Below are 85363 nucleotides of genomic sequence, written 5' to 3'. Positions count from 1 at the left end.
ATTAGATCTAGAAGGCAAAGGTAAGGCATTTTATACTGCCCCACTATTTTTGCATAGAACTGCCTACTTATTAGCAGTCCATATGTCTTCACTTTTGAGTTGGAGACCTTGGCCTTGGTTTATGCATGAACCTTTTTATGAACAATCACAAAATATTTTGACATCGTCTGGTAGTATTCGTTTTCAAAATATTCCAATATTAAAAGAGCATATTGTTATTCCACCACACACAAAAGTAGTTACATATAAGCATAAATATAGCTATTTAGAAACAGGAAAGGAGGTTTGCTTTCATGAACCGACTAATCTTGAAAACCAATCAACACTTGGACAGACTATCTATGACTTTTTGAAATTCCGCGAAGGTCAGCCAACGACAGAGATGATAAATCTTTCTGAGTCTTCAGCGTTGTTAGATAATTTGCAAAATGGCCTATTCGACGAAGCCCAAGAAGGCCGAATTCAAAACATAATCAGCAGGTGGATTGAGTTTGGAGATAGGCTGAGAGCAGATTTCAATATCTATCAATTTATGTTATTGAAACTAAAAAACGAATAAAACAAATGCTGATAATGTGCTAGTGCATACAGAGTTGACAAAAGCTTTTCGGTCGACACCGCAACGTACCTGCGAAAGAACGCTAATCTAGAACAGCCTCGTCTAATAGTTTCGGCCTCTCTCTGTGAGTTTGGTTGTGTACGTTAATGGTTGGCTTCGCTTGGGTGCGCCTCGTTGGACAGGAGTGTGGTTGAGTGCTGGGTGCAGCACCCAACCACACAAGGGTGAAAAAGCCAGTAGCCGCGTCGCGTTTCCGGGTCAATCTTGTGCTACTCCATCAGCCCTCGCGGGCGTTGGGTGATTATATATTCTCCGCAATGATAGCAAGTACCTGATCGAGGGAGAGTTTGGTTAGTTTGCTCAATTGCTCTGGTGAGAAACCTTCCTGGTGCCCGGTCAAGATGATGTCTATCTGTGTCTGTTCCCGGCCTTCTTCCCGGCCTGCCTCGCGTCCTGTTTCGATGCCCTCCATGTTGGCCGTGTCGATGACGTTGTTAAGATCTCAGTAGTATTTCCGGCTTTGCACGTAGGCTTCCTGTTCTTCGCGGCTATAACGCGCTACCTCAGCCACCTGAAACAGCCTGTCAAAAACGCGCTCCTGCAACCGGGCGGGGCGGGCTTGTGGCATGGGTAGTTGCTTGAATACAAATAGCCATTTGTCGAGCAGCGTTTCCAATTCTTCCTCTCTCTTGTTGAAGTTGGGCATCGACAGGTAGATGAACGTCAGCTTTTCATAAAATACCCGGCAATCCTGGTCTTTGAGTTGCACTGTGTGGATGACCGATTGTCATTCTTTTCGTCATCAAACAGGAAGTCAAGAATGCCTACCGTATATATCGGTGCTAATTTGTAGTTCCAGGTTGAACCAACGATACCTTGCTCCTGAATGGGGAATGAGGCATAGTATACGCTCCGGTCACGAAAGAAATTCTGGCGAACGTCGCACCGTTTGCTTTCTGTAGTTCAACAATGAACCGTTCGCCGCTGGGGCTGACGCAATAAAGGTCAAAAATTGCTTTCCGGTCAATGGGCGTGTTGCTAAGCTGCTCCGTTTTGGTGAACGACAAATCGGCCACCTGATGCTTCTGGGGCAATAATTGATTCAAAAAACTCACAAGCAACTCCTTATTCGGTTCTTCGCTAAACAGCTTTTTGAACCCGAAATCGGTAAACGGATTGATGTACTTTTCGGTAGTCACAGTGCAAGGAATTGGGCGTTAAACGATGTGTGAATATACACCGTTTTAGTGCCTCACCCCCCCGTTGAGAAGCCCTCGAAGACGGTCATGCCGCCGTCGATGAAGATGCTGGCGCCGGTGATGTAGTCTGAGTCGTCGGAGGCAAGGAAGACGGCGAGGTTACCGATGTCATCGGGTTGGCCGATGCGGTTGTAGGGCACCAGCGTCATCAGCGAATTATAGGCTTCGGGGGTGCTCCAGGCGGCGGTGTTGATGGGTGTTTGGATGGCACCAGGGCAGATGCTGTTCACGCGGATCTTGCGGTCGCCGTACTCCTGCGCCAGCGACTGCATCAGCATTTTAATGGCCCCCTTGGTGGAGGCGTAGTTGGCATGGCCCGCCCAGGGAATCAGCTCATGCACCGAACTCATGCAGATAATTTTGCCCGTGGCTTTCGACACCTCCGGGCGGGGACCACGGCGCAAAAACTCGCGGATGGCCTCGCGGGCGCATAAAAACTGCCCCGTCAGGTTCACGTCGATCACCAGTTGCCATTGCGCCAGGGTCATTTCGTGGAATTTGGCGTCGCGTTGCAGCCCGGCGTTGTTCACCAGAATGTCGAGCGTGCCGAAGTGGTCAATGGCCTGTTTGAACATGGCCTGCACCTGATCTTCTTTCGACACGTCGGCCATAAGAGCCAGTGCATCAACGCCGTAGCCTTTGATCTCGGCAACAACGGCTTCGGCATCTTCGGGTTTGGACACGTAGTTGACAATGACGTTGGCACCCGCCTGTCCGAGTGATTTGGCTACTCCGGCACCAATGCCTGAGTTAGCGCCTGTGACGAGGGCGGTTTGCCCCGTAAGTTTTTTATCTGCCATGAGGAAAATGCCGTTGTGCGGTCTGCTACGCTATCTACTCCCAAAGGGCTTGTTTGGTTAACGCAGGTCCTCGATTTAATCGCTTCTTAAACTTTTGGGCGGGGCGGGTGTTCAACCCCAAACAACCAACGTTAGCCATGATTGAACGCCCTGAATCGGAACAGTCGCCCAGCGACAAAGACCCTAAGCCCGGCACTTTTTTGAAAGAAGTAGACGAAGACACTGACGTGGATGCCGACGAGATAAACGACAAATCGAACGGGATGGAGGAGACGGACTACCTCGGTAAAAGCAACCTCCGCAACCGCGATATCGAGTCGGAAGAAGACAAACCTTAAGCAGAGAGGCAGACCCTACCAACGTAGGATTAGTGCCGCCTGCTGGCTGTCAAATCATCTCGATTCTGTGCTGAGAAAATCTCATTTATCGTTGAGGTATGTACACTCGTAAACGAATTGCATTCCGGCATTTCTGGCCGTTCGCCTGGCGGACGGTCCTTTTTTTTGGGCTGTATGCCACGGCCATCGTGACGCTCTACGTAACTACGCACTGGCCCTACCTCACGGTGCCTTTTGTTCCCATTGCGACTATCGGCACCGCCGTAGCATTCTACGTCGGTTTTAAGAACAACTCGGCCTATGACCGCCTCTGGGAAGGTCGCCGGGTGTGGGGTAGCCTGACCAACGCCAGCCGGTCGTGGGGCATGATGGTGCAGGACTACATCACGAATCTGAGCGCCACCAACTCAGTAACTACTGCTTACTTACCGGCTCATCATCGATTGTTGGTCTACCGACATCTGGCGTACCTGAATGTACTGCGGCTACAGCTACGGAGCCGTCCGGTCTGGCAGGAACACCACGGCACCGAACTGCAGCTTATTGATCATATAAGTGCCTTCCAACAGGAAAAAATAGAGGATGAGCTACTGCTTTTTCTGCCAAAAGAAGAAGCCGCAACCTATCAGGGCAAAGCCAACGTGGCCACGCAGCTTATCCGTCGTCAGTCGGCGCATCTGCGCGAGTTGCGAGCGCAGGGGCTGCTTTCCGATATTTACCACAACGAGCTGGAACGGATGCTGGTGGAGTTTTACAACCAGCAGGGAGCCGCCGAACGCATCAAGTCGTTTCCGTTTCCGAGGCAGTACGCGTTCTTCAGCTATGTGTTTGTGTGGCTGTTTATTCTGCTGCTGCCCTTCGGGCTAATCACCGAGATGGCCAAAATAGGCGGCTGGCACGTCTGGCTTACCATCCCGTTTTACGTAATCATCGCCTGGGTATTCAACACGATGGAAGTAGTAGGCGACACGAGCGAGAATCCCTTTGAAAACGCCATCAACGACGTACCCATGTCGGCCATATGCCGCAATATCGAAATCGACCTGCGCGAAATGCTGGGCGAGACCAACCTGCCCCCCAAACTACAGGCCGTTGACAATATCCTGATGTAAACGCCAGTTATTTACCAACAAAAAAGGCCTCTGCTAATCAGCAGAGGCCTTTTTTGTTGGTAAATTCTGAATTATTACGGCCGTGTTTTAGGCTCGTCCTTGTTACTGCTGCTGGCGGCACCGGCTTTGTTGGCGGGGGCCAGGGAGTTGATCCACGCGGCAATCTTCAGGGCGTCGGCTTTGGGAACCTGGGGCATGGGGGGCATCTCGGTAGCGTAGTCGGGCCAGTTGGCGGGCTTGGGGTTATAGATCAACTCCACGAGCTGGTCGTTGGTGTAGCCCCGCTTGGCCACTTCCTTGTAGGCCGGACCCACCTGCCGTTTGTCGGCGTTGTGGCAGGCCAGACAGGTGTTTTTCGCCAGAATACCGCGCACCTCTTCGTAGGTTGGCGCTTTCGCTACACTCACCGCCTGCCCCAACTGAAGGGCGTTTTTGGTCTTCGCATTAGCCTTTGCCAGTTCCTGCTTCGTCATTGGCTTGCCGGTTTTAGCATTCACCGTACCTGGTTTAACGGTGGCTGCCGGGGCGGCGTCGGTTTTGGCAGCAACGTTGGCCGAGTTTTTCGTGCTTACCTCGTTCATCGCCAGCTTCTGCCCGTCGGGAATATTGTGGAGCGTGTAATAGGCAATGGGATGCACCAGCGAATACGACCCGTCCTGCGACCGCACACCGTCGATGGTGAGCTGGTGGATGTAGTGCTGCCGGAGATTGTCTACGATTATGCGCGCTTTCAGACCGTCGTCCGATAGTTTCACGCCTTTGATCGCGTGGCGTTCCTTGTTGATCGTGGGCGAGCCATAGACGGGGTGGTATTTATAGATAAAGCTATCGACCGAGTACGACGCCAGGTCTTCTGCCGACGCTTTGGAAACGGGCTTCGTAAACTCCACTTCAAAACCGTCGGGCATGGCCTTCACCATGCGCATCTCGAAGGGCGTGTTGCCGTTGTAGACCAGCCGTTGCAGGCCCTCGTTGGCGTCGCCGGCTGATCCCCAGCCCCGGTTGGTTTCGCCCACAAACAGCGACCCATCCGGTGCGAACGCCAAGCGCATCACCCCCGACCGGAAGCCCGACCGGAACATGATAGACGCCCCCTGGTATTCGCCCTTCACTTTTTCGAGCATAATCCGTGAGATAATGCTCATGCCCTGATCACCAACCAGCAGCTGCCCGGCAAACGGCCCAAACGTTCCCTGCGGGATGTTCACGATCTCGGAATTGGAAATGCCCAGAATGCCGTGGGGTAGGTAAACAGCGGGCATCTGAATTTCCGGGAAGGTCTCCTTCACCTTGTAGAGCAGGTCCGGCGTTTCGTTAATCACGTTTTCGGGCTTGATCATCCGGCCGTTGGCGTCGCGCTTTTGCCGAATGTCGATCTTGGCGTAGAACTGATCGGCGGTCAGTTTCAGGGGTGAGTTGGGCATACCCGTCCATTTCAAACCTGCCGGGTGGCCCGTGAAGGCACCTTTGGGTACGTGCACAAGCCCGCCCGAACCCTGCCAGTCGCCCTGGTTGTCGGCGTAGAACAGTTCGCCGTCGATCATGCCGAGGCCCGCCGGCGAGCGCATACCGGTGGCCCAGGGCTGCATTTGGCCGTTTTCCGAAATCTTCATTGTCCAGCCGCGCCAGGGTACGCGACTTTCGCCCCGCCACCATTCTTCGTCGCCAAACGCCACGTTGCCCGTCACGAACATAGTACCGTCGGGGGCCAGTTTGGGACCGAAGCTATACTCGTGGTAGTGCCCCGACAGCGGCCAGGCGTAGACCGTTTCAAACAGGTCGGCTTTGCCGTCGTTGTTGGTGTCGGTCATCTTGGTCAGCTCACCGCGCTGAGCGCAATAGAGCGAACCGTCTTTGTAGACCAGGCCCAGTACTTCGTGCAGCCCCGACGCGAACTTGCGGAAATAGGGCCGCTTGCTTGTGGGGTTTTGCACGATGAAAATATCACCGCGGCGGGTCGAAATGCCCAGGTCGCCGTTGGGTAGCATCGTGAGGCCGCCTACTTCCAGCAGTGTGCCTTCGGGTGCCGACACCTTGGTAATTTTGAAGAAGTCTTCCTCTTTGGGCGACTCCTGGGCCTGTGCCAGCGTGACCACCGAAAGGGCAGCGAGGAGGAGGGAATTGTGGATGAATTTCATAGTCTGTAGGGTGGTTCAAGGTTTAACGTCTAAGGTCTACCGTTGCTTCGCCTATGTCTGACGAAGCGTTGCTCCGTTTTTACGCCGGAACAAACGGAGCAACGCTTCGTCAGACATAGGCGAAGCAACGGTAGACTTTAGACGTTAAACCTTGAACCCCTTTTAAAAAAGGATCGAATACGTGAGTTTGCCTGCAACGGGTACAATCAATTCCTGCCGGCCACTGGCCCCGTTACGGACCAGGGGTTTACTCCCCGCCGCATCGTCGAGCTGGATGTAGTAAGCCTTGCCGTCAACGAGATACATGTTGTTGGGCATAGCCTCAATGGTTTGTCCGTCGACGAGGCGGGCATACAAGCCGGTGCCGGGCTGGGCCACGGTCAGTTCGCGACGAAGGCCGTGGCCTTCGGGCAGCACGCGGATCTGGTCTTCCACGGCGGTGTTGCCCACCATATAGCGGAAAGTAGGCCGGCCGCTCTCATCCAGGGCGTAGCCCTTTGGCCGGAACCCGCTGTTGGTGGTGTCGGCAGGCCATGCCGCCTGCGCCGAAGCCAGCCGGGCCAGCATCAACTGCGGTTTCTGAACCAGGTACTGTACCGCGCCCATGGGCCGCGACGAGCCATCGCCCCGGTTTTCCCACATTGGCGTGGCGTTGAGGAACATACCCCGCCACACCTGCACGATCGAGCCATTGTCGGCATCATAGGTATAGTGCACCTGCTCCGGGCTACCCACCGAGATGCCGTGGGTGACGCGGTAGTTGCGACCCCGGTCGTTTTTGGCCGTGGGCAAATCCATGAAGCTGCGCAGGAGGGTGTTCGTTTCAGCCGTTACCAGAATCGGGTCGGCTACTTCTTCATCGTCGGTGGCGGGGGTAAGCATAAACTGCCGAATGCCCGGACCCGACACCATCAGTTGCAGGTTGGCTTTGTTCCATTCCACATACTTGCTGTAGGTGGCCTCAAACGGCAGGTCGCCTGCGGGTAGCGTAACCTTACTCCGATGGTTGTTGTCCGACCATTTGCTCAGCGGCTGGTTGTTGATCTTCAACTGCCCGGAACCGCCCGCCGTGTTCAGCGCGAAGGTGTACTCGCCGGGTTGTTCGATGTGCATTTTGCCGGTATACTGCACCACAAAATCATTGGGCAGCCGGTTCACGCCCGCGGTCAGTATAGGCGTTGTGCCTTTCGATTCGGGGGCCATGCCGCCAAACGAGGGCTCATTTTTGTACTGACCTTTGTACACCGAATAGCTCAGATCGGTCAGGCGAGGTTTGGTGCCGTCGAAGAGTGTGTACTGAATATTGCGAAAGGCCACCGCGCCGTGGTCGCCCTGGAACATCAGCGGCCCGCGGGCTTTTTCGTCCATAAACTGCGCTGAGCGGGTAGGGCCGGTTACGTCTACGTCTTCGTGCAACACAACCCCGTTCAACTCAACGCGCAGGAAGCGGGCGTTCTCCGTTTTTTTGCCCGACGCGTCGAAGCGAGGGGCCTGGAATGAAATCTTCAAATGTTGCCACAGGCCGGGTGCCTTGCCCGCATTCTGCCGGGCGGGGTGGCCTTCGTAACCCTTCTTGCCGTCGGGCTTGCTGTCGTCCCAGCGTTCATAAATAGACCCCACGTCCGACGCTTTAGGCGTGGTAACGCCCCAGCTGTCAAAGAGTTGCACTTCATACCGCCCCTGCAGGTAGACGCCTGAGTTAGCTCCCTTAGCCATCATGAAATCCAGTTCCAGATCGGCATCGCCGTGTTCGAGGGTGGTGAGCAGATTGTACTGCGCCCCATACTGCCCGTTGGGCTGGCAAACCAGTATGCCGGTGCCGGGCTTGGTAGTAAAGGCGTTGTTTTTGGTCAACGTGGCGTTGACGTCAGAAACGGTTTTCCAGTTGGCGGAAATGGGCTGACGAAAGGCGCTGAGATCGTTGAGTGGTAGGGCGGTTAGCCCCTGACTAAAGGCGAACTGACTGCTTAGCCAGCCTCCGGTTAGAAGTAAAACGTGTCGAATTGATTGACGCATGAACGTGGTTGGTAAATGCTATTAATTAGCTCAAAAATAGCCCATTTTCGGGTATAAAGGCCTGGATTTGGCACTTTGCCCTATCGAACGGGCATTATTGGATGCCGGATGCCGGACGTTGGTTATTGCATCGGTTCGCCGCTGTGGTCGTCCGGCAGCTAATAGCCAACGTCTGGCATCCAACGTCCGCTACTGACCATTTTGCGTTTATCTTTGGCCCCTATACGTTTACTCGTCCTCATGAAAAAAATAACCTTACCCCTCGCATTCGTTGCCCTATCCGCTGGCCTGGCCCTGGCTCAGGTTCAACCCAGCAAACAAACCCCCGAATCGACCGAAATTTGGGAACCGGTGCCGCCTGTGGTAACGCCCGGCGTTTACTCAGCCAACACTGCCGGTACCACGCCCCCTTCTGATGCCATTGTGCTCTTCGACGGTAAAAACGCCGACAACTGGGTAGCCAACAAAGGCTACAACCCCACCAACAGTACCGACCCGTTGCAGTGGCTGGTGAAAGACGGGGTGCTTTATTCGGGCAAAACATCGTCAGCAATGACTAAGCAGCAGTTTGGCGACATGCAGTTGCACATCGAGTTCCAGACGCCGCCGAAGGTAGAAGGCAACGGGCAGGGTCGCGGCAACAGCGGTATCTTCCTCCAGGGCCGCTATGAGGTGCAGGTGCTCGACAACTACCAGAACCCGACCTACGTAAACGGCATGGTTGGCTCGATCTACAAACAGGCGATCCCACTGGCAAACCCCAGCCGCAAACCCGGCGAATGGCAGAGCTACGACATCATCTACCTGGCCCCGAAATTCAATAAAGCTGGTTTGATGATTGAGCCCGGTTACGTCACGGTGCTGCTCAACGGCGTGCTGGTACAAAACCGCGCCGCTATCCGGGGCACCACCGAATACATCGGATACCCCAAAGTGCAAGCCCACGGCAAAGGCCCGCTGATTCTGCAGGACCACGGCAACCCCGTTGGCTTCCGTAACATTTGGGTAAGGGAGATTTAAACAGAATGTACAATGCATAATGGACAATGGTTGACTAGATATTAGGCTTGCGCCAGCCATTGTACATTGTTCATTATGCATTGTACATTCAAAAAGATATGAAACGCACTCTCTATATCGTGCGGCACGCCAAGGCCGAAGACCGGTCTGCTTTTATGAGCGACCACGACCGCGATTTAGTGCCGGAAGGCATCATGGCCTCCGCACGAATGGGCCGGTACCTGCATGAGCAGGGTATTCACGCAGGGGTGCTGGTGAGTAGTACGGCCAACCGCGCCCGCGACACCGCCAAAGTTATTGCCGAACAGATGGGCATTGATCCACAGGCGATTGTGCTCGACGAAAAGCTGTATGAAGGCGGACCAAAAGCGTATCTCGCTGCCGTCAATAGCTTGCCCGGCGATTGCGAATCGGCGATGATTTTTGGGCATAACCCCGACGTATCCTACTTCGCCGAGTACCTGACGCACCAGGACGTAGGGTCGATGAGCAAGGGCAGCGTTGCGGCCATTACGTTCGACAACCTGAACTGGAATGAGGTGTCGGGTCGAACGGGTTTTCTGGCGTTTTATGTTACGCCTAAAGAACTCCTGAAACAATGAACCGCAACAAGCGCATTTTCATCGGTGTCTTTATAACCTTCACCCTCATCGTGATCCTGCTTACCATCGACATGGCGCGGCACACCACAGCCCCCTGGAACCGCAAGAAGCAGGCCGTCCGCGCCCTCCCCGGCGACCGCGTGGATGCCAAAGTCATGCAACTAGACACAACGGGGCTGGATTCACTGAAATGATTTACGATGTACGACTTACGAATTACGATTTAGGGCTGACGCCTGACTATGCTTGTTTTAGCCTGCTCGCGTCAGCCCTAAATCGTAATTCGTAAGTCGTACATCGTAAATCACCGCAACGCTTCCACCAACGCCTGCACATCCTCCGGTGAATTGTACACGTGGGGCGACACGCGAATGGCTCGTCCCCTGGCCGATACCGACACGTTGCGGGCCAGCAGGGCTCTGGTAATGGCCATCGGGTCGGCGTGATCGGGCACCCAAACGCCGAGCAGATGATGTCCCCGTCCTGATTCAGGCTCGATCCGGTACCCCAGCGATACTAGTTCGGGCAGGGCGTCGGCCATCAGGTTTTTGCAATAGGCCTGAATGCGGTCGGGCTGATAATGAAGCAGTTGTTTTAACGAAGCCTCCAGCATGGGCATCTGGGTGAAGTTGCTGTGTTCGCCCATATTGTAGCGGTAAGCGCCCGGACGGTAAGCCGGCTGGTACTCGGCCAGGCGGTGAAACTGGTTGCTGTCGAGGCGATTCATCCAGGCTTCTTCCAGCGGAATGCCCCCGTCGAAGGCCGGGCCAAAACAGGCAACACCCAGTGAATACGGTCCCATCAGCCACTTATAACCCGCACAAACCAGCGCGTCGGGTCGGATGCGCTGCCAGTTGAACGGCATGGCACCTATGCTCTGGGTACCATCAACGGCCAGCCACGCCCCAACTGCCCGGCACCGTTCGCCAATGGCCTCCAGATCGAATTTGGTGCCATACATCCAGTGAATCATGGGCACGACCACCAGGGCCGTTTCGGGCGTGATCCGGGCCAGGATAGCCTCATTCCAGGCATCGGCAGCGGGCAGTTGGGCGGGCATCTCGACCGTAACAATCGTTAGCTCCTGTTCCTGCTTTACCCCGTCCCAGGCCAGCACGTCGCTCGGAAATTCGCCGGTAGCCAGTACAATTGTCTGGCCCTTTCGAAACCCCGGCTTATAGGGCAGGTTTTGCGCTACCACCGCCATGCCGTAGGAGATTGAGGGAATAATGGCAATACGCTCCGGGTCGGGTTGATTAATGAGTTGCGCAAACAATTGCCGGACCGTTACGCCACCGCTGAAAAAGTCGTCGGGCGTAAGCCCCATTGGGTTAAGCTGCCGCTGTATGGCGTCGATACCGGCCTGGGCAACGGCTTTGCTGAGGGGTGCCCGCGTGGCGCAGTTCAGGTAGTGCGCATCGGCAGGGTAGGGGTACTGGTCTCGTTGACAAACCAGCGCTTTATTTTCCATAGTCATGCCCCTAAACTACGGAATCGGCCTGTTTTTAGTAAGCCGGTAGGTGAATTGAGCAGTGGAAGGGTTGGTGGCTACGGGCTGATGTTGTGTTGTGGCTACGGGCTGGTGGTGTCTGATGCTGGTGGGGGCTACGCGTTAAGGGTTGCTGTCGCTTGGCCCTTCGACAAGCTCAGGGTGACAGGGAAGTTGAATCAAATCCACTAAACTGCATTAGATGGGCTGTCACCCTGAGCTTGTCGAAGGGCCAAGCGTCAGCAACCCTTAACGCGTAGCCACAACACACCACCAGCACCAGACACCACCTTACTGCCTCTACTTCCCTCTCGGATGGAAATCGGTCAGCGTTTGGGTCAGGTAGGCCCGGTCGAGGTGGGTGTATATTTCGGTAGTGGTAATGGATTCGTGGCCCAGCATCTGCTGCACAGCCCGGAGGTCGGCCCCGCCTTCGATGAGGTGGGTGGCAAACGAATGCCGGAACGTATGGGGGCTGATGGTTTTGCGAATACCGGCTGTCTGCGCTAGGGTTTTGATCGTGGTGAAGACCGTGATGCGCGAAAGCTGGGTGCCACGCCGGTTCAGAAACAGGGTGTCTTCGTCGCCTTTCTGAATGTCATACTGGCTGCGGGTGTGGGTGATGTAGAGCGTCGTGTAATGAATGGCATCGCCCCCCACAGGCACCAGACGGGCTTTGTTACCCTTCCCCAGCACCCGCACAAAGCCCGAATCGAAATAACAGTCGGTCAGTTTCAGGTCCAGCAACTCCGACACCCGCAGCCCCGAACTATACAGTAATTCCAGGATAGCCCGGTCGCGCGGTCCGGCTGGCGACGAGAGGTCGATGGCGGCCAGCATCTGCTCAATTTCGGGGAAACTGAGCGTGTCGGGCAGTTTACGGCCCAGTTTGGGGCCTTCCACGTGCTGGGCGGGGTCGTGCTGAATCAGGTTTTCGAGCAGCAGGTACTTGAAAAAAGCTTTCAGCCCCGACAGCATCCGCGCCTGACTGTGCGCTACCAGTCCCAACTCGCCGAGGTGCTGCAAAAAGCCCGAAATATGCCCTTCATGCACCTGCAACGGCCCCACGTCGGGGTGCGCCTGTTCCAGGTATTGCGACAGGCTGTTTACATCATGCAGATACGCTTCGATGGAATGTTCCGACAATGACCGTTCCAGCCGGAGGTAGTTCTTAAACGCGATACTATACCTTTGCCACACGCTATTGATTTACGATTTACGAGGTACGATTTACGACTTGGCCCATCAGCGCACCACTGCGCCTCTCGGTGTGCCTAGCCGCAGCACGCAGACAGTGTATGAAACAGATACTCATTATTAACGGGCCGAACCTGAACCTGCTGGGCAAGCGCGAACCGGACATCTACGGCAACCGATCCTTTGTCGACTACCTGAAAACGGTTGAGGCGCTGTTTCCCGACGTGCAACTTCGCTATTTTCAGTCGAACCACGAAGGCGAGTTGATCGATAAAATCCATGAACTTGGTTTCGACGCGGATGGCATCGTGATCAACGCGGGGGCCTATACCCACACGTCTATTGCCATTGCCGACGCGCTCGCCGCCGTAACGGCTCCGGCGGTGGAAGTCCACATCAGCAACGTCCACGCCCGCGAAACCTTCCGCCACCACAGCTACCTCTCCGCCAAGTGCAAAGGCGTCGTTGTGGGGCTGGGATTAATGGGTTACGAACTGGCCATCAGAAGCTTATCAGAGGAACGATGAATGGTAGATGATGAATGATGAATTTGCTTCCGCAAGCATAATACTCTGACGGAAGCCTATTCATCATTCATCATTCATCATTTATCATTCATCACCCCCTTATGACAACCTTCTACCCTGGTCCGTCGAAAGTATATCCGCAGGTGGCTGACTGGGCGGCGGAAGCCTGCCGGTCGGGTATAGTGAGCATGAACCACCGTAGTCCGGAGTTTATGACCGTGACCGAGTCGGCCATTCGTGGATTGCATGAAAAATTAGTCCTGCCTGCTGATTATCATATTGCGCTGGTGTCGTCGGCAACGGAGTGCTGGGAAATTGTGGCGCAGTCGCTGACTGAACAGCATAGCTTTCACCCGTATCGGGGGGCATTTGGTCAGAAATGGATGGACTATGCCCAGCGAATAAAGCCTGTTTCTGATGCCCAACGGCCTGATGTTGTGTGCGTTGTGCAAAACGAAACCTCCAACGGTACGCAGGTAAGCATGGCGGCTTTGGCTCAGTACAGGCAGGATTACCCCGACGCCATCATTGCCGTAGACGCGGTGTCGTCGATGGCGGGCATCACCTTCAACTGGCCCCTGGCCGACGTTTGGTTTGCCTCCGTGCAAAAGTGTTTTGGCCTGCCTGCCGGGCTGGCGGTGTTGATTTATTCACCCCGCGCCCTAGCCCGCGCTGAGGCTATCGGCGATCGAAATCATTATAACAGCCTGCTCTTTTTGCACGAAAACTTCAGCAAGTTTCAAACGCCTTATACACCCAATGGCCTCGGCATCTACCTCCTTGATCAGGTACTGAAACAGGTGCCGCCCATCGCCGAAGTCGATGCCGTAACCAAACGTCGCGCCGCCAACTGGTACGCGTTTTTCGAACAGGATATGGCCGGTTCGCCCTTCTCACTGCTGATTGCCGATGCCGAACAACGTTCTGATACGGTCATTGCCGTGACGGGTTCGGAGGCTGATATCAAAGCCGTCAAAACCGCTGCCAAACAGGCTGGTCTACTGCTCGGCAACGGCTATGGCGATTGGAAAAATACCACCTTCCGCATCGCTAACTTCCCCGCTATTTCAGAAGAAGAAATGGATTTACTGAAACGATTTTTGATGGGGTATGTAAGGTAGCTTCGCGCTGAGTTGGCTTCGGGCTGAGGGTTGCTGTCGCTTGGCCCTTCGACAGGCTCAGGGTGACAACGATGTTGATTCAAGTGGAGATGATTGCTTATTGGCCTGTCACCCTGAGCTTGTCGAAGGGCCAAGCGACAGCAACCCTTAACGCGTAGCCACTACTACGCGAAGCCACACTACTACACAAAATCATTACCTACTAACTAATTATGTTCGTTTTCAAAGAAATAATCTCCGTCACGCTGATCTTATTTTCGGTGATTGATATACTTGGTTCATTGCCGGTGTTGATAGATTTACGAAAAAAAGTAGGCAAGATCGAAGCAGAACGCGCCACGTTTGCGTCGGGATTACTGATGATTATTTTTCTTTTCCTGGGCGAACGGATTCTGAAATTATTTGGCGTCGACGTGGCTTCTTTCGCGGTGGCAGGGGCATTAATTATTTTTTTGATTGGTCTTGAAATGATTTTGGGCCGTACGATTTTCAAATCGGAACTCGAAGCTGACGGGGCTGCGCACATTGTTCCCATTGCGTTTCCGCTTATTGCCGGGGCTGGCACACTTACCACGTTGATCTCGTTACGTGCTGAATACCAAACGGTTAATATTCTGATTGGTATTGTCTTGAACCTCATTCTGATCTACGCTGTCCTGAAATCGTCGGAGTGGCTCGAAGACCGAATTGGCCCCGGTGGACTGAATGTTCTGCGCAAAATATTTGGTATTATCCTGCTGGCTATTGCCATTAAACTCATTAAGACAAATCTCTTACCTGCTAATTTTTAACAGGATTTTTTAGTTATGACTTCACCAGATTCACTCAATGCGGTAGCTGAATTTCACCGCACGTTTCACGCCCCCATACTCGACAAACCACAAATTCCATCGGCAACCCGCTGCGGTTTGCGCGTGGCGCTGTTAACCGAAGAGCTGGAAGAACTTCGCGTAGCCATTGCCGATAATAACCTGGTCGAAATTGCCGACGCACTCTGCGATTTGCAATATGTTTTATCAGGTGCCGTGCTCGAATTTGGCCTCGGTGATTCGTTCAAAACGCTCTTCGACGAAGTGCAGCGGTCGAACATGAGCAAAGCGTGCCTAACCATCGAAGAAGCTGAAGCGACCGTAGCCCTGTACACCGAAAAAGGCGTGCCTTGTCACTATGTCGAATCGGAAGGTAAGTACCTCGTCTTCCGCGACGCCGACCACAAGACCCTCAAAAGCGTCAATTATTCCCCCGCTGATTTGGCAGGTATTTTAACGTTTAAAGTTTAACGTTGGCTGACCGGTCCGCCGCTCGCCGAATCGGTTAGCCAACGTTAAACCTTAGACTTTGGACGTTAGACTCACTTCACCCCACCTGTTCCCACATCGCGTCAACACTGGTGACGGGCAGGCGGCAGGCGCGGTTGTAACAGACGTAAAGCGCGGTCCGGCCATCGATGGGCGTTCGTAAGTTTAGCAGGGGTAAACCGCTTTTGCCTTCGGTGCCCGCCAGCACTTTGTTCGGGAAAAAACGAGCGTCGATCTCCCGACGGAATGCCTGCACATCAGGTCCGACAAGGGCAATTTCGGCGGTGGGGCGCACGCGGATGGCGTAGAGCGCGGCCCAGTTGGTTAGGTAATTGGCCTCACCTTCCAGCAACGATTGCATTTGCCCCAGCAGCTGGTCAACACGCTTAGCATACTGCGGGCGGTCGAGTAACAGGCTGAGGGTGTACAGGTTATGCGCCATCATCGAGTTCGACGCGGGGATCACATTGTCGAACACCTCTTTTTTACGGGCAATTAGTTCTTCGCCCGATTTGTCGGTGAAAAAGAACAGCGGGTCGTGGGGGGCGTCGCTGTTTTCGGTTTTCACATCGTCGAACTGGTTGAACACATACTGCGCCAGCCGGTCGGCTTCGGTGAGCCAGTCCTCGTTGAACGTGGCCTGGTAGAGCGCCAGATAGCCGTCGATCACGGCGGCGTAATCTTCCAGAAAACCGAGTTGCTTGGCCCGACCCGGCATACTGTTTGGAGCCATTTTGTAGCTATGCCACAGGCGCCCGCCGTTCCGCGAATCGGTTAGTTTTTGCCGGATAAAAAAAGCCAGCCGCAGGGCCGTTTGCAAAAAATCGGGTTCGTTGAAAACGCGATAGGCTGTTACCAATCCTTTCAGAGCCAGTCCATTCCATGAGCAAAGCATCTTATCGTCCAGGCCCGGACGGATGCGCTTGTCGCGCTCAGCCATGAGTTTCTGATGGGTGTAGGCCAGTTTGGTTTCCAGCTTTTCGGCCGTCCACCCCATCTGATCGGCAAAGGCGGGGTTGGTCTCGGTGCGGTGCAAGATATTCGTCCGGCCCTCTTCCCAGTTGCCCTCATCCGTGATTGTGTAGAGCTTTTCAAACCACTCGAAATCATCGCCCAGCATGGTTTGCAACTCCTCAGCTGACCAGGTATAGAATTTGCCCTCAACGCCCTCACTGTCAGCGTCTAAAGCCGAATAAAAGCCACCTTCGGGGCTGAGCAGTTCGCGCTCCATAAACCGGATCGTGCCGTAGACGGTGTCGCGGTAAAGGGCGTTGCCCGTCAGGGTGTATGCTTCGCTGTAGAGGGTCAGCAACTGCGCATTATCGTAGAGCATCTTCTCGAAATGCGGCGCAAACCAGTGCCGATCTGTGGAATACCGCGCAAAACCACCCCCGATTTGGTCATAAATTCCCCCCAGCGCCATGCGGTTGAGCGTGAGCGTCAGTTGATTATAGGCCGATGCGTCGCCGGTGAGGTCGGCGTAGCGGAGCAGGAAGCCGTAGAGCGCGGGCATCGGAAATTTGGGTGCCCGCCCCGTGCCGCCGTCTTCGGTATCGAAGCGCGTGGCCAGTTTGCGATACATCGTCTCGACGGTCTCCAGCGCAAAAATGGGGTCGCCTTCCGTCAGGTTAAACCGCGCCAGTTCCGACGTGTTCAGGTGCTCGGCAAACCCCTCCGCCGACTGCCGGAGTTGCTCGCGGTTGGTGTCGAAGGCCTCGCGCACGCCCCCCAGCAGGTTGTACCAGTTTTGGGCAGGGGCGTAGGTGAGGCCGTAGAATGGTTTGGCGTCGGGCATCAAAAACACGTTGAGGGGCCAGCCCCCCTGTACGCCCATTGCCTGCACGGCTTCCATGTAGATGGCATCGACGTCGGGGCGTTCTTCGCGGTCGACCTTAATGCACACAAACAACTCGTTCATGCGCCGGGCAATGGTCTCATTTTCAAACGATTCACGCTCCATTACGTGGCACCAGTGGCAGGCCGAATAGCCAATACTGACCAAAATGGGCTTGTCTTCGTCGCAGGCTTTTTGCAGGGCTTCGTCACCCCAGGCATACCAGTCGACGGGGTTATGGGCGTGTTGCAGCAGGTACGGGCTGGTTTCGTTGGCGAGTCTGTTCATGGGGGAAGGGGAGAACGCGGATTGGGTAAGATTTTTTCTGGACAGGATTAGCAGGATTTCAGGATTCACAGGATTTCTTTTTGCTGTGCCAAACAAATCAGAGTAGAAAAATCCTGTGAATCCTGAAATCCTGCTAATCCTGTCCAGAAAAAATCTTACCCAATCCGCGTTCCCCTTTATTTCTCTACGACAATCTGTTTCGTTATACCCCCGTTGCGGATCAGGTACAGCCCGGCGGGGAGGGTGCTTATATCAAGGCGAAGCGGCCCCGAAATGTTCGGAATCTGACGTAAAACCCGTCCCTGCAAGTCGATCAACTGGACCGCGTCGGGTTGCGGCGCTATGATGGTAAGCTCGTGCCGGGCGGGGTTTGGGTAGACGTTCAGGTCGGGGAGGGCCAAGTTTTCGGTGGCCAGCAGGCTCAAATCGTACTGACAAATGGCTATTTCGCGGCCCGTGAGGGTGATGCTACCCTGCCAGCCTTTGTACGAAATCGGAATTGTAGTGGTCTGACCATCAGTTGCATACGGATTGTGGGCGGCTACGAGCAACTGATTTTGGTTGAAAATGCCCCGCCAAACCGGCTTGCGGCCATCCATCAAATCGCGGGCATTTGTTTCGATCACCAGTTCGTAGTTGCCCGTAAACTGCTGTTTGAATTGCGAGAGCCGGTAAAGTCCGTGAATAAAGTATTCATAAGCGGCATGAACGTCCTGCCGGGTGGTCGACAGACTGAGTTGATCCCAAAACCAGAGACCTTTTGCCCCCGAAAAAAACGGAAAAATCGCCGTGGCCTCCGCCATGTTGGCCGGTATGAAATTGGGGTTGTTGCCGCAGCATTCGTGGAAACGCATCCAGACAAACGGCAGCACCGGCTTGTTGCTCCAGGCCCGGTTGGCTTCGACCTGAAACAGCGAATAGGCCAGGAAATCGGGAGCCAGCGGGTTAGGATAGTCGTAGTAATAATAGCTCGACGGGCTTAGAAAATCGAGTTGGTCGTAGAACGCCCCCCCCAGGCGCAGACCGGTGCTGTCGGTGGTCAAAAAACTCAGCCGGGTGGGGTTGGTGGTCCAGTCGGTCCAGGAGTTGGCGACCACGTTGGCGTAGGCGTTTCGGATAGGCACGTCGCTGTAGGTACTCAGTTTGGTGCGGGAGAGGTCGGCTTTTTCGCGCAGAAACCGCAGTCCGGTAGCGTAGAGGGCAGTCATGTCGCGTTTGTATTGCCGCAGAAAATCAGTGTCGGCCAGGTTTCGGTAGGGGGCGGGCGTAGCGGTGTTTTGCTTGAGCCGTAGGATGGCCGCATCCGTTTCCAGCACCCGTTCAATATCCACCATCAGCACTTCGGCGGGTAGCACAAACTGCCCTGCGGCGTTGACCTGCCCCCCCGACTGATCGCGTAGCCAGGCTGTCCACTTCGACCGGTAAACGCCTAAGTCATTGCCCCAGGGGCTTTCGAGCGTCTCCCACGGCTGGTTCAGGCCATACGCAAATCCGGAGTATTCCAGTGCCCGTTGTCGGGGCTGGGCGTTCTCTTCGGGTCGTGGCCGAACCAGGTGCGTGAACCCGTGGGTAAGCGGCCCATTCGCATCGCCCGCCAGCCGTGGCCCGCCGTAGATCAGCGTAAACGAGTCAGGCAGTGAAAACGACGAAAACTTACTCCACTCTACCCGGTTGGGCACGCTCACGGGCGTAAATGGTAATTGCTCGGCGCATTTCGTTTGTGCCAGCGCGCCGATGGGAAGCAGGAGAAAAGGGAGTAGGGCAGAGTTCAAAGGCTATAATCTAATGCTCAAAGTTACTGCATTGGCATAACCCAGACGCGGACCCGCCAATGCAATAGCGTTGAGCAGTAGACTCTATGTGGGTAGCAAAATCTGCTACGTGGTTCAGTTCCTATGTGTCTATCTCAATCATGGCCTTTATCACCCCATTGGCCGGGTCGAGCCAGCCGGAAAATTGATCCACAACCTGATCAAACCGAACGCGGTGGGTGATAAACGGCTTCGGGTCGATGAGGCCGGTTTTGAGGGCATGAATCACAGTGTGAAAGTCAGCGCAGGTGGCATTGCGGCTGCTCATGAGTGTGGCTTCGCGCTTATGAAATTCGGGGTGATCGACTTTAATAACCCCCTTTTGCAGGCCCACCAGCACATACCGCCCGCCGTGCGCCAGGAATGAAAACGCGCCGTTGATCGCCCCTAAACTCCCCGTCGCGTCGATGACCACCGTGGGCATGTTGCCGTCCGTAAGCTGCCGAATTTGCGCCAAAACGTCGGCGTCGCGGGCGTTCACGGTGTGGTCGATGCCCAGCGACTGTTGGCAAAAGGCCAGCCGGTTGGTATTGATATCCAGCGCAATAACCTGACCACCGGCCAATTTGGCAAAGGCCATCACGCCCAGCCCGATTGGCCCGGCACCCACCACTAGCACAAACTCACCAGGTTGTACCTGCGCTCGCCGAACGCCATGCGCCCCAATCGCCAGCGGCTCCACCAGTGCCAGTTCGTCGTAGCTCAGTCCGTCGCCCCGCACCAGCGCATTGGTAGGCACCGACAAGTACTCGACCATGCCCCCGTCGATGTGCACGCCTACCGTCTGCAACTGCACACAGGCATTGGGCTTCCCCGCCCCACAGGCTACACAGTGTCCACAGGCATAATAAGGAATGATGGTGACTGCTTCGCCCACGGCAAAACCCGATGCAGCATCAACCTCGACCACCTCGCCGGCCAGTTCATGCCCCAGAATGCGCGGGTAACTGAAATAAGGTTGTGTACCCTCAAAAGCATGCAGATCGGTGCCGCAAACGCCCACCCGCCGAATCTGAAGAATGGCCCGTCCGGGTTGCAAAGTCGGTTTTTCGGCAGTTTGGTAGCTAAGCTGACCGGGCGTGGTGCAGACGATGATTTGCATTTAAAAAAAGTAATTTTTGTTGAATTACCACAAAAAAAGCCCCACCAACAAGGTCAGCGGGGCTAGGAAAACCGTGAGACAGGAAAGGCCTAAACGTTTCGGTGAACACTATGGAGGAGCGCTGCATAATTGTCTGGCTTATAAAGCCTAATCCCCGCTACTCGTTCAAAATGCTTAGGATTAAGCGTGAAAACAGGCACGTCAAAAACAAGTGCTGTAGCAACTGTGTAACAATCTCCCACACCTGTATCGGGCCAACGTTGTGCAATACGGATTGCCTGCTCACTGACGCTGTCGCTGTTTAAGATTAGATATGAGTCAAGGACTTTTCTGAATTGATCATAGTCAGTCCGGCTGATGGGGTCTTGGCGAAGACCGCGTTATAATAGCAGCCAATGCTGAAGCTCAATGTAAATAGCCGTGCTGATGACAGGCTGATAAACTGTAGTAATGGTTAGATAAGCCTCCAGGAAAGGTTGCTTCCTGCTGATAACCCGGCTCAATAAACCCGAATTACAAAGAATTGGCGGCAACAGATTTGCCGTCATTTAGCTATTGGAGTTGGTTCTAATGCTTTGTATTTATCGCCCATTTCACGCGCTAAAATTAGGGTCGGGTCTTCATCAGGCAGTTTGCCCGCCAAAATAATGCCCTGAATGGGTTCGCCTTTTGCGTTGAGAAGCGTTACAACCAACGGCTTTCTGTGCGCCTTCTTTGTCGTGGCCATATCAATTGTCTTGGTGGCTTAAATATACAAAAAAAGCCCCGCCAATAGGGTTAGCGGGGTTAGGAAAACCGTTCGTTAGTACCGTCGAACATTATCGAGCAATAGTGGATAGTTTTCAGTTTTATACAGTGTTACGCCTGTTACCCGCTCAAAATGCTTTGGGTTCAACGTGAAAATTGGCACATCAAATACCAGGGCTGTAGCAATCGTGTAACAATCTCCTACACCCGTGTCGGGCCATCGTCGGGCGATTTGCATAGCCTCGTAGCTTACACCATCATTGTTTAATACAATTGCCTTGTCTAAACGGTGTCTGTGGCGATCATATTCTGACCTAGAAATAGGCTCTTTTAGTCCCCGCTGAAGCACCAGCCAATGTTGCAGTTCTATGAAAACGGCAGTGCTTATAACAGGGCTATGTTGTTGCATAGCCTCATCGTAAGCTTCTGAAAACATAGGTTGACCCAGAAAATAGCGGCTCAGCAATCCTGTATCGAGTAATAAGGCAGATTTATGATCGGCCATCGTAGGGTACTGCTGAGGGAACTAACCGGCTGTGCTTGCTTAGCTCGCCTGCTATTTCGCGAAAAGGATCTTTGACAGGTAGTTCGCCACCGGGAATAATGCCCTGAATGGGTTCGCCTTTTGCGTTGAGAAGCGTTACAACCAAAGGCTTCTTGTGCGCCTTCTTTGTCGTGGCCATATCAATTGTATTGGTGGCTTAAATATACAAAAAAAAGCCCCGCCAACAGGGTTAGCGGGGCTGGGGCAGAGAGAGAGGGATTCGAACCCCCGGACCTGTTACAGTCAGCGGTTTTCAAGACCGCCGCAATCGACCACTCTGCCATCTCTCTGGGTGATTGATGATGCAAAAGTAGGCCGATTTCTGACAATTGTCAAGCCTATTCGGGAAAAAATGGCCCGAAACGGGCTGAAAACCGTATTTTTGCGCTCGAAAACAGACCCGCTGCCTGCGTAAACAATTGATTACGAATGGGTCAGCGGGGTTATCTTCCGGCTTCGTATACTCCCCAATTCTGTACTCTTGGAACTCCTCGATCCCCTGCCCACCGTAGAAACCGCCCGCAAACTGGGTGTGCTGCCCGACGAATTCGACCGTATCGTGACCATCCTGGGCCGTCAGCCCAACTTCACCGAACTGAGCATCTTTTCGGTGATGTGGTCGGAACACTGTTCCTACAAGAACTCCATCATCTGGCTTAAAACCCTCCCCCGCGACTCAGACCGGATGCTGGCCAAAGCGGGTGAAGAAAACGCCGGACTGGTCGACATTGGCGATGGGCTGGCCTGCTCGTTCAAGATCGAATCGCACAACCACCCCTCGGCACTGGAACCCTATCAGGGCGCAGCAACGGGTGTGGGCGGCATCAACCGCGATATTTTCACGATGGGTGCCCGGCCCATTGCGCAGCTTAACTCGCTCCGGTTCGGCGATCTCAGCCTGCCCAAGACCCGTCGGCTACTGCGCGGCGTGACCAAGGGCATCGGCGATTACGGCAATGCCTTCGGTATTCCGACGGTGGGCGGCGAAATCTATTTCGACGAGTGCTACAACACTAACCCGTTGGTGAACGCCTTCTCGGCGGGCATCGTAGAGATTGGCAAAGTAGCCAAGGCAACGTCGTATGGCGTGGGTAATCCGGTGTTTATTGTTGGGTCGGCCACAGGCAAAGACGGTATTCACGGGGCCACGTTTGCCTCGGAAGATATTTCGGCGGCCTCGACCGACAAACTCCCGGCGGTGCAGGTGGGCGATCCGTTCATGGAAAAACTTCTGCTCGAAGCCACGCTGGAAATCATCGCCACGGGCTATGTGATCGGTATTCAGGACATGGGCGCGGCAGGCATTATCTGCTCGACGTCGGAAATGAGCGCGAAGGGCGAACACGGTATGGTCATCGACCTCGACAAAGTACCCACCCGTCAACCCAACATGGCTCCATTCGAAATCCTGCTGTCGGAGTCGCAGGAGCGGATGCTGGTGGTGATCGAGAAGGGCAAAGAGGGCATCATTCAGGGCATTTTCGACAAGTGGGATCTGCACTGCGCCCAGATTGGCGAGGTGACGGCCGCCCCCGCCGACGGCATGGGTCGGCTGCACTTCTACCGCTACGGTCAGCTTGTGGCCGATGTACCCGCGCATGACCTGGTGCTGGGTGGCGGCGCTCCCCAATACCGCCGTGACTACAAGGAACCGGCTTACATCAAGGAGTTCGCCAAATTCCGCATCAACACCGTGCCCGACGTAACGCCCGCTGACCTCGGCGACGTGGCGCGGCATTTGCTTAGCCACCCCAATATCTGTTCGCGGCGGTGGGTCTATGAGCAGTACGACTCGATGGTGGGCACGGCCAACCGCAGCACCAACGCCCCGTCTGATGCCGCCGTGGTGCGCGTGAAGGGCGCCGGCATCCCGAAGACAGACAAATCCATCGTGATCACCGTCGACTGCAACAGCCGCTATGTGAACGCGAATCCGTTTACGGGGGCGCAGATTGCCGTGGCCGAAGCCGCCCGCAACATTGTCTGTACCGGCGGCGAACCGCTGGCCGTAACCAACAACCTGAACTTCGGTAACCCCTACGTGCCCGAAGTGTACTGGCATTTTGTGGAGGCCGTTAAAGGCATGGGTGAAGCCTGTGCGCGCTTTGCCACCCCCGTCACGGGTGGTAACGTGAGCTTCTACAACCAATCGTCGGACGATGGACCGGTATTCCCCACGCCGACCATCGGTATGCTCGGTTTGATGGAAAACCCTGACAACCGAATGACGCTGAACTTCCAGAACGAAGGGGACACCATTTATCTGATCGGCTCACCGCAGAACGACGTTGCCTCGTCAGAATACCTGTATTCGTACCGGAAGGTGAAGGCGTCGCCCGCCCCGGCGTTTGATATGGAGCAGGAACTAGCTGTGCAAACCATTGTAAAGCAGTTGATTACGAAGAAGCTTATCCGGTCAGCCCATGACATCTCCGACGGTGGCCTGTTTGTGGCTGTGGCTGAATCAGCAATGGCAGGCGGTAGGGGTTTTGCCATCAACACCGATGGGGAATACCGCAGGGATGCTTACCTCTTCGGCGAAAGCCAGAGCCGCGTAATCGTGTCTGTTTCGGCAGAGCAACAGGCTGGTTTCGAGCAGTTCATGCAGAAAGCCCATGTGTCGTACAGCCAGATTGGTAGTGTTACTGCCAGCGATTATGTTGTAGATGGGCAGGTCGTAATCGCGTCGGATACGGCTACGTCGTTGTATAATAATGCATTGGGTGAGATTATGGCTTAACAGCCTACACAAATGCAGCGTTATTTCATTGAACTGAGCTATAAGGGAACCGATTTTCACGGGTGGCAGATACAGCCCAACGGCATCAGTGTGCAGCAGGTGCTCGACGAAACCCTAACCCAGCGCCTTAGCCGACCGATTTACGTGACGGGCAGTGGCCGGACCGACGCGGGCGTTCATGCGTCGCAGCAGTTTGCCCATTTTGATACGGAGGGCGAGTTGCCGGAGATAGACATGCTGGTTTATTCGCTCAACAACATGCTGCCTGATGGCATTGCCATTCACCATATTTTTCCCGTTGAAGCCACCACCCACGCCCGTTTTTCGGCCACAGCGCGGTATTATCAGTACCACATCAGGCGGCAGAAAAGCCCGTTTCTAGCTGGCCTGAGCTATATTTTTCGGCCTGAACTCGATGTTGCGCTGATGAATGCTGCCGCCGCGAAACTGTTGGAACACAGTAATTTCCGCAGTTTTAGTAAGGTGCGTACCAACGTGAATCATTACCATTGCCGAATCATGCGGGCCGAATGGGAACAACGCGCCGATGAACTCGTTTTCCATATTAAAGCCGACCGGTTTCTCTACGGCATGGTACGTTGTCTGGTGGGTACCCTGCTCGACGTGGGGCAGGGCCGAATGACCGTCGACCAGTTTGTGGACGTCATTCGTGCCGAAGACCGGACCGCCGCCAGCCGGGCCGTACCGGCCAGTGGCCTTTTTTTAACTGAAGTAAGTTACCCTGACGGATTGCTTGAGGGTAGTTCAACGTCCACTGTCTGATGGTCAAGGCCAGACGGTTAAGGCTGCTTCCTTGTGGTTGCTTTAGACTTTAAACAGTACACTCATTTTGCTCACAGGTATTATAGTTCTTGCGGCGGGCTCGTCGAAACGGTTTGGTGGCATTAGCAAGCAATTGCTGAGTATCAATGGCACGTCGCTCGTACGTCATGCGGCGGAGGTGGCCCTGGCAGCTAACCTGGGCGGGCCGGTGGTGGTGGTGCTTGGTGACCGCCGCGACCTGGTAGCCCCCGAACTCGACGGGCTGGCCGTGACGCTGATCGACAACCCAACTCATACAGATGGCATTGCCTCGTCGGTGAAGATTGGACTGGCGGGGTTGTTTCTAATGGAACCGCGCATTGACAAGTTTATTATCATGCCCTGCGACCAGCCCTATGTTTCGGCAGCGTTACTTCAGCAACTGGTGGTTACGCAAACAGAAACCGACAAGGGGATGGTAGCCACCCGCTACGCCGATCAGGTGCATATGCCCGCCTTATTTGCCCGTCGCTATGCCGAACCACTGGCTGCACTCACCGGCGACAAAGCACCTAAATGGGTGCTTATCAGGCATAAGGACGATCTCGCCGAAGTCGGTTTTGAACTGGCCGCCATTGATCTGGACTTATGGCCGCAGGTTGAGGCGCTGGAAAAGAAATAATCCTACATAAACAAGCGTGAAGCGTGCTTTGCATACGGTATACACCCTTGCAAAGCACGCTTCACGCTTGTTTATGTAGGATGATGATTACATCAATTTCTTCACGAGCGTCTCGACCGTGATACCTTCGGCTTCGGCTTTGAAGTTGCGCACCATGCGGTGACGGAGAATGGGCAGGGCCACGGCGCGAACGTCTTCAATATCCGGCGAGTATTTGCCGTTGAGGAGAGCATTGCATTTGGCGGCCAGAATCAGCGCCTGCGAGGCCCGCGGGCCAGCGCCCCACTCAATATACTGATTCGTCTCGTTAGCGGCCATCGTGGTGTTGGGGCGCGTTTTATGCACCAGTCGCACGGCGTAATCGATTACGTTATCGGCCACGGGAACACGCCGTACCAGGTGCTGAAACTCCAGAATCTGCTCGCCGGAAATAACCTGCTTTACCTGATACTTCTCGTCGGAGGTGGTGCTTTTCACGATAGCCAGTTCCGACTCAAACGAGGGGTAGTCGAGCCAGATATTGAACATGAATCGGTCTAGTTGGGCTTCGGGCAGGGGGTAGGTACCTTCCTGTTCAATGGGGTTCTGCGTAGCCAGTACAAAAAACGGGCGACCCAGGCTGTAGTTTTCGCCGGCAATGGTCACCTTATATTCCTGCATGGCTTCTAGGAGTGCCGACTGTGTTTTGGGCGGCGTCCGGTTGATCTCATCGGCCAGGATGATATTGGCGAAAATGGGGCCTTTGATAAACTTAAAATTCCGCGACTGATCCAGCGTTTCCGATCCCAGAATGTCGGAAGGCATCAGGTCAGGCGTGAACTGAATACGGTTAAAATCAAGGTCCAGCGCGCCCGCAATGGTTTGAATCAACAGCGTTTTGGCCAGGCCAGGTACGCCCACGAGCAGGCAGTGTCCCTGACAGAAAATGGCCGTCAGCAGCAGCCGGACCGTTTCGTCCTGACCAATGATGACCTTGCCAATTTCGGCCCGTAATTTTTCGTACGACTCTTTCAGGGCTTCCGCCGCAGCTACATCCGATGAGTAAGGCACTAGGAAAAGGGTTTAGAGTTTGAAGTTTAATGTTCAACGTTTAAAGTCCAAACGCCGCTACGAGGTTAAGCTGTGCGTTAATGTTGTTGGGGTACCTGATACCGTTGGCAACATTGAACGTTGGACTTTAAACGTTGAACTCAGTTTGACGCTTGCGCCCCGCCCGCCTGGGTAGTGCCAAAAATTTTGCAGCCGCTGTATTCAGGCTCGACGGTAATATACACGTCGCTGACCGATTTGCGGAACCACTCATCGATGGCCCGGTTCTTTTTGTTTTGCAGGACAATGTTCTGCAGCTTTTCAAAGTCGAGCTTATAGTCGGCCGTGTGGGGGTCCACTTTGGTGCGGTAGTACAAAATCCGTACTCCGGTTTTGCCATCGTCGGAACGATACGGTAACACTGGCGTCATTTTCCCGACCGTCATCGTGTCCAGCGTTGAGAAGAGGGCATAATCCATTGTCCCATCCATGGCCAGTCGGCTGCTGCCCGACTGCGGGTCGCGGAGCAGGCCACCGGCATCGGCAGTGGCTTTATCTTCAGAATACAGTTTGGCCGCTTTTTCAAACTTCAGGCTGTCAATCACAATCAGGTTGCGCAGGCTGTCCAGGAAATGCGTAGCGTCGGTTACGTCGAGGCGGGCATATTCGGGGCGGAGCAGGATATGGCGGGCATGGTATTCGGCACCGCGCGTTTCGATCAACTGAATCAGGTGGAAACCAAAATCAGACTCTACAATGTCTGACATTTCGCCGGGTTTTAGCTTCAGGGCGGCTCCTTCAAAAGGTGCCACCATCATGCCGCGCTTAGCGTAGCCCAGGTCACCCCCGTTTGGTGCCGAACCAACATCTTCGGAATTGGCTTTGGCCACAGCCGCAAAATCAGCGCCCTTTGCAATGCTGTCGCGGAGGGTGATGAGCCGCTGCCGCAATGTTTCTTTCTGCGCCCTGGTCACTTTGGCGAAACGTACGATCTGCGCAATTTCAACCTCAGCAGGCATGTAGGGCAGGCTGTCGCGCGGGATGCTGTTATAAAACTTGAGCACGTCGCGGGGCGTCACCTTCGTTTTTTCGGTGATCTTGCGCTGCATCTCACGCGTCACAAGCTGGTCCTTCACCTGCGAACGTACCTCACTTTTCAGCATCTCCAGGCTCTTGCCAAACTGCTCGACAATGTTTTTCTCCGAGCCATACTGCTGCACCATGTAGGACATCCGGCTGTCGAGCTGGCCGTCGATGTCTTTTTCGGGCACTACAATCGAGTCAATTTCTGCTTTGGCGAGCATCATCTTGCTGATCACCAGGCTTTCCAGCAACTGGCAGTCTTTCGGGGCCTTCTGACCACTACCCGCATACTGCTGCATCGATTCGTCGAGGTCCGATTTCAGCACATAGTAGTTATCCACTTTGGCGATGATCTTGTTGAGCAGCACACCCTCTGCCGACGTATCGACCTGGGCGGGTTTTCTCACAAACACGGCCGAGCCGGGCTTTGCAGGGCCAGACAGGCCGTGCGCCAGCGCGAGGGTGGTGCCAAGCAGGCCGAGCGATATGGTTTGTACTAGATTCATGGTCTGTCTTATATCTTGTTGTTGACCGGCGGGCTTTATTTCACCAGCCGTTTTAATTCATTCTCATTCACCTGAACGGGATACTTCTCCCGCAGGGTGGCTAACAACTGCTTTTCTAACTGGGCCTGATAATCATTAATCACGGCTCCCCGTGCTTCAGTAAACGTCTTGGGCCGGGCGGGTTCGATGCGGCTGATCTGCACCTGCGCCACGCGGTTGCCCACGGTTTTTGTTTGGGTACCCACCTGCCACGACACAGCGTCGACATACGGGTTCTGCCCTTTGGCAAACAGTCCTTCCGTCAGCGTAAGGGCATCGGTGGCTGTGCCGCTGATAACCCGCGCCAGGTCCATCTTGTCTGTTGACGCATAGGTGAACGTAACGCGCCGGGCCAACTGTGCTGCCCCTGCCGAAGCGGGAGCCGACGCCGGACGGAAGGCACGCAGGTCTTTTTCGGTGATTCTCGATAAAGATATACCGTTGGTGGTCAGGTATTTAACCACGTTTCGGATACGATTGGCCGAGACACTATCCGCCTCGGTTGCCTCCCGCGAACCAGTTACCTCCAGTACGTAAGCCGGGTTTTTCACCATCGCCACCAGCACGTCGAACAGCTGATCGCGGGCGGCTGTACTCAGGATGGCCTGGTTTTTTTCATAGCGCAACTCCGGGGCCGACCGGCGCAGGGCGTAGGGCGTGTTACCTGCCAGGCGGGTTTGAAGCTGATCAAGCAGGGCTTTGTTCTGTGCCACGGCCACTGTAGCAGCCACGCGTTCGGGGTAGTTATAGTTGGCCCGGTGGGCTTCATAATACGCTTTCTGCCCCACCGAATCGGTCATTGACCGTTCCCAAACCTGCTCTTCCATCACCTGCGACAGCAACACCCCATCGCGGACTTCGGCCAGCAAATTTCTGAACTCAGGGTATTTCCGCTCCAGGTTAGCTTCTTCCGTCGCCAGCAACTGGTCGCCTACAAAGCGGGTGTATAGTTTTTCCAGTACGGCACTCGGAGCCACGGCGGGGGCACCCTCGCGGTGGGGTGCCTGCTTTTGCCGGGCATAGGTCAGGAACGCGCTGATGGGTACTGTTTTCCCGTCAATGGTAAACAGCGGCTGGCTGGCGGCTCCTGTGATAGCCGGTTTCCATTTACCCTGTAACAGCGACGAATCGGCAGTGGCGAAAACGGCCTGTTTCACGGCGGCGTATTCGGTGATGGGGTAGTCGCGGCTGAGGCGATGCAGCGTAGCTTGCCGGAGCACCTCGGCACGGGTATCGGTTACTACCTTTTGCCGAAGCGCGGGGGCTAGTTCGGCAAACGATTCCATGGGCTTGCGCTCGATCAGTTTCAGAATATGCCAGCCGTAGTTGGTTTGAATAGGTGCGCTAAGGCTACCGGGAGACGGCAGGGCAAAAGCAGCGGCCTCCAGCGCAGGTACCACCTGTCCCGTGGCAAAAGGCGGCAGTTTTCCGCCCGCGTTCTTGCTCTGCACATCGTCGGAATAGGCACGGCAAACGGCATCGAACGATTCGCCTGCTTTCAGCTTCGCGTACGCTTCGTCAATTTTGGCCTTAGCCTCAATGGGGGCGTTGGGGGTAGATGAGGGCGACACCCGCACCAGGATATGCGCCACCTGCACTTTTCCACGCGACGCCCGCCGTTCATTCACCCGCACCAGATGATACCCAAACTTCGACCGAACGGGCGTGGATATGGTGCCCACGGGCGTGGTGTAGGCCGCCGTTTCGACGGGGTACACCATCTGGAAGGCAGTGAACCAGCCCAGATTACCGCCGTTCTGGCGGGCCGTGGGATCGGCCGAAAACTGGTCGGCCAAGGTGTTGAATGCTTCCCCTTTCAGAAGACGATTGCGTAAATCGACAGCTAGTTGGTAAGCCTTCAGGGTATCGGCGGGAAGGGCTTCTTCGGCCACACCAATGAGAATATGCGACGCGTTGACCTCCTGCTGCATCCGCTGGTAAGCTTCGGTGGCAAGTTGCTCTACCTGCGACTTGTCGGTCAGGTAGGGCTGGGCCAACTGCTTGCGGTAGGTGGCCATTTCTTCCCGAAACGCCTCGGTCGTATCACGCCCGGCCTGCTCAGCCGCCAGTACTTTCAGTTTCAGGTTGGTATACAACTCCAGGTACCCGCGCAGGTCTGTACGCTGGGTGGTGTCGGACGAGAGTTGATTTTTGGTAAACGAATCGAAAAATTCGTCGCTGGTAATGGTCCGGTTCTGGCCCAGCGTGAGCACCACCGGTTTGGCAACGGGTGGCGGCGGGGCCGTGACAGCAACGGGTGCCGAGGTCTTGCAACCCGAAAACAAGGTTACGCAGAGGGCAACGGCAGCCAGCTTCGGGCCAAAAAAGACTGCTTTTTGAGGAGAAATCAAGGAGGTATGAGTGGGTATTTGCGGGCGCATATCGCTACAAAACAAACAGTCCGACAGGCGTTTAAATTCCGGTGGGTGAACCATCAAAGGTAGTCATTATTGGCCAGAAGGCCCCATTTTAAGGGTTTTTAACGCCACATCGTAGGTCAGTTCATAGTCGAACGAATCGCGTAGATGCTGCCCCGTAAAGCGGGCCGGAACGTGCATGAAGGACTTTCTGGATTTGCGCCAGTCGGCTTCACTGATGGTTACGCTGCTTTGTCCCAGTACGTCGTCATCGTCAAGCTGATTGGCGAATTGCAGGCCCAGCCCCGCCGCTGCCAGCCCTGCCGATACGTATTTGAGGGGCGTAAGCACTTCCGTTGCCGTGAGCAGGATGCCCGCTGGCACCGCCACCATGTTGTTTATTTTTTGAATCTGACCGATCAACGTGCTTGCTGCTTTATAGTCGTCTACTTCCACCAGCACCACCGAGGCCACAATTTTGCCTCCGCGTGGCATGGGCAACTGCACCGGAATGGGCTGTCCCAAATTGGCTGACTGTCCTTTTTTTATGGATTCTACGCCCCAGCCACCGTTAGTGACCCCAATGGCCTTATTATGGTTGTCATAGCTCACCAAAGAATAGGCCAGCATGACTTCGTCGCGGCGGCTGATGGTTTCTTCGAGGTTATTGGCCCGGAGGCTGCGGGGCGTCAGTTCGGCGGTCAACGATTTTGGCGCAGCGCAGGCAGTGAGGAGTAGGAGGGGGAAGACCAGGGTGGAGTAAATGGATAAGCGCATAGGAGTTAAGTAGCAACAGCCGTGACAGGGCCGTTGAATGAGTAACGGTTTACGACCCAAAAATCGTTGAATCGCGTTTAAGATTCGATCTTTGCCGGCCTATGCGACTACTCACCTACAACGTCAATGGTATTCGGGCGGCCATCAAAAACGGCCTGATCGACTGGCTCCGCGAGCAACCCGTCGACGTGCTTTGTCTCCAGGAAGTGAAGGCTACCCACGACGTGGTCGACCTGGCACCGTTTGAAGCCCTGGGCTATAGCTACCACTGGCATGCCGCCGAGAAGAAAGGGTATTCGGGCGTGGCCACGTTCTCCAAAATTCCCGCCGATCATGCCGTATTGGGTTGTGGGTTAGCTCATTACGATTGCGAAGGCCGGATTTTGCGCACCGATTTCGGCGACGTCACTGTGCTGAACTGTTACTTCCCGTCGGGCACTACGGGTGAATTGCGGCAGGGGGTGAAGATGGGGTTCCTGGCCGACTTTTACGATTACGTGCAGAACCTGCGGCAGGAGCGACCCAACCTGATCGTGGTGGGCGACTATAACATTGCCCATACCGAGCTAGACATCCATGACCCGGTACGCAACAAATACACCACCGGATTTTTGCCCGAAGAGCGGGCCTGGATGGATCGTTGGTTTGCCGCTGGCTTTATTGATGCCTTCCGCGCTACCCACCCCGATGCGGTAGAGTACAGTTGGTGGAGCTACCGCGCCGGGGCACGTGCCAACAACAAAGGCTGGCGGATTGATTACATCTCGTTGTCAGAATCCCTGCGCTCCCGCCTGCTGGCGGCTGGCCACCACCCCGAAGCGGTCCATTCTGACCACGGGGCGGTGTGGGTTGAACTTCGGTCGTAAAGGACCTAAACAAAAAAAGGAGACACCATCGCTGGCGTCTCCTTCCTATTAATTAGCTAATGATCAGAACCTTAGTTCTTCATTTCTTTAGCTTCTTTCTTCATTTGTTTGGCTTCTTTCTTTTCCATTTTGGCTTCTTTCTTAGCCGCTGGATCGTCCATCTTGCCAGCCTCGTGCTTCATATGGCGGGCATCTTTCTTCATCTGCTTAGCTTCTTTCTTAGCCATTTTAGCAACGTCATCCTGAGCAAATGAAGCAGATGTACCAATAAAGAGAAGGGCAGCGAACAGCATTAACTTTTTCATGATTGTAGAATTTGTTTTAGTTCTACCACTACCAACGATTAGAGGTGGACAATGGCGCTGAAAATTGCGTGAGTGGCCAACTTTTTAACCACATTTTCACACAATCAGCTACACCATCTCGGTCTTGAACTCCGACGTTTTATGAAACGTAATGTCCGGGTTGTTGTCCTGGTTCATGCGCAACATCCAGTCTGATTCGGCCAGGAAAACCGGATTCTGGTCTTTGTCGTAGCCAATCTGGTTACCCTTCAGGCGAATAAACTCATTCAGCTTGGCCTTGTCGTCGGACGTGATCCAGCAGGCGCGGCTGGTATTCATGGGCACCCACCGGCACTTGGCTCCGTATTCGTGTTCGAGGCGGTACTGGATTACCTCAAATTGCAGTTCGCCCACCGTACCCACAATTTTCCGGTTGCCGAGCGCCAGGGTAAACAACTGAGCCACGCCCTCGTCGGTTAGCTGCTGAATACCTTTCTCCAACTGCTTGGATTTCATAGGGTCAAGGTTAATCAACTCCTTAAACAGTTCTGGCGAAAAACTCGGAATGCCCTGGTACTGGAAGTCTTCGCCCTCGGTCAGCGTGTCGCCAATTTTAAACGTACCGGTGTCATAAAGGCCAATTACATCGCCGGGAAAGCCTTCTTCGACCACGGCTTTGGCGTCGGCCATGAAGCTGAAGGGGCTGGAGAAGCGCACGTCTTTATCGAGGCGGGTGTGGTGATAGAACTTACCCCGCTCAAACAAGCCCGAACATACGCGCAGAAACGCAATGCGGTCGCGGTGACGGGGGTCGAGGTTGGCGTGGATTTTGAAAACAAAGCCACTGAACTTGTTTTCCTCTGGCTCCACAATGCGTTTGTCGGTAGGGCGGGCAATGGGTTCGGGTGATACCTGGCAGAAACCGTCGAGCAGTTCCTTCACGCCAAAGTTGTTTACCGCCGACCCAAAGAACACCGGCGCAATTTGCCCGGCACGGTAGGCTTCTACGTCAAACGGATCATACACCCCCTCAATCAGTTCTACATCTTCACGGAGTTGCGCCGCGTCCCGCGCGCCGACTTTCTCGTCGAGCACGGGCGTGTCGATGTCAATGGGCAGCACGTCGTCTTCCACCTTCGTTTTGTTGACGCGGAAGAAATATAACTTTTTCTCGTAGAGGCTATACACGCCTTTGAAGTCGGACCCCATGTTGACGGGCCACGTCAGGGGCCGAACGCGGATGTTCAGCTTCTCTTCCAGCTCATCCAGGAGGTCGAACGGATTGCGGCCCTCGCGGTCCATTTTATTCACAAAAATGATGACCGGCGTATCGCGCATGCGGCACACTTCCATGAGCCGTTCGGTCTGTTCTTCCACGCCCTTTACGCAGTCGATCACCAGGATAACGGAGTCAACGGCGGTGAGGGTACGGTACGTGTCTTCGGCAAAATCTTTGTGGCCGGGCGTGTCGAGGATGTTTATCTTCTTGCCGTCGTAGTCAAAGGTCATCACCGACGTGGCCACAGAAATGCCCCGTTGCTTTTCTATTTCCATAAAATCGGAGGTGGCCGACTTCTTGATTTTATTGGATTTTACGGCCCCGGCGGTTTGAATGGCCCCGCCGAAGAGCAGCAGTTTTTCGGTCAGTGTGGTTTTGCCGGCGTCGGGGTGGCTGATAATGGCAAACGTACGCCGACGGGCTATTTCCTGCTCTCTGTTCATTTGGTACTTTTCTAAGAATCAGACTGCAAAGGTACGAAAAAAGAGGGAGGGAGGGAGCAAAGGGACGAGGGGCGCTGTAGGAGTGATGCCATCGCTTTGAGCGATGGCATCAATTATGAACTTACCAGCCAAGTGCTTCAGGGGCCTGAGCAAATAATGTAGCTAGTTCAGGTATCTTGTTATGCTGCCGTTTCATTTCCTGCCAGACAGTCTGGTGATGTGCTCGTTGAATGACCTGTTGAATTTTTACAAGTTGATGTTGTGGACCATTAGCGTTTTTCAACGAAACATAATTTTCTAGTGCTGTTCTGAATGACGTGTAAGCTGCCTCCCGCGCCTGATATAAGGCTGGTCTATTGAGCCTGAGTGTGTTGCGCGTGTATTCAGCACGTTCATAAGCGGACGTACCTGGCTGGACAAAAATGGAGAACTCAAACCGCCCCTGAATATCCAGAAATAGATAGTCGAGTGGGTTATCAATGCGAGGGTTTAATAGTACAGGAACACCGGCAGGTGGCGGAGCCAATTGCTCGCCATCCGACTTGCGGGGGTGGCCTGGCACATGAATAACCGCCGACGTAATCGCATCAAAAACAGCGTATTGAGTGCGCTTTGGTCGATTACAGGACGTGCATGCATATAAAAAATTGTCCCAATCGAAACACAAGTTGGGATACAAGCTTTTGGGCGCATGGTGTTCTACTGAATCGCCCTCGCTGTCTTCGCAATAATGACAGCGAATAGCTCCGCAACACATATCTACGAGCCGCGCTCTTACCTCGCTGAAAGCTGCATTTGTTCGCGTGTTGTATTTGTTAAATTTAGCCTCTACCGACCTAACCTGAGCTGTATAATCGCCCACCGCAGTTAGCTCCTGCTGGTATTGCTTGAGTAAGTCGATTGTGCCGGGTTGTAGCGTTGGTACCGTAAGTCGAATCATCCGGCAGTGGGCAGTTTAGCTTTCAACTTGTCTAATTCGGCCTCTTCTTCGGCTGTGATTAGACCCTGAAACGAGCGCATGTTCAAGTAGGCTAATCGCTCCCCCATTTTCACGCCCTCCTGCGACTGACTGACGTCTTCGCCAAAGGCTTCAGTACCATAAGCCTCCAGCACGTTACCATAAATAAGCCGGTCACGCTGTGTTCCTGTGATCTCGCCAGATTGTTCATCACTGCCCGGTGCGGCCAACCGCCAGATGGAGCCTCGCTTTTCTGCACCCCGACAGATTAGCGGGCTGTGGGTAGTGACGATAAATTGAATATTCGGAAAATGCTCTACAAACCATTGTCCGATCCGCGTTTGCCAGGTAGGATGCAAATGCGCGTCGGCTTCGTCAATTAATACGACACCTTCAATGTCAATTATCATTTTGCCTTTTTCAATATTTGCGAACACTTTCTCTGCACCAAAAAGACGAACCATTTCACGGAACATTTCAAACGTTAGGCTAAGTATTGATCTGTAACCATCACTTAACTGAGTAGCTGGAACTGTGTTTCCATTGGCATCACAAAAGAAAATACCGGTTGAATCAATTTTCTCTATTATTACTCCCGGTTGAAGCAAATTAGATTCGTTGACAAACTGCTGAATACCTGCTAATTCTCTCCCGTCAGACTTATTGTCTATTTTTTGAATATATAGTTCACGAATGAAGGTAAGAGCCTCTGTTAAAGCAACATCTTCTCCAAAGGCACTTAGGTGCGCACCGGCTTTAGGATATGATTTATACACATTTTCCCACCCCGTGCTTCCCCCTGCAAATCGACGAAAAGGACCAAAAGCCGCTGTATAATATCGTAATAGGCGCTCATCCCCTTTTTCAAATAAAGCAGTTGGAGTATCTCTATACGACTGCTCCTCAAATAGTTGAGCTACTCCATGCTCGTCGTTGTAAAAAGTCCAAAGACCATATTTTGCAATACCTATTTTTAAAGTTGGTAGATTGTCATTTAATGTTACTTCGACTTCAGATGAGCCAGATTCGTTTCCTGCAAAGTTTGTCCAATCAACTCTTAACGCTCCTACTTCATCACCTACTAGGCGAATTGATACGGCCCTTATAAAGGACGATTTTCCCGCACCATTATCACCGATTAATACGTGCCAACCAGCATGTTGGCTGAACGTCATTTCGAAATGTTTAATGGCACCGATATTCGTAATTTCTATTTTATCGATGTACATCTGAATGGATAGTGTTGTCTTGTCTGGGTGGTCAGTGGCTCATGATGCAGAACCTTTGTCCGTAGCCAAAGTTAGTAGGAAAGGCGGGTTTGGCGGTCAACATATACTGGCTCAATCTGCCAACGTACTAACTCATAACGTTATGAAAAAGCTGACCTACATGGCCGCTATGATGGCCTTAGCGCTGGGCATTACCCTGTCTGGCTGTGAATCGAAGACAAAAAACAAGGCCGATGACGTGGCCGAGGCGAAACAGGAAGTAGCCGAAGCCGAACGCGATGGCGACACCAAAGAAGAGGTGATGGACAAACAGGCGGATCTTGACTCGGCCCGGAAAGACTTTAAAAAGGCCTGGGACAAAGACCGCGACGACATGCGAAAGGAGATAAACCGGGAGCTTGAAGACATCGACGAGAAAACAGCCTCGTTTGAGCGTGACATGAAAACCGCCGCTGGCGAAGCCAAAACGAAGCTCACTACGGGTGTTGCCACCTTAAAGAAAGAACGGGCTACCCTCACGGGTCTGCTGAAAGAACTTGACCAGGTAACCGCGGCCAGTTGGGACAAAACCAAGAAGGCCATCGAAACCGTGAAAGACGGTGTGGATGACCGGGTAGATGCTCTGGATAAGAAATAAATCCGGCGGGCGGCACCAACGGCTAGTGCCAGCATAAGCAGCTAGCATACATCCCAATTTTGACCATATCCCCGACCTTCCACAGTCGGGGATATTTATGTTGAGTAATCTGTAGAAAAAACGCTACAGCCCTGATCGGCAGGCCATTCCACCAACATTGCGTAATAGAATTATTAGGATGATAAATTGTTGAAAATGAATAGGTTGATCGAATTAAAAAGTAGCTTACTCGTTTAGTTTCCGGAGTTGGCATAATTATTCTAGCGTAGTGTTTGAACAGGGTAAAAGCAACAACCACACCTATGAACTGGACTCCTACTCATTTTCCGGCGGCCATGCGCTCACTTAGTCCCAGCACAAGAGCCAAGGCCATCGAAATTGCCAATACACTGCTGTTGGGTGGTGAGAGCGACCGCCAGCAGGTAATTGAACAAAGCATTGCTGAAGCCCGTGTTTGGGCACGTACTACTCAGCGTGAGCCAGTTGCACGGCCTGCTTTTGTTTTTCCCCAACACTAATTCACTCACGCCCAAACACACTAACCCAATGATCTGGAACAAAGCTGTATACGACACCCTGACAAGCTGCGCTGCCCTTTGCGACGAAACGGCCACTGAGTCCTCGCGGTCTGTTGATATCGAAAACTGGTATCGGTTTATTTTCCTGAACCTCGACTGTGCAGACCTCTGTCGGCAAGTGGCTATGCTGTACGTGCGCGGCTCAGAAAATACCCGCTTATTGGCTGAGGCCTGCATTGAAGTGTGTGAAAAATGTGCCAGCGAAGCCAGAGAGTTCAATCACGAGAAAGCCCAGCAGGTGTATGCCATGTGTCAGCAGACTATCATGAGTTGCATCACCATTCTGAATATGGCTCCCCATATGGATATTGACAAGGCGCCCAAGAACACGCCAACGTCGCTGTTCTACGGCATTGATCTCCGCGACGCGCTGTATAACTAGATACACCGTCGCCCATAGACAAAAAACCGCGTCCAGCTTCGGCCGACGCGGTTTTTTGTTTGTATATACTGTCACTTTTTAACTATGCTGGTATAGGCGCGCGTGGAGTCGCGCAGGATCAGGCTTTTGTTACGCGCAGGCAATCCCGCCAGCATGTCGGTGTAGGGGCCGGGTTGCTGAAAGGCCAGATAAAGCTTTCTGGCCTGTTCCTGAATGCGGGCCTCAGCCTGTTTAGATAAGTCCCAGCCCAGCGGAATTACGCCCACTCGTCGATTTAAGTTGATGCTGTTTAGTTGCTCGCTGATCAGTTTTCTGTTGGTCGAATCTTTGGGACAGCCGTAGAAGCGAAAACCACGGGCATACTCTTTCACGGCATAACGGCGATAATCGCTGCTGTTATCCCACGAGCCAAAAAAAGCCAGCAGCGGTGCTTTCACTTCATATAGCCCGGTCAGGCTTTTCACCTGTTGATTTGGGGCTGTTTCCACCGAATTGTTCATTGAAATAATCCGGAAGACCACTTTGTTGGCGACCATCTTGGCCACGAGCGAATCGTTGCTCGTGATGCTGCTGAGAATAGACATCAGCGTGGTTGTTCCTGAATTATCCAGATAGCCCCCGTCAACGAAATTAGAAGCATCGACGGCCGGTTCATTTACCACCCGGATGGTGGCCGGTGGCGTCACAAGCGGAAAGCGGGCGCTGATGGAAGCAGCTGTCTTCAGGGCAATATGCCGATAGACATCCTCCTGAATATCAATGACGTTGTCGAAATGGGTATCGTTTTGAATAACCAGTGGCGTCAATAGCCCTTTGCGGCCCGTTTCGGCCTGTGTGGCGTTCAGAAACAGCACGGGTATTCGGTAGCGCGTAGCGGGGTTGGCCCACAGGCTAATGAAGGAACTGTCCATAGTTCGGGACGCTCCAACAACGACCTGACCCTGGCGCGGAGATGGCGCGCTGACCTGCTGCACGTCTTCGTAGGCGTCGGCCCAGCCGTCTTCCAGATACTGCGCCCGGTCGACACTGTTGATGGCTACCGGTGAAAACTTCTGAAGCATGTCGGGAATGAGCATGGCCGTTACCAGTGGTGAGAGGTAATCCCGCGCGAAGAATTTATCGAGGTCAAATGAAAACGTGGTAGCGTCGTTTTTTTGCCTGGCCAGCAATTTATCGCGGTACTGAGCAGTAAAGACTGTGGCCCCCACGCTGCCGCCCGAAACGCCGCTGATGGCAAACACATGCCTGAAAAAATTGGGCCGTGCACTATCCAGTTGTTGGAGTGCCGTTGCTGTCCAGTATGCCGACCGGATGCCGCCCCCCTCCGTCGAGATCAGATAAACGGGGATAGGCTCATCGCCGTAGTTTGCCTTCTCCCTTTTCCTGTCGGCCAGTAATTGATCCAGCCAGGTATTGAAATAAGCCGGGATGCTGTGCGTGGTGGCATCTTTTGAAAAGTAGCTGGTTTTGTCGTTGCTGATGGTGCGTATCTGATGGTTGTTGTTGTTCATAAACATCATAATCAGCAGGCAGATCAGCGTGAAGGGTGCTTTGTAGCGATAGTCGAGGTAGGTGAAAAAACTGGCAATGAGCGCCCACATCGTCAAGGCCAGAAACACAATGGCTATTGGTCCCAAAAATCGGCTGAGAAACAGGTTGGTCCAGCCAAGTGAAGCCAGGACAACCAGGGCAATGCCACCAATCAGCGCCTTGCCCAGCATGCTCCGGTGTATGGGTAACAGATCACGAACCGGGTGCGGATGAATATTGCAATCGTCGGCGTCGAGGCCTTCTACGTAGTTTTTTACCTGGTAGGCAATGCCAACATACACCAGTATCTCAACAACCAGGGCCAGCTGATGAAGCATAGTCTGCTCTAGCTGGCTTAGGGCCGCCATGAAGGCAAAAAACGGCACCATGCCCAACATAACGGGAGTCCAGCGGGTAAACGCCCGTAGCGTGTGCGAGTCAATGATCCGGTGAGCCGGCAGACTATGCATCCAGTTGGTGCTTTCGTCTTTTTTAGCGGTGAGCATCGCAGTCAGTTCATCCGCATCGGGGTCTGCATCGCTAACCTGCTCGATCAAATGCCGCTGATCCCGAAGAATGAAAATGATGCGGGTCGAGTACCAGACCACAATGGCATAGAGCAGCAGGCAGGCAAAGACGCAGATTGAATAGATCAGGTCGTTGATGAGCGAATAGAGCAGGTCGCGGGCCTGATCCATCACGTTCAGAAAAAGGTACGTAATGATCAGGACGATACAGACGGGCCATACCGTGCGGAGCATGGCAACCCCACAGCGGATGTATTTATTCAGGGTAATGGCCTTGAACACATACCATAGGTTACGGGATATGTCGGCGACGAACTGGATAACCAGTGCCGACATCAGAAACCGCAGGGTAATGTAACCAGCCACCAGGTAGATAAAGTCGAGCTTAACAGCCCTGATCAGATACATAACCGGCTGCGTGACGGGCATCGTCTGTTTGCTGACCCAATACGTCAGGCAACTATTCTCTGCCACATCGGCGAGGGCACTTAGTCCAATGATTGGGGGCAACCAGTGAGCTACCTGGTTCAAGACCCACAGGTACCAGCGCTGGTGCGTGGTGGTCGCTCGCTTAGGGGTGAAATCGTCTGCATAAACCAGCAACGACAGCGCGTACAACGGAATCAGGAGCGTGTCGAAGCCGAGTTCTGTTACCTGTAGCCACAACGCTGCCCTGAGCGGTGTTCCGTCAGCAACCTGTTGAACCGTTTCCGGATCGCCAGCCGCAAACAGGTGAGCCAGGTTATGCAAGCTCTCGCCCTGCATGCACTTTAGCAAAATGTAATTGTAGATGCAGGCCAACGAAACGGTTGTTGCCAGCAACGCGACGCGAAAGCGGCTGACCCTGGCCAGCAGCCAGTCAGACCAGGTAGTGAACAGTTCCATGATGCAGGTGTGAACAGATGGTATAGGCTGCAATATTAGCCAGCTAACCCGCTGAACGGCAAGGTTATATGAGTGTGCGTAGGCCGAATTGACTAAGTGGCGGAAATAGATTTTTAAACCATCCGTCGGTTCCCCGTTGTTTACATCTCTAGCAAACAATACGTCATGGAAACGCAGACACAACACAACCCCCAACTGGAAAAAGTGAAAGATATGGTAGAAGACATCCGCATTGCGATGATGACAACTACCGACGAGCAGGGCAACCTGGTTAGCCGTCCAATGGCCTGCATGCAGATGGACGCCGACGGTACGCTCTGGTTCTTTACCAAAAAATCGTCGCCCAAAGTAGGGCAGGTCGAGCAGCACGATAATAAGGTTAACCTCAGCTTTGCCGACGCCGGCGACTCCGACTTTGTCTCTATTTCAGGTACGGCTCAGGAGCTTGATGACCGCGCCAAAATCGACGAACTCTGGTCGGATATGGCCAAGCCGTGGTTCCCGAAGGGTAAAGACGACCCGGAACTGACGCTGCTGAAAGTGCATACCGACATGGCCGAATACTGGGATTCCAACGACAGCCGCATGGTCCGTTTCTTCGAAATGGCCCGCTCTATCGTGACCGGTAGCACCTACAAGGAGGGAGAAAACGTGAAGGTTACCAACTGATGTAAGGTTTATAGCCTAAGGTCTACCATCTGGGCGACCCCGTCTGAGGCACAGTATCATCCCGACGAGAGGAGGGATCTGGCTTCCTACAAATGAATTATGCAGCAGGAAGCTAGATCCCTCCTCTTGTCGGGATGATACTGTGCCTCAGCCAATGTTAACCCTTAGACTATAAGCGCCCTCCTCTATGATTGTTAAACTCGCCGATACTGGTTGGGAGATTATTCACCAACCGGCGCATGGACTACTTGCATTTCAGTTGGGGCAAGGCTGGAAAACCGCTAAAAGACCCCTGTACTGGCCCGAAACGCTCATTGCGCTCACCGAACACGACGACGGGCAGGACCCCTACGAAGGGCGCAATCACCTCACCGAACTGGGGGCACCGCTCAATTTTCAGGAACTCGAATTTTCCGTTGAGCAGGCCCGCAATATGATCAGCATCGCCCTGCAAAAAAGCCGCTGGAACGCGCTGATGGTGTCGATGCACAGCACGTTTTTGTACGAAGAAAAACGGGGTACCGATGCGGCGCTGGACGAGTTTCTGGATCAGCAAAAAGGGAATCAGCAATCGTGGCGGCGGCAATATGGCGTAACCAAAGCCGAGGCTACCTACGCCTATGATTTTGTGCAGTGGTGCGATGCTTTCTCACTCATCCTGTGCATGAATCAGGTGCCCCCCGAAGGTCGCCGGTTGGAGATCAGCAAAGGGCCCGAAGGTGAGTCTTACTTCGTTTTTCAACGCCCCGACAACACCGTGGGCGTAGACCCCTGGCCCTACGAGCCAGGGGAATTTTCGGTCAGCTTAGAGCACTATGCCGTGCCTCAACTGGTTTTCAACGACGACAGAGAACTGTATAATGCCCTTCAGAAAGCGCCTGTCGAACGGAAGTCATGGGTACTCAAAAAGTAGCCGTCACCGGTAGTCATAAACCAGATGGAGACGCAGCCACCGCATAGTAAATAGACCGGAATGAGGTTATCACTGCAGCCGTATCAGCGGCCGTATTCCATTAAGTTTACAGATGAAGTATACATGATTGTCGGTTCGATAATCATGTGTGCTGTATTGTTCATCTGTAATTATTAGAAAAACGGCCTCTCTATGAAAAAACGGTTACTACGCTATCCACATACATTGTTTGGTGTCTTCGGGCTGATTGGTCTGTTGGGAAACTCCCTCAGCGCAACGGCACAGACGACTTACTATGTTGCCAGTTCGGGCAACGACAACAACAACGGCCTTTCGGCCGCTGCACCCTTTCAATCCCTTAGCAAGGTCAACAGCTTACCCCTGCAAGCGGGTGATCAGGTCCTGTTTCGGCGGGGCGACACCTTCCGGGGCACGTTGCTGCTCACGCGGGCGGGCAGTGCGGCACAACCTGTGGTGTTCGATGCCTTCGGGTCGGGCAGCAAACCCGTGCTGGCGGGGTCACTGCCCATTGGCAACTGGACCAGCCTGGGCAACAATATCTGGCAGGCCAGCGCGTCGGTGCTGGGTGGGCAGGTAACGGGCGTCTACAGCAATGGCACGGCTCTGCCCCTGGGGCGCTATCCTAACCTGAATGCTGCCAACCGGGGCTACATCACCATTCAGTCGCATATGGGTAATGCGCAGTTGACCAGCCGCGACGCCCTGCCCGGCGACTTTACAGGAGGTGAAGCCGTTATACGCAGCACCCAGTGGATTCTGGACCGGGCCTACATTACCGGGCAAAGTGGCAATACGCTGACCCTCAACAGCAGCAGCACGTACAACATTGCCGACGGATTTGGGTTCTTCGTGCAAAACCACCCCGCCACCCTCGACCAGACCGGCGAGTGGTACTATAACCCCGGCAACAAAACGTTGCGGCTGTATAGCGAAAGCGATCCGAACACGCAGGTGATCACGGCCACGGCCTTTGCCGAAGGTATTCGCGTACAGAACACGAGCAACATCACGGTGCGCAACGTAGCTGTCACGCAGATGCTGAACACGGGTGTAATGATCGACAACGGATCAGCTATCACGCTATCGGGCGTAGACGTTATCAATGCGGGCGAAAATGGCGTGGTGATGCAGGGTGGCGGCAATACGATTCTGATCGAAAATGGCCTCTTCGATGGCATCAACAACAACGGCGTTAGCATCTCGGGCTACCAGCATGTTACGTTTCAGGGTAACACGCTGCGACGGGTAGGACTGTTGCCGGGGCGGGGCAAAAGCGGCGACGGGACCTACATTGGCTTCATCACCGCCAACACCAGCGACGTCACGATTGACAATAACGTGGTAGATCAGATTGGCTACAACGGCATCAACTTCACGTCGGGCACGGTGCTGCGCCGCAACCGGGTGTCGAACTACTGCCTCACCAAAAGCGACGGTGGGGGACTCTATATCTGGAACGGTAACCGCGACAGCATGAGTGGTGTGCGTATCCAGAATAACATTGTCTTCAACGGCATTGGTGCGCCGGAGGGAACACCCGGCGGGGCCTATTCGGGAGCCAACGGCATCTTTCTCGACGACTGTACTACGGCCGTTGAGGTGTCGGACAATACGGTCTTCAACTGCCCCGGACTGGGCTTTTTTCTGCACGGATCTATCGGGGCGCAGTTCATGGGAAACACGTCCTACAACAACGGGGAAGCCCAATTTGCCCTCAATAGCCGCAACGGCGGGTGCTCACCACGCGACAACCTGGTGCAAAACAATATCCTGGTCAGCAAGCAGGTGGGTCAACTGGTTACCAAATATGAGTCGCACCTCAACGACCTGACCAGCTACGGACAGTTCGATAATAACGTGTATGCCCGGCCCTTCGACGATAAGTTCGATATGCGGGCGGTGTACAACAACGGCTCATACATTACCGGGGCCGATCTGTCCCTGTCTGAATGGCAGGGCCGGTATGGCAAAGACCCCAATTCAACCACCAGTCCGGTGACATACAAGCCGTTTTCGGCCACTGCCACTGGGGTGGTGAAGCTCAACGATACCTTTGGCAGCACCAACGACGGCTGGGACGCCTGGAGCCCAAATGCACACGCCATTGGTGTTTGGGATAATACCGGCCGCCTCGACGGCGGAAGCCTGCGCGTGGGATTTTCGGCCAGCGATCCCTACGTGCTGGCTTCGAAAGGCATTGGGTCCGTCAATCAGAATCAGGGATACCTGCTCACCTTCGATGCCGTGGCGTCGGGCAATAACAAGCGGGTAGAGGTGTTTCTCCGGCAGCGAAACGGGTCTTATCGCGAACTGGACAGCCGCGCCACCGTACTGGTCAGCGGCACCCGGCAGCATTACGAACTGTCTTATTCGGCCAACGCCAGCGAGGGAGATGCCGTTGTGATCTTTCAGATTTCCGACGACGGGCAAACGGTCTGGCTCGACAACGTGAACATGCAGGAAGCTACCCGCACGGCGCAGAACCCCGATGACTTTATCCGGCTGGAATACAACGACACCAACAGCGATAAGACCATTCTACTGGGTGGCACCTACCGCGACGGCCACAACACGCTCTATACCGATCAGATTACGCTGACTCCGTTCACGTCGGCAATACTGTTCAAGTATACCGCCAATACCCCGCCGCCCCCACCGCCGGTGGTGCTGCGTGACCCGGAGAACCCGGCCAATGCCGTAGCGGGACTCGACTATAGTTATTACGAAGGAGCCTGGAGCCAACTCCCCGATTTCAACGCCCTCACCCCCGTTAAGTCGGGCCAGACGGGGCAGCCCGACCTGAGCCAGCGCAACCGGGAAGATAATTTTGGCCTGCGGTTTACGGGTTACATCAACGTGCCCACCGACGGGCAATACACCTTCTACACCTATTCCGACGACGGTAGTAAGCTCTACATCGGCAGTACGCCGGTGGTCGATAATGACGGGGGCCATGCCGAGCAGGAGCGTGCGGGTACGATCGGTCTGAAGGCGGGCAAACACGCCATCACCATTCCCTACCAGCAGGGGGGCGGGGGCAAGGCCCTGAGCGTGAGTTACAGCGGTCCCGGCGTGGGCAAGCAGGTCATCCCGGCAGCATCGTTTTTTAGACTGAACACCCCACCGCCACCCCCGCCGACGGTTACCCTGCGCGATCCGGAAAACCCGGCTAACACGGTGGGCGGACTTGACTATGGCTATTATGAAGGTAACTGGACGGTGCTCCCCAACTTCGGTGCGCTCACGCCCATACGGTCGGCTACGGCCGCGGTACCAGACCTGAATCTGGCCCGCCGGGAAGACAACTTTGGCCTGCAGTTTACGGGGTTTATCAACGTGCCTACCGACGGTGTCTACACGTTTTTTACGAATTCGGATGATGGTAGCAAACTGCTGATTGGTACGACCGAAGTGGTAAATAACGACGGCGGGCACGGTGAGCAGGAACGCGCCGGTACGATTGGATTGAAGGCCGGTAAACACGCCATTACTATCCCCTACTTCGAGTGGTATGCCGGTCAGGCCCTCAGCGTAAGCTATAGCGGACCGGGCGTGGGCAAGCAGGTGATTCCCGCTTCGGCTTTCTTCAGACTAAACACCCCGCCACCGCCGCCACCGGCCGTTACCCTGCGCGATCCAGAAAATCCGGCCACGACCGTAGCGGGACTCGACTATGGTTATTTTGAGGGTAACTGGAGTCAGCTACCTGATTTCAATAGTCTCACGCCAGTGTATTCGGCTACAACCACAGCGGCTAACCTGGCTGTTCAGCACCGCGAAGACAACTTCGGCCTGTGGTTCACCGGATTTATCAACGTACCGACCGACGGGGTCTATACCTTCTATACCAGTTCCGACGATGGCAGCAAACTCTATATTGGCAGTACGCAGGTGGTGAATAACGACGGGGGGCATGCCGAACAGGAACGGTCGGGCACCATTGGGCTGAAAGCGGGCAGGCACGCCATCAGTATTCCTTATTTTGAAGGTGGCGGCGGCCAGGTGCTCACCGTCAGCTACAGTGGCCCCGGTATCGGTAAACAGGTCATTCCGGCGTCTGCTTTCTTCCGAATCCCAGTCATCGTGACGCCACCGCCGGTGGGTACGGGCACGGGCTTGCTGGGCAGCTATTTCAACAACAAGACCCTGACGGCCCCCAGTGTGCTCACCCGCACCGACCCCACCATCGACTTCGACTGGGGCCTGGGCTCCCCCGCCCCCAGCGTCAACGTCGACAACTTCTCGGTCCGCTGGAGTGGGCAGGTCGAAGCCCCGGTGACGGGCAGCTACTTCTTCACCACCACAGCCGACGATGGGGTACGGCTGTGGGTGAACAACGTCCTGGTGATCGACAACTGGAACGACCACCCGCCCACCAGCAACACGAGTGGGGGGCTGGCCCTGGTGGGTGGTCAGAAGTACAGCATCCGCCTGGAGTACTATGAGAGTGGGGTGGGGGCTCTGGCGCGGTTGCAGTGGAGCTATGGGGGCCAGGGCCAGCAGCTGGTGCCCCAGAGCCGGCTCTACCCCGCCTCGAGTGCCCGCCTGGCCTCCATTGAGCTAAACGCACTGCCCCAGCCAGTGGTCTTTCCTGTGCCGGCCCGCAGTGAACTACAGCTACGCTATTATAGTGCTACGGGTGGCAAGGCTACGCTACAGCTCACCAACGTTGCTGCCCAACCCGTACTAGAGGCTACTTATGATCTGGTGGCAGGCGAAAACCTGATCAGTATGCCTGTGCAAAACCTGATGCGGGGAGTATACCTGCTGAGGCTCGTTGACAGCAACAAACGCCTTACCTGGAAGGTAGTCTTAAGCGATTAATGCCAATAGATGCGATTGCAGCCGTTTCAGATCCGGCTCAGGTCACAAAAAGAGAAGCCACTGCTATCAGCAGTGGCTTCTCTTTTTGTGACCTGTATGGCCCGTCTTATTCATCGCCACCAGCGTGTAACCAAACCACTAGTGTACAACCTGTTAACCGGATAGGAACATTAGCAAACTGATCCATTCAGGCCTGACATAAGTGTAAATAGGGATATAATTATTGTAGGTTATACTGTAAATATTTTGACATAACACAAAGTTAACATTAAAACTGCGCTGATTTTTCGTGTGTCTGTTACGGTTAAAAACTGCGTGCAACCTGTTAATGGGCATTGATTGCCAAACGGTTAGTGCTGACATAAGCTAACCGCGTCTGCTGGTTCCTGCTAAAAGGCAGCTTGATCGGCTGGAGATAAGTTACTATGTTTATAGGAATAATAGAGTATTATTGCTCAATCCGTAACGTCCATAAGTGTCCAACTAAACATCCATCTGATTCAAGTGTATCACAATCAGCAACTCCGTCATCGAAAAAACTGTACCTCATTTTTTTTCGTAGTAGCTGCCATGCTGCTTGTTTGTAGCTCAGCTGCTCTTGGTCAAACGACCTACTACGTAGCCAGCAACGGCAGCGATAATAACGATGGCCGCTCGGCAGGCTCGCCGTTTCAATCCATCGGCAAAGTAAACGGCCTGACATTGCAGGCGGGCGATCAGGTCCTGTTTCGGCGGGGCGACACCTTCCGGGGCACCTTGCAGATTCGTCAGTCGGGCAGTTCGGCTCAGCCCATTGTCATTGATGCTTTCGGGTCGGGCAACAAACCCGTGCTGGCGGGGTCGTTGCCCGTGAGTAGCTGGAACAGCGTAGGGAGTAATCTTTGGCAGGCCAGCGTACCCTTTCTGGGTGGCCAGGTAACGGGTGTGTACCGAAACGGTACGACCCTGCCGCTGGGACGTTACCCCAACCTGAACGCACCCAACCGGGGTTACCTCACCATTCAGTCGCATAGCGGCACCTCGCAGTTCACGAGCGTTGAAAACGTGCCAGCCAACTTTACGGGTGGTGAAGTGGTAGACCGGCCGGTGCAGTGGATTATGAATCGGAGCGTAATTAACAGCCAGAACGGGAATACGTTTTATGCCAACGAATCGGGCTCTTATAATTTCAGCGACGGATGGGGCTACTTTATTCAGAACCACCCCGCTACCCTCGACCAGACCGGTGAGTGGTACTACAACCCCGGCAACAAAACCCTGCTACTGTACAGTGATTCAGATCCCAACGGACAAACCATTACGGCTACGGCCTATACGGAGAGTGTTCGTATCAACAGCGTCAGCAACGTGACAGTACGAAACGTGGCCGTTACGCAGGCGATCAACACCAATATGCTGATCGAAAACGGCACGGGCATCACCATTTCAGGCGTCGATATCACCCAGGCGGGCGAAGACGGACTGACGGCGCGGGGCAGTGGAAACACGGTTCTGGTGGAGGGTAGCTTTATTGATGAAGTCAACAACAACGGGGTCAACATCAGCGGTTATCAAAACTTTACGTTTCGGAACAATACCCTTCAGCGCGTAGGGCTGGTGCCGGGCCGCGGCAAAACCGGCGATGGTACATACATAGGGTTCAACGCTGTCTCGACCAACAACGTGACCGTGGAAAACAACGTGGTGGATCAGATTGGTTATAACGGCATCAATTTCACGGAAGGGACCACATTACGGCGCAACCGGGTATCGAATTTCTGCCTCACCAAAAGCGACGGCGGTGGTTTCTACATCTGGAATGGTACCCGGCAGCCCATGAACAATGTGCATATTCTGAACAACATCTCGTTCAATGGCATTGGGGCACCAGAGGGCACGCCGGGTGGCAACTATTCGGGAGCCAACGGTTTCTTCCTCGACGACTGCACCACCAACGTAGATATCCGCGACAATACGGCCTTCAACTGCCGGGGGCTGGGTTTTTTCCTGCACGGGGCCATCACCGCGCAGTTTTTCAACAACACGGCCTACAACAACGGCGAGGCGCAACTAGCCGTCAACAGCCGTAGCGATGGGTGTTCACCGAGCAACAACAACATTCAGAACAACATTCTGGTGAGCCGCCTGCCAAGCCAGTTTGTCACCAAGTTCGAGTCGCACCTCAACGACCTGCGCAACTACGGACAGTTCGACAACAACGTGTATGCCCGACCATTCGACGACCAGTTCAAACTCCGGATTGCGTATAATGCCGGATCGGGTGTTACCGGCGCCGACTTATCGTTGGGGCAGTGGCAAAGTCAGTACGGTAAAGATCCTAATTCGCTCAACAGCCCAATCACCTACAAACCTTTTGTGGTAACGGGAAGCGGCCAGCTTAAACTGAACAGCACCTTTGGTGGCAACAACGAAGGCTGGGACGTGTGGAGCCCCTATGGCAACGGACGGGTCAATTGGGATAACGGCAATCGCCTCGACGGAGGTAGCTTGAGTATTGGTTTTCCGACTGGTTCAGGCCAGGCCAACTCATACCTGCTGGCTTCAAAAAGCGTTGGGTCGATCAGCCAGAACCAGGTTTATCTGCTGACGTTCGACGCCGTCGCGTCGGGAAGCGCTAAGCGGGTGGAGGTGTTCCTCCGGCAAAAAACCGGCTCATACAACGACCTGGATGCCCGGTCGGTGGTTCTGGTGAGCAACACCCGGCAGCACTACGAACTCTCGTACACGGGTAATGCCAACGAAGCCGACGCCATTGTGGCGATGCAGGTGACCGAAGATGGCCAGACACTGTGGGTCGACAACGTACAACTGCAGCCCGCCACGCGCACGGCCCAAAATCCTGACGATTTCATTCGGCTGGAATACAACGACACCAACAGCGATAAGACCGTTTCGCTGGGCGGTACTTACCGCGACGGTCGTAACAAGGTGTACGCCAACCAGGTCACGCTAACGCCTTTCACGTCGGTAGTGCTGTTCAAAGACAACAGCGCTACACCCCCGCCGCCGCCCCCCGTGACTATCCTGCGCGACCCGGAGAACCCGGCCAACGCCGTAGTAGGCTTGGATTACAGCTATTATGAAGGGGCCTGGAGCCAGGTCTCTGAGTTGACCGGGGTTACTCCTGTCAAGTCAGGGCAGACAGCTCAGCCCGACCTGAGCCAGCGCAACCGGGAGGACAACTTTGGCCTCAAGTTCACGGGCTACATCAACGTGCCCGCCGACGGGCAATATACCTTCTACACCTACTCGGACGATGGCAGCAAGCTCTACATCGGTACGACCGAAGTGGTCAACAATGATTTTGGTCATGCCGAGCAGGAGCGTTCAGGCACGATTGGATTGAAGGCGGGCAGGCACGCCATCAGCATCCCGTATTTGCAGGGGGGCGGGGGCAAGGCCCTGAGCGTGAGCTACAGCGGCCCCGGCATCGGCAAGCAGGTCATTCCGGCAGCATCGTTCTATCGGGTTGGCAGCAGCACCCCGCCGCCCCCACCACCCGTGGCTACGCTCCGGGATCCAGAAAATCCGGCTAATGCTGTCGTAGGCTTAGATTACAGCTACTACGAAGGGGTTTGGGGTCAACTGCCTGATTTCAACAGCCTTACGCCCATAAAAGTAGGACAAACAAGTCAGGCAGACCTGAGTCCGCGTAACCGCGACAGTAATTATGGGCTGCGTTTTCAGGGTTATGTGGCTGTGCCCGCCGATGGTCAGTACACCTTCTATACCAACTCCGACGATGGCAGCAAGCTCTATATCGGTACTACGCAGGTAGTCGATAACGACGGTGGACATGCTGAGCAGGAGCGCTCAGGCACCATTGGCCTGAAAGCCGGTAAGCACGCTATCACCATTCCTTATGTGCAGGGAGCTGGTGGTCAGGCGTTGAGCGTGAGCTTCAGTGGTCCCGGAGTGAATAAGCAGGTTATTCCCGCCTCGGCTTTCTACCGTGTGGGTATCAACACGCCGCCCCCGCCGCCACCCGTGGCTACCCTGCGCGACCCGGAAAATCCGGTTAATGCGACAAATGGGCTCGACTATAGCTACTACGAAGGCTCATGGGGGCAGGTCTCTGAGTTGACCGGGGTTACTCCTGTCAAGTCAGGCCAGACGGGCCAGCCCGACCTGAGCCAGCGCAATCGGGAGGACAACTTTGGCCTCAAGTTCACGGGCTACATCAACGTGCCCGCCGACGGGCAATATACCTTCTACACCTACTCGGATGATGGCAGCAAGCTCTACATCGGCACGACCGAAGTAGTCAACAATGATTTTGGTCATGCCGAGCAGGAGCGTTCAGGCACGATTGGATTGAAAGCGGGCAGGCACGCCATCAGCATCCCGTATTTGCAGGGGGGCGGGGGCAAGGCCCTGAGCGTAAGCTACAGCGGTCCCGGCATCGGCAAGCAGGTCATACCCGCCTCGGCCTTTTACCGGGTGGGTACCGGCACTACACCCACGACGCCTGCAACAGGCCTGGGCACGGGCCTGCTGGGCAGCTATTTCAACAACAAGACCCTGACGGCCCCCAGTGTGCTCACCCGCACCGACCCCACCATCGACTTCGACTGGGGCCTGGGCTCCCCCGCCCCCAGCGTCAACGTCGACAACTTCTCGGTCCGCTGGAGTGGGCAGGTCGAGGCCCCGGTGACGGGCAGCTACTTCTTCACCACCACAGCCGACGATGGGGTGCGGCTGTGGGTGAACAACGTCCTGGTGATCGACAACTGGAACGACCACCCGCCCACCAGCAACACGAGTGGGGGGCTGGCCCTGGTGGGTGGTCAGAAGTACAGCATCCGCCTGGAGTACTACGAGAGTGGGGTGGGGGCCCTGGCGCGGTTGCAGTGGAGCTATGGGGGCCAGGGCCAGCAGCTGGTGCCCCAGAGCCGGCTCTACCCCGCCTCGAGTGCCCGCCTGGCTGCTCCTGAGGTGAGCTATCAACCCGAGCCGGTGGTGTATCCCGTGCCGGCCCAGGATAAGCTTCATGTGCGCTACTATAGTGCTACGGGTGGTCAGGTTGTGCTGCAACTGGTATCGGTTGGTGCGTTGCCTGTGTTTCAGTCTACGTATGATGTTACACCCGGCGAAAACCTGATTACGCTCCCCGTCCGTACGCTCATGCGGGATGTGTACTTACTTAATGGCGTTGAGGGTACCAAACGGTTCACCAGTAAAGTGCTGCTGACTGATTAGAGCGATTGCCCTTATAAATACAACCGGTTCGTTTCCTGATGCCGCCACGTTGAGTGGCGGCATTCTTTTTTGTAGCCGTGCCTGTCGTGCCAAACTGTATAGGATTAATCTGGCCTTGAGCAAACACGAATAAATAAGCCTAAAAAGATTGATTTATTGTAACAAAACAGGCCATACAACATACTTAAGGTCTGCTTAAAATCACTTTACTGACCCACAAGTTGGTAGCTGATATGTTGAAAGTTTGATCATATTAACGTAAACAGTATCAGGTACTTAACTATAATTATTATTAGTTTAGATATGAGTATTTTAGCTCAACGCGAAATCGCTGTTAAAATTGCCTGAACTTTTTTTTGGCCTTTTTTTTCGGCTGAAAACTGGTACGCAAATTGCCACTATTGGCTGATTACCAATCCTTTTTGAACGCTAAAAAAATTGACCTTCCATTCAGTCAATTAAAAAGGCAATTTGATCAAACAGGATTAGCGTACTAAGTTTACCGAAATGGTAGAGTACTAATACTTATCCATTTTCCACCGAAACTTAAATGTCCAACCAAAAGCTTCTTTGATCCAAGTGCAACGTAATCAGCATCTCTGCCATCGAAAAATCAGCCCCTTCGTCTTTGCCATGTTTGCTGCACTGCTACTCGTTAGTAGCGTAGCCACACAGGCCCAGACTACCTATTACGTGGCCAACTCAGGTAACGACGGTAACGGGGGGCGCTCTGCCGACAACCCGTTTCAGTCGCTCAACAAGGTGAACAGCCTGACGCTGCAGCCCGGTGATCAGGTTTTATTTCGGCGGGGCGACACCTTCCGGGGTACGTTGCTGATCCGTCAGTCGGGCAATGCTGGTCAGCCCATTGTCATTGATGCGTTTGGGTCGGGTAAGAAGCCTGTGCTGGCGGGGTCTGTATCGGTAAGCAACTGGACCAATATTGGAAACAATACCTGGCAAGCCAATATCGATCTGGGTAGCCGCACCACGGGCGTATATAAAAACGGCTCAGCTCTTCCACTGGGACGTTACCCAAACCTAGACGCTCCTAACCGTGGCTACCTCACCGTACAGGGGCACAATGGCAAGGTGAGGCTGGATAGCAAGGACGAACTGGGCGGTATAGACTGGACCGGGGGCGAGGCTGTAGTGCGGCCTGTGCAATGGATTCTGGACCGGGCCACCATTACCAAACAGAACGGTAAAAGCCTGACCCTCAACAATAACAGTGGGTACGACATAGCTGACGGGTTCGGGTTTTTCATTCAGAATCACCCCGCCACCCTCGATCAACCGGGTGAGTGGTACTATAACCCCAACAACAAGACGCTGCGGATTTATGACGGCAGCAACCCCAACGGGCAGACCATTACGGCCACGACCAATAATGAGGCCGTAAACCTCAACAACGTGTCGAACATCACGCTTCGCAACCTGGAGATAACGCAGGCCCTGAGCACGAACCTACTGATCAACAATGGATCGAACATCACTGTGTCGGGTGTCGAGGTGACCAACGCGGGTGAAGATGGCGTGCTAATTCAGGGAGGGGGCAACACCATTCTGATGGAAAACGGCCTGATTCAGGACGTTAACAATAACGGGTTTGCCATTGGCGGCTACCAGAATCTCACTTTCCGGGGTAACACAGTGCAGCGCATTGGCCTGGTGCCGGGACGAGGTAAGAGCGGTGATGGCACCTACACCGGGTTTCAGTCTGCCTCCTACGCCAACACGCTGATCGAGAACAACGTGGTTGATCAGATTGGTTATAATGGCGTCAACTTCGCCAACAACACCACGATTCAGCGCAACCGGGTGTCGAACTTCTGCGTGACCAAAAGCGATGGGGGTGGCCTATACATATGGAACGGTAATCATCAGGGAATGAGCGGCGTACGCCTGCTGAATAATATCGTCTTCAATGGCATTGGCACGGCAGAAGGTACGCCCGGTGGGGCCTATTCAGGTGCCAATGGTATTTATCTCGACGACTGCACTACCAATATTGAGTTGTCGGGAAACTCGGTCTTTAACTGTAAGGGGCTGGGTATCTATTTGCACGGATCGTCGTCGGTGCAGGTGAAAAACAACACCTCCTACAACAACGGAGAGGCGCAACTGTCTATGACGAGCATCACCAATTCATGTTCGCCCAACAACAACGTCATCCAGAATAATATCCTCTTCAGCCGCACTACCGATCAGTTGGTAGCTAAGTATGAGTCGCACCTGAACGACCTGAACAATTACGGGCAGTACAGCAGCAACGTATATGCCCGTCCGTTTGAGGATAACAACAAAATTCGCATCGTCTACGGCGTAAATGGTAACCTAGTTGGTGCCGACCGCCCGCTGGCCGACTGGCAGAGTCGTTCCGGGCAGGATGGTGGCTCGTCAAACAGCCCTATCACGTACAATCCCAGTACGCAGAACCCCAATGATTACATTCGGTTTGAGTACAACGACACGGGTAGCGATAAAACGATTAGGCTAAACGGCAACTACCGCGATGCCCGTAATACGTTCTATGCTGATCAGATCACGCTGGCCCCGTTTACGTCGGTGGTGTTGCTGAAAGATGGTGGGTCCCCCCCGCCCGCCGCCCCACTTCGCGACCCAGAAAACCCAGCCAACGCCGTAGTGGGGCTTGATTTCAACTATTACGAGGGCTCGTGGGGGCAGGTCTCTCAACTGAATGGGGTTACTCCTGTCAAGTCGGGCCAAACAGGGCAGCCCGACCTGAGCCAGCGCAACCGGGAGGACAACTTTGGCCTCAAGTTCACCGGCTACATCAACGTGCCCACTGATGGGCAGTACACCTTCTATACCAACTCTGATGATGGCAGCAAGCTTTACATCGGCACGACCGAAGTAGTCAACAACGATTTTGGTCATGCCGAGCAGGAGCGTTCAGGTACGATTGGATTGAAAGCGGGCAGGCACGCCATCAGCATCCCGTATTTGCAGGGGGGCGGGGGCAAGGCCCTGAGCGTAAGCTACAGCGGCCCCGGCATCGGCAAGCAGGTCATACCCGCCTCGGCTTTCTTCCGCGTGGGCAGCAGCACCCCGCCGCCACCACCGCCACCCGTGGCTACCCTGCGCGACCCGGAGAACCCGGCTAATGCGACAAACGGACTCGACTATAGCTACTACGAAGGCTCGTGGGGGCAGGTCTCTCAGTTGAACGGGGTTAGTCCTGTCAAGTCAGGGCAAACAGCTCAGCCCGACCTGAGCCAGCGCAATCGGGAGGACAACTTTGGCCTCAAGTTCACGGGCTACATCAACGTGCCCGCCGACGGGCAATATACCTTCTACACCTACTCGGACGATGGCAGCAAGCTCTACATCGGCACGACCGAAGTAGTCAACAATGACTTTGGTCATGCCGAGCAGGAGCGGGCAGGCACGATTGGTCTGAAAGCGGGCAGGCACGCCATCAGCATCCCGTATTTGCAGGGGGGTGGGGGCAAGGCCCTAAGCGTGAGCTACAGTGGCCCGGGTATCGGCAAGCAGGTCATACCCGCCTCGGCTTTCTTCCGCGTAGGTGCCAGTACACCGGTGGCTTTAGTAGCCAACCTGCGCAATCCGGAGAATCCGGCCAATGTTGTAAATGGCCTCGATTATGGCTATTATGAAGGTAGCTGGGGTAATAATCTGCCCGATTTCGGCAACCTCGCGCCTGTTCGCATGGGCACAACAGACCAGGCTAACCTAAGCACGCCCCACCGGGAAGATAGTTTTGGCATGCAGTTTCGGGGCTATGTGTCGGTGCCCACCGATGGTCAGTATACGTTTTATACGTTTTCAGATGATGGCAGTAAACTCTACATCGGCACCACGCAGGTAGTAGACAATGATGGTGGGCACCCCGAGCAGGAGCGGTCAGGCACTATTGGTCTGAAAGCAGGCAAGCATGCTATCATGGTGCCCTATTATGAGGGCGGCGGCGGCCAAAACCTGGTGGTAAGTTATAGCGGGCCGGGCATTACCAGGCAGGTCATTCCCGCCTCGGCCTACTACCGCGTGGGTACTGCCAACTCTACTCCAACCGTGATTACCAATTCGGGTACGGGTTTACTGGGCAGCTATTTCAACAACAAGTCCCTGACTGGCTCCCCCGTACTTAACCGCACCGACGCCGTTGTGGACTTCGACTGGGGTACGGGTTCACCTGCCGCTACTGTGAACGTGGATAATTTTTCGGTCCGCTGGAGTGGGCAGGTTGAAGCCCCGGTAACGGCCAACTACGTTTTCACTACCATCGCCGATGATGGGGTACGGCTGTGGGTAAACAACAACCTGGTCATTGATAACTGGACCGATCACCCACCTGTTACAGACAATAGCGCTGGTATCGCCCTGACGGCCGGTCAGCGGTACAACATCCGCCTGGAATACTATGAGAATGGCATAGGGGCTGTAGCGCGGCTAGGCTGGTCATACCCAGGTGTCAGTACGTCTATTATTCCAAAGACGCGGCTGTATCCGGCAACGGCTGGCGCACGGGTGGCGTCGACGGACGAACCATCGGTTGAGCTGTTGACGCAGGAAGCGACCAATCGGGTGCAGGTTTACCCAATTCCTGCCCAGCACGAACTGACGGTGAAATTTTCGGCCACCGAGGCCGGAGATGCCAGCATACAGCTGACTAATCTGGCAGGCCTGTCGGTATTAAAACTCACGAAGCCCCATACCACAGGCCAACAGTTGCTGACTGTTCCCGTCCGCGAGGTGCCTCGTGGCTACTACCTGCTCACCCTCCTGCACAACGGTCAACGCACTACGCAGAAGGTGTTATTAGTCGAATAGAAGGGCACATAGATATAAGAGACAAGAGCCAAGAAATAAGACTGCTGACGCAAGCGTATCTGTGCGTCAGCAGTCTTATTTCTTGGCTCTTATCTCTTATATCTATGCTATCAACTTACACCATCCTCAGCAGTATCGAGCTACGGCCAGGTACGACAAAGGGCGTTTTCACATCGACACGTTTGCCGGACTCGATTTCGCCGACGGCGGTATCTACGATTACTTCATAGTGCGTCCGCGATTTGTGGGGAGCTGGCAGCTGGAAGGGTATCTCTTCCCAGTAGCTGTTCATGATCCACAGTAGCTTGCTCTTACCTTCGTCGGTATCGCTGATTTGCTGTCCCATCTCATCCTGTTCTTCTACCCGTGCGCCATCAATCCAAAGGGCCAGGCAACGGGTGTCGGGGTTCGCGTAGTCTTCGGGCGTAAAGGCATGACCATCGGGACGTAGCCAGTCAATTTCTTCCTGTAGGTAGAACTTCCGGCGGTTCAGCAGTGGGTATTTTTGGCGCAGGGCAATAAGCTGACTGGTATAATCGAACAGGGCCTGATTTTTCTCGTCCCAGTTCCAGTTAAACCAGCTTATCTCGCTGTCTTGGTTGTAGCCGTTGTTGTTGCCGTGCTGCGTACGGCCATATTCGTCGCCCATCATAAACATGGGAGCGCCCTGGCTGAGCAGCAGCGTCGACAGGAAATTGCGCTTTTGCTGTTCACGGGCCTGGTTAATGGCGGCATCGTCGGTAGGGCCTTCGGCACCCATGTTCCAGCTTTCGTTGTTGCTTTCGCCGTCGTTGTTGTTTTCGCCATTGGCCTCGTTGTGCTTCTCATTATAGCTCACCAGATCGTTGAGCGTAAAGCCATCGTGGGCAATAATAAAGTTGACGCTGTTGCCTGGTCCGCGTCCATCGGCGTAGAGGTCGGGGCTACCCAGGGTGCGCAGGGTCATCTCGTGGGCAAGGCCCTCATCGCCTTTCCAGAACTTCCGTACACAGTCGCGGTATTTGCCGTTCCATTCCGACCAGCGCACCGGGAACTGCCCTACATGATATGAGCCAATATCCCAGGGTTCGGCAATGAGCTTCACCTGACTTAGAATGGGGTCCTGGTTGGCCGTATCCAGAAACGACGATACGTTGTCGCCAAGGTTACGAATCAACGCCGATGCCAGGTCGAACCGGAATCCATCAACGTGCATTTCCTGTACCCAATAACGCAGACTGTCCATCACCAGGCGCAGCGTTTGGGCATGCGTCAGGTTGAAGGTGTTGCCCGTGCCCGTGTGGTTCATGTAATACTGCGGGTCGTCGGGTACAGTGTGGTAATACACCCGGTTGTCGATGCCCTTAAACGATAGGGTAGGGCCAAACTGGTTGCCTTCGGCAGTATGGTTATAGACTACGTCGAGGATTACCTCAATGCCTGCTTCGTGCAGGTTTTTTACCATCTGCTTGAACTCATGCACCACATTATCGCTGGACGCGTAGCCGTTGTGGGGAGCAAAAAAACCGATGGTGTTGTAGCCCCAGTAGCTTTCGTTACTGAATTGATGCACGGGCAATAACTCCACGGATGTGATGCCCAGCTTTTTAAAATAATCAATGGCTTCGGGTGTGCCCAGCGCAGCATAGCTACCCCGAATGGCTTCGTCGATGGTGGGGTGCTGGAAGGTGAATCCCTTCACGTGCATCTCATACACCACCGATTTGTGCATGGGGGTGCGGGGCGCTTTGTCGTCCTCCCAGTCAAACGCGGCTGAGTCGATGACCACACTTTTGGGGGCCACTTTACCGCTGTCTGCGTCGCTCATTTCCATGAAACGATCGTCGGCATCACTCTCAAAATTATAGCCAAGTGTATGGGTTTCGCCACCCACGGTGCCATGAATTTCGCGGGCGTAGGGGTCAAGCAGCAGCTTGTTGGCGTTGAAGTAGTGACCCTCTTCGGGGGCATACGGCCCGTCGACGCGGTAGCCGTAAAGTTGACCGGCCTTGAGGCCTTCGAGGTAGATATGCCAGACGTTCTCGGTCTTCTCGGTCAGCTCGATGCGGTGGGTTTCGCGCTCCCCGCGCTTCGACGAAAACAGGCATAGCGATACGCCTGTGGCATTTTCAGAATAGATAGAGAAATTAACGCCCTGGTCGTCAACGGTAGCCCCAAGTGGATAGGGTTGTCCTGGCCGCGACGGGATTGTAGCCGACGAGGCGCTTTGTACAGTGTTCATAACGGTTGATATAAATGGTATAGAGTACCACCTGATAAACCGTCAGGCAAAAGGAATGTTTACTACTCAACCGTAGCGGTCTAGTGACGTAATACGGTATATATACTGAAGTCGATCGCTATACTTTCGGCTGAATTGTTTTGATGATGGTGATAACTTCGGCCTGCACCTCACTGTCGAATTGGGCATTGAGCGATTCTTTGAACACCCCCCTGTCGAGCAGATACAACACGCCAACTGCCTTAGGCGCTTCTGAATAATAGAAGATGCCATTGATGGTGTTACCCTGCGTTAGCACAACAGATTTGGTCAGTGTTTGCCCACCATAGGCCATTGTGACCGGTGTTTTTCCACCGAGTGGATCACCGCCAAACAGCGGATTGCCGTATTCATTGCAGAGAAGTGGACCACAGAAACTGTAGCTCAGCATAGCCCGTTTGTCAACCCGGTTCTTGCCAAAGCTGAGTCCTTCAAACCCAACGGCTCCCGGTCCTTCATAACCGGCGGGAAATTTGATGGTGTAGGCCGTATTGAGTTGAATGGACGTCCAGCTTGTGGGGTCAGTATAAATGGGATCACCTGTGTTGGTGACGGCTGGCTGGATGGTGTTGTTTTTGCTGGCGCAGGCTCCAAGAAGCAGAACAGCCAGTATAATTACGTAACGCATAAGTCTTTATCTGTTAGGCAATTAACGCAATAGGTACTATAATAGTGCAAACCCAACTGGCAAACAAACTTCTTTAGTGGGCGGCGGCTGACGGCTGGCCGCAGTATGCTTTTACCTACTTTTTCTTTTTTCGCACCACCAGTTCTTTGTAGCCGAAAGTGGGGTCAGGTTCACGGGTAAAAACAAGGTCTGGCAGCAGACCAACAACGATTTCGGCGGTGGTGTAAATTTTGCAACCGGCCATCAGGTGTCCGCCCAACGTTCGTCCGGTAGAATCAGATACAGCCAGGTGAATATGGCTACCGTTGGTAGACAGCGTACCCACCAGCGAGACAATCTCGAAATGCCCCTGATATACCGTAGGGCCGTCCTGGTTGGCCAGGCGAAGGGCCACATCGGTAAGGATGCCCACGCAGGTAAGCAGAGTGCCTGCGGCAACATGGTGTTTCTGCGCCAGTTCGTCCAGGACAGCTTTCAAATCCTGACCTGGCCCAAGCCGGAACGAAAGCGTGGTCATAGGCGACGATTGGGCCGAAACGGTGGGTTGAGCAGTGGCAGTTTCCATAGTGGCGAAGAGCAGGTAGAGGGTAAACAATAAAATGGCGGGCATAGCGGTTAATCTGATGTGTGATTGAACTGAGGTATGCGAAAATACACCCTCCCTGCCATTCTTGCCGCCTTCCTTATAACGGGAAGCACGGCCCTCTCTCCCAAAGGGGCCGAACCGAAACATGTAGCTGTCAACCTTGCCGCCAACGCGGCCCGGTTTGACGTGATTGACACCTATGCCCGCAACACGCCGGAAGCCTACGCAAAGAACCTGCAAAGCCTAAGCACCTACCTGACGTCGCCGGCCCGCACTGATCTGGCCAAAGCCCGGTCGGTATACGCCTGGATTATGTCGCACGTGCGCTACGATATGAGCACCTACACGGGGGCTTCCTACGCGTCGGAGATAGCCTACGCGAACCGTGCCCTGCAAACGCGGCGTACGGTCTGTACGGGTTTCTCATTAATATTTAAGCAATTGCTTGTCCGGGCGGGTGTTCAGGCGGTAACGGTCAAAGGCTACTCGCGCCACAGCGACGCGCAGGCCGGACTGCCCACGGGCGGCATCGACCATGAGTGGAACGCTGTTTACCTAGACGGCGACTGGTATCTTTTTGATCTGACCTGGGCCAGTGCTACGGCGCAGAGCGGCAAGCCCAACGACTTCTATTTCATGACCGACCCGCAGGCGTTTATCGCGCAGCACCTGCCGCTCGACAGTCGCTGGCAATTGTTGAACCGGCCGGTAAGCAAACCCGACTTCGACCGGTTTCCTAAATATTACGATGCCTATTTCACAATGGGCTTCACACCCTATTTCCCGAAGCAGGGGCTGCTCCGGGCTGCTGATGGGGTGACGCTGAACCTGACTAACGAAGGCGACGTAGGGTTCTGGTGTTCGGTGGGGCCGCGCGGTAGTTCTTCTGCCTCGGCTGTGCCGGTCAACATTGCCCGTAACGGAGACTCATATCAGCTGCAGGTGAAGATGCCCCGCCGGGGTCCACAAACGCTTCACGTGTTTGCCAAGCCCAAGACCAATTCCCGCGAACGATACCAGCAATACACGGCTATTGCCTCGTTTACGGTTCAGTAGCAAGAAGTGATAGAGAGGCAGGAAGTGATGCGTGGTAAACGGTAAGTGGTGAGTTTGCTTACACACCTGGGTTACTCCAGCGTAAGCAAACTCACCACTTACCGTTTACCACACATCACTTCCTGTTTCGTTTATACATGCAAAAAGGGCCGGATCATCAGATCCGGCCCTTTTTGCATGTATAAACGAAACAGGCGGCTTACTTATTCACTTCGTCGATGCCGAAGCTCATGTCGCGGCGACCGCTGTTGCCACTCCGGCGAGCCTTTTTGCGTGGGGCTGGCGGCGTGATCAGTTTCTGGTACTGGTCGGCGTTTAGTGGCTTCAGGTCGGTGATCGAGTACGTGTTATCGCTGATCACGGTGTTGAAGCTACCTACGCTACGCTCTGGCTGGCCATTGCATGGGAGTTGCGTTACGCTGAACACAGCACGGAAGTACTGCACCTGCGGACGAACGCGACGACCTTTGAAGCGGATGGCTTTGCCACTTTCGATCTGCGACTTCTCCTGCTGCAGCGTACGGGCCAGATCGCCTGGCAGTTCGCGGATGTTCAGGATCAGTGCCGTAGTGTCGAACTCGAACGGCTGGGTTGCCAGACGACGGTTCAGCGTACGGTAACGCAGACGGGTAGTTGTATCACCCACCGACGTAACCTGACCGTTACAGTAGCAGATGTTGGCTACCTCACGTGTGTATGGGTTGCGGTAGTATACCTCCAGGCGCTCCAGACGGTGACGGAACTCGCATGGCTTGCCGACTGTGTCTAGCGGTGACCGCTGGCTACCCAGTATCGCGAAGCTTGTAGTGGCCACTTCGCTCATACAATCACCACAGGGTGCTGTCTGATGGTTGTGTACCGTTACATAGTAGAAACCACGGGTTGGCTTGCCGTTTTGCAGGTACTGCGTGGGGAATGCCAGCGTCGTGTCTTTCGTATCAACCACCTGTGCAATGATCTGGTCACCCGTTGCCTGCGTACCTACACTGTCTGGGCGGAAGTACAAACGAGCCGTAAAGGTTTCGTTCTTGGGGTTGATCGTCGTTGAACGCCAGCTGATGGTTGGCGCCGTAACGTTGTCAGGGATACTATCGGCTGCCAGCGTGAGGCCATTAAGCGGCGCGTTGCGGAAGTTCAGCGTCAGCCTTGGAATCGAATCGCAGGTTGGGCAGAACGTTGGTGCTTTCGGAATCAGACGCTTCTGGATGAAAGTTCTGCGAACCCCCAAACCAGCCGAGAAACCACCGTGCTTACGGGTGAATTCAAACAGGTTATTGGGCAGGTTTGTCTGACCCCCATCAATAATGAGGTAGTTCAAATCTGTGTAGTAACCCTGTACCTGAGGCCCCAGGAGCCAGCTATTGCCAATAGGGAAGAACACGCCCACCGATGCGTTGGCACCAAAATGCAGCAACCGGTTGCTTGGTTCAACAATCCGAACGATCTGCTCGGCGGTTGTGCCAGCGCTTGGTACTGAGGCTCCGTTAAAGGCTGACTCTGTCCGGTAAAGACCACCACGAGCGGCAGCTTCAATAAACGTTGCCGTGCGGAATGGGTTTTTCCGGCGACCAATCTCCCAGGATAAAATTGGACCAACAGTCAGGAAAAAGTCTTCCTGTGGTTTGTTCCTGAGCGTTACCCGGTCGCTTTGAATACCGCGGGTATTGGCGATGGCCAAAAAGTCGGTTTTCCAGTCGTCGCGGGTGTAGAAATTCTGATAGCCCAAAGCGGCACTCAGACCTAGTTTAAATTTCTTCTCTGGTTTGGTGAAGAAGTAGTCGGCGCTGAACGTCGTGTTAATCCCGGTGCCGTTATAGAGCGAATTATCACGTTTTGTTGGGCCAAACGTGTTAGCCCATGATCCGCAGTACGCAAAAGCTGGTCCAGCATAGAAGCCTATTCGCCAGGGCGATATACGCCGGGCCAGTGCGAAAGTCTGCAAGGTTGTGTCGCAGTCCTGCAACTCGGTAAGATTGGGGTACTGGCTCTTGAAGCTGGCCCGATTAACGGTGTCAGCAAAGCCTCCCTTACCAAGATTGAAGATGCGTTCACGGGGGGCATAGCGATCCGTCGCCTGGTTACGGCGTAACGTGTCGCCCTGCTGTGCATGGGTGGCCGTCGTACCCGCATAGAGGAACGTGAGGCCCGCCATGAGTCGGATAAGTCTGTGCATACGTACAGTTATTTTTGATTCGTTGGCAAAATACAACTTCACTAACTTAAATCAAGAAACGCTCCTGTAAAGAATTTAGGCAACGGTCCGTTCATTAAGTCGCTTTTAACCAGTCTCCGCTGCCATAAAGGGCTGGTTATAGGCCTAATACTGGTGTAGTTCTGAACCCTAAAAAGTAGTAGGTCTGAACGTAGGCAAAAGTAGCTCAGAATTGTACAGAAACGGTTTTTTATCCATACTTCTGGCTAAAATCGCTTTTACGGCTTCATTACTGTGTAAGAAATTGGTTACAACGGCATACCTTCTGGTTATCCTGCTGACAGGGAAAGCCGTCGCTACTGCACAAAAGTCACGCCAGATGCCATTTTTAGGGGTAGCTGTTTCAACAACTACCACCTTGCTGACAGACGCTGTTGCTCATGCCGTAACCTGGGTAAATAACCTGTTAAATGCCTGATCTGCCAACTGTCGCGACGACTATGTGATTAGCCCTCAATGGGGCTTCTACTGCCCTTTTCCAAACGAAACCCATAAGCAACACGCACTGTTCTGCTGATATGTCAAGTGTAACTACAGCCAGTAACGCGCAAAAAATTAAGGATAAAGCGCGCGAGTTGGGTTTCGATTTCTGTGGTATTGCCCGGGCCGACTTTTTGGAAAAGGAGGCCCCCCGGCTTGAAAACTGGCTCACTCAGCATATGCACGGTCAGATGGGCTACATGGCTAACCATTTCGATAAGCGACTTGACCCCCGACTGTTGGTTGATGGAGCTAAGTCGGTAGTATCGGTATTGCTGAATTATTTCCCCGGTCACGACCCGGAAATGCGCCTGCCGGAAGGGGATGATGACTACAAAATTGCGAAATATGCCTATGGTACAGATTACCACTTCATTTTAAAAGACAAGCTGAAGTCATTGCTTCAGTTTATTCACACAGATATTGGTGAAGTAGGGGGGAGGGCCTTCGTTGATTCGGCTCCGGTAATGGACAAAGCGTGGGCGGCTAAGTCAGGATTGGGGTGGGTAGGCAAGCACACAAATCTGCTGAATCGACAGATGGGCAGCTTCTTTTTCATCGGCGAACTTATCCTCGACCTGGCCCTTGAGCCTGATGGCCCCACCACTGATCACTGCGGTACCTGTACCCGCTGCATCGACGCCTGCCCAACCGATGCCATTGTGGCTCCTTATGTGGTAGATGGAAGCCGTTGTATTTCTTACTTCACGATTGAACTGAAGGAAGCTATACCACAGGAGGTGAAGGGCAAGTTTGAGAACTGGATTTTTGGCTGCGACATCTGCCAGGACGTATGCCCCTGGAATCGCTTTGCCAAACCCCACCAAACGCCTGAATTCTCGCTATCACCCGAATTAGCCAGCTTTAATCAGTCAGACTGGGAAGAGATTACAGAAGAATTATTCAAGAACCTGTTTCGCCGTTCGGCTATAAAGCGGACAAAACTGGAAGGGATTCGGAAAAACGTCCGTTTTATAAAAAAATAAATAAACTTTAGCAAAATTATTATAGCTTTATCGCTAATGCCTACTTGAACGTATTGGCGAATAGGTCATTACTTTGCAAAAACGTTAACTCAAAAGTAAGTTACATACTATTAAACTTATATACTGTAATCTAGTTTGTTAACATTAATTAGTAAACAGTATCATAAAAACAAAGCGTTATTAACGCTGTTTGTTTTCAATTCAGCATTCATCAAACAAGCCACACCTTTCTAATCGGATGACTCGAGACCGTATACAAACCGAAAACAGACTAATTGACGCCATTCATGAACTACTAACCGAAGAGGGCCTCGACCAGATCAAAATAAATAAAGTAGCTCAACACGCCAAGGTAAATAAGATACTGATATACCGTTATTTCGGCGGTATCGACGGACTGATCAACGCCTATTATAACAAGTATAAACCCGTTGTTGATACGCCACCCATCGACGTTGATCGGCTTCGAGGGGCGCCCATCGACGAGTTTTTCCAGGCCTGCTGCGATTACGTTATCACAGAGTTCAGACTCCTGCGCGAGAATCCGCAGGCGCAGAGCTTTCTGAAAAACGATCTTATGGCTTATCAACCGGGCGTAGCTAATCCCTATGCTGATGAAAAAGAATCGCAGCTTCGCAATACGATTGATGAACTGAGCAGCCTGATTCAGACCGACTATGGCAGGCCTTTTTCTGCGATTATTCTGAGCGGTATGACGTTACTCACGTTTATGGCGCAAGACAAACGTACCGTCTTCGGCATCGATTTAGGCACTGACGAAGGCTGGATCGAGATTGAGAAAACACTACAACGAATTTATTATGCGCTGGCTGAATTGAACAAAAGCCGCATTGGAGGCAATGTAATGTTGCCATCTTCACCGCCTTCGGGCAAGGATGTCGCGTAGTGTATGGCCCAATTGCCATACGTCCTCAAACGACGTATAGAGGGGTGCGGGCGCTAACCTGATACAATCCGGTTCGCGCCAATCGCCGATGATACCTGCCGCAGTAAGCTGGTCAAACACCTGTCTGCCCTGTTCAGGTAACAGCAATGACAACTGACAGCCGCGTTGTGCCGGGTCGCTGGGCGTGATGATATGCACAAGGTCGTTTAGCAGGTAATAGAGGTACCCAGTCAGGCGTTCGCTTTTTTGCCGCAGGTTGTTCATGCCGGCCTCGGCAGTGATCTGCACGGCGGCATCATGGGTGGCCATGGCCAGTACGGTGGGCGTACTTACCTGCCAACCATCGGCGCCGGGCATCGGCATAAACCCCTTCGTCATGGCAAACCGTTGCGGCTGGTCATACCCCCACCACCCAGCCAAACGGGGTAACGTAGCCGAGTCGGCGTGATGACGCTCATGGACAAAAATGCCCGACACGCCCCCCGGTCCGGCATTGAGGTATTTATAGGAACACCAATAGGCAAAATCAACCTGCCACTGGTGCAGTTGCAGGAGCACGTTGCCTACCCCATGTGCCAGGTCGAACCCCACCAGTGCGCCGGCGTTGTGGGCGGCCCGGGCAATGGCAGCCATGTCGAAAACCTGCCCTGTATAATAGTGCACGCCGCTAAAGAGCACCAGCGCCAGTGTGTCGGCATACTGGTCAATGGCGGTCAGCAGATCAGCGGGTTGCCAGGTATCGTGACCGGGTTGAGGAAACACTTCAATTAATACCTCATCGGGGTTTAAGCCACGGGCGCGGAGGTGTGTTTCAAAAGCATACATATCTGACGGAAAATCGCCGCCGATGGTCAGAATTTTAGTGCGTTGGCCCGCCGGGCGGTAGAACGAGGTCAACAGCAGATGCATGTTGATTGTCAGGTTGTTCATGGCGCAGACTTCCGTTTCCAGTGCGCCCACAATATGGGCCAGGGCGGGTTTACTGCGTTCATGAATCGTGAGCCAGGGCTGGTTGCGTACCACTTCATCCTGCTCAAACCAGCCTTCTACTGCCAGATTTTGCCAAACGGCCAGTTCATGGTCTACTGCTGCCCGAACTGATTTTGGCTGAAGGCCCAATGAATTTCCGCAGAAGTAACGCAGGCGCTGCCCATTGCGCTGCGGTATGTGAAAACGGTCCTGGTAGGCGCGTAGGGGGTCATTCTGATCGAGTTGACGGGCGAAGTCGAGTTCGTTGATGAAGTTCATGGGCGAAAGTTAGCGCAGAATTCAACCCCAACTGTGTAATTTGGGCGGCGTATAATCCCCCCGTAACACACATGTATAAAGCTCTTGCCCTTCAATTAACCTGCCAAACCGTTAATGCTGCTACCAACCGCGATGAGGCCGAAGCCATAATGCTGGCGTCTATTGACCGGATCGACAAACAGATTGAAGCCTCTATTGCTCATACCGGCCGTGACACCCTGCTGGTGGTGGTGCCCGAATACTTTCTGACGGGTTTTCCGGTGAGTGAAAGCCTGGTAGAATGGCGCGAGAAAGCCGCTATCGAAATCGACGGTCGTATTTATGAGGCCCTAGGTGCGCTGGCCCAGAAGCACAAAATTTACTTTTCCGGCAACGCCTACGAACTGGACCCACACCTGACGGAACTCTATTTCCAGACCAGTTTTATCATTGGCCCTGGTGGCGATGTAATCCTGCGCTACCGTCGGCTAAACGCGCTCAACACGCCCACTCCCCACGACGTTTGGGCGTATTACCTGGAAGCCTACGGCTACGAGTCAATTTTTCCGGTGGTGAAAACAAACATCGGTAATCTGGCCTGCATCGCATCTGAAGAGATCCTATACCCCGAAGTGGCCCGTTGCCTGGCTATGCGTGGTGCCGAAATTTTTCTGCACTCAACGTCCGAAATTGGCTCACCCATGCAGACCCAGAAAAATGTGGGTAAGCTGGCGCGGGCCATTGAAAACATGGGCTATGTGGTGTCGGCCAACTCGGCAGGGATAACCGGCATGGCCCTCCCCATGGGGTCGGTAGACGCTGGCTCGAAGATTGTTGATTACCGCGGTCTGGTACTCGCCGAGGCAGGTTATGGCGAAAGCATGGTAGCCAACGCCGACATTGACCTGGCTGCACTGCGCCAGTTTCGGCAGCGACCCGGCGTGACCAACCTGCTTTCGCGCCAACGGTTTGAGCTATACGCCGACAGCTACGCCCAGCACAGCTACTACCCACCCAACACCCTCCTCGCTGAATCACCCGATCGCGCCATCTTCGCCAAAAACCAGCAGGACGTGATCAGGCGGCTGTTTGAGAAATAATGCGTGAACAGGCAGGAACGCTTCGCGCCTAGTAAAGCACATACGTGAAGCGTTTCAGCCTATTCACTTTATTACAGCCAGCAACTCGGCGATCATCATGGCGGTGGCACCCCACACGCGATGACCTTCGATGGCATAATAGGGGGCGTCGACCGTAATGCCGCGCACCTCAATCTGGCTATCGCCCACGATGGTTTCGTCGAGAAGGGTATTGAGGTTTACTTCCACAACGGCGTCTACTTCGCGGGGGTCGGGATAAAAGTCGGGGCGGCCTGTGAGCATGCCCACTACGGGCTGCACGTAGAAATTGCTGGGCGGAATAAACAGCTCTGAGAGTTGCCCCAGCACCGTGACGTCCTGCACCCGGATGCCGATTTCCTCCTGCGCCTCGCGGAGGGCTGTTTGCGTGAGGTCGCGGTCGGTGCGTTCCATCCGCCCACCCGGAAACGCCATTTGCCCGGCATGTACACCGTCGTATTGGGGCCGCAGGATCAGCGGCAGAAAGATCGAATCCTGATAAGGATAGAACAGGATCAGTACGGCACTGCGCCGGGTACGTTCATTAGGGCGAATACCGAGTTTGGTCCGGGCCGACGAGGCCATCAATTGGTGTGCTGCCTCGCCCGGTAGAGGTTGCTGTAAACGATGCCTCAGGTGGTTGATCAGATCGGGAAACGGCTTAGGTAGCATTGGTCAAATGTAAGAATTACTACGGAACCGCTACGGCTGTTGACCCGCATTTCCTCGAAATAGGTAGACTGACTGTGACTTATTTGTGCGGTTTGTGCGCGATACAGCCCTGTTTGAAACTGGCATGTGATGGACCTCAACCCCGATCTGTACATAGGCTACCGCATCATGTTTCTGACGTTGTTCTATGGTGCGCTTGCTGTTGGTGACCTGGGGCCGTTGGTCATTTCAGTGCACTGGCAATGATTGCGCTGACCGGTCAGTTGGGGCTGGTACTTGCCTACATTAGCCGCCATTCGGGCAACCGCCTCACCGCCAACATCCTTGACTACCTTGGGCACCTCGGCGTAAGCATGCTGGCAGGGGGCGTAATTAAAGCCGCAGGCGTCCTGCTCGATTTGCCTGCCCTGCGCTTACTTGGCAATGCTATTATGATCTGGCAACTTGCCCGCCGCCAAAACAGCATGCAATTGCCTTACTATCTGATTATGCCGTTCGCGCTTTTCGTGTGTATGACCGTTTAGTTGAACAAGGGAAATGCTCTCATAACTTATCCAAGTTCAATCACCCAGTCGTCTTGCTCAACGGTGGTGTTTTCGGGCAAAAGTACCTGCTTGACAGTGCCGGGCTGCTGGGCGGCCACAATGCTTTCCATCTTCATGGCCTCGATGACAAACAAGGGCTGATTTTTCTTTACTACGTCGCCGGGCTTAACCATAATCCGTGTGAGGCGACCCTGCAACGGTGCCCCCACGTCGCCGGGTTTTCCTACTTTCTGGTTGCGGGCTTTCTCCACTTTTAGTGCCTTGTCACGTACCCGTACCTGCCGGCCCTGGCCGTTCAGTTCAAACGTGATGGTGCGCATGCCGTACTCATCGGCTTCGGCCATGAACAGGAGGCGGACAAGGATATTTTTGCCCTCGGCAATGGGCACCAGAATCTCTTCGTTGGGCTTCAGGCCATAGAAAAAGGCGGGTGTAGGAATGATGCTTACGTCGCCGTACTGCTCTACCGCTTTGTGGTATTCCTCGTACACCTTGGGGTACATTTTGTACGACAAATAGTCCAGGAAGCCGTCATTGAGCGGAAAAGCGGTCTGGAACTGGGCAAAGTCCGCGTCGAAATCAATAGGGGCGAGGTGTTCGTTGGGGCGACCGGTGATGGGCTCTTCGCCTTTTAAAACCGCTTTCTGGATGTTTTCCGGGAAACCGCCGTATGGCTGACCCAGGATGCCTTTCATCAGCTCTTTCACCGATTCAGGAAATGACAACTCCTCGCCGCGCTCCAGTACGTCGTCGGCGGTGAGGTTATTGGCGGTCATGAAAATGGCCATATCGCCCACCACTTTTGACGAGGGCGTCACCTTCACGATGTTACCAAAGAGCTGATTGGCAACGGAATAGTTCTTCTTCAGCAACTCAAACCTATCGCCGAGCCCGGTGGCGATGGCCTGTGGTTTGAGGTTGGAATACTGCCCACCGGGAATCTCGTTTTCGTAGACTTCTGCGCTGCCTGCTTTCATGCCGCTTTCAAACGGATAGTAGTACTCACGCACATCTTCCCAATAGTTGGAATAGGCATTGAGCGACGGCAGATCAACGGGGCATTCGCGCTCATGACCCTGCATCATCGCCACTACCGAATTAAAGTTTGGCTGCGATGTCAGACCCGATAACGCTCCCAACGCACAGTCTACAATGTCAACGCCCGCATCAATAGCTTTCAGGTACGTAGCCGCCTGAATACCAGCCGTGTCGTGCGTATGCAGGTGAACGGGAATGCTCAGCGCCATTTTCAACTCGTCCACTAGCAAGCTGGCATCCAGTGGTTTAAGTAGGCCCGCCATGTCTTTGATACACAGCAGGTGCGACCCTTCGTCTTCCAGCTGCCGGGCCATGTCGAGGTAATATTGGAGGGTATATTTCTCGTCGATGCCGGTGTAACAAATGGCGGCTTCGGCAATGGCGCTGGTACGTTCACGCACGGCGCGGATGCTCACTTTCATGGCTTCAACCCAGTTGAGCGAGTCGAAGATGCGGAATACGTCGATGCCCGTTTCGGCCGATTTCTCCACAAATTTCTCGATCAGGTTGTCCGGGTAGGCTGAGTAACCCACCGCGTTGGACCCCCGAAACAGCATCTGCAAGAGCATATTGGGCATGGCTTCGCGCAGGGCTTCCAGTCGTTTCCAGGGACTTTCGTACAAAAACCGCATCGACACGTCGAATGTCGCGCCGCCCCAGACTTCCATTGAAAACAGTTCGGGATGCGCCTTAGCGAAGCCTTCGGCCACGCGCTGCAAATCCTGGGTTCGCACCCGCGTAGCCAGCAACGATTGGTGGCCGTCGCGGAAGGTGGTGTCGGTATAGAGTACCTGCTTTTGTTCCTTCACCCAGGCGGCAAATCCCTCGCGACCCAGGTCGCTCAAACGGTTACGGTTGCCATAGGGGTAGGGGGCATAAGGATCGAAAACGGGTACGACAGGTGTACGGAATACCTTGCTGTTGTCCGTCTTTTTTACTTCCGGGTTGCCGTTTACGATCACCTCGCCGAGGTAGCGCAGTACTTTTGTGGAGCGGTCCTGCGGCTTGCGGAGTTTGAAAAGTTCGGGGTGGCTTTCAATGAATGACACCCGCGCCTCACCCCGCTTAAATACGGGGTGGTCGATGACGTTCATCAAAAACGGAATGTTGGTTTTTACGCCCCGGATGCGGAACTCAACCAGCGCCCGCTGCAGTCGTTGGGTGGCTCCACGCAGCGTACGCCCCCGCGCCGATACCTTCACGATCATAGAATCGAAATAGGGCGAAATTTTCACGCCGGGATAGCTGCTGCCTTCGTCGAGGCGAATACCGAAACCGGCAGCGTTGCGGTAGGCGATAATGGTGCCAAAATCGGGTTTGAAGCCGTTGGCGGGGTCCTCGGTGGTGATCCGGCATTGAATGGCGTAGCCGTTGAGCGGCACCTCATCCTGATGGTTGATGTAAATGCCGTTGTCGGAGAGCTTATAGCCCATGGCAATCAGAATCTGCGTCCGCACCAGGTCAATGCCCGTTACTTCCTCCGTGATCGTGTGCTCGACCTGAATGCGGGGGTTCACTTCGATGAAGTAAATTTTCTCTTCCTTGTCGACCAAAAACTCTACAGTCCCCGCATTGCTGTAGCCCGCGGCCTTACCAATTTTCAGGGCGTAGGCATAAAGTTGTTCGCGGGTTTCCTGCCGTAGCCCAAACGACGGGGCCACTTCTACTACCTTCTGAAACCGCCGCTGCACCGAGCAATCGCGTTCGTAGAGGTGAATCAGGTTGCCATGGGTGTCGCCAAGTAACTGAACTTCAATGTGTTTTGGATTTTCGACGAATTTTTCGAGAAAGATTGTATCATCGCCGAAGGCATTCTTGGCTTCATTTTTGGCTTCGGTGAAGGCCTTCTCAAACGCCTCGGCTTCGCGCACTACGCGCATACCCCGGCCACCTCCACCGGCAGCGGCTTTCACCATAACCGGAAAACCAATGCGGGCTGCTTCCTGTGCGGCAAATTCCGGCGACATGTTCTCTTCCCGCGAGTCGGGGATGAGGGGGACGCCTGCTGTCGTAGCCAGGTTTTTAGCCCGTACTTTATCGCCCAGCGCCTCCATGGCTTCGGGGGTGGGGCCAACGAAGATGATGTTCTCCTCACGGCAGCGGCGGGCCAGGGTCACGTTCTCCGACAGGAACCCGTAGCCCGGATGGATCGCGTCGATCTTTTTGCTTTTGGCCAGCAGAATCAGCCCTTCAATGTCCAGATATGGTTTTAGTGGTTCATCGTCGCGCCCAATCTGGTAGGCTTCGTCGGCCTTATACCGGTGCAGCGAATAGCGGTCTTCGTAGGTGTAGACGGCCACGGTAGTGATGCCCAACTCGGTGGCAGCCCGCATGATACGGATGGCAATTTCGCCCCGGTTAGCTACCAGCAGGCGTTGGATAGGACGGATGTAATCTTTCATAAGTTGGCAACAAAAACAGCCTTTGGTTGTATGAACGGGCAACGACAGGGCAAAAATGTTGAAAAATCGGCAAAGGCCATGGCAGAAAGAGCCTAAATACTGACTACCTGGTACTATTCATTCTGGCCAATTGTACTTTACCAGTAAATTCATTGGTAATGCAGTAACGACCCTCTTGTTCTGACTAAAAAAGACAACATACCACCCAGGAAAAGAAGCGTCTCAGTTACAAGCGACATGGCCGCAATGCACATCAATATAAAGATGATCTGTGTCAATTGTGATTCAGTTGTTGGCCAACTTCTTGCTTTACTATGGTCTGAAAGTCAGTAGCGCAGCCGGATATCATCAACGGATTCGTAGATAGACACCACGAAAAAAGCCGCTGATGAAGCGGCTTTTTTCGTGGGTACCCGAAGAGATTAGCAGAGAGTCCGGGTTGCTAACTCAGGTCCTTGGTGCGTCAGCAATTCTGGCTCTCGTTATCCGACTATTTCAGACTCAGCAAGTAGCCAATCGTGAAGTTGGCATCCCAGTCGAAGACGAACTGCTGGCAGCCGGTAGCGTCGGCAACAGCTTTATAGATGTTTAAACCAGCTTTCTGTTTGGCATTTTCACTTTTGTAATCGGCGGGCATTTTCAGGACCGTATACCGCTCCTTGCCGTTGCGTACTTGCTTGGCCAATTCGAAGGGAATGCCACCGATGATAAAGCACGTTTTACGGTGGCTACCGGGCACCCCCTTTGCTTTGCTTTGCACTTCGCTGTAGACCTTAGCGTCGTCGTCGCCATTTTGGAAATACTTGGCACCGTACGTTTCGACGGCTGACACGTTGCCGCCGTTTTTCCAAGAAATCTTGGTGTTGCCCGAGCCAATATCCACCACAAACGCGTTATCGTCGAACTCAGGTGGCAGCACTGCCCGCAAACCCAGTCGGCCTTCCTGTTCGGGCGTTACGGTGTTAACCACGTAGTTCAGTGCTTTCAGGTTTTTGATGATTTTCTGGGTGGTTTCGGCCTTCAATGCACCCGAACTAACCACAAACTGGATCTCACGACCATTGACGCCGAAGTTGAGCATATTGCTGATGTACTGCTTCAAACCCGACCGGATATCGAGGTCAGAGGCCATATTTTCCAGCACAAGGCTATTGCCAAAATCAGCTTTTTCCAGCTTCCAGCGTTTTTGATCGTCGATGCGCACAATGAACGAGTTGAAGCCACTGGCCCCAAGCTCTACTACCCCCTTTAGCTTGCCGCCAACGGGTTCTGCTGCCTGAAAATTAAACGCCGGACGAGCGCCATTGCTGCTCGCCTCGCTCGACGTACCCGACGATTTGTCATCAGACGTAGCCGTGGCTTCACTACTGGCCTCGCTACTGGCCGAACCGGTGGCATCGGGTGCGGTATGGTCTTCGTTGGAAGGCAGCGTAGACGAGGTAGTCTGCTCGGTTTTGTTGCCCGCCCGGAATTTCTGGATCAGGTCAATCCCGGCTACGTATTTTAGTCCTAAATAAATAAGGCCAATGATAAGGGCCGTAATCAGCAGGCGACCTGCGGTGGTTAAGCGTTGCATGAAAATGGGTGTTCAAAGTTTAAAGTTCAAGGTCCAACGTCCAAGGTTCAACGTTCAATATTGCTTCACCCTGGTATTCTGAGCGCGAAGCAACTTTACACATTGTACTTTAGACGTTGAAGGCATGTTAATCCAACAGGCTCCGGTAATTTTCGTCTTTGGGTGGGTTGATCACGCGAGCCTGAACGGGGGCATCGAGTTGGTTGGCAGACGCAGGGTTGAGCTGTACCATCGAAAACTCGCCTTTATTGTAGGCTTCCAGCAGTTGTTGGCCCTTGTCGGAGAGCATGCCGTTCTGGATGTCTACACCGTTGATGAAGTCCATCGACAGGTCCATGGCCCGCTTCATTTCGCCCAGCTTCTTGCTCATATCATCCTGGATGTACTCCATCGACTCGTCGAAATAAAACTTCTTGTCGGGGTTGCCTTTGAAGATGCTGACGGCGGTTTTCAGGGCGTTTGAGCTTTCCTTAACAATCTGGTATTCAGTTTCTTTCAGCTTTACCTTGATGTCGGTTTCCTTGATCAGGTAATCGGCAGATTTGTTCACCTTCTCCATAAAGTCGAGTACGAGCTTCATGTTGCGTTGAAGGGGCAGCAGCTTTTCGTTCATTTCCTGCAGGCCCGCACCTTCCATAGTGGCCAGGGTGGCGGCTTCCTTCATGCCGGGGCGGGTGGCAGCCAGCTCGTTGGCTTTGTTGGCCTCGTTAAATTTGGCCTTGATGTTGTCGTTGTTCTCGTTGATCTTCTTGTTCAGTTTCACCAACTGCCCCGCCAGCGTATCAATCTGTCCCTGCATTTTCTCGCGCTTTTCGCGGAGGTCCTGCACGTAGATTTTCATGATGGCGATGGGGTCGAGCTGAACCACCACGCCGGTGATTTTGCGCATGAACGTTTTGAAGAGGAAAAACACCGCCGTGCGCACGTCGCGGCTGGTGAACAGGAAGATGAGCAGAGCCAGCACACCCAGCAAACCCGCCAGGTAGAGCGTATTTTCGGTGGCGCGGATCAGAAATTCCATGATCCGGTTGAAATAAACCAGGCCCAGTGCGCCAATACCGGCCAGTGCCAGCATGCCCGCAATGCCTTCGGGACGGCTCCAGAAGGAGCCTTTGCTGGTTCCCTCCGAAGAGTTGCCGCCAGCGAGTTGTGAAAAATCAGGAGAAGCCATGTGTTTTATGATTTACGAGTAGGGATTTACGATGTACGAATTACGACTTACGATTTATTGCTTACGCCAGAGTAAACCTGCGCTGGCGTAAGCAATAAATCGTAAGTCGTAATTCGTACATCGTAATTCATTTAAGATAAGAGCCAATCTTAGCCACGTCGGCTTTGATCTGTTCGGTGAAGTTGGTGTAGGTAGCCTCGAAGTTGGCCCGGTTCTGGTTGATCTTGGTGCTTTGCTCCGTCACTTCACCACCAATCTGGGCCAGCCGTTCGTTGTTTTTTCCTAGTCGCTGTTGCAATTCGGCAATCTGTTTGCCAATGGCGTCATTATCGGCCTGGAGTTTTTTTTGCTCGGCCTGCAAACCACCCACACGGTCCTGAATAGCCGTTTCTACGCTTTTTAGAAACGCGTCGCGGTCAGCCGTCAGCGCCGTCAGATACTGGTTGGCGGCTACGGCAAGTGTTTGCGGATCTGCAGTTCCGGCCATAGCTTTGAAACTGGCCCAGGCGGCCTGAAACTGCTTGTCTTCGGGCAAACCCAGACTGCTGAGGTTGCGCAGAATTTCGCGGAACTCGAAGTAGTCCGGCCCTTGTAAATTGGCCTTACTTAGAACCGAGGCAAAGTGGTCCACAAACTTCGTATCGATGCTGCCTGTTCCGGCTGCCGTTGCTCCCGAAGTGCGCGGAGAATACGATGACACGGGTGGCCCGGTAGGGGTCGGTGGCATCTGTCCGGGTCGCGGCGTAGCCCCTGGTGGGCTACTCTGCTGCGCGTTGGGGTCTTCTTTAATGAAGAATCCCATTAATTTTTCACCAAGACTTTTGTCTGTGTCTGCCATACCGATTGGTTCGTGATTGACGGGGCAATACTACAATCTTACCCCTAATGTACAACAGCGTACTCTGACAAACGGTTGTAGAACTGTGCGGATGTACACGGGAGTAGATGGACGAAAAAACCACGTTTCTGCTATCAAGTATCCTGTTCTCAACGGCACCTTCACCCGCAGAAACCTCTTTTTACTCTTGACTGCTCCCGTTATTGTCTCTGTTCCTGGCCGAATCTGTTTGTTCGGCGACCACCAGGACTACCTGGGCCTGCCAATCATTACGGCTGCCCTGTCGGTAGGACTAAAGCTAACCGCCTGGCGACATGGTCCTCCGGGCTTTCGTTTCCGCTTAACCAATCCCGAGAGTCGCCTAAGCGTTCCGTTCGACGGTGTGCCACTGCTATACGAACACAGCCGCGACTATCTGCGGGCCTGTGCCAATGTGCTGCTGCGCGAGGGGTTTACGTTCAGCCAGGGTATCGAGGGCAGCTTTCAGGGTGAACTGTCGGCTGATCTGGGTGGCGCGTCTGCCATGATTCTTGACTGGATTGGCGTCCTTAGCCAACTGGCCGATCAACCTAAGCAACTGGAGAGTAAGGCATTGGTTGAATTGGCGCACGCGGCTGAAGTGCGTGAGTTTGGGGAGTCGGCCAGTATGGCCAATCAGTATGCCATGGCCCTTGGCGGGGTGCTTTGCCTAACTACCAGCCCAACCCTCTCCGTGCAGCCATTGCCTGTTGCGTTGGGCAGTTTTGTGGTGGCCGAGACGCCCGATTCAGTGCCGGAGGTAAACTCGCTGGCTAGTCCGGTGACGCGCAACCGACTGATCATGAACGACGTGCTGGAACGGGTTGGACAGATGAACCCCGCCTTTTCGCTGCACACGGCTACGGTTACCGAGGCCACCGAATACAAAGACCAGCTGGGTAAAGACGAATACCTGTTACTGAAGGCCACGCTCGCCAGCCGCGACCTCACCGCCGACGCCCTGTCGCTGTTTCATTCGCCCCACCTCAACCACGCCCGGCTAGGCCAACTGCTTACCCAACACCACACTTACCTGCGCGACGCCTGCCATTATTCGTCGGCCCGGGTAGACCGGCTTCTTGACGTGGCCCTGCGGGCTGGCGCGCTGGGTGGTAAGATCAACACGTCGGGTGGGGGAGGGTCGCTGTTTGTTTATGCCCCCGACAATGCCCGGTCTGTTGCTGAAGCTATCGAACGCGCCGGGGGCAAGGCCACGGTAGTAAGGGTAGCGTAGCCGAACAGGCTTGCAAGCGATTTTGTTACCTTTGTGGCGCTATACAATGCCACGCTCATGCTCGATTTTCTGACCAATGCCTTTACCAGCCAGGACGCCGAAGCGCCCGCCCTTTATGCGCCTTCGCTGACCGACTACCGCCGTCGCAAGACCATTACGGTCAACATTGGCGACGTGCCGATGGGCTCCGATTACCCAATTCGGGTGCAGTCGATGACCACCATCGACACAATGGATACAAAAGGGTCGGTAGAGCAGAGCATCCGCATGATCGAGGCGGGCTGCGAATACGTACGTATTACGGCACCAAGCGTGAAAGAGGCGCAGAACCTCGAAAACATCCGCAAAGAACTCCGGGCGCGGGGCTATACCACCCCCCTCGTTGCCGATATTCACTTCACGCCCAACGCCGCCGAACTGGCTGCCCGTGTGGTAGAAAAGGTACGTATCAACCCCGGTAACTACGCCGACCGGAAGCGGTTCGAACATATCGACTACACCGAGGCGAGCTATGCCGCCGAGCTGGAGCGCATCCGCGAAAAATTCCTGCCTCTGATTCGTATCTGTAAAGAATACGGAACGGCCATGCGCATTGGTACCAACCACGGTTCGCTTTCTGACCGGATACTGAGCCGCTACGGCGACACGCCCATCGGCATGGTGGAGTCGGCACTGGAATTTCTGCGCATCTGCGAAGAAGAAAACTACTATAATACAGTGCTCTCGATGAAGTCGAGCAACCCGCAGGTGATGGTGCAGGCCTACCGACTGCTGGTGCAACGACTTGGCGAGGAGGGTCTTAAACCGTATCCGCTGCATCTGGGCGTGACCGAAGCGGGCGAGGCCGAAGATGGTCGAATCAAATCGGCACTGGGTATTGGCACGTTGCTGGAAGACGGCCTGGGCGATACCGTGCGTGTGTCGTTGACCGAAGATCCGGAATTTGAAGCTCCCGTGGCGAAGGCGCTGATTGACCGCTATACCCACCGTGCCGAAACGGCCAAACCCATTCCGGCTCTTACCGAACTGCCCTATGACCCGTTTACGTATGCCCGCCGGCAAACGCAGGAGGTAGCTAATTTTGGTGGTAGCAACGTACCCCGCGTGCTGGCCGACTACAGCCAGACACCAGTGCAGGAAGTAGACGTGCTGAAGGCGGTAGGTCATTTCTACCTGCCCCTGCCCGATAAGTGGCGTATGAACGATCTGGGGGCCGATTACCTCTACACGGGTGCGCAAACGGCCGGTTTCATGCTGCCCAACGGTCTGAAAGAAATAGTCGATTATAGCATCTGGCGCAGCCATCCCGACCTGTTGAACGTGCTGCCTATGCTTACCGTCGACCAGTATTTGCTGGCCCGGCAACAGCAACAGGGACTTCATATTCGGCTTAACTTTGTACGGTTTACCCTGGCCGATCTGACCGATGAACTGGCGGCGGCGTTCAAAAATGACCGGAACATCGTGGGCGTTGTCTTCACCGATAACAGCCACGCCATGCCTGAACTGCGGCGGCTGTTTGTCGAACTGGTCAATCGTGAACTGACCCTGCCGGTAGTTGTTCAACGTCGTTATACCGATCTGCCCACCGCCGAATTACCCCTCTATGCGGCCACTGACGTAGGCGGACTGCTCATTGACGGGTTTGGCGACGGCATTTTGCTGGAAGCAACCCGGCCCGGACCGAGCGGCGGTCCTGCCGCTGACCTCGAGGAGCAGAAGCAACTCAACGGCCTGGCGTTTGGTATTTTGCAGGCCGCCCGGACGCGCATCACCAAAACCGAATACATCTCCTGTCCATCGTGCGGACGTACCCTGTTCGATTTGCAGGAAACCACCGCCCAGATCAGGCAGCGGACCGAACACCTCAAGGGCGTTAAGATTGGCATCATGGGCTGCATCGTTAACGGCCCCGGCGAAATGGCCGATGCCGATTACGGCTACGTAGGCATTGGCCGCGACAAAATTGCACTATACCGCGGGCAGCAGGTGATCAAAAAATCGGTCCCCGCTGCCAATGCCGTAGACGAATTGATCGAACTGATCAGAGAAGACAACCGCTGGATTGAGCCGGGAATCGAGGTGGACGAATAGTGAAAAAGAGGTCAAATACAGGCCGTTTGGTAAACCTTTTCGGGGCAAAAATGGCTATATGATAGGAGGGCGTTTAAGGTCTAATGGTCAATGTCCAACGCAGGACTATGAAGGCGTAAGCCAAGATCGGCACAACGTTGGACATTGACCATTAGACCTTAAACGCCCTTCATCACACGTCAAAACAACTTTATTGTGAGCCGTTTAGCCGATTATTTCAAAATTGGGCCTGTGTTCAGCTACTTCCTGAACGTGTTTCGTAAGCCAGACCCCAGCAAGCCCTCCAACGTGAACCTGCGCATGATGCACGGAATCAATCGTATTTCGATCGTTATGTTCCTCATTTGCGTACTGGTGATGATCTACCGAGCCTTTGTTCGATGACCTTCGACGAACTGCGAACCTATTGCCTGGGCAAACCCGCCACAACTGAGTCGACGCCGTTCGACGAAACGACACTGGTGTTTAAAGTGGCGGGTAAAATGTTTGCGCTCAGTGATATAGACACTCGTCCGGTGCGGGTTAGCCTGAAGTGCGACCCCGAGCGGGCCGCCGAACTGCGCGAAGAGCACGATGCCATTGAGGCGGCTTTCCACATGAACAAGCGCCATTGGAACACCGTTACCATCAATGGCTCCCTGCGTGATGCTATGATCCGTGAACTGATCGACCATTCGTATGAACTGGTGGTGAGCGGGTTACCCAAAGCCACTCGCCTTTTGCTTAGCCACTCGCCCGCCGAATAGTAGCCAATGGCAGTTCGGTTGGATCGAAATTCGTAAATTAGCCTTCTCAAAAACGACGAGTCAACGGTATGGAAGTCGCAGCACTGGGATTCCTGTTTGTTATCTATCTGGTTCTCCGCTATTACCTGATCGATCACGAGACGGCGACGGATAAAGACACCCGTCGGTTTCAGACAGGTATTCAGCAGATCAAAGCCCGGCAGATTAATGAGGCCTTTGACTATTTCAACGACGCGGTCAAACAACACCCGAATTCGGCGGTGGCGTATGCCTTCCGGGGGAAATGCCAGTTGTTGCTTGACAACCATTACTCGGCCATCTACGACCTTACCCAGGCCCTCAACCGTGACAACACCATCGCCGACTGTTACCTCGACCGGGGGATGGCGTTCTATAAAACGGAGCAGTATACAGAAGCTTTCCGCGAGTTTGACAAAGCCGTTTGGCATATCCGCGATGAACGCCCCGATGCCTACCGGTGGCGTGCCCGCGCCCGCATTGAACTCCGGCAAATTAGCCAGGCCGAAAACGACCTGCGTCGGGCGGTTATGCTGGGCGACGAAGATGCCTTTCAACTCCTACGACAACCGCCCTTCACCCGTCCCCAAACCGTAAGCAAGCGGCGTTAAATAATAGACAATCAACAGAAAAGCCACCTTTCTCAAGGTGGCTTTTCTGCTGATATCAGATTAGGTGGTTACCTCATAAGGTGATCCTGGTTAGATCATAATCTGTCTGATTAACTATATGTTAATCAGCATTTTAAAGAACAATAAAACGCGGATGACAATATGGTTGACGGAATGTCTGATAGTGAAGCGTAGTTAACCGCAACGGCAGACCGTCGCTGAATTAGCCAAGGCAATTCCTTTCGATAATAGCCAAAGAGATTGTGAAAGGCATCTTTGTCTTCTTGCCGGAGCCGGACTACTAATGCCGTTTCAGTAGGTCGTCTGATCTTGAAGCGAAGGCTGTAAACTACGCTGCACTTTAGGCACTGGCTTACCTAGAGAATTGCGGAAACTCTTCGGTTCAGCGACAATTCGGGCACCCGTCCAGGTGGAAGCAATAACCATACCCGCTGCCACCAAAATAATATCTTTAATGATATACTGGGCAGCTAGAGTTGGGGCTGGAAAAGGACTATGAAACAATTCATAGGGAAACAATACCAGCGGAGACATAGCCCCGATCATTTGAGCCGCCATCAGCCAGACGCCGACCCGTAAGAACCGGCCCGTCAGAAAACTAAGCCCGATGAGGCATTCAAGCCCAGCAACAAAATTCATGGCACTATGACCTGACAAGATGCCAAACGTAAGTACTTGGGTGGTACGGGTGGCTAAATCTTCGATGGGGCTAATGCCCGGAAAAAACTTTAAGGCACCAAAAACCAAAAAGACGATGCCCATTCCGATACGGAGCAAGGGGATACTATGGGCGACCAGCCAATGATTCATACGCGTATCAAGGCGGTCGAAACGATCAAATAAATTGACGAAAAGATTCATACAACTAAGTGGTTAAAGCGTTCAGTAAACGAATACAAACGCAATTGCCCCTAAGCTAGATTCATACGAATCTGACAACCCCCACTGTTCCATCGAATGAACTAACTACTGACTATTGTAGCAATACACGGTAATAACGAGCGTGGACACGGGGGCTTTAAGCAGACATTTAATGTCGGCTACCTATGCGTTTTTTACAGTCAGTGAAAGTTAATTCGCTTTTATCCGGAGATACAATAAACCGCGTCAGTTGATTAACGTTTTACTTTATGAATCTTTTCCGGTTCTGAATCATAAAAAAAGGCTAATCTGTTGATTTTGAGCATGTCGTCTCAAATCATGATTAGCCTAATAGTACAAAATGTGATCCCGGTTGGATTCGAACCAACGACCGCCTTCTTAGCTTACCCACTACAATTTTCATTGCATAACGATATACGTTACTTTGGGGTCTGGACTCTGTCTTTACCTTACCAATTCAGATTTAGGTAGTTGCCGTCGAGTCTCTACACCTTCCCTTTCGGGCTTGGCTCGGCGTTACCATCTGTCTGCTCTCGTTTTGTAATGAAAACCTGCTCGTAAGCCTACAAGCAAATTGTCACTGTATCCGACATGCAAAACAGGAAGGGTTCGCCGAATTTGACAACATCCCATTGGCCGTTTCCAAACCAATGGCTCCTAACTTAAAGGAAGATGCTCTATCCAACTGAGCTACGGGACCAAAAAAAATGAGCTTAAAGTTTCAAGCTTAATGTTTGACGTTTCGGGAAAAACATCAAACCTTAGACGTTAAACTTTAAACTCATTTTGGTCGGGGTGGCAGGATTCGAACCTACGACCTCCTGCTCCCAAAGCAGGCGCGATACCGGGCTACGCTACACCCCGAAAAACAAATTTACGCTACTAACTAAAAAAACGGGCACTTACACTGTGGCGGAGAGAGCGGGATTCGAACCCGCGGTACCCTTGCGGGTACGGCAGTTTAGCAAACTGCTGGTTTCAGCCACTCACCCATCTCTCCACTCGGCTGATAATCGCCCGTTTCCGTTTGATTAGGGTGCAAATATAGGATGCCTTACAGCACCACGCAACCCAAAAAGCCGTTTTTCTTTTGCATTGACCTATTTTCGCAACAACACAGGCTGGCTGTTTTGGTGGCAAAAAAACGTCAAAGGGTTGGCACTGAGTAAGCTAATAGCCAAAATCAGGTTGTGCAAAAAAAGAACGAATGAGCTGGTTATATCCATTTTCGTCGACAGAGTGGGGTATCGTGGGCGTGTTTGGCTTGCTCTATGTCTATTATTTCGTGCGTTCGTTTCGACTGGCGAGGCTGCTGAACGTGACTCCCTGGGCTGTGGTACCCAAATTTGTGCTGCGTTCCGGTGCGCTGGCCATGTTGCTCATTGCCCTGCTCGGTCCGCTCTTCGGCGAAACGACGCACAGCGTCTCCGCGCAGGGACGCGACGTATTTGTGGTGCTCGATGTGTCGCGGTCGATGGATGCCGCTGACGTGGCCCCTACCCGGCTCGAGCGGGCAAAATTCGCCGTTGGGCAACTGCTCGATTCGCTGTCCAGAGACCGTTTTGGCCTTATACTGGTGTCGGACGATGCGTTTTTGCTCTCGCCGCTCACCACCGACCGTGCCGCCCTCGGTCAGTTGTTGCGGGCTGTTCAGGCCGAACCAACGGGTGGCAGCAGCCTTTGCGCTGCTCTTGAACTGGCCCGACAGAAATTGCTGACCGACTCGACCACGCAAACCCATACGCAGGCGGTGGTGCTGGTGAGCGATGGCGAAAACTTTGGCCCCTGTGCGCCAACGATGCTCACTCAGTTCAGGCAATACGGCGTCGCGCTGCTGGCTGTTGGTATGGGTACCGACGCCGGTGGACCTATACGCGAAGGTAGCGCTTACGTTAAAGACGAGCAGGGACAAATTGCCCATACCCGCCTCAACCGCGACTGGCTGCGTGCGCTGGTTCGGAACACGCCGGGCTATTATTTCGATGGCACCGACGGCGTGGCCGATCAGGTGGCATCGGCACTGCGATCCTTGCCGGGCCGCACCATCGACCAACGGCGACTGGCAGTTTCGACCAATAAGTACTACTATTTTCTGGGCGTGGCATTGGTGCTCATTGCCCTCGACGTGCTCATCACCGTGCGTACATTTCGGCTGTAGCCTCACCCTTTTTCCGTAATTTTGGCCAGTATGGTCCTTCTCGTTCGCCTAGCCCTGTTTTTC

General features: G+C 53.9%; 69 protein-coding genes and 3 tRNA genes (1 of these 72 running past the window's edge). 34 read left to right on the top strand and 38 right to left on the bottom strand.

Annotated elements, in window-relative coordinates; genetic code table 11:
- A partial coding sequence (locus tag J2I47_RS24475) for a hypothetical protein (protein WP_207367251.1) occupies nucleotides 1–559 on the top strand: 559 nt, incomplete at its 5' end.
- A gap of 301 nt (nucleotides 560–860) precedes the next feature.
- Here the strand turns inward: J2I47_RS24475 and J2I47_RS26725 are convergent.
- Genes J2I47_RS26725 through J2I47_RS24465 form a run of 5 tightly spaced genes read right to left on the bottom strand, consistent with a single transcriptional unit; the run spans nucleotide 861 to nucleotide 2618 of the window.
- Nucleotides 861–1031, bottom strand: a complete 171-nt coding sequence (locus J2I47_RS26725) for a hypothetical protein (RefSeq protein WP_229374922.1) — start codon at nucleotides 1029–1031, stop codon at nucleotides 861–863.
- A gap of 30 nt (nucleotides 1032–1061) precedes the next feature.
- Nucleotides 1062–1328: a PD-(D/E)XK nuclease family transposase gene (locus J2I47_RS26820; RefSeq protein ID WP_310587737.1), complete on the bottom strand. Its 267-nt coding sequence runs from the start codon at nucleotides 1326–1328 to the stop codon at nucleotides 1062–1064.
- Nucleotides 1283–1447, bottom strand: coding sequence for a hypothetical protein (locus J2I47_RS26815; RefSeq protein ID WP_310587740.1), 165 nt, complete (start codon nucleotides 1445–1447; stop codon nucleotides 1283–1285). The genes J2I47_RS26820 and J2I47_RS26815 overlap by 46 nt, the downstream gene beginning before the upstream one ends.
- The gene (locus tag J2I47_RS26810; RefSeq protein ID WP_310587736.1) at nucleotides 1402–1758 is read right to left on the bottom strand and encodes a PD-(D/E)XK nuclease family transposase; all 357 of its coding nucleotides are present in this window, start codon (nucleotides 1756–1758) and stop codon (nucleotides 1402–1404) included. Before J2I47_RS26810 ends, J2I47_RS26815 begins: the two co-directional genes overlap by 46 nt.
- Before the next feature lie 53 nt (nucleotides 1759–1811).
- Nucleotides 1812–2618, bottom strand: coding sequence for an SDR family oxidoreductase (locus tag J2I47_RS24465; RefSeq protein ID WP_207367250.1), 807 nt, complete (start codon nucleotides 2616–2618; stop codon nucleotides 1812–1814).
- Nucleotides 2619–2755: 137 nt separating this feature from the next.
- Between J2I47_RS24465 and J2I47_RS24460 the strand changes: the two genes are divergently transcribed.
- Nucleotides 2756–2956 (top strand): hypothetical protein, encoded by a 201-nt coding sequence (locus tag J2I47_RS24460; RefSeq protein ID WP_207367249.1) that lies wholly within the window; start codon nucleotides 2756–2758, stop codon nucleotides 2954–2956.
- 98 nt (nucleotides 2957–3054) lie between these two features.
- The gene (locus J2I47_RS24455) at nucleotides 3055–4068 is read left to right on the top strand and encodes a bestrophin family protein (RefSeq protein ID WP_207367248.1); all 1014 of its coding nucleotides are present in this window, start codon (nucleotides 3055–3057) and stop codon (nucleotides 4066–4068) included.
- Nucleotides 4069–4142: 74 nt separating this feature from the next.
- On the opposite strand, the gene J2I47_RS24450 is transcribed toward J2I47_RS24455, so the two are convergent.
- Both J2I47_RS24450 and J2I47_RS24445 read right to left on the bottom strand, forming a co-directional pair.
- Nucleotides 4143–6206: a c-type cytochrome gene (locus tag J2I47_RS24450; protein ID WP_207367247.1), complete on the bottom strand. Its 2064-nt coding sequence runs from the start codon at nucleotides 6204–6206 to the stop codon at nucleotides 4143–4145.
- Nucleotides 6207–6368: 162 nt separating this feature from the next.
- Entirely contained in the window at nucleotides 6369–8222 is a 1854-nt protein-coding gene (locus tag J2I47_RS24445) for a 3-keto-alpha-glucoside-1,2-lyase-like domain-containing protein (protein ID WP_207367246.1), read from the bottom strand.
- A 240-nt stretch (nucleotides 8223–8462) separates the two neighbouring features.
- Between J2I47_RS24445 and J2I47_RS24440 the strand changes: the two genes are divergently transcribed.
- The 3 genes from J2I47_RS24440 to J2I47_RS24430 all read left to right on the top strand — a co-directional run bounded on the left by J2I47_RS24440 (nucleotide 8463) and on the right by J2I47_RS24430 (nucleotide 10038).
- Nucleotides 8463–9242 carry a 3-keto-disaccharide hydrolase gene (locus J2I47_RS24440; RefSeq protein ID WP_207367245.1) on the top strand — a complete coding sequence of 260 codons (780 nt, stop codon included), beginning with the start codon at nucleotides 8463–8465 and terminating at the stop codon, nucleotides 9240–9242.
- A gap of 98 nt (nucleotides 9243–9340) precedes the next feature.
- The gene (locus tag J2I47_RS24435) at nucleotides 9341–9844 is read left to right on the top strand and encodes a SixA phosphatase family protein (protein ID WP_207367244.1); all 504 of its coding nucleotides are present in this window, start codon (nucleotides 9341–9343) and stop codon (nucleotides 9842–9844) included.
- Nucleotides 9841–10038, top strand: coding sequence for a hypothetical protein (locus tag J2I47_RS24430; RefSeq protein ID WP_207367243.1), 198 nt, complete (start codon nucleotides 9841–9843; stop codon nucleotides 10036–10038). Before J2I47_RS24435 ends, J2I47_RS24430 begins: the two co-directional genes overlap by 4 nt.
- Before the next feature lie 110 nt (nucleotides 10039–10148).
- Here the strand turns inward: J2I47_RS24430 and J2I47_RS24425 are convergent, their stop codons facing one another.
- On the bottom strand, nucleotides 10149–11321 hold the full coding sequence (locus J2I47_RS24425; RefSeq protein ID WP_207367242.1) for an aminotransferase class V-fold PLP-dependent enzyme: 1173 nt from the start codon (nucleotides 11319–11321) through the stop codon (nucleotides 10149–10151).
- Nucleotides 11322–11633: 312 nt separating this feature from the next.
- Nucleotides 11634–12533 (bottom strand): site-specific tyrosine recombinase XerD, encoded by a 900-nt coding sequence (gene xerD, locus J2I47_RS24420; RefSeq protein ID WP_207367241.1) that lies wholly within the window; start codon nucleotides 12531–12533, stop codon nucleotides 11634–11636.
- A 98-nt stretch (nucleotides 12534–12631) separates the two neighbouring features.
- On the opposite strand from xerD, the gene aroQ reads away from it, so the two are divergent.
- The 4 genes from aroQ (at nucleotide 12632) to J2I47_RS24400 (ending at nucleotide 15458) form a co-directional block, all read left to right on the top strand.
- Entirely contained in the window at nucleotides 12632–13057 is a 426-nt protein-coding gene (gene aroQ, locus J2I47_RS24415; RefSeq protein ID WP_207367240.1) for a type II 3-dehydroquinate dehydratase, read from the top strand.
- 101 nt (nucleotides 13058–13158) lie between these two features.
- Complete coding sequence (locus J2I47_RS24410) at nucleotides 13159–14178, top strand: aminotransferase class V-fold PLP-dependent enzyme (protein ID WP_207367239.1); 1020 nt, start codon at nucleotides 13159–13161, stop codon at nucleotides 14176–14178.
- Nucleotides 14179–14390: 212 nt separating this feature from the next.
- Nucleotides 14391–14969, top strand: a complete 579-nt coding sequence (locus J2I47_RS24405; RefSeq protein ID WP_207367238.1) for a MarC family protein — start codon at nucleotides 14391–14393, stop codon at nucleotides 14967–14969.
- A gap of 15 nt (nucleotides 14970–14984) precedes the next feature.
- Entirely contained in the window at nucleotides 14985–15458 is a 474-nt protein-coding gene (locus J2I47_RS24400) for a pyrophosphohydrolase domain-containing protein (protein WP_207367237.1), read from the top strand.
- Nucleotides 15459–15534: 76 nt separating this feature from the next.
- Here the strand turns inward: J2I47_RS24400 and J2I47_RS24395 are convergent, their stop codons facing one another.
- From J2I47_RS24395 to J2I47_RS24365, 7 genes are all read right to left on the bottom strand, one after another.
- Nucleotides 15535–17598: a thioredoxin domain-containing protein gene (locus J2I47_RS24395; RefSeq protein ID WP_207367236.1), complete on the bottom strand. Its 2064-nt coding sequence runs from the start codon at nucleotides 17596–17598 to the stop codon at nucleotides 15535–15537.
- Between the two features lie 176 nt (nucleotides 17599–17774).
- Nucleotides 17775–19370 (bottom strand): T9SS type A sorting domain-containing protein, encoded by a 1596-nt coding sequence (locus tag J2I47_RS24390; protein WP_229374921.1) that lies wholly within the window; start codon nucleotides 19368–19370, stop codon nucleotides 17775–17777.
- A gap of 121 nt (nucleotides 19371–19491) precedes the next feature.
- Nucleotides 19492–20511, bottom strand: coding sequence for a zinc-binding alcohol dehydrogenase family protein (locus J2I47_RS24385; RefSeq protein ID WP_207367235.1), 1020 nt, complete (start codon nucleotides 20509–20511; stop codon nucleotides 19492–19494).
- A gap of 544 nt (nucleotides 20512–21055) precedes the next feature.
- Complete coding sequence (locus J2I47_RS24380; RefSeq protein ID WP_207367234.1) at nucleotides 21056–21238, bottom strand: hypothetical protein; 183 nt, start codon at nucleotides 21236–21238, stop codon at nucleotides 21056–21058.
- Nucleotides 21239–21313: 75 nt separating this feature from the next.
- A complete protein-coding gene (locus J2I47_RS24375) occupies nucleotides 21314–21763 on the bottom strand; it encodes a type II toxin-antitoxin system VapC family toxin (protein WP_207367233.1) in 450 nt (149 codons plus the stop codon).
- Nucleotides 21750–21941: a hypothetical protein gene (locus tag J2I47_RS24370; RefSeq protein ID WP_207367232.1), complete on the bottom strand. Its 192-nt coding sequence runs from the start codon at nucleotides 21939–21941 to the stop codon at nucleotides 21750–21752. Before J2I47_RS24370 ends, J2I47_RS24375 begins: the two co-directional genes overlap by 14 nt.
- Before the next feature lie 66 nt (nucleotides 21942–22007).
- Nucleotides 22008–22092, bottom strand: a tRNA-Ser gene (locus tag J2I47_RS24365).
- A gap of 191 nt (nucleotides 22093–22283) precedes the next feature.
- Between J2I47_RS24365 and purL the strand changes: the two genes are divergently transcribed.
- From purL to J2I47_RS24350, 3 genes are all read left to right on the top strand, one after another.
- Complete coding sequence (gene purL / locus J2I47_RS24360; RefSeq protein ID WP_207367231.1) at nucleotides 22284–24542, top strand: phosphoribosylformylglycinamidine synthase subunit PurL; 2259 nt, start codon at nucleotides 22284–22286, stop codon at nucleotides 24540–24542.
- Between the two features lie 12 nt (nucleotides 24543–24554).
- Complete coding sequence (truA, locus tag J2I47_RS24355; protein ID WP_207367230.1) at nucleotides 24555–25325, top strand: tRNA pseudouridine(38-40) synthase TruA; 771 nt, start codon at nucleotides 24555–24557, stop codon at nucleotides 25323–25325.
- Nucleotides 25326–25392: 67 nt separating this feature from the next.
- Nucleotides 25393–25986 carry a nucleotidyltransferase family protein gene (locus J2I47_RS24350; protein WP_207367229.1) on the top strand — a complete coding sequence of 198 codons (594 nt, stop codon included), beginning with the start codon at nucleotides 25393–25395 and terminating at the stop codon, nucleotides 25984–25986.
- An 87-nt stretch (nucleotides 25987–26073) separates the two neighbouring features.
- Here J2I47_RS24350 and J2I47_RS24345 read toward each other — a convergent pair whose 3' ends face one another.
- From J2I47_RS24345 to J2I47_RS24330, 4 genes are all read right to left on the bottom strand, one after another.
- The gene (locus J2I47_RS24345) at nucleotides 26074–27036 is read right to left on the bottom strand and encodes an AAA family ATPase (protein ID WP_207367228.1); all 963 of its coding nucleotides are present in this window, start codon (nucleotides 27034–27036) and stop codon (nucleotides 26074–26076) included.
- A 140-nt stretch (nucleotides 27037–27176) separates the two neighbouring features.
- Nucleotides 27177–28604: a peptidylprolyl isomerase gene (locus J2I47_RS24340; protein ID WP_207367227.1), complete on the bottom strand. Its 1428-nt coding sequence runs from the start codon at nucleotides 28602–28604 to the stop codon at nucleotides 27177–27179.
- 35 nt (nucleotides 28605–28639) lie between these two features.
- Nucleotides 28640–30994, bottom strand: coding sequence for a peptidylprolyl isomerase (locus tag J2I47_RS24335; RefSeq protein WP_229374920.1), 2355 nt, complete (start codon nucleotides 30992–30994; stop codon nucleotides 28640–28642).
- Nucleotides 30995–31090: 96 nt separating this feature from the next.
- A complete protein-coding gene (locus J2I47_RS24330) occupies nucleotides 31091–31777 on the bottom strand; it encodes a hypothetical protein (protein WP_207367225.1) in 687 nt (228 codons plus the stop codon).
- A 101-nt stretch (nucleotides 31778–31878) separates the two neighbouring features.
- On the opposite strand from J2I47_RS24330, the gene J2I47_RS24325 reads away from it, so the two are divergent.
- Nucleotides 31879–32643: an exodeoxyribonuclease III gene (locus J2I47_RS24325; protein WP_207367224.1), complete on the top strand. Its 765-nt coding sequence runs from the start codon at nucleotides 31879–31881 to the stop codon at nucleotides 32641–32643.
- A gap of 71 nt (nucleotides 32644–32714) precedes the next feature.
- Here J2I47_RS24325 and J2I47_RS24320 read toward each other — a convergent pair whose 3' ends face one another.
- The 4 genes from J2I47_RS24320 to J2I47_RS24305 all read right to left on the bottom strand — a co-directional run bounded on the left by J2I47_RS24320 (nucleotide 32715) and on the right by J2I47_RS24305 (nucleotide 36836).
- Nucleotides 32715–32948 (bottom strand): hypothetical protein, encoded by a 234-nt coding sequence (locus J2I47_RS24320; RefSeq protein ID WP_207367223.1) that lies wholly within the window; start codon nucleotides 32946–32948, stop codon nucleotides 32715–32717.
- 108 nt (nucleotides 32949–33056) lie between these two features.
- The gene (locus J2I47_RS24315; protein ID WP_207367222.1) at nucleotides 33057–34649 is read right to left on the bottom strand and encodes a peptide chain release factor 3; all 1593 of its coding nucleotides are present in this window, start codon (nucleotides 34647–34649) and stop codon (nucleotides 33057–33059) included.
- 121 nt (nucleotides 34650–34770) lie between these two features.
- A complete protein-coding gene (locus tag J2I47_RS24310) occupies nucleotides 34771–35589 on the bottom strand; it encodes an HNH endonuclease family protein (protein WP_207367221.1) in 819 nt (272 codons plus the stop codon).
- Complete coding sequence (locus tag J2I47_RS24305; protein WP_207367220.1) at nucleotides 35586–36836, bottom strand: AAA family ATPase; 1251 nt, start codon at nucleotides 36834–36836, stop codon at nucleotides 35586–35588. Before J2I47_RS24305 ends, J2I47_RS24310 begins: the two co-directional genes overlap by 4 nt.
- Before the next feature lie 142 nt (nucleotides 36837–36978).
- On the opposite strand from J2I47_RS24305, the gene J2I47_RS24300 reads away from it, so the two are divergent.
- The 3 genes from J2I47_RS24300 (at nucleotide 36979) to J2I47_RS24290 (ending at nucleotide 38433) form a co-directional block, all read left to right on the top strand.
- On the top strand, nucleotides 36979–37473 hold the full coding sequence (locus J2I47_RS24300) for a hypothetical protein (RefSeq protein ID WP_207367219.1): 495 nt from the start codon (nucleotides 36979–36981) through the stop codon (nucleotides 37471–37473).
- A 302-nt stretch (nucleotides 37474–37775) separates the two neighbouring features.
- Nucleotides 37776–37991, top strand: a complete 216-nt coding sequence (locus J2I47_RS24295; protein WP_207367218.1) for a DUF2188 domain-containing protein — start codon at nucleotides 37776–37778, stop codon at nucleotides 37989–37991.
- A 28-nt stretch (nucleotides 37992–38019) separates the two neighbouring features.
- Nucleotides 38020–38433, top strand: coding sequence for a four-helix bundle copper-binding protein (locus tag J2I47_RS24290; RefSeq protein WP_207367217.1), 414 nt, complete (start codon nucleotides 38020–38022; stop codon nucleotides 38431–38433).
- A 71-nt stretch (nucleotides 38434–38504) separates the two neighbouring features.
- Here the strand turns inward: J2I47_RS24290 and J2I47_RS24285 are convergent, their stop codons facing one another.
- Nucleotides 38505–41375: a patatin-like phospholipase family protein gene (locus J2I47_RS24285; protein ID WP_207367216.1), complete on the bottom strand. Its 2871-nt coding sequence runs from the start codon at nucleotides 41373–41375 to the stop codon at nucleotides 38505–38507.
- 165 nt (nucleotides 41376–41540) lie between these two features.
- On the opposite strand from J2I47_RS24285, the gene J2I47_RS24280 reads away from it, so the two are divergent.
- From J2I47_RS24280 to J2I47_RS24260, 5 genes are all read left to right on the top strand, one after another.
- A complete protein-coding gene (locus J2I47_RS24280; RefSeq protein ID WP_207367215.1) occupies nucleotides 41541–42044 on the top strand; it encodes a pyridoxamine 5'-phosphate oxidase family protein in 504 nt (167 codons plus the stop codon).
- A 187-nt stretch (nucleotides 42045–42231) separates the two neighbouring features.
- Complete coding sequence (locus J2I47_RS24275; protein ID WP_207367214.1) at nucleotides 42232–42957, top strand: DUF3891 family protein; 726 nt, start codon at nucleotides 42232–42234, stop codon at nucleotides 42955–42957.
- Nucleotides 42958–43149: 192 nt separating this feature from the next.
- A complete protein-coding gene (locus J2I47_RS24270; protein WP_207367213.1) occupies nucleotides 43150–47802 on the top strand; it encodes a PA14 domain-containing protein in 4653 nt (1550 codons plus the stop codon).
- Nucleotides 47803–48372: 570 nt separating this feature from the next.
- Nucleotides 48373–53001, top strand: a complete 4629-nt coding sequence (locus J2I47_RS24265) for a PA14 domain-containing protein (RefSeq protein WP_207367212.1) — start codon at nucleotides 48373–48375, stop codon at nucleotides 52999–53001.
- Nucleotides 53002–53580: 579 nt separating this feature from the next.
- Nucleotides 53581–57816, top strand: coding sequence for a PA14 domain-containing protein (locus tag J2I47_RS24260; protein ID WP_310587739.1), 4236 nt, complete (start codon nucleotides 53581–53583; stop codon nucleotides 57814–57816).
- 115 nt (nucleotides 57817–57931) lie between these two features.
- Here J2I47_RS24260 and glgX read toward each other — a convergent pair whose 3' ends face one another.
- The 3 genes from glgX to J2I47_RS24245 all read right to left on the bottom strand — a co-directional run bounded on the left by glgX (nucleotide 57932) and on the right by J2I47_RS24245 (nucleotide 61314).
- Complete coding sequence (gene glgX / locus J2I47_RS24255; RefSeq protein ID WP_207367210.1) at nucleotides 57932–60037, bottom strand: glycogen debranching protein GlgX; 2106 nt, start codon at nucleotides 60035–60037, stop codon at nucleotides 57932–57934.
- 118 nt (nucleotides 60038–60155) lie between these two features.
- Nucleotides 60156–60704: a hypothetical protein gene (locus tag J2I47_RS24250; protein ID WP_207367209.1), complete on the bottom strand. Its 549-nt coding sequence runs from the start codon at nucleotides 60702–60704 to the stop codon at nucleotides 60156–60158.
- Between the two features lie 115 nt (nucleotides 60705–60819).
- Nucleotides 60820–61314 carry a PPC domain-containing DNA-binding protein gene (locus J2I47_RS24245; RefSeq protein ID WP_207367208.1) on the bottom strand — a complete coding sequence of 165 codons (495 nt, stop codon included), beginning with the start codon at nucleotides 61312–61314 and terminating at the stop codon, nucleotides 60820–60822.
- Nucleotides 61315–61347: 33 nt separating this feature from the next.
- Between J2I47_RS24245 and J2I47_RS24240 the strand changes: the two genes are divergently transcribed.
- Nucleotides 61348–62346, top strand: a complete 999-nt coding sequence (locus J2I47_RS24240; RefSeq protein ID WP_207367207.1) for a transglutaminase domain-containing protein — start codon at nucleotides 61348–61350, stop codon at nucleotides 62344–62346.
- Nucleotides 62347–62545: 199 nt separating this feature from the next.
- Here the strand turns inward: J2I47_RS24240 and J2I47_RS24235 are convergent, their stop codons facing one another.
- Nucleotides 62546–64519, bottom strand: a complete 1974-nt coding sequence (locus tag J2I47_RS24235; protein ID WP_207367206.1) for a hypothetical protein — start codon at nucleotides 64517–64519, stop codon at nucleotides 62546–62548.
- 557 nt (nucleotides 64520–65076) lie between these two features.
- Here J2I47_RS24235 and queG point away from each other — a divergent pair.
- Nucleotides 65077–66024 (top strand): tRNA epoxyqueuosine(34) reductase QueG, encoded by a 948-nt coding sequence (gene queG, locus J2I47_RS24230; RefSeq protein ID WP_207367205.1) that lies wholly within the window; start codon nucleotides 65077–65079, stop codon nucleotides 66022–66024.
- 238 nt (nucleotides 66025–66262) lie between these two features.
- Nucleotides 66263–66931 carry a TetR/AcrR family transcriptional regulator gene (locus tag J2I47_RS24225; RefSeq protein WP_207367204.1) on the top strand — a complete coding sequence of 223 codons (669 nt, stop codon included), beginning with the start codon at nucleotides 66263–66265 and terminating at the stop codon, nucleotides 66929–66931.
- Here J2I47_RS24225 and kynU read toward each other — a convergent pair.
- The gene (gene kynU, locus J2I47_RS24220) at nucleotides 66902–68179 is read right to left on the bottom strand and encodes a kynureninase (protein ID WP_207367203.1); all 1278 of its coding nucleotides are present in this window, start codon (nucleotides 68177–68179) and stop codon (nucleotides 66902–66904) included. The two genes, J2I47_RS24225 and kynU, sit on opposite strands and share 30 nt — an antisense overlap.
- 71 nt (nucleotides 68180–68250) lie before the next feature.
- Here kynU and J2I47_RS24215 point away from each other — a divergent pair, with 71 nt between their 5' ends.
- Nucleotides 68251–69258: a nitrilase-related carbon-nitrogen hydrolase gene (locus J2I47_RS24215; protein WP_207367202.1), complete on the top strand. Its 1008-nt coding sequence runs from the start codon at nucleotides 68251–68253 to the stop codon at nucleotides 69256–69258.
- Nucleotides 69259–69321: 63 nt separating this feature from the next.
- On the opposite strand, the gene J2I47_RS24210 is transcribed toward J2I47_RS24215, so the two are convergent.
- Nucleotides 69322–69948: an NUDIX hydrolase gene (locus J2I47_RS24210; RefSeq protein ID WP_207367201.1), complete on the bottom strand. Its 627-nt coding sequence runs from the start codon at nucleotides 69946–69948 to the stop codon at nucleotides 69322–69324.
- A gap of 242 nt (nucleotides 69949–70190) precedes the next feature.
- Here J2I47_RS24210 and J2I47_RS24205 point away from each other — a divergent pair, with 242 nt between their 5' ends.
- Complete coding sequence (locus tag J2I47_RS24205) at nucleotides 70191–70472, top strand: hypothetical protein (RefSeq protein WP_207367200.1); 282 nt, start codon at nucleotides 70191–70193, stop codon at nucleotides 70470–70472.
- A gap of 26 nt (nucleotides 70473–70498) precedes the next feature.
- Here J2I47_RS24205 and J2I47_RS24200 read toward each other — a convergent pair whose 3' ends face one another.
- The 4 genes from J2I47_RS24200 to J2I47_RS24185 form a co-directional block, all read right to left on the bottom strand.
- On the bottom strand, nucleotides 70499–73933 hold the full coding sequence (locus tag J2I47_RS24200) for a pyruvate carboxylase (RefSeq protein WP_207367199.1): 3435 nt from the start codon (nucleotides 73931–73933) through the stop codon (nucleotides 70499–70501).
- A gap of 490 nt (nucleotides 73934–74423) precedes the next feature.
- On the bottom strand, nucleotides 74424–75509 hold the full coding sequence (locus J2I47_RS24195; protein WP_207367198.1) for an acetate and sugar kinases/Hsc70/actin family protein: 1086 nt from the start codon (nucleotides 75507–75509) through the stop codon (nucleotides 74424–74426).
- A gap of 127 nt (nucleotides 75510–75636) precedes the next feature.
- Nucleotides 75637–76680, bottom strand: coding sequence for a hypothetical protein (locus J2I47_RS24190; protein ID WP_207367197.1), 1044 nt, complete (start codon nucleotides 76678–76680; stop codon nucleotides 75637–75639).
- A gap of 127 nt (nucleotides 76681–76807) precedes the next feature.
- Nucleotides 76808–77518, bottom strand: a complete 711-nt coding sequence (locus tag J2I47_RS24185; protein ID WP_207367196.1) for a hypothetical protein — start codon at nucleotides 77516–77518, stop codon at nucleotides 76808–76810.
- 187 nt (nucleotides 77519–77705) lie between these two features.
- On the opposite strand from J2I47_RS24185, the gene J2I47_RS24180 reads away from it, so the two are divergent.
- The 5 genes from J2I47_RS24180 to J2I47_RS24160 all read left to right on the top strand — a co-directional run bounded on the left by J2I47_RS24180 (nucleotide 77706) and on the right by J2I47_RS24160 (nucleotide 82239).
- Nucleotides 77706–78770: a galactokinase family protein gene (locus J2I47_RS24180; RefSeq protein WP_229374919.1), complete on the top strand. Its 1065-nt coding sequence runs from the start codon at nucleotides 77706–77708 to the stop codon at nucleotides 78768–78770.
- A 57-nt stretch (nucleotides 78771–78827) separates the two neighbouring features.
- Nucleotides 78828–80864 (top strand): (E)-4-hydroxy-3-methylbut-2-enyl-diphosphate synthase, encoded by a 2037-nt coding sequence (ispG, locus tag J2I47_RS24175; RefSeq protein ID WP_207367255.1) that lies wholly within the window; start codon nucleotides 78828–78830, stop codon nucleotides 80862–80864.
- Between the two features lie 195 nt (nucleotides 80865–81059).
- On the top strand, nucleotides 81060–81248 hold the full coding sequence (locus tag J2I47_RS24170) for a DUF6728 family protein (protein WP_207367194.1): 189 nt from the start codon (nucleotides 81060–81062) through the stop codon (nucleotides 81246–81248).
- Nucleotides 81245–81610: an MmcQ/YjbR family DNA-binding protein gene (locus J2I47_RS24165; RefSeq protein ID WP_207367193.1), complete on the top strand. Its 366-nt coding sequence runs from the start codon at nucleotides 81245–81247 to the stop codon at nucleotides 81608–81610. The genes J2I47_RS24170 and J2I47_RS24165 overlap by 4 nt, the downstream gene beginning before the upstream one ends.
- A gap of 68 nt (nucleotides 81611–81678) precedes the next feature.
- Nucleotides 81679–82239 (top strand): tetratricopeptide repeat protein, encoded by a 561-nt coding sequence (locus tag J2I47_RS24160; protein ID WP_207367192.1) that lies wholly within the window; start codon nucleotides 81679–81681, stop codon nucleotides 82237–82239.
- Nucleotides 82240–82551: 312 nt separating this feature from the next.
- Here J2I47_RS24160 and J2I47_RS24155 read toward each other — a convergent pair whose 3' ends face one another.
- The 3 genes from J2I47_RS24155 to J2I47_RS24145 form a co-directional block, all read right to left on the bottom strand.
- Nucleotides 82552–83121, bottom strand: coding sequence for a DoxX family protein (locus J2I47_RS24155; protein ID WP_207367191.1), 570 nt, complete (start codon nucleotides 83119–83121; stop codon nucleotides 82552–82554).
- Between the two features lie 808 nt (nucleotides 83122–83929).
- A tRNA-Pro gene (locus tag J2I47_RS24150) sits at nucleotides 83930–84006 on the bottom strand.
- A 46-nt stretch (nucleotides 84007–84052) separates the two neighbouring features.
- Nucleotides 84053–84142: transfer RNA gene (locus tag J2I47_RS24145), tRNA-Ser, on the bottom strand.
- Nucleotides 84143–84349: 207 nt separating this feature from the next.
- Between J2I47_RS24145 and J2I47_RS24140 the strand changes: the two genes are divergently transcribed.
- Together J2I47_RS24140 and J2I47_RS24135 are read left to right on the top strand one after the other, a co-directional pair.
- Nucleotides 84350–85300, top strand: coding sequence for a VWA domain-containing protein (locus J2I47_RS24140; protein WP_207367190.1), 951 nt, complete (start codon nucleotides 84350–84352; stop codon nucleotides 85298–85300).
- 30 nt (nucleotides 85301–85330) lie between these two features.
- A protein-coding gene (locus J2I47_RS24135; RefSeq protein ID WP_207367189.1) for a hypothetical protein crosses the window boundary here: on the top strand, nucleotides 85331–85363 show its beginning. 693 nt of this gene lie beyond the right edge of the window; only the first 33 of its 726 coding nucleotides appear in the window; it begins with the start codon at nucleotides 85331–85333; the stop codon falls past the right edge of the window.

This window comes from Fibrella rubiginis, assembly GCF_017353185.1.
Classification (GTDB): Bacteria; Bacteroidota; Bacteroidia; order Cytophagales; family Spirosomataceae; genus Fibrella; species Fibrella rubiginis.
This window is presented reverse-complemented; position numbering and strand designations above follow the sequence as displayed.

Coding starts and splice junctions, on each gene's coding strand:
- J2I47_RS26725 (WP_229374922.1), bottom strand. CDS start 1,031: ATGGAGGGCATCGAAACAGGACGCGAGGCAGGCCGGGAAGAAGGCCGG.
- J2I47_RS24465 (WP_207367250.1), bottom strand. CDS start 2,618: ATGGCAGATAAAAAACTTACGGGGCAAACCGCCCTCGTCACAGGCGCT.
- J2I47_RS24460 (WP_207367249.1), top strand. CDS start 2,756: ATGATTGAACGCCCTGAATCGGAACAGTCGCCCAGCGACAAAGACCCT.
- J2I47_RS24455 (WP_207367248.1), top strand. CDS start 3,055: ATGTACACTCGTAAACGAATTGCATTCCGGCATTTCTGGCCGTTCGCC.
- J2I47_RS24450 (WP_207367247.1), bottom strand. CDS start 6,206: ATGAAATTCATCCACAATTCCCTCCTCCTCGCTGCCCTTTCGGTGGTC.
- J2I47_RS24445 (WP_207367246.1), bottom strand. CDS start 8,222: ATGCGTCAATCAATTCGACACGTTTTACTTCTAACCGGAGGCTGGCTA.
- J2I47_RS24440 (WP_207367245.1), top strand. CDS start 8,463: ATGAAAAAAATAACCTTACCCCTCGCATTCGTTGCCCTATCCGCTGGC.
- J2I47_RS24435 (WP_207367244.1), top strand. CDS start 9,341: ATGAAACGCACTCTCTATATCGTGCGGCACGCCAAGGCCGAAGACCGG.
- J2I47_RS24430 (WP_207367243.1), top strand. CDS start 9,841: ATGAACCGCAACAAGCGCATTTTCATCGGTGTCTTTATAACCTTCACC.
- J2I47_RS24425 (WP_207367242.1), bottom strand. CDS start 11,321: ATGACTATGGAAAATAAAGCGCTGGTTTGTCAACGAGACCAGTACCCC.
- aroQ (WP_207367240.1), top strand. CDS start 12,632: ATGAAACAGATACTCATTATTAACGGGCCGAACCTGAACCTGCTGGGC.
- J2I47_RS24410 (WP_207367239.1), top strand. CDS start 13,159: ATGACAACCTTCTACCCTGGTCCGTCGAAAGTATATCCGCAGGTGGCT.
- J2I47_RS24405 (WP_207367238.1), top strand. CDS start 14,391: ATGTTCGTTTTCAAAGAAATAATCTCCGTCACGCTGATCTTATTTTCG.
- J2I47_RS24400 (WP_207367237.1), top strand. CDS start 14,985: ATGACTTCACCAGATTCACTCAATGCGGTAGCTGAATTTCACCGCACG.
- J2I47_RS24395 (WP_207367236.1), bottom strand. CDS start 17,598: ATGAACAGACTCGCCAACGAAACCAGCCCGTACCTGCTGCAACACGCC.
- J2I47_RS24385 (WP_207367235.1), bottom strand. CDS start 20,511: ATGCAAATCATCGTCTGCACCACGCCCGGTCAGCTTAGCTACCAAACT.
- J2I47_RS24380 (WP_207367234.1), bottom strand. CDS start 21,238: ATGGCCACGACAAAGAAGGCGCACAGAAAGCCGTTGGTTGTAACGCTT.
- J2I47_RS24375 (WP_207367233.1), bottom strand. CDS start 21,763: ATGGCCGATCATAAATCTGCCTTATTACTCGATACAGGATTGCTGAGC.
- J2I47_RS24370 (WP_207367232.1), bottom strand. CDS start 21,941: ATGGCCACGACAAAGAAGGCGCACAAGAAGCCTTTGGTTGTAACGCTT.
- truA (WP_207367230.1), top strand. CDS start 24,555: ATGCAGCGTTATTTCATTGAACTGAGCTATAAGGGAACCGATTTTCAC.
- J2I47_RS24340 (WP_207367227.1), bottom strand. CDS start 28,604: ATGAATCTAGTACAAACCATATCGCTCGGCCTGCTTGGCACCACCCTC.
- J2I47_RS24330 (WP_207367225.1), bottom strand. CDS start 31,777: ATGCGCTTATCCATTTACTCCACCCTGGTCTTCCCCCTCCTACTCCTC.
- J2I47_RS24325 (WP_207367224.1), top strand. CDS start 31,879: ATGCGACTACTCACCTACAACGTCAATGGTATTCGGGCGGCCATCAAA.
- J2I47_RS24320 (WP_207367223.1), bottom strand. CDS start 32,948: ATGAAAAAGTTAATGCTGTTCGCTGCCCTTCTCTTTATTGGTACATCT.
- J2I47_RS24315 (WP_207367222.1), bottom strand. CDS start 34,649: ATGAACAGAGAGCAGGAAATAGCCCGTCGGCGTACGTTTGCCATTATC.
- J2I47_RS24310 (WP_207367221.1), bottom strand. CDS start 35,589: ATGATTCGACTTACGGTACCAACGCTACAACCCGGCACAATCGACTTA.
- J2I47_RS24305 (WP_207367220.1), bottom strand. CDS start 36,836: ATGTACATCGATAAAATAGAAATTACGAATATCGGTGCCATTAAACAT.
- J2I47_RS24300 (WP_207367219.1), top strand. CDS start 36,979: ATGAAAAAGCTGACCTACATGGCCGCTATGATGGCCTTAGCGCTGGGC.
- J2I47_RS24295 (WP_207367218.1), top strand. CDS start 37,776: ATGAACTGGACTCCTACTCATTTTCCGGCGGCCATGCGCTCACTTAGT.
- J2I47_RS24290 (WP_207367217.1), top strand. CDS start 38,020: ATGATCTGGAACAAAGCTGTATACGACACCCTGACAAGCTGCGCTGCC.
- J2I47_RS24285 (WP_207367216.1), bottom strand. CDS start 41,375: ATGGAACTGTTCACTACCTGGTCTGACTGGCTGCTGGCCAGGGTCAGC.
- J2I47_RS24280 (WP_207367215.1), top strand. CDS start 41,541: ATGGAAACGCAGACACAACACAACCCCCAACTGGAAAAAGTGAAAGAT.
- J2I47_RS24275 (WP_207367214.1), top strand. CDS start 42,232: ATGATTGTTAAACTCGCCGATACTGGTTGGGAGATTATTCACCAACCG.
- J2I47_RS24270 (WP_207367213.1), top strand. CDS start 43,150: ATGAAAAAACGGTTACTACGCTATCCACATACATTGTTTGGTGTCTTC.
- J2I47_RS24265 (WP_207367212.1), top strand. CDS start 48,373: ATGCTGCTTGTTTGTAGCTCAGCTGCTCTTGGTCAAACGACCTACTAC.
- glgX (WP_207367210.1), bottom strand. CDS start 60,037: ATGAACACTGTACAAAGCGCCTCGTCGGCTACAATCCCGTCGCGGCCA.
- J2I47_RS24250 (WP_207367209.1), bottom strand. CDS start 60,704: ATGCGTTACGTAATTATACTGGCTGTTCTGCTTCTTGGAGCCTGCGCC.
- J2I47_RS24245 (WP_207367208.1), bottom strand. CDS start 61,314: ATGCCCGCCATTTTATTGTTTACCCTCTACCTGCTCTTCGCCACTATG.
- J2I47_RS24240 (WP_207367207.1), top strand. CDS start 61,348: ATGCGAAAATACACCCTCCCTGCCATTCTTGCCGCCTTCCTTATAACG.
- J2I47_RS24235 (WP_207367206.1), bottom strand. CDS start 64,519: ATGCACAGACTTATCCGACTCATGGCGGGCCTCACGTTCCTCTATGCG.
- queG (WP_207367205.1), top strand. CDS start 65,077: ATGTCAAGTGTAACTACAGCCAGTAACGCGCAAAAAATTAAGGATAAA.
- J2I47_RS24225 (WP_207367204.1), top strand. CDS start 66,263: ATGACTCGAGACCGTATACAAACCGAAAACAGACTAATTGACGCCATT.
- kynU (WP_207367203.1), bottom strand. CDS start 68,179: ATGAACTTCATCAACGAACTCGACTTCGCCCGTCAACTCGATCAGAAT.
- J2I47_RS24215 (WP_207367202.1), top strand. CDS start 68,251: ATGTATAAAGCTCTTGCCCTTCAATTAACCTGCCAAACCGTTAATGCT.
- J2I47_RS24210 (WP_207367201.1), bottom strand. CDS start 69,948: ATGCTACCTAAGCCGTTTCCCGATCTGATCAACCACCTGAGGCATCGT.
- J2I47_RS24205 (WP_207367200.1), top strand. CDS start 70,191: ATGATTGCGCTGACCGGTCAGTTGGGGCTGGTACTTGCCTACATTAGC.
- J2I47_RS24200 (WP_207367199.1), bottom strand. CDS start 73,933: ATGAAAGATTACATCCGTCCTATCCAACGCCTGCTGGTAGCTAACCGG.
- J2I47_RS24195 (WP_207367198.1), bottom strand. CDS start 75,509: ATGCAACGCTTAACCACCGCAGGTCGCCTGCTGATTACGGCCCTTATC.
- J2I47_RS24190 (WP_207367197.1), bottom strand. CDS start 76,680: ATGGCTTCTCCTGATTTTTCACAACTCGCTGGCGGCAACTCTTCGGAG.
- J2I47_RS24185 (WP_207367196.1), bottom strand. CDS start 77,518: ATGGCAGACACAGACAAAAGTCTTGGTGAAAAATTAATGGGATTCTTC.
- ispG (WP_207367255.1), top strand. CDS start 78,828: ATGCTCGATTTTCTGACCAATGCCTTTACCAGCCAGGACGCCGAAGCG.
- J2I47_RS24165 (WP_207367193.1), top strand. CDS start 81,245: ATGACCTTCGACGAACTGCGAACCTATTGCCTGGGCAAACCCGCCACA.
- J2I47_RS24160 (WP_207367192.1), top strand. CDS start 81,679: ATGGAAGTCGCAGCACTGGGATTCCTGTTTGTTATCTATCTGGTTCTC.
- J2I47_RS24155 (WP_207367191.1), bottom strand. CDS start 83,121: ATGAATCTTTTCGTCAATTTATTTGATCGTTTCGACCGCCTTGATACG.
- J2I47_RS24140 (WP_207367190.1), top strand. CDS start 84,350: ATGAGCTGGTTATATCCATTTTCGTCGACAGAGTGGGGTATCGTGGGC.